The following is a 115,343-nucleotide window of genomic DNA, read 5'->3' as shown; positions in this document are numbered from 1 at the left end:
GCGCGAGCACCTGCTGACGACGCTGCCGGAGTACATGGTGCCGGCGGTCTTCCTCAGGCTGGACGAGCTGCCGCTGACCCCCAGCGGCAAGGTCGACCGGCGGGCGCTGCCCGAGCCGCCGCAGCAGGTGGCGACCGGCACCGCCTACGAGCCGCCGGCCACCGTCACCGAGGAGGCCCTGGCCGACATCTGGCAGGAACTCCTCGGCGTCGAGCGCGTCGGTGTGCACGACAACTTCTTCGAGGCGGGCGGCGATTCGCTGCTCGCGGTGCGGATGGCATCGCGGATCAACGCGGCCTTCGGCACCGACGTCTCGCCCCGCACGCTCTTCGACCGGCCCACGATCGCCGGGACGGCCATCGAGGTCGAGGAGCGGATCCTCGCCGAGCTGGAGCGGGGCGCCGCCACCTCGTGACCCGGCCGCGCGCCGCGGATTCCCACCGCGGCGGCCCCGCGCGGGCCGCCGCACCCACCCCACCCCGAGAGGCCGAAGACCATGTCCAACCCCTTTGAGCAGTCCGACCGTTCCTACAGCGTCCTAGTGAACGACGAGGGACAGCACTCACTGTGGCCCGCCACCAACGAGGTGCCGGCCGGCTGGAGCGTCGTCCTGGCGGACCGGCCGCGCGAGGAATGCCTCACGTACGTGGAGGCCAACTGGGCCGACATGCGGCCCAAGAGCCTCGCCAACGGCTGATCTCCGCGCCTCACCCCGCAGCACGACCGCACCACCCGTTGCCGGGGGGTGGCGGCGTGCCGGCCTAGCGCCGGCCCGCCACCCCCGGCGCGCACACATTCCGTGGTCCGCCTTCTGTGGTTCGCCTCAGCAACAGGCGTCCATGTCTCCTGGGAGTCCTTATGAACACGCCCTCCTCTCGCGAGGACAGGATCGCCGCGCTTCCCGCGCACCTGCGGGACGCGCTCGCCAAGCGCCTGGCCGGCCGGTCCGACACCGGCGCCGGGCCGACGATCCCGGTGGTCTCGCGCGCGGAGGCACTGCCCATGTCGTACGGGCAGCAGCGCCTGTGGTTCATGGAGGACTTCGCGCCGGGCAGCGCCGACTACCACCTGGCGCTGGCCCTGCGGCTGACCGGCCCGGTGGACGCGACGGCCCTGCGGGCGGCGGCCGATGAGCTGGTGGCCCGGCACGAGTCGCTGCACACCGCCTTCGAGATGGTGGACGGCCGCGGCATCCAGGTGCCGCGCGCCGACACCGCGCCCCAGTGGACGGACGCCGACGTTTCGGACGTCGCCGGGGCCGGACGCGAGGAGCGGGCCCGCGAGCTGGTGCGGGCCGAGATGAGCCGCCCCTACGACCTCGAAAAGGGTCCGCTGGTACGCGTCCTGCTGGTGCGGCTGTCGGACACCGAGCACATCTGCGTCCTGGGGATGCACCACATCGTGACCGACGGCTGGTCGATGGGGATCGCGGCGCGCGAGTGGAGCGAGCTGTACGCGGCCCGCGTGCAGCGGCGGGACGCGAAGCTGCCCCAAGTGGCCGTCCAGTACCCGGACTTCGCCGCCTGGCAGCGCGACCGGCTGGAGAACGGCCGCCTGCTGGAGGAGCAGCTGGCCTGGTGGCGCGAGCGGCTGGCCGGACTCGCGCCGCTGGAGCTGCCCACCGACCGCCCCCGGCCCGCCGTGCGCTCCTCGGCCGGCGCCGCCCAGCTCTTCGAGGTGCCCGCCACCACTCTCGCCGGGCTCAAGGAGCTGGCGCGCCGGCGCGGCGCCACGCTGTTCATGGCCCTGACGGCGGCCGTCGACGTCCTGCTCGCCCGCTACTCGGGGCAGCAGGACATCGCGGTCGGCACCTCGTCCTCCGGCCGGGCCCGGCCGGAGCTGGAGCAACTGGTCGGCTTCCTGGTCAACACCGTCGTACTGCGCTCCCGGGTCGAGTCCGACATGTCCTTCGGCGACCTCCTCGACCAGGTCAAGGACACCGTCCTCGACGCGTTCGCCCACGAGGACGTGCCGTTCGACCGGCTGGTGGAGGCGCTGCAACCGGAGCGCGACACCAGCCGTACGCCGCTGATCCAGGCGAGCGTCGTCCTGCAGAACGCCCCCACCGACTCCGTGGTGTTCCCCGGCGTCGAGGCCGCCGAATACCCGCTGGACCGGGACGCGTCCCTGCTCGACCTCACCCTGGAGTTCGAGGAGCGCGACGGCCGGCTGCTCGGCCTGGTCGAGTACAGCACCGAACTCTTCGACGCGACGACGATCACCCGGCTCACCGGCCACCTCAACACCCTGCTCGCCGCGGCCGTCGCCGACCCCGAACAGGCGGTGTCGGAGCTCTCGTTGCTCACCGACGACGAGTACCGGCAGATCGTCGTGGACTGGAACGCGACGGACTCCGCCGAGGGATCCGCCGCGCTCATCCACGAGCGGATCGCCGAACAGGCCGCGCGGACCCCGGACGCGGTGGCCGTCATCAGCGAGGGCGGCGACACCCTCACCCACCGCGAACTGGACGAGCGCGCCAACCGGCTCGCCCATCACCTGCGCGCACACGGCGCCGGACCGGGCTCCCTGGTCGGCCTGTGCGTCGAGCGCGGCAGCAAGATGGCCGTCGGCCTGCTCGGCATCCTCAAGGCGGGTGCGGCCTACGTACCGCTCGACCCGGCCTTCCCGGCCGAGCGGCTCGCGTACATGCTCCAGGAATCCGGCGCCGGACTGATCGTCACGCAGGGCGCCGCCCGCGACAGCCTGCCGCGAACGGACGCCGTCCTGGTGGACCTGGAGGCCGACCGCACCGCGATCGAGCAGCACCCCGTCACGGCGCCCGACACCGCCGTGACGGCCACCGACCTGGCCTACGTCATCTATACCTCGGGCTCCACCGGCAACCCCAAGGGCGTCGCCATCGAGCACCGCAACGTGCGCCACATCTGCGCCGCCTGGGACGAGCGGTACGACCTGGCCGGGCTCGAACTGCGCTTCCTGTCCGTCTCCAGCCTCTCCGTGGACCTCTTCTTCGCGGACCTCATCCGCTCGCTCCCCTTCGGCGGCGCGCTGATCATCGCGTCCAAGGACGTCACCACCGAGCCCTCCGCGCTCCTCGACCTGATCGCGCGCACCGGCGCCACCGGCATCGAGATCGTGCCCTCCCTGATGAACGCCGTCCTGCAGGAGGTCGAGCGGCGCGGCGACGGATTCCCCCCGCTGCGGCTGATCTCGGTCGGCTCCGAGGGCTGGCGGGTCGAGGACTGCCGCGCGCTGCTGCGCCAGGTCCGGCACGACGCCATCATCGTCAACGCGTACGGCGGCACCGAGGCCACCGTCGACTCCACCGTCTTCGTCCCCTCCCACGAGGCGCTGCGCGACAGCGTGTTCGTCCCCATCGGCCGGCCGCTGCCCCGCACCCGGGTGCACGTCCTGGACGCCGCGATGCGGCCCGTCCCGGTGGGCGTGCCCGGCGAGATCTACATCGGCGGCGACGGGGTGGGCCGCGGCTACCACCAGCGCGACGACCTGACCGCCGAGCGCTTCGTGGCGAGCCCCTTCGACAGCGCGGACCGGCTCTACCGCACGGGTGACCGGGCCCGTCTGCTGCCCGGCGGCGACCTGGAGTTCCTCGGCCGGGCGGACGACCAGGTCAAGATCCGCGGCTTCCGCATCGAGCTCGGCGAGGTCGAGAGCGCCGTCCTGTCGCACCCCGACGTCGAGGACGCCGTGGTGCTGGCCCGCCAGGAGGACTCCGGGCGCCGGCGCCTGGTGGCCTACCTCGTCACCGCCCGCGAACTGCACCCCTCCGACCTGCGCAGCCACCTCACCGGCCTGCTGCCGGACTACATGGTCCCGGCCGCCTTCGTGACCCTGGACGAGCTGCCGCTGACCCCCAACGGCAAGGTGGACCGGCGCGCGCTGCCCGAGCCCGACGCGGGCGCCGGCCTGCCGGACGCGCAGTACGTGGCGCCGCGCGACGAGACCGAGGAACTCCTTGCCGGCGCGTGGGCGGAGGTCCTGGGCGTCGAACGCGTCGGCATCCACGACAACTTCTTCGACCTGGGCGGCGACTCGATCCTGTCCATCCAGGTCGTCTCCCGGGCCCGCCAGGCGGGTCTGGCCCTCACCTCCAAGCTGCTCTTCACCCACCAGAGCGTCGCCGCACTGGCCACCGTCGTGGAGAAGGCCGCCGTCACCACGGCGGCCGCCGACGCGGGCGCGGTCTGCGGACGCGTCGAACTCACCCCGATCCAGGAGTGGTTCTTCACCGCGCACACCGTCAACCCCGACCACTACACGATGTCGGTGCACGTCGAACTGGCCCCCGGCACCGACGGCGCCGTGCTGGGCCGCGCCCTGGACGCCGTGGTCGCCCACCACGACGCCCTGAGGATGCGCTACACCCGGCTCGGCGAGCGCTGGACCCAGGAGTACGGCCAGGCGGCCGGAACCCTGCTCGACGAGTGCGACCTCACCGCGCTGGACGCGACCGAACGCGACCGCGCCCTGGAGGACGCCGCCCTCGCCGCCCAGCGGTCGCACGACCTGTCCGCGGGCGCCCTGGTGAAGGGCGTTTTCTTCCGGCCGGCCGACGGCCTCGCGCCCCGCCTGTTCCTCGCGGTGCACCACGTGGTGATGGACGGGGTGTCGTGGCGGGTGCTCCTGGAGGACCTGGCCACGGCGTACGGCCAACTCGCCGAGGGGCGGCCGGTCGCCCTCGGCGGCCGGACCAGCAGTTACCAGCAGTGGTCGCAGCGGCTTGCGGACCATGTCCGCTCGGGCGGTCTCGACCACGAGATCGAGCACTGGGCGGGCGTGGACCCGGACAACGCCCCGCCCCTGCCCACCGATCGCGGCGGTGCGAACATCACCGCGCGCGAGCGGACCGTCGAGGTGCGGCTGAGCCGGCGGGAGACCGACGCCCTGCTGCACCAGGTGCCCTCCGTCTACCGCACCCAGATCAACGACGTGCTGGTCAGCGCGCTCGGCCGGGCCATGACCGGCTGGATCGGCCAGGACCGGGTGGTCATCGGCCTGGAGGGCCACGGACGCGAGGAGCTGTTCGACGACCTCGATCTGTCCCGTACCGTCGGCTGGTTCACCTCCCACTTCCCCGTGGCGCTCACCGTGCCCGGCGACCGCCCCTGGGGCGAGACCGTCAAGTCGGTCAAGGAGCAGCTGCGCGCGATCCCCGGCCGGGGCCTCGGCTACGACGCGCTGCGCTTCCTGTCCCGGCCCGGCACCCCGGGCCACGTGCTGCGCGCGGACCGGCTGCCGCAGATCAGCTTCAACTACCTCGGCCAGTGGCACGGCACGACCAGCCAGGACGGCCTGATCCGCGACCGGCTGCCGGCCCTCGGCCTCGACCACGAGCCGGACGAGCCGCGCCCCTACCTCCTCGACGTCATCGGCATGGTCGAGGACGGCCGCCTCGGCGTCGGCTGGACCTTCTCCGACCAGGTCTTCGACCCGGCCACGATCGAGCGGGTGGCCGAGGAGTTCCTGACCGCGCTGCGCGAGATCATCGGGCACTGCCTGGAGGCGGGCAGCGGCGGCGCCACGCCCTCCGACTTCCCGCTGGCGGGCCTCGACCAGGCCGGCGTCGACCGGATCGTGGGCGACGGACGCACCGTGGCGGACATCTATCCGCTGACGCCGATGCAGGCCGGCATGCTCTTCCACACCCTGGCCGACCCGGACGCGCCGACCTACTTCGAGCAGATGGCCTTCGTCTTCGACGGCGTGTCCGACGTGGACCTGCTGGCCCGCGCCTGGCAAACGGTCACCGACCACCTGGAGATCCTGCGCGGCTCGCTGGTGTGGGACCAGGTGGACCGGCCGCTGATGGTGATCGACCGGCAGGCGGAGCTGCCCGTCCGGCACCTGGACTGGCGGGGGATGACGGAGGCGGACCAGCACAAGGCGCTGGAGCGCTTCCTGGCCGAGGACCGTGCCCAGGGCCTGGACCTCTCCGTCGCGCCGCTGGCCCGGCTGGCCCTGCTGCGCACCTCCGACACCAGCGTCCGCGTCGTACGCACCTCCCACCACGTGCTCCTGGACGGCTGGAGCACCTTCCAGATGCTCTCCGAACTGTCCACCGCCTACGAGGCGTTGGCGGCCGGCGAGACACCGGCGTTGCCGGCCCGGCGTCCGTTCAGCGCGTACGTGCAGTGGCTCCAGGAACAGGACCTGGCGCAGGCCGAGGAGTACTGGCGCGGTCTCCTTGCGGGTTTCGAGGAGCCGACGCCGCTGCCGTACGACCGCCGCCCGGCCTCCAGCCATCAGTCGCGGTCCACCGACAGCCTGGTCGAGGAGCTCTCGCCGCAGGCGTCCCAGGAGCTGTTCGCCTTCGCGCGGCAGCACCGGCTGACCGTGAACGCCGTGGTGCAGGGCGCCTGGGCGCTGCTGCTCTCCCGCTACGCCGGCCGGCGGGACGTGGTCTTCGGCGCGACGGTCTCGGGCCGCCCGGCCGACCTGCCGGGCATCGACTCCATCGTCGGCATGATGATCAACACGCTGCCCGTACGGATCACGACCGGCGCGGCCACGCCCGTCGCCGAGTGGCTGGGCGAGGTGCAGCGGGCGCAGGTCGAGGCGCGCGGCTACGAGTACGTACCGCTGGGGCAGATCCAGAGCTGGAGCGGCGTCGAGCGCGGCACCAACCTCTTCGAGAGCCTGGTCGTCTTCGAGAACTACCCGATGAACGACCGGACCGCCGCCGAGCAGGGCCTGCGACTGCGGGGCCTGGAGGGCGTGGAGGCGACCAACTTCCCGCTCAACCTGATCGCGTACGCGGGCGACCGGTTCGCGTACTCCCTGTCCTACGACGCCGAGCTGTTCGACGCGTCCACCGTCGCGCGCCTGGCCCGGCACTTCGAGACGCTCCTGACCGCCATGGTCGCCGAACCCCAGCGGGCGGTGTCGGCCGTCCCGATGCTCTCGGACGGCGAGTTCGACCGGGTCGTGCGCGAGTGGAACGCGGCGAGCGCCGTGGAGGTGGCGGCAGGCTCGGTCCTCGACCGGTTCGCCCAGTGGGCGGCCGCGGCGCCGGACGCCGTGGCGGTGTCCTGCGGCGACGCTTCGCTCACCTACCGCGAGCTGGACGAGCGCGCCAACCGGCTCGCCCACCACCTGATCTCGCTGGGGGCCGGACCCGACCGGCTGGTGGGCCTGGCCGTCGACCGCGGCCTGCACATGACGGTCGGCCAGCTCGGCATCCTGAAGTCCGGTGCCGCGTATGTGCCGTTGGATCCGGCCTACCCGGCCGAGCGCCTGGCGTACCTGCTGCACGACAGCGGCGCCCGGCTGCTGGTGACCCACCAGGGCGTACGCGAGGGGCTGCCGGACACCGAGGCCGCGGTCGTGGACCTGGACGCCGACGCGGCGGCGCTGCGCGAACACCCCGCGTCCGCGCCCGAACTCGCCCTGAACGGCGCGCACTTGGCGTACGTGATCTACACCTCCGGTTCCACCGGAAAGCCCAAGGGCGTCGGCGTCCCGCACGCCAACCTGGCCAACCACCTCGCCTGGCTCGACGAGTCCTTCCCGGTCGACCCGAGCGACCAGGTCCTGATGCGGACCTCCATCAGCTTCGACGTATCGGTGTGGGAGCTGATGCTGTCCGTGCTCTCCGGCGCGACGGCCCACATCGTCCCCGCGGACGTGGCCAAGGACCCGTTCCGGCTGGCCGACTTCATGGACCAACGAGCCATCACCATCGCGGAGTTCGTGCCCTCCCTGCTCGGCGCGGTCCCGCTGGAGCGCAGGCCCGGGGCGCTGAAGCGGATATTCATCGGCGGGGAGGTGCTGCCCAAGGGCCTCGCGGACGAACTGTGCGCGGCCTGGGAGGTGCCGCTGGTCAACCTCTACGGGCCCACCGAGACCACCATTCAGATCACCGCGCACGAATACCGCGGAGCGGGCACCGGCGAGACCGTCCCGATCGGCGGCCCCATCGCGAACGCCGCGCTGCTCGTGCTCGACGCGGACCTGCGCCCGGTGCCGGCGGGCGTGGCCGGCGAACTGTACGCGGCCGGCCCCATGCTGGCCCGCGGCTACCTCAACCGGCCGGGGCTGACCGCGGAGCGGTTCGTGGCCTGCCCCTTCGGGGCGCCCGGCGAGCGGATGTACCGCACCGGCGACGTGGTGCGCCGGCGCGGTGACGGCCGCCTCGACTTCATCGGCCGCGCCGACGACCAGGTGAAGATCCGCGGCTTCCGCGTCGAACTGGGCGAGATCGAGTCCGCGCTGGCCGCCCAGGAAGGCATCGGCCTGGTCGCCGTGGTGGCGCGGGAGGACAACCCCGGCGACAAGCGGCTGATCGCCTACTTCACCGCGGACCGGGAGCTGACGAGCGGTGAGCTGCGCGCGGCCCTGGCCGGATCGCTGCCGGAGCACATGGTGCCGGCCGCGTTCGTCGCCATGGACACCATGCCGGTGACGCCGAACGGCAAGATCGACGCGAAGGCGCTGCCGCGGCCCGAGATCCAGGGCGACCGGCTGGGCTCGGCGTACGTCGCTCCGCGCGACGCGGCCGAGGAGACCCTGGCCGGGATCTGGGCCGAGGTGCTGGGCGCCGAGCGGGTCGGCGTCCACGACAACTTCTTCGACCTGGGCGGCAACTCCATCGTCGCCATCCTGGTCGTCTCCCGGGTCCACCGGGCCCTGGGCGTCCAGCTCTCGCCCCGCCTCCTGTTCGACGCCCCGACGGTCGCCCGGATGGCCGCCGCACTGGCACCGGACCAGGCGTCCGCCGACATCGCGATCCCGGTGGCCGACCGCAGGGGACCGCTGCCGATGTCCTTCGGCCAGCAACGCCTCTGGTTCCTCCAGGACTTCAACGAGGACAGCACGGAATACCACTCGACGGCCGGCCTGCGGCTGACCGGCGACCTCGACACGGCCGCGCTGCGCGCCGCCACCGCCGACCTGACCGCCCGGCACGAGTCGCTGCGCACCACGTTCGACATGGCCGACGGCCGGGGCGTGCAGCGCGTCCACCCCGTCCTGGAGCCGCGCTGGACCACCGCCGACCTGTCGGCGACCCCCGCCGACGAGCGCGAGGAGCGCCTTCGGGAGCTCGTACGCGGCGAGCTGGCGCGGCCGTACGACCTCAAGAACGGCCCGCTGCTGCGGGTCCTGCTGGTGCGCACGGCCGCCGACGAGCACGTCTTCGTCATCGGCATGCACCACATCGTCACCGACGGCTGGTCGGTGGGCATCGTCGCCCAGGAGCTCGGTGAGCTGTACGCGGCCCGGGTGCGCGGCGCCGAGGCGCGACTGCCGCAGGTCCCGGTCCAGTACCCCGACTTCGCCGTCTGGCAGCGCGGGCGCCTTGAGGACGACGGCCTGCTGGAGACCCAGCTCGGCTGGTGGCGCGAGCGGCTGGCGGGCGTGGCCCCGCTGGAGCTGCCGACCGACCGGCTGCGGCCCGCGGTGCGCTCCGCGACCGGCGCGGCCTTCGGCTTCGAGGTGCCCTCGGCGACCGTCGACGGGGTCAAGAAGGTGGCCCGCGAGCAGGGCGCGACCCTGTTCATGGCGCTGACCGCGGCCCTGAAGGTGATCTTCGCCCGGTACTCGGGACAGCGGGACATCGCGCTCGGCACCGTCTCGGCGGGCCGCGGGCACGCCGGTCTGGAGCAGCTGGTCGGCTTCCTGGTCAACACCGTCGTACTGCGCTCGCAGATCGATTCGGAGCTGTCCTTCAGCGAGCTGGTCGGGCAGGTCCGCGAGACGGTCCTGGACGCCTTCGCCCACGAGGAGGTGCCCTTCGAGCGGGTGGTGGAGGCGGTGCAGCTGGAGCGGGACACCAGCCGTACGCCGCTGTTCCAGGTCATGGTCGTCATGCAGAACGCCCCGGGGATGAACCCGGAGCTGCCCGGTGTCCGGGTCGGCGACTTCACGATGGAGCGGGACAGCGCCCTGTACGACCTCACCATCGAGTTCGAGGAGCACGCCTCGGGCCTGTCGGTCCTGGTGGAGTACAGCACCGAGCTGTTCGACGAGGCGACCATCGCCCGGTTCGCCGAGCACGTCGGGGTCCTCCTGGACGGCGTGGCCGCCGATCCCAAGTCCCCTGTCGCGGCAGTCCAGTTGGTCACGGACGCCGAGCTGGAGCGCGTGGTGCGCGAGTGGAACCCGACGGACGCCGAGCCGGCCCCGGCCGGTGCGATCCACGAGCAGGTCGCCGCGCGCGCCGCCGCCACCCCGGACGCGACCGCCGTCTCCTGCGGCCACGAGACCCTGACCTACCGGGAGCTGGACGAGCGGGCGAACCAGCTCGCGCACCACCTGATCGCGCTGGGCGCCGGCCCCGAGGTGCTCGTCGGCCTGTCGGTCGAGCGCGGTGCGCAGATGGCGGTCGGCCTGCTGGGCATCCTGAAGTCCGGTGCCGCGTATGTGCCGTTGGACCCGGCCTACCCCGCCGACCGGCTGGAGTACATGCTGCGCGACGCCGGAGCTGGGCTCCTGGTGACCCACCGCGGTCTGCACGAACGGCTCCCGGCGGCCGAGGCGGTGGTGGTCGACCTGGACCGCGACGCCGCCGCGATCGGCGGGCTCGCCACCACCGCACCCGGGACGCCGGTGACCGGCGCGGACCTGGCGTACGTCATCTACACCTCAGGCTCCACCGGGCGCCCCAAGGGCGTGGCCGTCGAACACCACACGGTGCTCAACCTGCTGGCGAACTGCCAACCGGCCTACGGCTTCGGCGAACGCGACGTGTGGACCGTCTTCCACTCCTACGCGTTCGACTTCTCGGTGTGGGAGCTGTGGGGCTGCCTGAGCACGGGCGGCCACGCGGTGATCGTGCCGCAGGACGTGGCCCGCAGCCCCGAGGCGATGTGGACGCTGCTGCGCGAGCAGGGCGTCACAGTGCTCAACCAGACGCCGTCGATGTTCCGCGAACTCGTGGAGAGCGCGGCCGAACGCGACGCCGGGACGCTGCCCGAGCTGCGCTGGGTGATCTTCGGCGGTGAGGCACTGGAGCCGAAGCACCTGATGACCTGGTTCGACCGCTTCGGCGGCGGCCCGGCCCGGCTGGTCAACATGTACGGCATCACCGAGACGACCGTGCACGTCACCTACCAGGAGGTGCTGGCCGAGCACGTGGCGGCCGGCGGCCGCATCCCGGCGGGCAGGCCGCTGCCGAGCTACCGGGTCCTGCTGCTCGACGGGACGGGAGCGCCCGTACCCATCGGGGTGCCGGGCGAGATCCACGTGGCCGGCGCCGGCCTGGCGCGCGGCTATCTGCACCGGCCCGAGCTGACCGCCGAACGTTTCCCCGCCAACCCGTACGGCGAGCCGGGGGAGCGGATGTACCGCTCCGGCGACATCGCCCGCTGGCGGGTGGACGGCACGCTCGAACACCTCGGCCGCGCCGACGCCCAGGTCAAGATCCGCGGCTTCCGCATCGAACTGGGCGAGATCGAGACGGCGTTGGTCCGTCACGAAGCGGTCCGCGAGGCCGTCGTGGTGGCCCACCAGGAGGAGGGCGGACACCGCAGGCTGGTCGCCTATCTCGTCGGCGGCCACGACCTGTCCACCCCGGAGCTGCGCGAGCACCTGGCCGCCTCGCTGCCCGACTACATGGTTCCGGCGGTGTTCGTCACCCTGGACGCCCTGCCGCTGACGCCGAGCGGCAAGGTCGACCGGCGCGCCCTGCCCGCACCCACCGTGGACACCGGCCGGCTGGCGGCGGAGCACGTCGCACCGCGCGACGAGACCGAGGAGATCCTCGCCGCGGTCTGGGCCGAGGTCCTGGGCGTCGAGCGGGTCGGCATCCACGACAACTTCTTCCACCTCGGCGGCGACTCGATCCTCTCCATCCAGGTCACCTCCCGGGCCCGGCAGGAGGGCCTGCAGCTGACCTCCAAGCTGCTCTTCCTCCACCAGACCATCGCCGCGCTGTCCGGCCTCGTCGAGCGGACCTCCGCCGACCGCGGCGAGGCGGGCACGGTCTCGGGCGAGGTCGAACTCACCCCCATCCAGCGGTGGTTCTTCGCCGAGCACACGGTCAACCCGCACCAGTACGCGATGTCCGTGCACGTCGAGCTGGCCCCCGACACCGACCCCGCCCTGCTCGGCCGGGCACTGTCCGCCGTGGTCGCCCAGCACGACGCGCTGCGGATGCGCTACGCCCGTACCGACGACGGCTGGACCCAGCACTACGGCGACGCCGTCCAGGCGCCGCTCCTGGTGCGCGACCTGTCCGCGGCGGACGACGCCGAGCGCGAGCGGTCCCTCGAAGAGGCCGCGCTGAGCGCCCAGCGGTCGCTGGACCTGTCCGCCGACGCCCTGCTGCGAGGAGTCTTCTTCCAGCTGGGCCAGGGGCGGCTGCCCCGGCTGTTCCTGGTCGTGCACCACCTGGTGATGGACGGCGTGTCGTGGCGCGTGGTGCTGGAAGACCTGGCCACGGCGTACGCCCGACTCGCCGAGGGCCGCCCGGCCGACCTGGGCGGCCGGACCACCAGCTACCAGCGGTGGGCCCGGCGGCTGACCGACCACGTCCGCTCCGGCGGTCTGGACGCTGAGGCGGAGTACTGGGCGGGCGCGGGCGGTTCGCCCGCGATCCCGTGCGACGGCGCGGCCGCCAACACCTACGGCGACACCGTGACGACCACCGTCCAACTGGGCCGCGAGGCCACCGAGTCCCTGCTGACGCGGGTGCCCGGCATCTACCGCACCCAGATCAACGACGTCCTGCTCGCGGTCCTGGGCCGGGTGCTCGGACAGTGGGCCGGCGCGCCGGTGACGATCGCGCTGGAGGGCCACGGCCGCGAGGAACTCTTCGACGACGTGGACCTCTCCCGCACCGTCGGCTGGTTCACCACCATCTACCCGGTCACCCTCGATGTCCCCGACGGCGACTGGGGGCGCGCCCTGAAGGCGGTCAAGCGCGGCCTGCGCCGGCTGCCCGGCCGGGGCCTGGGCTACGGAGCCCTGCGCTATCTGTCGCAGGACGGCCGAGCGGGCAGCGCGCTGGCGGCCCAGGAACAGCCGCGCGTCAGCTTCAACTACATGGGGCAGTGGGACCTCACCGCCGACCAGGACGGCCTGATCCGCGGCCAGCTGGACGGTCTCGGCCAGGACCAGGCGCCCGAGCAGCCCCGACCGCATCTGATCGACATCGTGGCGGCCGTCATCGACGGCGAACTGCGGATCGAATGGATCCACTCCGAGGCCATCCACCACACCGCCACCGTCGAGCGGCTCGCCCGCCAATTCCTGGAGGGATTGCGGCAGATCGCCGAGTAGCGGCGGGCCGTCGACCCCTCGGGCCTGCCGCCCCCACCCAACGCGAGTGCCCCGCGCCCGGCGCGGGGCCCGCCCACCACTGAAAGGTTCCTCTCGTGGCCCGGTACGTTCTCAACCACGACGAAACGCTGGCGACGGCGAACGTCGCCGATCAATTCCTGGCGAGCCACCCCACCTGGGAGCCGCTGGACCAGGCCGAACAGATCAGGGCCGAGGCGGAGAAACTGCCCCTGGGCATAAGGCAGTTCCTCTCGGCCTCGCGGGCCGCCGAGGAAGCCGTCATCCGGGTGGCCAACCTCCCCCTGAGCGACAACCTCGTTCCGACGCCGCCGAGTTGGCAGGTCGCCGAGAAGGAGGGCGCCGCGGTCCGCGAGGAACTGGTGCTGCTCCTGATCGCCTCGCTGCTCGGCGACCCGTTCGCCTGGAGCAACCAGCAGAACGGACGGCTCGTCCACGACGTCTGCCCCTCCAAGGGCCAGGAGGCGTCGCTGACCAGCGCGAGCAGCCAAACCCAGCTGACGCTGCACACCGAAGACGTCTTCCACACCTGCCGCGGCGACTACGTGGCGCTCATGTGCCTGCGCAACCCGGACGGGGTGGGCACCACCGTGGCCAGCCTGGACGCCGTGGCCCTGCCGCAGTCCCTGCGCGAGGTGCTGGAACAGGACCGATTCCGCTTCTACCCGGACGACTCGCACGTCCCCCAGCAGGAGAACGCCTCGGGGGAGCGGGCCGCACTGGACGAGCGCGAACACGAGGTGGCGTCCGTGCTCTTCGGCCCCTGGGAGGCCCCGTACCTGCGCATGGACGCGGACTTCACCAGCCCGCTGACCGGGGACACCGAGGCCGGGGCAGCCCTCGTGGAGTGCGCCGGGCTGCTGCGGGCGTCCGCCGAGCGCGTCGTCCTCGAACCGGGCGAGGTGGGCTTCCTGGACAACTACCGGGTCGTGCACGGCAGGGACGTCTTCACGCCGCGCTACGACGGTACGGACCGCTGGCTCAAGCGCACCAGCATGGTGCGCGACCTGCGCCGCACCTATGTGCACACCCGGTCGCGCTCCCGCGTCCTGGGCTGAGCTGCCCTGCCCCCGTCTTGCCCCGCAGGGCCGCCGCCATGGACCACCGACGAAGGAGCAGCCGTGACTCAACCGCACCCCGGTAAACGGGACTTCACCCTCTTGTGGGCGAGCCAGGCGTTCAGCGAGTTCGCCTACAGCACCTCCCTGATCGTCCTGCCGCTGCTGGTCCTGACGATCACCGACTCGCCCAGCGAGGCCGGCCTGGTCGGATTCGCCGATGCCGTGGCCATCCTGGCGGCCGGCCTGCCGGCCGGTGCCATCGCCGACCGCTACGACCGCAGAACCGTGCTGCTGTGGTGCGAGGCCGTACTGGTGGTGATCTTCGGGGCCATGGCGGTGATGCTGTGGGCCGGGGCCGCGTCGCTGATCGCGCTGCTGGTCCTGGCCCTGGTCAACGGCGCCGCCACGGCGGTCATGCTGGCCACCGGCGAGGCGATGATCCCGACGCTGGTCGCCCGGGAGAGGGTGTCGGACGCCGTCGCGATGAACTCGGCGCGCACCTACGCCGGTCAGCTCGCCGGCACCTCGGCGGGCGGCTTCCTCCAGGCGGCCAAGAACGCCTTCCCGTTCCTGGCCGGATCCGCGGCCCACCTCGTCGGCTTCGTCCTGCTGCTGTTCATCAAGCGCCAGCCGGCCGTCCCGCGATCCGAGGCCAAGGGGTGGTCGTCCGGCGACCTGCTGGACGGCATCACCTGGATCAGGACGCAGCCGTTCCTGCGGCTCGGCCTCGGCTTCGCGACGGCGACGAACTTCTTCTACGGAACCGTCTACTTCATCGTCATCGCGTCGGCGAAGACGAGCGGAATGAGCTCCGGGCTCATCGGTGTCATGGCGGCGCTGCTGGGGGTCGGCGGACTGCTCGGCGCCCTGGCCGCGCCGAAGCTCCAGCGCGTGCTGACCGGCTCGCGCCCGATCTTCGTCGTGCTGTGGCTCTTCGCCGTGCTCACCGTCGCGATCGCGCTGCTGCCCGGCAGCTACACACCGGGCATCCTGCTCGGCATCACGGCCTTCACGGCGCCGACGGCCAGCGCGTACTTCACGACGTACCAGCTGCTGCTCACCCCGGACACCCACCGCGGCCGGGTGATGAGCGTGGCGAACATCTGCAGCTCGGGCGGCGGCGCGATCGCCCCGCTGGCGGGCGGTGTCGTCTACGACCTGTGCGGCCGGCTCGTCAGCCTGCTGATCTGCGGCGCCGTCCTCGGGGTGGTCGCGCTGTGCGCCGTACTGAGTCCGCTCATGCGCAACCCCCCGTCGCCGCACGGCGAGCAGGCCGACAAGGACGAGCAGCCGGACCCGGTGGGGAACGCCGCCGCCTGAACGGCCCCAGGGGTGTCCCCAGGCCCCACAGACCGACCGCTGAAGAAAGACAGGCCACCATGGACTTGGCAAACCCGGATCTCTACACCACCGAGGCACGCTTCGATATGTGGCAGGAGCACATGTCGAAGAACGCGAGGATCTGGAGCGAACCGGGAATCTCCCCGAACGGCTTCTGGTCCGTCTTCTCGCACCAGGACTGCAGCGCCGTCCTTTCCCCCAAGGCGCCCTTCACCTCCGAGCACGGCATGATGATCGGCTTCGACACCGAGAACTCGGACAACTCCGGCGGCCGCATGCTCGTGGTCTCCGACGGGGCCTGGCATTCGGCGTTGAAGCGGCTGATCGGGCCGTTCCTTTCCCGGCTGCGCGCACCGGAGTTGAACGAGGTCCTGGAGCGCGAGGTCAAGGAGATCATCAACAGGATGAAGTCCCAGGAGACCACCGATGTAGCGCTGGAGGTCGGGCCCCGGCTTCCGGCGGCCATTGTGTGCGAGGTCATCGGAGTGCCGCTGAGCGACCGGGAGAACCTGATCGAGCTGACCAACCACGCCTTCGGTGGCGAGGAGAGCTCATTCGACAAGATGTCGCCCGCCCAGGCCCACGCGGAAATCCTCTTCTATTTCCACGAGTTGGTGATGGAGCGCGAGGAGAAGCCGGGTGACGATCTGGTCAGCGCGATGCTCGCCGACGGCCGGCTGGACGTCGACGACGTGGTCATCAACTGCGACAACGTCCTTATCGGCGGCAACGAGACCACCCGGCACTCGATCACCGGTGTCTTCCACATACTCCAGTCCTTCCCCGACATCCTGGACAGGATCCACGACGACCCGGATATAGTCGATCTTGCTGTCGAGGAGGTTGTCCGGTGGACGTCACCGGCAATGCACGTACTTCGTGTGGCCACCGAAGACTGCGTCGTCGGAGATCAGCGAATCAGCAAGGGGGACCCGGTGGTTGCCTGGCTGTCCGCGGCCAATCGCGACGAGCGGGTCTTCGCGGATCCGCACGCCTTCCGGCTGGATCGCAAGCCCAACCGCCATCTCGGCTTCGGCACCGGGCCGCACCACTGCCTGGGAGCCGCCCTCGCCCGCATCGAACTGCGCACTCTGCTGGTCCAGTTGGCCGACCAAGCGCGTTCCGTACGGCTGGCGAGCGACCCGAAGTGGATGCGGTCGAACCTGATCCAGGGGTACAGCGGACTCGGTGTGTCGGTCGACTGGCGCTGATGGGCATCATGCGGCGGGATTGAAGTAGGGGGAAGTTCCATCATGGTCGCGCTACGTCTTACTGTTGAGGATCTGTCCAGGATCCGCTTTATCGGCACTTTAGGTGCCGACTTCGAAACGCGTTTCGCCGAGGCCCGGTTCGCCGAGTCGCAGCAGGACGTCTTCGTGGAGTGGCGACGGAAGGTAAAGCGGCGGTTACGAGGTGTGAGTCCAGGCGACGCCTCCGCGGTCGCCTCCCGCATCAAGCAGAGACCGCTGACCGCTTCCTCGGCAGGGGGCGACAAGGGTTTCTACACGACCGCTGTGGAGCCCTTCTGGGGGCAGATAAAGAATTACCTGGAACTGGCTCGCGAGGTATGCGGACGGACCATTGTGTCGGGCGGCGTGGAGAGTGCGCTCAACAACCTTCATCCCGCGATCAGTTGGGACGCCCCGGTGCTGCGGGTGAATCACGGACCGCACGACAGGGAAATCGCCCTCACCGGCAAGGGCCTTGTGCTGGCCCCGTCGCTGTTCGCGGCGAATCCCCTGATGCTGGATTCGAGATCGGGATGGCAGGGGACGCCGACCCTCGTGTACAACGTCATACCGGACGCCGATACCGCCGCAGCGCTCTGGCAGGGCGCGGAGGGCGGGTCCGCCCTGAGCGAACTGCTCGGGCACACCCGGGCAAGCGTTCTGGAGAGCGTGCGAGTGCCCAGTTCCACCGGTGAGATATCACGCCGGCTTCACATATCGAATCCATCGGCCAGCAAACACGTAGGCGTTCTGCGGCGCTCCGGCTTTGTGACGACGGAGCGGAAGAACAATTCCGTCGTCCACCGGCTGACTCTGCTGGGCGAAGCGGTTCTCGGCTGAGAACCGGTTCTTGGCCGACCACCGGTTCTCGTTCTACACGTACGGGGAGATCCACCCATGTCCACAACATCCTCCTGGCTGGTGACACACCGGCCGAACCCGTCGGCGGACCGGCGCGTCGTCTGCTTTCCGCACGCCGGCGGCAGCGCGAGCTTCTTCCGGCCCTGGGCTCAACACCTCGGCCCCGACGTCGAGTTGCAGGCAGTTCAGTACCCCGGCCGGGAGAACCGGCTGGCGGAACCACTGACGTCCTCGATGCGGGAACTGGCGGCCGGCGCGGCACGGGCGATCGGCGCCGATCCGGGGCGCGAGACCATCCTGTTCGGCCACAGCATGGGCGCCGCGGTCGCCTACGAGACGCTGCGCCTGCTGGAGTCGGCCGGAACGGCCCACGTCACCCGCCTGTGCGTGTCGGGGCGGGAGCTGTCGGGGTTCCCCGAGCCGGTCGACGCCGGCCCGCGCGGCGACGACGACCTGATGGCGACGATGGCGGACCTCGGCGGCACCCGGTCGGCGGTCCTGGACGATCCGGACCTGCGCGCCATGGTCCTCGACATCATCCGCAACGACTACCACCTCATCGACAGCTACCGGCCGGACCCGGGGGCCGCCCCGGTGAGCGCGGAGGTCGTCGCGCTGACCGGGGACCAGGACCCCCAGGTCGACGTGGCCCGGGTCAGGGCATGGCAGTCGGTCACCACCGGCGCGTTCTCCCTGCGGGTGTTCCCCGGTGGCCACTTCTACCTCACCTCGCATGTCAGGACCCTGCTCGACGTGGCGACCGCACGGCGGCGCGCTCCGCTTCCCGCGCCTCCCGCCTGAACTGCCGTACCGGCGAACCCTGTTGGTGCGAAACGGCTGTCCGGGGGCGGGTGGTGGTAGGGGAAACCCGACCAGGAAGTCTCGACCTAGCTCTGATGACCTTGGCGGCCCCGGCGGCTGCAATGGCAGGGTGAGATTGCGTCGAGTCGAATACCCGGTCAGCGCCCCGGTCGCCGGATCCGCGGCCCCTCCCGTCCCCTGGTGGAACCGCCGGGAGACGTGGGGCGCGGGGTGGCTGCTCGCCGCCGTGTGGGCCGCCGCCTTCCCCGTGGTCTCCTCGCTCGACACGCACCGGCTGTGGGGAGCGAGCGCCGCGCTCGGATACGCCGCCGCGGCGGCCGTCTCGTACGGGCTGCCCGGCCCGCGCGCCCGGCGCGCCGCGGTGACCGTCGCGCTGGCCGGTGCCGTGGCGGTGCCTCTGCTCTTCCTGGTGCTGACGGGAGGGGCCCAGAGCGAGGTCGACGTGATCGAGCGCTCGGGGCGGCTGCTCCTGGAGCAGGGCACCCCTTACCTTCCCCACCCGGACAAGGTCACGGACTACACGCCGTACCTCCCCGCCATGGCGCTGCTCGGCATCCCCAAGGCGCTGATGGGCGAGCACAGTTGGGCGGCGCGGCTGCTCGGTGACGCGCGGATCTGGTGCGCGGCGGTGTTCCTCCTGTGCCTGCGCGCCGCGCGCCTGACGCTCCGTCAGCCCGGTGGGCCGGCCCGCAGCACCGCTCGGCCCGAGCGGATACCGTACGCGACCGCCGTGGCGGCGCTGATCGCCTCTCCCGTGGTGGCCCTGCCCCTGTGCGTCAGCGGAGTGGACCTCCCGCTGATCGGCCTGTGCTGCCTCGGCCTCGCCCTGGCGGCCCGCGGACGCCCGGCGGCGGCGGGCCTCGCGCTCGCCGTGGTGTGCTCCCTCAAGTGGACCGCCTGGCCCGCGATCGCGGTGGTCCTGGTCCTGCTCGGCCGGGTGGCGGGCGGCCGGGCGGCCCTGCGGTGCGCGGCCACCGCGGCGGCCGGCGCGACCCTGCTGATCGCGCCCGGCGCACTGCTCTCGCCCGCCGCCATGGTCGAGCAGGTGCTGGCCTTCCCGACCGGACGCGGCGACCTGCCGACCCCGGCCGCCAGCCCGCTGCCCGGCCGGCTGCTGGCCGATCTGGGTCCGGCCGGCTGGTACGCGGCCGTCGGGCTGCTGGTCTGCGGGGGGCTCGCCGTCGCCGTGTCCCTCGTACAGCACCCGCCCGCCCGGCTGCGGGCCGCGGCCGACCGGCTGGCGATCGGCCTGCTTGTGGCCTTCGCCCTGGCGCCCGCCGGACGCTTCGGCTATCTCACCCTGCCCATCGTGCTGATGGCGTGGGCCCGGCTGGTCGACCCCCGTGAACCGGTCCCCAGCCTGCCGGTACGCGGTGCCCGGCCCGACCGCACCGCCCTCGTGATCCCGTCCCGAGCCCCCTACGCCCCCGCCGGCACAGGAGGAATCCGATGACCGCCCCGTCCCCGTCCCCCTCGCGCCACCCGCGCCGTACCCCCGGACGGGCAGGCCGCCGGCCCGGCCGGCGCGCCACGGGCGTGGCCGCCGCCCTGCGCTGGGCGGCCCCCCGGTGCTCCTTCGTGGAGGAAGAGGTCGCCGGTCTCGGCGAGTTCGTCGCGTCCGGGGACGTCTGCCTGGACGTCGGCGCCGAATACGGCCTCTACACCTGGACGCTGGCCGCCCTGGCCGGGCCCTCGGGGCGGGTGCACAGCGTCGAACCGCTGCCCGGCCCGGCCCGCTGGCTGCGCACCGGCGCCCGCCTCCTGGGCTGCCGCAACGTCACCGTCCACCGCACCGCCCTCGGGGCCCGCCCCGGGCCCGGCACCCTGAGCCTGCCGCGGCGCGGGGGACTGCCGGTGCACGGCCGCGCCTTTCTGACCCAGGGCGCCTGCGGGCCCGGCCCCAACAGCGAGTTCCGCACCTCGCGGCCGGTCCGCACCCCCGTCCAGACGCTGGACCAACTGGTGCGCCGGGAGGGCATCGAGAAGCTCCGCTTCGTGAAGGCCGACGTCGAGGGCGCCGAACTCGCCGTCCTGAGCGGGGCGCAGGAGGTACTGCGCCGCTGCCGGCCGGCCCTGCTGCTGGAGATCGAGAGCAGGCACCTGGACAAGTACGGCGCCCAGCCCGCCGACATCGTCAGCCATCTCCAGGACTTCGGATACGGCCTGCACCGCCGGCACCGAGGGCGCTGGACCGAAACCACCCGCATCACCGACGACTGCCGCAACTACCTCTTCGTCCCGTAGGCCCATGCCCGACCGGTCCCGTGTCCGGCAGTCGAGATCATCCACACCGAAGGCAGCGACGGCACCCATGAGCACCACTCTCGTCATCACCAACGACTTCCCGCCCCGCCAGGGCGGCATCGAGACCTTCGTCCACGCGCTGGCCACCCGCATACCCGGCAACGACGTGGTGGTCTACACCTCGAACGAGACGGGGGCCGCCGAGTACGACGCGACCCTGCCGTTCCCCGTCATCCGGGAGCCCACCCGTACCTTGCTGCCGACCCGGCGCATCACCCGCAGGGCGATCGCGATCGCCCGCGAACACGGCTGCGACCGGGTCTGGTTCGGCGCGGCGGCGCCGCTCGCCCACATGGCCCCCGACCTGCGCCGGGCCGGCATCCGAAGGACCGTCGCCACCACCCACGGCCATGAGATCTGGTGGGCCCGCACCCCCGGGGCCCGCCAGGTCATGCGGCGCATGGGCGACAGCGTGGACGTGGTGACCTACCTGGGGCAGTACACCCGGTCCCGGATCGCGCCCGCCCTCGGACCGCGGGCCCGGATGAGCCGGCTCGTACCGGGAGTGGACCCCGCGGACTTCCGGCCCGACCTCCCCGCGCAGCGCGTCCAGGAGCTCCGCGACCAGTACGGCATCAGCGGCAGGAGAGTCATCCTGTGCGCCTCGCGCCTGGTGCCGCGCAAGGGGCAGGACACCCTCATCCGCGCGCTGCCGCTCATCCAACGAGCCGTACCGGCAGCGGTGTTGGTGATCGTGGGCCAGGGCCCGCACGAGCGGCGGCTGCGCGCGCTGGCCCGCAAACACACCGCGGAGGGCTCCGTCGTCTTCGCGGGCGGCAAGGGCCACACCGAGATGCCCGCCTTCTACGCCGCGGCCGACGTCTTCGCCATGCCGTGCCGCACCCGGCGGGCCGGCCTGGAGGCGGAGGGCCTGGGCATCGTCTTCCTGGAGGCCGCGGCCAGCGGACTGCCCGTGATCGTCGGCGACTCCGGCGGCGCGCCCGACACCGTGCTCGACGGGAAGACCGGGCACGTGGTCGACGGCACCGACGTCGTCGCCGTCGCCCGCTCCATCGCGCGGACCCTGCTGTCGCCGAACCGGGCCGCGATGGGCGCCGCCGGACGCGCATGGGTCGAACGGCAGTGGTCCTGGGACGTCTCGGCCCGCCGCCTGACGCAGCTCCTCGACCCCGACCTCGCCCTCGACCGGCTGCCCGAGCCGGAAGCGCGACTGCGCTGACGCAGCCGTACGAGCCGCCGCCACCGACCGTCTTCACACCCTCCGGCCCGGCCGACGGTAGGGAAAACCCTCCCGCGAAGACTCCTCACAGGCCCACTGTCCAGCGGCTTCGCCCGTGCTGGACTGGACGTATCACCTTCGACCCCACCGAGGACCCACCGATGCCACTGCTCACCGACATCCACCTACCGGCGACCCAGATGGTCTCCGTCTCCAAGAGCTACCCCGGCGCGGCGGGGCCGGTGCCGGTGCTGCGGGAGGTCACGGTGGGGTTCCCGGCGAAGTCGATGACCGCGATCATGGGCCCGTCCGGGGCGGGCAAGACGACCCTGCTGCACTGCGCCGCGGGTCTTGACCGCCCCACCAGCGGACAGGTGCTGCTCGGCGAGACCGACCTGGGCGCCTGCGACGAGCAGCAGCTGACGGTGATCCGGCGCAGTCGCATCGGCTTCGTCTTCCAGCAGTTCAACCTGCTGCCCATGCTGACGGCGTACGAGAACGTCGCGCTGCCGCTGCGCCTGAACGGCGTCCGGCCGCAGCGCGCGGTCGTCATGGAGGCGCTGCGGCAGGTGGGCCTGGAGGACAAGGCGGGGCGGCGCCCCGCGCAGCTCTCCGGCGGCCAGCAGCAGCGCGTGGCCATCGCCAGGACCCTGGTGGCCCAGCCCGAGATCGTCTACGCCGACGAACCGACCGGATCGCTCGACCGGCAGACCGGCCGGCAGATCATGGCGCTGCTGCGGGACGTGGTGGACCGGGCCGGCCGGACCGTGGTGATGGTCACCCACGACCCGGTGGCGGCGGCCTGGGCGGACCGGGTGGTCTTCCTCTACGACGGCGAGACCGTGGACAAGATCGACAACCCGACGGCCGAGCAGGTCGCGGCCCGCCTCGGTCAGTGGGAGTCCTGATGTGGCGTCTGTCCGTACGCTCGGTACGCCACTACTGGGCGCTGTTCGCCGGCACCTTCATCGCGCTGGCCCTCGGCGTGGCACTGATCGGGGTGTCGGCCGCCGCGCTGGCCGCGACCTGGAACGTGCCGCGGCCCGCCGGCTCCGCGGGTCCCTCCATCACCCTCAAGGACGGTGAGGGCGCGAGCCACACCCTGGTCACCGGCGCCCCAGACATGGGCGGGATCCAGACCGTCCTGGTGCTGGCCGCCGTCGTCTCCGCCTTCGTCACGATCTTCGTCATCGCCGGAACCGGCGCGTTCAGCGTCGCCCTGCGCCGCCGGGACATGGGTCTGCTGCGGCTGGTCGGCGCGGGCGGGCGGCAGGTGCGGCGCATGGTGATCGGCGAATCGGTGGCGGTGGCGGTACCCGCCACCCTCGTGGGCTGCGCGGTGGCGGCCGTCGCCACACCGTCGGCGGTGAGCGGCCTCAACGGCACCGGTCTGTCACCCGTCGACATGCGGACCGGGCCACTGGGCGGACCGCTGCTGTTCGCCGCGGGCTGCGGTTTCCTCATCGCCGTACTCGGCGCGACGGCCGCCTCCCGGCAGGCCGCGCGCACCGGTCCCGCCGAGGCACTGCGCGAGGCCGATCTGGACGCGCGGGCGATGACCGCCGGACGCGGGACGACGGGTTTCCTGCTGCTCGTCGGCGGCGCCGTGATGCTGGTCCTGGCTCCGAGCGCGGGCGCGGAGGCGGCCACTCCGCTGGCGCTCTTCGGCCCGATGGGGCTGACCCTGGCCGCGGCACTGCTCGGCCCGATGTATCTCCCGGCGCTGATCAGGCTGTTGACCGCCGGGCTGAAGCGGACGCGGTCGGTCTCCGGCCTGCTGGCGGTCGAAGCGGTGATCACGTCCAGGCGCCGGACCGCCTCACTGGTCGGCCCGGTCCTCGTCATCGTGGCCATCGTCGGCACCTTCACCTCGGTGCTCGCCAGCACCGGCGCCACCACCACCGCCGACGACCGGCAGCGCACGGTGGGCCAGTTGGTGGTGGAGCCCGTCTCGCCGGGCCAGGGCCTGAGCCAGAACGTACTGACCAAGCTGCGCGAACAGCCCGGTGTGCGTGCCGTATCGGCGCCCGCCGCGCTGGACGTCGCGGTGTCCGGGCCGTACTCGGCCTGGCAGGACGACGCGGCCGTCGCCGATGTGCCGGACCTGGCCCGCACCCACCGGATCAGCGCTGCGGAAGGCAGCGTCCGGGCGCTCGCCCCGGGCACGGTCGCGGTCTCCAAGGAGTTCTCCGACTGGTACGGCGTCCACGCGGGCGACCGCCTCACCTACGGGCGCTTCGGCGGACAGCCGGTCACGGCCGAGGTGACGGCCGTGCTGGACGGCGGCTCGGCGGTGCCGCACCTGGTCCTGCCGCCCGGTACGAGCGGAGCGGCGGCGCCCGAGCGGGCGACGGTCCTGCTCGACGAGACACAGGCCGGCGCCATCGGCGCGACGGCGGCCGAGCTGAACGGCGAACTGCGGGACGCGGGCGCCAAGGTGACCCCCACCGCGGACTGGTTCGGCCACTCCACCAGCGACCAGGACCGGCTCAACAGGCTCGTGGTGCTGGTACTGATCGGACCCGCCTCGGTGTACGCGCTGATCGCGGTGGCCGGCACCCTGGTCATGTCCTACAGCCGGCGTGGCCGGGAGATCGCCGGGATGCGCATGGTCGGCGTCAGCGAGCGGCAACTGCGCCGCATGGCCCTGTGGGAGACCGTGACCACCACCGTGCTCGGAGCGGGCATCGCCGCCGTCGTGATCGCCCTCGGTCTGTGGGCGTACCGGGGAGCGCTGAAGGCCGCGTACGGAACGGTTGACATCAGTGTCCCGTGGACCGTTCTCGCCGGTCTGGTCGCCGCGTGTCTGGCGGTCGCCATCGCCGTGGCCGTCGCGGCGACGCGGCGCCTGGCGGGCCGGGGCGCGATCGCGATGCTCAACGAAAGGCAATAAAGCCAAAGTTGGAGTGGTATACGGACCACGCTCCTCTATGCTGATCACCTGCCCCCCGCCAGCCCGAGCACACACGTGCTCAACCCGCCCTTGCCCCTCACGTCATCGATCGTCCGGTTCAGTCCCTCCGCTGGGCCGACTTCAGCACTCAGGAGTCGCCATGCGCGTGGCATTGGCCGAAGATTCCGCCCTCTTGAGGGTGGGGATGGCGCGGTTGCTGGCGGACGAGGGGATCGAGGTGGTCGCCTCACTGGGCGACGCCGAGAACATCCTCCAGGTGGTCCGCGAACTCACCCCCGATGTGGCGATCATGGACGTCCGGATGCCGCCCACCTACACCGACGAGGGCATCCGAGCGGCCCGTGAGGTCCAGGAGTCCTGTCCGGACACGGCGGTGCTGGTGCTGTCCCAGTACATCGAGCACACCTACGCGGAAGAGCTCCTGCGCAACGCGCCCGCCGGCTCCGGCTATCTGCTGAAGCAGCGGGTCGGCGACTTCGACGAGTTCCTCTGCGCCCTCAAGCGGGTGGCCAGGGGCGAGACCGTACTGGACTCCGAGATATTCAAGCAGTTCGTCGGGAACCCCCGGGAGCGCCGGGCCACCGACCTCCTCACCAGCCGCGAACGCCAGGTCCTCGAACTCGTCGCCACCGGCCTCACCAACAGCGGCATCGTCAACCGCCTGGGCATCTCCGAACGCGCCGTGGAGAAGCACGTCACCTCCATCCTGGGCAAGCTGCAGATCCCCGCGTCGGACGAGAACAACCGTCGCGTACTGGCCGTACTCGACTACTTGCGAGGGATGGAACGAGACCGCGGCGCCGAGGCGCCCGCCCTCTAGGGGGTGTCCGCCCCGGCCCGGAACCGGCGGCGGTACTCCGTGGGCGTCGTGTCGAGCCTCCGGCGGAACGCCCGGACCAGGGTGTCGGTCGTGCCGAACCCGCAGGCGGACACGATGCGTTCGAGGGTGGCGTCGGTGGATTCGAGGTGGTGGCGCGCCATTTCGACGCGGACCGATTCGATGTAGGCGCTCGGCGGCATGCCGAGTTCGGCCTTGAAGATCCGGGTGAGCTGGCGCTCGCCGACATGGGCGTACGCGGCGAGGTCCGCGACGGTGAGCCGGTCGCCGATGGCGCGCATGATGTGGTGACGGAGGTCCTCGATGCGCCGTGTGGTGGAGACGGGTTCGAGGGGAACGCTGAACTGACTCTGTCCGCTGGGACGTTTCAGGTACATGACGAGTTGCCGGGCCACGCGCAGGGCGACGCTCTCGCCGAAGTCTTCGGCGACCAGGGCCAGCGACAGGTCGAGGCAGGCGCTGATCCCCGCGCCGGTCCACACGTCGCCGGAGCGGATGAAGATCGGGTCGGCGTCGACTTCGACCATGGGGTGGTCGGCGGCGAGCTGGCGCGCGGTCGACCAGTGGGTGGTGGCGCGCTTGCCGTCGAGCAGTCCGGCGGCCGCGAGGATATGGGCTCCGACACACACGGACGCGACCCTTCGTGCCCGGTCGGCGAGTGTCCTCACCCGGCCGACCAGCGCGGGGTCGGTGAGGGCGTGTACCCGGCGCTGGTCGTCGACCTCTACCGACCCGGGCACCAGGAGCGTGTCGATGCTCGTCGTGTGCGCCTCGCGGAAGGTGGTGTCGGGGAGGATCCGTACCCCGGCGGACGTGGTGACGGGATCCATGGTCTCGGCGGCCAGTACGACGCGGTAGCCCGACCCGTCGTCCGTCTCGCGTCGCAGGAGGGAGAACACCTCGGGCGGTCCCGTGACGTCGAGCAGGTCGACACCCTCGAAGAGGACGATCACGACGAGTCGTTCGACGGTGCTCATGGGTCTCCCACGTCGTGGCCGGTGCCTGATCGGCGACGGCGATGTCCGGATCTGCAGGTTAGATGACATTGCCGACACTGTCCGACGCGCCGTAGCTTTCAAAGCGCGGCGGCCCCAGGCGGGTGAGCTGCGAAACCCCGAACGCGACCAGCAACCCGAGGTGGTACTCCCATGCCTACGACGACCCTGCGCGCACTCAACGGCTTCGATGAGACGCCCGCGTCGCTCGCCGACGCGACGCTGATCCTGGTCGACTACCAGAACACCTACGTCGGTGGCGTGATGGAGCTGGAGGGCTGGCGGGCCGCGCTCGACTCCGCCGCCTCGCTGCTGGGCAGGGCTCGGGAGGCCGGCGCGAAGGTCATCCACGTGATCAACGACGGCGGCGAGGGCACCCCGTACGACATCCGGGCGGAGATCGGCCGGATCCACCCGGACGTGGCGCCGGTCGAGGGCGAGCCCGTGGTCGTCAAGAAGGTCCCGAACGCCTTCGTCGACACCGATCTCGGCGAGCACGTGGACGCCGCTGGACACGAGGACGTCATCGTCGCCGGGTTCATGACACACATGTGCGTGACGTTCACCGCGGAGGGCGCGTTCCTGCGGGGAAACCGGCCCACGGTGGTCGCCGACGCCTGCGCGACGCGTCCCTTGAGGTCGGCGGACACCGACCTCACCGCCTCGCAGATCCATCACAGCGCGCTCGCCACGATCGCCGACCTCTACGGGGTCGTCGTGCCCTCGGAGAAGTCTCTGACCTGAGGATGAGTCATAGCCGACACCGCCACAGCCGTGTTGAAGTTGGGCTGAACGGGTGAGCGGCGTCATCATGGCCGGATGCAGATACAGCAGCACATGGGTGAGGTGGTCCGGTGAGCAGGTACGACGTCACCGACGAACAGTGGGAGGGGCTCGCCCAGGTCGTTCCGCTGCGCAGCCGCAACGAGTGGCCCTCCAGGGTCGACCACAACACCATCGCGGGCGACTACGCGACCGTCGAGCAGCGGCGCTTCGTCGTCCTGCGCGTCCAGATCTTCGCCGACGCACGTGAAGTGGCCGAGTACCTCATGGCGCAGATCCCGGTCCTCCTCGACCTGACCGGCGCCGACCCCGAAGTCGCCAAGCGGATCCTCGACTTCAGTACGGGCGTCGTCTTCGGCCTCGGCAGCGGGATGCACCGCGTCGACCGCAATGTCTTCCTGCTGGCCCCGGTCGGCACCGAAGTGGAAGGCATCGCCGCGGCGGCCGTCCCGCAGCCCTGAACCACGGGCGCACGCGCCCACCGATCCACCGCCTCGCCCAGAACCGTCCCGTACCGCTGTGCCGTCCCTCGTTCGTAGGAAGGTCACCGCGGCGGAACGGTTCGTCAGTTTTCGGGCTGCGTACGGTCCCAGCCATGACCACCATCAGTGACCGAACCGGCCGGCCCGACCGACCCACCGTCACCGAACTACGGCTGTCCGCCTTCAGAAGACACCGCGGCGCCACCATCCCGCTCGGCCCGCTGACGCTGATCGCCGGTCCCAGCGGCAGCGGCAAGACGAGCGTCCTCGAAGCATTCGAAGCCCTCGCCCGACTCGGCTCGGGCGCCTCCCTCGGATCCGTGTTCCGCGACCCGGCGGGCTGCGTGCCCGAGGGCGCCGGGGCCGACGCCCAGGGCCGACGCGGATTCCGCATCGGCTGCACCGTCGACGGGCCCGCCGGACCCGCCCGGCTCGACCTCGCCGTCCAGGCCGAGCCGGAACTCCGCGTCGTCGGCGAACGTTTGACCAGCGAAGGACAGACCCTCCTCAGCACCGCGCTGCGCGACCCCAGCCGCTCCACCGTGCAGGCCGCCTGGCACACCGCGGGCGCGGTCCCGGTCACCCGCGCCCCGCTCCCCGACGACCGGCTCGGCACCGCACTGCTGCCCCTGCGCGTGGCCGGCAAGACGGAGGGGCAACTGCGCGTCCTGGCCGCCGCCGAACAGGTCGTCCTCGCCCTGCGCTCCGTGTTCGCCTGCGACCCGCAGCCCCAGCGCATGCGCGAACCCGTGGTCCCCGCCCAGGGACACAGCGGCGGCCGGCTCCGGCGCGGCTGCGACAACCTGGCCGAAGTGCTGCTCCGTACCCGCACCGAGTGCGGCATCCGGCACGGCAGGCTGGTCACTGCCGCGCGCGCCGGCTGCGTCGGACCCGTCACCGGCCTCGCCGCCGAAGAACTCGCCGACGGTACGTTACGAGCCGTCCTCGCCCGCGGCGGCACCCGGCACGGCACCCCCGTCGGCCGGCTCGGCGAAGGCGAACTGCGCTACCTCGCCCTCGCCCTCGTCCTGCTCACCGGGCCCGGCGTGCTCGCCGTCGACACCGTCGCCGAAGTGCCCCCGGCCATGCAGACCCTCGCCGTCCTGGCCGACGGACTCGACCGCGGGCTCGACTCCCGCCAGACCAGCGAACTGCTCAGCCTCGCAGGGGAGATGTGCGCCCGCGGCCACATCCGGCTGCTCGCCGCCGTCGGGGACGCGGCGGGCGCCCGCGAAGCCCTCGGGGCGACGGTGGTAGACCTGGTGCCGTGACCGAACTCGACGTACCGGCCCTGCAGCGCAGACTCGCCGCATTCGCCGCGGCCCGCAACTGGGAGCCGTACCACACCCCGAAGAACCTCGCCGCAGCGCTCAGCGTCGAGGCGTCCGAACTGCTCGAAATCTTCCAGTGGCTCACCCCCGAGCAGTCGGACCGGGTGATGGCCGACCCCGACAAGGCCCACCGCGTCACGGACGAGGTCGCCGACGTCCTCGCCTATCTCCTCCAACTCTGCGAAGTACTCGGCATCGACGCGCTCGCTGCCCTCGCCGCCAAGATCGACCGCAATGAACTCCGCTTCCCCGTCCCGGAACCCCCGAAGAGCCCCCACAACCACCCGGTGGACACGGAGAGTCACCCATCTGAGTGACCGAGGTATGCACAAACAGCTTGCTGTGCACAGAATTCCGATTTCCTCTGGCTTTCCTGGCCGCTCAAGCTCACGCTAGGTAGTGGATGCGACGGCCGTGGTCCATCGCAGGAACGGGGGCATCGGATGGAAGCAGTGCGACTCGTGAAAGTCAGCCAACAAGCCCTGGCCCAGAGCCGGTCAGTGCTCGACATCGTGGCCGAGGCCTGGCAGGCACAGGCCCTCGCCCAGGCGATCGGCGGCCATCTCGCGGCCACCGGCCCGCCCGAACTGAGAGGAGAGGCGCGCGGCCTCAGCGAAGCCGGCGGCCGGGGCTGCGCCGTGCTCGACCGCCCCGGCCTGCGGATCGGCGGCATCCGAGCCGCCCAGCTGTCCCAAGTGACCGACCCCGCAAGCGTGTTGACCTCGCTGGGCGGACTGCTCGGCGACGTCGCCATGGCCCTCGTCTCGGTGGCCTGCGCCACGGATGAGGAGGGGCTGTACTGGCAGTGCATGGAGGCGATCGACGCCGCCGACGAGTCGAGCGACCGGATACGCGGAATGCTGCGCCGGCTCGCCTTGCGGGAGCAGGAAAGACAGGAGAGATCGTCCGAAGCACTCCGCGACTCGACGGCGGGCCCATCATGAAGAGCGCGGCGTAGGGGGAGGCTCGCCCCGCACCTACGTGGTCATCTGCTGGGACGCCCGCAGCCGCCGCGCCGACGTCCCCGGGTGGGCCTCCGCCCCGGTGTCACTTTCGCCAGAACAAGTGGTGCGTCACACCGCTCGGGCTGGGCACGACGTCGAGGTGGAACCGGTCCAGCAGTTCATCGGGTGACTCCCAGAGCCGTACCCCGGATCCGATCTCCACCTGCGAGACCGCGACGTGCATGGTGTCCACGAGGTCGGCGTCGAGGAACTCCCGGATGGTGGTGGCGCCGCCGCCGAGCCGGACGTCCTTGCCCTGGGCCGCCTCCCGTGCCTGTTCGAGGACGGTGGCCGGGTCGCCGTCGACGAAGTGGAACGTGGTGTCGGAGAGCGTGAACGAAGGACGCTGGTGATGGGTCATGACGAACACCGGAGTGTGGAACGGGGGCTCGGCACCCCACCAGCCGCGCCAGTCATGGTCGAGCCAGGGCCCGCGCTGGGGCCCGAACTTGTTGCGGCCCATGATCTCGGCGCCGATGTTGCGTGGGAAGTCTCGTGTGAAGTAGTCGTCGAGGCCCCGGCTGCCCCCGGGGTCGGTGCGCATGGGCCAGCTCGCTGTTGCGCCGGCCCAGGCGAACAGGTCCCCGGGATCGGCGTGACCGAACGGCCTCTCCAGGCTCTGGCCCTCGCCGGCACCGAATCCGTCACGCGAGACGGTGAAGTTCTGGACTCTCAGCAGCTGATCCACGTGTCCTCCTGCGTTGTCGATGAGGGGGAGACCGACCGGGCAGGGAAAACTCATCGCCGCGGCCGTGACCGGCCGGCAGATGGGGCTGCGCGGTCTTCAGGGGGATGGTTCGCCGGGCCGGTCAGGCCGCCGCTGTGGCAAGGGGGGGCGTCCACCCCAGGGGAACGCCCTTGGTCGGCCGCCCGCGACGCCCGGGTCGGCCAACCCGCACCGACAGCGACTCAGTCGGTCGGCTCGTCGCCGGTCGGAGCGCGGTCGGCGGTGGACTGCAGATCCGCGTCGAGCTGCGTCAGATCGGCGTTCAGCGTCGCCATCAGCTCTTCCATCTGCTGCAACAGCCCCTTCGGCGCACCCTGGTGCTCGGGCGCGGACTGCGCCGCCGACTGCTGAGGCGCAGTCTGTTCCGGCACGGCTTCCTGGGACATCGCGGCCTCCTCGGCCCAAGCCCTCCCGCAGGGCGGGCAGGGCGGAAAATCGATCGACGCGCCGGTCAGGGCCGCCGACGCGCGGGCCCGGCGGTCCGGCTCCCCCTGAGCCAACGACGCCTCGGCATGAACGTCACCGGTCAGGGCGGCAGCGCCACGCCGGACCGGCGAATATTCACCCGACCGGGCTGCTGTGAGACGAATGGTGGAGAGGGGGTTGACGGTGGCCCGACGGTGCAGGATGGAGGCATGGATCTTCGAATCTTCACCGAGCCCCAGCAGGGCGCCGGCTACGACACCCTCCTGACCGTCGCCAAGGCCACCGAAGACCTCGGCTTCGACGCCTTCTTCCGCTCCGACCACTATCTGAGCATGGGCTCCGCCGACGGGCTTCCCGGCCCCACCGACGCCTGGATCACGCTGGCCGGACTCGCCCGCGAGACCAAGCGGATCCGGCTCGGCACCCTGATGACGGCCGGTACCTTCCGGCTGCCGGGCGTGCTCGCCATCCAGGTCGCCCAGGTCGACCAGATGTCGGGCGGCCGGGTCGAACTCGGCCTGGGCGCAGGCTGGTTCGAGGACGAGCACAAGGCGTACGGCATCCCGTTCCCCAAGGAGAAATTCGCCAGGCTGGAGGAGCAGCTGGCCATCATCACCGGTCTCTGGGCCACCGAAGTGGGCCGGACGTTCGACCACCACGGCACCTACTACCAGCTCAGCGACTCGCCCGCGCTGCCCAAGCCCGCCCAGGCCAAGGTGCCCGTCCTGATCGGCGGACACGGGGCGATCCGCACGCCGAGGCTGGCCGCGCAGTACGCCGACGAGTTCAACATCCCGTTCGCCTCCGTCGAGGACAGCGAGCGGCAGTTCACCCGGGTGAAGGCGGCCGCCGAGACCGCCGGACGCGGGGCGGACGACCTCGTCTACTCCAACGCGCTGGTGGTCTGCGTCGGCAAGGACGACGCTCAGGTGGCCCGCAGGGCCGCCGCCATCGGACGTGAGGTGGAGGAACTCAAGGCCAACGGACTCGCGGGCTCGCCCGCCGAAGTCGTGGAGAAGATCGGCAAGTACGAGGCCATCGGATCCTCCCGGATCTACCTCCAGTTGCTCGACCTGAACGACCTCGACCAGCTGGAGCTGATCTCCGCGCAGGTGCTGCCGCAGCTGAACGGAGCCTGACCGTGCGCCCCGCCCGGACCCTCGCCGCGGCCCTCGCGCAGGGAACCGTCGTCCTCGACGGCGGGCTCTCCAACCAACTGGAGGCCCAGGGCTGCGACTTGGGCGACGCACTGTGGTCGGCCCGGCTGCTCGCGGACGACCCGCGACAGATCCGGGCCGCGCACACGGCATACGTACGGGCGGGCGCCCAAGTTCTGACCACGGCCAGCTATCAGGCCACCTTCGAAGGGTTCGCCCGCCGAGGGCTGAGCCACCGCGAAGCGGAGGTCCTGCTGGCCAGAAGCGTTCAACTGGCGCGTACGGCAGGGGACTTGGCCGGGGAGGAAGGCGCGGATGGTGGGCCGCAGGGCCTGGGCGGGGGCTCGCAGGGAGCCCCGCCAAGCCCCGCCGGAAGCCGCGAAGTCTGGGTCGCGGCCTCCGTCGGCCCCTACGGCGCCTTCCTGGCCGACGGCAGCGAGTACCGGGGGCGATACGGGCTGAGCGTCCGCGAGCTGGAGCGGTTCCATCGGCCGCGCATCGAGGCGCTGGTGGCGGCCGGGCCCGATGTGCTCGCCCTGGAGACGGTGCCGGATGTCGACGAGGCGGAGGCGCTGCTGCGGGCGGTGGAGGGGTGCGGGGTGCCGGTGTGGCTCTCGTACAGCATCGAGGGCGGGCGCACCCGGGCCGGTCAGGAGCTGACTGCGGCGTTCGGGCTCGCGGCGGGCCAGGACCAGGTGATCGCGGTCGGCGTGAACTGCTGCGCCCCCGCCGACGCCGACCGGGCGGTGCCGCTCGCGGCGTCGGTCACGGGCAAGCCGGTGGTGGTCTACCCGAACAGCGGCGAGCGGTGGGACGCGGTGCGGCGGGGCTGGGTGGGTGCCCGGACGTTCGATCCGGGGCGGCTGAGGGAGTGGCGGTCGGCAGGGGCGCGGCTGGTCGGCGGGTGCTGCCGGGTGGGACCGGTGGAGATCGCCCGGCTCGCGGCGCACCAGCCGTAGGGGGTCACCAGCCCCGGGCAGGCGCCCGGCGCTGGCTGTGTTCGTCGGGTGAGCGGGGCCGCCGCGGGACAGGATGGAGACATGGGATTCCATGTCGATTCCGAGACCGGGCGGCTGCGCCGCGTCATACTCCACCGGCCAGATCTGGAGCTGAAGCGGCTCACGCCCAGCAACAAGGACGCGCTGCTCTTCGACGACGTGCTGTGGGTGCGCCGGGCCAGGCAGGAGCACGACGGTTTCGCGGACGTGCTCCGCGACCGCGGGGTGGAGGTGCATCTCTTCGGTGATCTGCTGCGCGAGTCGCTGACGATCCCGCAGGCGCGGGCGCTGGTACTGGACCGGGTCTTCGACGAGAAGGAGTACGGGCCGCTGGCCACCGGGCATCTGCGGGCGTCCTTCGAGGAACTGCCGGCCGCCGACCTCGCGGAGGCGCTGGTCGGCGGGATGACCAAGCGGGAGTTCCTGGAGAGGCATCCGGAGCCGACGTCGGTGCGCTTCCACGTGATGGATCTGGACGACTTCCTGCTCGGCCCGCTGCCCAACCACCTCTTCACCCGCGACACCTCCGCCTGGATCTACGACGGGGTGTCCATCAACGCGATGCGCTGGCCGGCCCGGCAGCGCGAGACCGTCCACTTCGAGGCGATCTACCGTCATCATCCGCTGTTCAAGGGGCCCGAGGCGGGCCCGTTCAACATCTGGTCGCGGGGGCAGAGCGACTATCCGTCGACCATCGAGGGCGGCGACGTCCTGGTGATCGGGAACGGGGCGGTGCTGATCGGGATGAGCGAGCGCACCACCCCGCAGGCCGTGGAGATGCTGGCCCGCGGTCTGTTCGCGGCGGGCTCGGCGCAGACCATCGTGGCGCTCGACATGCCGAAGCGGCGGGCGTTCATGCATCTCGACACCGTGATGACGATGGTCGACGGAGAAACCTTCACCCAGTACGCGGGTCTGGGCATGCTCCGCTCCTACACGATCGAGCCGGGCGCGGGAGAGCAGGATCTGAAGGTCACCGACCATCCGCCCGAGCACATGCACCGGGCGATCGCGGCGGCGCTCGGCCTGGACCGGATCAGGGTGCTGACCGCGACGCAGGACGTGCACTCGGCGGAGCGCGAGCAGTGGGACGACGGCTGCAATGTGCTCGCCGTCGAACCGGGTGTGGTCGTCGCGTACGAGCGCAATGTGACAACCAATACGCATCTGCGCAGGGAGGGCATCGAGGTGATCGAGATTCCGGGCAGTGAGCTGGGGCGGGGGAGGGGCGGTCCGCGCTGCATGAGCTGTCCGGTCGAGCGCGATGCCGTATAGTGATGCGCTCAACCGTATATACTTACAGCGTCTCCGTTCGTCGCCCCCTATCCGTCCCCAGGAGCAGCCACCATGGCGCTAGATCTCGCAGGCCGCCACTTCCTCAAGGAGCTGGACTTCACGGCCGAGGAGTTCCTCGGGCTCGTCGCGCTCGCCGCCGAACTCAAGGCGGCCAAGAAGGCGGGTGCGGAGGTGCAGCGGCTGCGCGGCAAGAACATCGCGCTCATCTTCGAGAAGGCCTCGACGCGCACCCGCTGCTCCTTCGAGGTGGCCGCCGCCGACCAGGGCGCCTCGACGACGTACATCGACCCGGTGGGCTCGCACATCGGCAAGAAGGAGTCCGCGCGGGACACCGCGCGGGTGCTCGGCCGGATGTTCGACGCGATCGAGTTCCGGGGCGATGCCCAGCGGACCGTCGAGACCCTCGCCGAGCACGCCGGCGTCCCGGTCTACAACGGACTGACCGACGACTGGCACCCCACCCAGATGCTCGCCGACGTCCTCACCGTCACCGAGTGCACGGACAAGCCGCTCGGTGAGGTCGCCTTCGCCTATCTGGGTGACGCCCGCTTCAACATGGGCAATTCCTACCTGGTCACCGGCGCCCTGCTCGGCATGGACGTACGGATCGTGGCCCCCAAGGCCTACTGGCCGGCCGAGGAGATCGTCGCGCGGGCCCGCGAGGCGGCCGGGGCGAGCGGCGCCCGGATCACCCTGACCGAGTCCGTCGAAGAGGGCGTCGCCGGGGCGGACTTCGTGGCCACCGACGTCTGGGTCTCGATGGGCGAGCCCCAGGAGATCTGGGCCGAGCGGATCAAGTCCCTCGCGCCGTACGCGGTGACCATGGACGTGCTGCGCGCGACCGGCAACCCGGACGTCAAGTTCCTGCACTGCCTGCCCGCCTTCCACGACCTCGGCACCCAGGTCGGCCGAGAGATCCACGAGCGGTACGGGCTGAGCGAGCTCGAAGTGACCGACGAGGTCTTCGAATCGGCGCACTCGGTCGTCTTCGACGAGGCCGAGAACCGGATGCACACCATCAAGGCGGTCATGGTCGCCACCCTGGGGAACCAGGCGGGCTGAGTACGGCTGTGGGAAGCCGGGGCGTGCCCCGCGTCAGGCCCGGTGCCCCCGCAGGGTGAACCAGACGGCCTTGCCGTGTGCGGTGGGGCGGTGGCCGCAGGCCGAGCTAAGGGGGCGGATGAGGAGCAGGCCGCGGCCGTGCTCCTGCCAGGGGTCCGGCTCCGCTGCGGTGCTGGTGAGAGCGCCGGGCGGCAGCGGCGAACCGTCGTGCACCTCGACCTGGCAGCCGGACGCCAGCAGCTCCACCACCAGCTCGATCGGTGCCCCGCCCGTTGTGTGCTCGACGGCGTTGGCGACGAGTTCCGCGGTGAGCAGCTCGGCCGTGTCGCTGTCGGCGGGCACGTCGATGTCCGCGAGCGCGGTGCGGATCAGGGCCCGCGCGATCGGAACGGCGGCCGTGGTGTGGGGGAGCGGGATGCGCCAGGCGGACGGTGCGGCGCCGTGGTCGGCGGCGGGGCCGGAAGGCTCGGGGGGCACAGCGGGGGGTTCCGTTCGGGTGGGGGTGGGGGTTCGTCCTGCTTTCAACCTTACGAAGTCGGTGTGCGCCGGAGACAGGGGACCCCGGCCGGACCTCCCGGGGCCGTGCGGCACCGGGGGTCCAGCACTTTGGGCCCTGTCCCGCCGCACGCGGGCGGCCGGGCGCCGGACCGGTGTTATCGCGTACTCGTGACGACAGTCACGTACGAGTGATACCTTCGTCGGGCAGGCAGCAGAAGCAGCGGCGGCACCTGTCGCCCCGCCGAAGGAGGCCGCACTCCGATGAGCCCCTTTCCCAGCTCCGCGTCCCCCACCGAGAACTGGCGCCATCTGCGGCTCTCGGTGGCCGACGGGGTCGCGACGGTCACCCTCGCCCGGCCGGAGAAACTCAACGCCCTGACCTTCGGCGCCTACGCCGACCTCCGCGACCTGCTCGCCGAACTGTCCAGGGAGCGCTCCGTGCGCGCCCTGGTCCTGGCGGGACAGGGGCGCGGTTTCTGTTCCGGTGGCGACGTGGACGACATCATCGGCGCCACCCTGTCCATGAACACCGCCGAGATCCTCGACTTCAACCGGATGACCGGACAGGTCGTCCGGGCGATCCGCGAATGCCCCTTCCCCGTGATCGCCGCGGTCCACGGCGTCGCGGCCGGCGCGGGCGCCGTACTCGCGCTGGCCGCCGACTTCCGCATCGCGGACCCCACCGCCCGGTTCGCCTTCCTCTTCACCAAGGTCGGCCTGTCGGGCGGCGACATGGGCGCGGCCTATCTGCTGCCGAGGGTCGTCGGCCTCGGCCACGCCACCCGCCTGCTCATGCTCGGCGAACCGGTACGCGCGCCCGAGGCCGAACGGATCGGCCTGCTCAGCGAGTTGACGGAGGAGGGCCGCGCGGACGAACGCGCCGCCGAACTGGCCCGCCGCCTCGCCGAGGGGCCAGCTCTCGCGTACGCCCAGACCAAGGCGCTGCTCACCGCCGAACTCGACATGCCGCTCGCCGCCTCCGTCGAACTGGACGCGGCCACCCAGGCCCTGCTGATGACCGGCGCGGACTACGCCGAATTCCACGCGGCCTTCACCGAGAAGCGCCCACCGAAATGGCAGGGGCGCTAGCGATGCCGGGCCCACGAGCCGCCGCCGCGGCGCCGCCGGAAGGCACCCCCCTGCGGATCGCCGTCATCGGCGGCGGCCCCGGCGGGCTCTACGCCGCAGCCCTGCTCAAGCGGCTCGGTCCCGGACGGGACATCACGGTCTGGGAGCGCAACGCTCCCGACGACACCTTCGGCTTCGGCGTCGTGCTCTCCGACGAGACCCTCGGCGGAATCGAGCACGCCGACCCGGCCGTCTACCGGGCGCTGCGCGCCGAGTTCGTACGGTGGGACGACATCGACATCGTGCACCGGGGCCGCACGCTCACCTCCGGCGGGCACGGCTTCGCCGCGCTCGGCCGGCGCAGGCTCCTGGAGATCCTGCACGAGCGCTGCCAGTCGCTCGGCGTCGACCTGCGGTTCCGCACCGAGGCGCCGCCGTCGGCCGAACTCGCCGCAGCGTACGACCTGGTGGTCGCCGCGGACGGCGTGCACAGCCTCACCCGCGAGGCGCATGCCGACCACTTCGCGCCCCGCATCACCAGCCACCGCTGCCGCTACATCTGGCTCGCCGCGGACTTCGCCTTCGACGCCTTCCGGTTCGAGATCGCCGAGACCGAACACGGCGTGATGCAGCTGCACGGATACCCCTACTCCGCCGACTCCTCCACGGTCATCGTCGAAATGCGCGAGGAGGTGTGGGCGGCCGCCGGTTTCGACGCGCTGGACGCCGGTGCCTCCGCCGACCAGTGCGCCAAGATCTTCACCGAAGCCCTCGGCGGACGGCCCCTGCGCGGCAACAAGTCCTCATGGACCGCGTTCCGCACCGTCGTCAACGAGCGCTGGTCGTACGGCAATACGGTGCTGCTCGGCGACGCGGCGCACACCGCGCACTTCTCCATCGGCTCCGGCACCAAGCTCGCCGTCGAGGACGCCCTCGCGCTCGCCGCCTGCATCGAGGAGCAGCCCGATCTGCCCACCGCCCTCGGCGCGTACGAGAGCGAGCGGCGGCCCGTGGTCGAGTCGACGCAGCGCGCGGCCGCGGCCAGCCTGCGCTGGTTCGAGGAGCTGGAACGCCATCTCGACCAGCCCGCCCGGCAGTTCGCCTTCAACCTCCTCACCCGCAGCCGCCGGGTCACCCACGGCAACCTGCGGCTGCGCGACCCCGGATTCACCGACACCGTCGAGCGGGAATTCGGCTGCCCGCCGGGCACCCCGCCCATGTTCACCCCCTTTCGGCTGCGCGGCCTCGAACTGAAGAACCGCGTGGTCGTCTCGCCCATGGACATGTACTCCGCCGTGGACGGCGTCCCCGGCGACTTCCACCTCGTCCACCTCGGCGCCCGCGCGCTGGGCGGCGCGGGCCTGGTCATGACCGAGATGGTGTGCGTCAGCCCCGAGGGCCGGATCACCCCCGGCTGCGCCGGCCTCTACACCCCCGAACAGGCCCATGCCTGGCGGCGCATCGCCGACTTCGTGCACCGGCAGGCACCCGGCACCGCCTTCGGCGTCCAGCTCGGCCACTCCGGGCGCAAGGGCTCGACCAAACTGATGTGGGACGGCATCGACCAGCCGCTCGACACCGGCAACTGGCCCGTCGCCGCCGCCTCCCCGCTTCCGTACCGACCCGGTGTCAACCAAGTCCCGCACGCGCTGGACCACGCGGGGCTCACCGACATCCGCGAGCAGTTCGCGGCCGCGGCCTGGCGGGCGGCGAACTGCGGATTCGACCTCCTCGAACTGCACTGCGCACACGGCTACTTGCTCTCCGGATTCCTCTCCCCTCTCACCAACCAACGGACGGACGGCTACGGCGGTTCCCTCGCGGCCCGGCTCCGCTTCCCCCTCGAAGTCTTCGACGCGGTACGCGGCATCTGGCCCGGCGACCGCCCGATGACGGTCCGCATCTCCGCCACCGACTGGGCCGACGGCGGCACCACCGCCGAGGACGCCGTCGAGATCGCGCGGGCCTTCGTCGCGCACGGCGCCGACGCCATCGACGTCTCCACTGGTCAGGTCGTCCCCGACGAACTCCCCGAATACGGGCGCTCGTACCAGACCCCGTTCGCCGACCGGATCCGCAACGAGCTGGGCATCCCGGTCGTGGCGGTCGGCGCCATCTCCTCCTGGGACGACGTCAACTCCCTGCTGCTCGCCGGCCGCGCCGACCTGTGCGCGCTGGCCCGCCCCCACCTGTACGACCCCCACTGGACGCTGCACGCCGCGGCCGAGCAGGGCTATGGGGGACCGGGCGCGACCTGGCCGCTGCCCTACCGCGCGGGCAGCCGCACACCGCCGACGGGCCGCACGGACGCCCCCAGACCGCGCCTCAGCCTGAACTGACGCTCAGTCAAGCCGAGTTCGTCAGGCCAGTGCGCCCCTCACGAACGCCGCGCCCGCCTCCCGCAGCCGTCCGTGCAGCCGGCCGAAGACCTCGGCGGAGCGGCCGCCCGGCCAGTCGCGGGGCAGGAGTTCGGCGGGCAGCCCCGGGTCGGCGTACGGCAGTCTGCGCCAGGAGTCCAGGGCGAGGAGGTAGTCGCGGTAGGCGGCCTCGGCGTCGTCCGGGGCACCTGGTCCGCCGGGTGCCCGTGCCTGCCAGTCCCGCAGCACCGGTTCGTGCCGGTCCAGGAAGTCCTCGTGCTGCTTGGCGATGGCCGGCAGGTCCCACCAGCGGGCGACCGCCTCCTCGGTGGGCGCGAAGCCGAGGTGCTCACCCCGGAACAGCTCGACGTACGGGGCGAGTTGGAGGCGCTCCAGGGTGTGCCGGGTCTCGTCGTACAGTCGCGCCGGGGCGAGCCACACGCCGGGCGCCGCCGTCCCGAAGCCGAGTCCGGCGAGGCGTGAGCGCAGGACGTGCCGCTTGCTGCGCTCCGACTCGGGGACGGAGAACACCGCGAGCACCCAGCCGTCGGCGGCTCGCGGCGAGGGGCGGGCGTAGATGCGCCGGTCGCCGTCGTCCAGGAGCTGGCGGGCGTCGGCCGACAGCGCGTAGCCGGCCGCACCCTGCGCTGTCGGCTGCGCCACGAGCAGCCCGCGCCGTTTGAGCCGGGACACCGACGAGCGGACGGACGGCGCGTCCACGCCGACCGCCGCGAGCAGCCGGATCAGTTCGGCCACCGCCAGCGAGCCGGAGGTCTCGCGCCCGTAGGCGCCGTAAAGGGTGACGATCAAGGATCGGGGGGTGTGCTGCTCGGCCACGTGATCACTCTAGTTCCCGCAGCCGGAAGCGCTGGAGCTTGCCGGTGGGCGTGCGGGGGAGCGCGTCCAGGAAGACGATCTCGCGCGGGCACTTGTACGGGACGAGCTCGGACTTCACGAAGTCGCGCAGCAGCGCCACCGTGCCCTCCCCGCGCGGCACGCCGGGCCGCAACACGCAGTAGGCGACCACGACATGGCCGCGGGTCTCGTCGGGGCGCCCCACCACCGCGGCCTCGGTGACATCGGGGTGGCGCAGCAGCGCGTCCTCGACCTCGGGGCCGGCGATGTTGAAGCCACTCGAAATGATCATGTCGTCGGCGCGGGCCACGTACCGGAACCAGCCGCCGCTCTCGCGCACATAGGTGTCGCCCGTGACGTTCCAGCCGTCCCGCACGTACTCCCGCTGCCGCTCGTCCGCGAGGTAGCGGCAGCCGACCGGGCCGCGCACGGCGAGCAGCCCGGGTTCGCCGTCCGCCACGGGCCGTCCCTCGGTGTCGACGATGCGGGCCTGCCAGCCGGGCACGGCTCGGCCGGTGGTGCCGGGCCGGATGTCGCCGTCCGCCGCCGAGATGAAGATGTGCAGCAGTTCGGTGGCCCCGATGCCGTTGATGATGCGCAGCCCGGTCCGCTGCTGCCAGGCCCGCCAGGTCGCCGCCGGAAGGTTCTCGCCGGCCGACACGCAGCGCCGCAGCGCGCTCAGGTCGTACGCGTCGAGCTCGTCCAGCATCGCCCGGTACGCGGTCGGCGCGGTGAACAGGACCGACACCCGGTGCTCGGCGAGCGCGGGCAGCAGCTGCTTGGGGCCGGCCTGTTCGAGTAGCAGCGACGAGGCGCCGGCCCGCAGCGGGAAGATGACGAGGCCGCCGAGCCCGAAGGTGAAGCCGAGCGGGGGGCTGCCCGCGAAGACGTCGTCGGGCGTCGGCTTCAGCACATGGCGCGCGAAGGTGTCGGCGATGGCGAGCACATCCCGGTGGAAGTGCATACAGCCTTTCGGGCGACCCGTCGTGCCCGAGGTGAACGCGATCAGGGCGACATCGTCCGCCGAGGTGTCGACGGCGGTGAACCGCCCGGAAGGGGCCCGCTCGATGCGGTTCAGCAGATCGCCGGGGCCGTCGCCGCCGTACGCCGTGACGCGCAGTCCGGGCACCCGGGCCTTCTCCAGATCGGCTAGCGCGCGGGCGTCGCACAGCGCGTGGCCGATCCGCGCGATGTCGCACATGACGGCCAGCTCGTGCGCGCGCTGCTGGGCCAGGACCGTCACGGCGACCGCGCCCGCCTTCATCACCGCCAGCCAGCACGCGGCCAGCCACGGCGTGGTCGGCCCGCGCAGCAGCACCCGGTTGCCGGGCACCACGCCGAGCTCGCCCGTCAGGACGTGGGCGATCCGGTCGACCCGGTCGCGCAGTTCCGCGTACGTCCAGACCTCCCCGTCGCCGGTGCGGAAGGCGGGGCGGTCCGGGCCGAAGCGCCCGATGGTGGTGTCGAGGAGTTCGGCGCCGCAGTTGAGCCGCTCGGGGCGGGCGGGACCGGGCAGGTCGAGGATCAGCTCGGGCCACTGCTCGTACGGCGGCAGATGGTCGCGGGGAAAGGTGTCGGCGTGCGCTGAGGTCTTCAGCTCCATACGGGATCGCCCCCTTGTCGCATCTGGAGCGTATCGTTTGCATGACGACAGTCAACAGTTCGCGATAGAGCGGCTGTGCCGTTGTCGGAGCCCGAGTGGGAAAGGGGTGGCCATGCCCGGATTCGCGCTGGAGCCGGACCAGCTGGAGTGGTGCGGGGAACTGCGGGTGCTCGCCGGGGCGCGGCTGCGCCCCCTTGCGGACAAGGGTGAGCCAGGACGCGTCAACCGGCCACTCGTCGAGGCGCTCGGGGAGTACGGCCTGCTGGCCCGCCTCTTCGACTCGGGCGCGCTCGACCTGTGCCTGATGCGCGAATCGCTGGCGTACGCGTGCACGGAGGCGGAGACCGCGCTCGCCCTCCAGGGCCTCGGCGCGCATCCGGTCGCCGCGTACGGATCGGCCGCGCAGCGCGAACGCTGGCTGCCCGGGGTGGCGGCGGGCCGCGCGGTCGCGGCCTTCGCGCTCAGCGAGCCGGACGCGGGCTCGGACGCCGCCGCGCTCAGCCTCAACGCCGTTGAGTACAGCGGTGGTTGGCGGCTCACCGGGGAGAAGTGCTGGATCTCCAACGCGCCCGAGGCCGACTTCTACACCGTCTTCGCCCGTACCACGCCGGACGCGGGCGCGCGCGGAGTGACGGCCTTCCTCGTCCCCGCCGACCGGCCGGGGCTGACCGGCACCGCGCTCGACATGCTGTCGCCGCACGCCATCGGCAGCCTCGGATTCGACGGCGTACCCGTGAGCGCCGACGACGTCCTCGGCGAGGTGGACCGGGGCTTCGGCGTCGCGATGAACACCCTCAACCTGTTCCGGCCGAGCGTCGGGGCGTTCGCCGTCGGCATGGCGCAGGCGGCGCTGGACGCGACGGTCGAGCACACCGCCCGACGGGCCGCGTTCGGCGGCCGGCTGAAGGATCTCCAGGCGGTGTCCCACCAGGTCGCCGACATGGCGACCCGCACCGAGGCGGCGCGGCTCCTGGTGTACGCGGCGGCGTCCGCCCACGACCGGGGCGACGCGGGCATCGCGCGCGGTTCGGCGATGGCCAAGCTGTTCGCCACCGAGACGGCGCAGCACGTCGTCGACACGGCGGTCCAGCTCCACGGCGCCCGCGCGCTGCAACGCGGGCACCTGCTCGAACACCTCTACCGTGAGGTGCGCGCGCCCCGCATCTACGAGGGAGCGAGCGAAGTGCAGCGCACGATCATCGCGAAGGAGCTGTACCGATGAGCCTGGAGCGGTTGAACCCGGCCGAACTGTCCCCGGCGACGGGGTTCAGCCACGCGGTGGTCGCCAGCGGCAGCCGCCTCGTCTTCCTCGCGGGGCAGACCGCGCTGGACGGCGACGGCAAGGTGGTGGGCGACACGCTGCCCGAGCAGTTCCGCACCGCGCTGTCCAACCTCCTCGCGGCGCTTGGAGCGGCGGGGGGCACGCCGGGCGATCTCGCGCGGGTCACCGTGTACGCCACGGATGTCGCGGAGTACCGGGAGCGGGCCCGCGAACTCGGCGCCATCTGGCGGGAGTTGGCGGGCCGCGACTATCCGGCGATGGCGGTGATCGGCGCGGTGCGCCTGTGGGACACCCAGGCCCGGATCGAACTGGACGGCTTCGCGGTCCTCGACTAGCCCCCGCCCCGGCGGAACTCACCCCTCAAGCAGCTCCCCCATCCACTCCTCGATCCCCTCGACCGACCTCGGCAGCGCCCCCGACAGCAGCTGGGCGCCGTTCTCCGTGATCACCAGGTCGTCCTCGATGCGGACGCCTATCCCGCGCAGCTCGGGCGGCAGGGTCTCGTCGTCCGGCTGGAGGTACAGGCCGGGCTCGACGGTGAGGACCTGGCCGGGCTCAAGCACGCCCTCCAGGTACGTCTCGGCGCGCGCCTTCGCGCAGTCGTGGACGTCCAGGCCCAGCATGTGCCCGCTGCCGCACAGGGTGTAGCGGCGGTGCAGTTCGCCCGAGGCGCTCTTGAGGACGCCCCACTCCGTCAGGCCCTCCGCGATGACCGCCATCGCGGCCCGGTGGAAGTCGCGGAAGGCGGCGCCCGGCCGCAGCGCCGCGATGCCCGCCTCCTGCGCGGCCAGGACGAGTTCGTACACCTGGCGCTGGACAGGGGAGAAGCGGCCCGAGAGCGGGAGCGTGCGGGTGATGTCGGCCGTGTAGAGGGTGTCGGTCTCCACGCCCGCGTCGAGCAGCAGCAGGTCCCGCGCATCGAGCCGCCCGTCGTTGCGGATCCAGTGCAGTACGCAGGCGTGCGCGCCGGACGCGGCGATCGTCTCGTACCCCGTGCCGTTGCCCTCGGCGCGGGCGCGCAGCCCGAAGACCCCTTCGAGCACGCGCTCGCCCCGCGGATGGGGGAGGGCGCGCGGCAGGGAGCGTACGACGTCCTCGAAACCCGCGGTGGTCTGGTCGACGGCCAGCTGGAGCTGGGCCACCTCCCAGGCGTCCTTCACCAGCCTCAACTCGGAGAGCACCTGCGCCAGTTCGGGGTCCGTCGACGCGTCGCGGCCGGGCGGCAGGGCGCCCAGGTCGTCCACGTGGGCGCAGCGGATCCCCGTCAGGCGCTCCGCCTCCGCGAGGTCGGGGCGGCGCCCCACCCAGAACTCTCCGTACCTGCGGTCGCGGTAGAACTCGTCGCCGCCGTCGGCGCGCGGCGAGCGCGGCCGCACGTACAGCACCGCCTCGTGCCCGGAACCGGACGGTTCGAGCACGAGCACATGGCCGGGCTGGTCCTCACCGGTCAGGCCGGTCAGCCAGGCGTACGCGCTGTGCGGGCGGAAGCGGTGGTCGCAGTCGTTGCTGCGGACCGCCAACTCCCCTGCGGGCACGATGAGCCGCTCCCCGGGGAAGCGGGCGGAGAGCCGCGCCCGGCGGCCCGGGGTGACCTCGAACCCCTGCACCCGGGCGTCCGCGGGCAGCGGGGTGGGAGCCCAGTCCGCGGTCATGAACGCGGCGAGTTCGAGGCCGACGGGAAGGTCGTGGCTGCCGGTGTTGGGGCGGGCGGGGCGCTCGGCCATCAGGGCTCCCAGGGTTGAGGACGGGCAAGGGATGGGTGTACATAAGGTCAGTGCTATTTCACATTACTATGTGACGGCTCGCTGAACAGCCCACCCAAGGCCCCAAGTTCCCCCTGGGGCAGGGGATTTGCCGCCCACCCCGCTCTGTTGCACAGGCCCCGCCGGACGTGCGCGATCTCCCTCGTGTCCGGCTCTTGTGGGCACCCTGCACAGGTCAGTAAAATGTCACACACCACTCTAGGGAGACCGATCATGACGTCTGCAGCACCTCAGCGCCTCCGGCCCTGGCACGGAATCCTCGTCGCGACCGCACTTCCCCTGCACACCGACCTCTCCGTCGACTTCAGCGCCTACGCCCGGCACGTGCGCTGGCTGATCGACAACGGCAGCGACGGCGTCGTGCCGAACGGTTCGCTCGGCGAGTACCAGACCCTCACCGACGAGGAGCGCGCCCGCGTCGTGCGCACGGCGGTCGAGGCGGCGGGCGACGGCTCCCGCGTCATGGCCGGGGTCGCCGCCTACGGCAGCGCCGAATCCCGCCGCTGGGCCGAGCAGGCCCGCGAGGCCGGCGCGGGCTCCGTACTGCTGCTGCCGCCGAACGCCTACCGCGCCGACGACCGGGCCGTACGGGCCCACTACGCCGAGGTCGCCAGGGCGGGGCTGCCCGTCGTCGCCTACAACAACCCGTACGACACCAAGGTCGACCTCACGCCCGCGTTGCTCGCCCAGCTGTACGCGGATGGCAGCATCGTCGCCGTGAAGGAGTTCAGCGGCGATGTGCGCCGCTCCTACGAGATGGCCGAACTCGCCCCGGAACTGGACCTGTTGGTCGGGGCCGACGACGTACTGCTCGAACTGGCGCTGGCCGGTGCGGTCGGCTGGATCGCCGGATACCCCAACGCGCTGCCCGTCTCCTGCGCCCAGCTCTACCGCGCGGCGGTCGACGGCGACCTCGCCACGGCCCGTCCCCTCTACCGGGCGCTCCATCCGCTGCTGCGCTGGGACTCGAAGACCGAGTTCGTCCAGGCGATCAAGCTCTCCATGGACCTGGCGGGCCGGCCCGGCGGACCCGTCCGGCCGCCCCGGCACCCGCTCACCGCAGAACAGGAAGCCGTGGTGCGCGCCGCCACCGAGAAGGCGCTCGCCGAAGGCCACAAGTAGCCCGCCAGGGAGGCGAATCATGCGGACCCGACACATCTACCACGCGGTCGACTCGCACACCGAAGGCATGCCGACCCGCGTCATCACCGGCGGCCTGGGCGTCATCCCGGGCGCCACCATGGCCGAGCGGCGACTGCACTTCATCGAGCATCTCGACCACATCCGTACGCTGCTGATGTACGAGCCGCGCGGCCACGCCGCGATGAGCGGCGCGATCCTCCAGCCGCCGACCCGGCCCGACGCGGACTACGGCGTCCTCTACATCGAGGTCTCCGGGCTCCTGCCGATGTGCGGCCACGGCACCATCGGGGTGGCCACCGTGCTGGTGGAGACCGGAATGGTCCCGGTCACCGAGCCCGTCACCACCGTACGGCTCGACACCCCGGCCGGTCTGGTCAGCGTGGACGTACGGGTCGAGGACGGCGAGGCGAAGTCCGTCACGCTGACCAACGTTCCCGCGTTCTGCCTGGCGCTCGACCGGAAGGTGGCGGTCCCGGGCTTCGGCACGGTCACCTACGACCTCGCCTACGGAGGCAACTTCTACGCCTTCATGGACCTCGGCGCACTCGGCCTGCCCTTCGACCGGGACCGCAAGGACGAGCTGCTCGCCGCCGGGCTCGCCATCATGGACGCCATCAACGCGACCGACCGTCCGGCGCACCCCGAGCACCCGGAGATCGGCGGGGTGAAACACGTCTACCTCGCGGCTCCCGGCTCCGACGCGACGCGCTCGCGGCACGCCATGGCGATCCACCCGGGCTGGTTCGACCGCTCCCCGTGCGGCACCGGCACCTCCGCGCGGATGGCCCAGCTGCACGCCCGCGGCGAGCTCCCCCTGCACCGCGACTTCACCAACGAGTCGTTCATCGGTACGGAGTTCACCGGCCGGCTCGTCGGCGAGACCACGGTCGGCGGCCTCCCCGCGGTCGTGCCCACCGTCACCGGACGGGCCTGGATCACCGGAACCGCCCAGTACTTCCTGAACCCGTCCGACCCCTTCCCGGAAGGGTTCCTGCTGTGAAGCCGCCCGTGGTGGTGCGCACCGTCGACTTCCACACCGCGGGCGAACCGTTCCGCATCGTCGCGGACGGGCTGCCGCCCGTGCCCGGGGACACCGTCGCCGAACGCTGGGCCACCGTGATCGGCGCGGGCGGCGCCCCCGACGCGCCGAGACCGGGCCCCCTGGACGACGTCCGGCGGCTGCTCGTCCAGGAACCCCGCGGCCACGCCGGGATGTACGGCGGTTTCATCGTTCCGGCCGACGACGACGGCGCCCACTTCGGCGTGCTGTTCTGGCACAAGGACGGCTACTCGACCGCCTGCGGCCACGGCACGATCGCGCTGGGCGCCTGGGCCGTGGCCAGCGGCCGGGTCCCCGCGCCGGACGACGGCACCGCCGAGGTGAGGATCGACGTGCCGTCCGGCCGGGTCGCCGCGCTGGTGCACCGCACCGGGGGCCGCACCACCGAGGTCACCTTCCGGGGCGTCCCGGCCCGGGTCACCGCCCGCAAGATCCCCGTGGCCACGTCGCGCGGCACGGCCGAGGTGTCCGTGGCGCACGCCGGAGCCTGCTACGTATCGGTGGCGGCGGCGGACCTCGGCCTCGCCGTCGACCGCGCCTCGCTGCCCCAACTCACCTCCGTGGCAAGGGAGATGCGCGGCGCACTGACCGGCCACCCCGCCACCGCGGACCCGGCGAATCCGCTCCTCGCGGGGGTGTACGGAGTGATCTTCCACGAGGACCTGGCGGACCGGCCGGCCGGGCCGGACCAGCGCAGTGTGACCGTGTTCGCCGACGGCCAGATCGACCGCTCCCCGTGCGGCTCGGGCACCTGTGCCCGGCTGGTCCTGCTCGCCGACGACGGCACCATCGGCCCCGGCGACGAACTGCGCCACGAGTCGGTGACCGGCACGGTCTTCACCGGCCGCATCGTGTCCCGTTCGGAGAAAGGCACGCTCACCGAGGTCACCGGCTCGGCCCACCGCACCGGCGAGCACACCTTCGTCCTCGACCCGTACGACGAACTGGCGACGGGATTTCTGCTGTGATCCAGCTCGACGCGGACGACATCGCCGCTCTGCTGACCCCACCCGCCGCGGCCGAAGCCCTGGCGGCGGTCCTGCGGGACGGCCTCGACCCCGAGATGTGCCCGGCCCGCTCCAACGTGCCCGTCCCGGCGGGGGAGTTGCTCATCATGCCGGCCGCGTCCGCGACGTACGCCGGAGTGAAGATCGCCGGGGTCGCACCCGCCAACCCGGGCCGCGGACTGCCCCGGATCACCGGCAGCTTCCTCCTCCTCGACGGGCCCACCCTGCTGCCCGTCGCCCTCCTCGACGGCGCCGCGCTGACCGGCGTGCGCACCGCGGCCGTATCGGCCCTGGCGATCGACGCGCTCGCCGCACCCGACGCGGCGCGCCTGGTCGTCTTCGGCGCGGGACCGCAGGCGTACGCCCACCTCGAAGCGGCGCTGCACACAAGGGAGTTGACCCATCTGACGGTCGTCTCGCGCACACCCGAGCGGTCCGAGCGCCTGGTGGCGTACGCGCGGAAGCTGGGCCTGGAAGCCCGGACGGGCACGCCGTCGGACGTGTCCGGCGCCGATCTCGTCATCTGCTGCACCACCGCGCACGAGCCGCTCTTCGACGGGCGGCTCGTCCCCGGCCATGCCGCCGTGGTCGCGGTCGGCTCCCATCAACCGGCCGTACGGGAGACCGACTCGGAGCTGGTGCGGCGCTCCTCGGTGTGGGTGGAGGCGCGGACGGCCGCCCTGCGCGAGGCGGGCGATCTGCTGATCCCGCTGGCCGAGGGCGTCATCGGCGAGGACCACATCGCGGGCACCCTGGCCGGGCTGGTGCGGGGCGGGGCCCGGCTGTCCGGGGACCGGCCGCGGCTGTTCAAGAGCGTGGGCATGGCCTGGGAGGATCTGGCCGTCGCGGCAGCCCTGCACCGGACTTCGAGTGCCGTACGCACAGCGGCAGTTGAACCGGGCAGCCCTTCGCGGGGAGGGAGGATTGTACGCTGAGCCTCCGCGGAATCACGGAGGAAGTGCCATGGGCGACCTGAAACAGCGCAATCTCATCGTTGCCCAGGAACGGCTGCGCGACCAGGTCGCCCACGCCCTGCGCGCCGCACTGGTGGCGGGCGAGCTCCGCCCCGGCACCATCTACTCCGCCCCCGGCCTCGCCGCCGATTTCGGGATCTCCGCGACACCGGTGCGCGAGGCGATGCTCGATCTGGCCCGCGAAGGCCTGGTCGAGCCGGTCCGCAACAAGGGCTTCCGGATCACCGAGGTCAGCGAGCGCGATCTGGACCAGTACACGGAACTGCGCGCGCTGATCGAGGTGCCGACCGTGGGAAAGGTCACCGACAGCGCGACCGCCGAGCAGTTGGAGGCGCTGCGGCCCATCGCCCAGGAGATAGTGGACCGGGCCCGCGAGCACGATCTGATCGGCTACCTCGACGCCGACCGCCGCTTCCACCTCCAGCTCCTCGGGCTCGCGGGGAACGAGCGGCTGGTCGAAACGGTCGGCGAACTGCGCAAGCGCTCCCGGCTGTACGGGCTCACCAAGCTCGATGAACGCGGCGAGCTGATCTCGTCCGCCCAGGAGCACATCGAGCTCCTCGACCTGATGCGGTCCGGCGACCGGCCGGCCGCCGAGGCGTGCATGGCCCGCCACTTGGGCCACATCCGCTCCCTGTGGGCCAGGGCCCGCGACGAACCGGTGGAGCCCCGCCCGAAGCGGATCCTGGGCGGCCGGTAGCGGATCGGGGGGCGGGCGGGGTGAACGCCCGCCCCGGTCCGGCTAGATGTCGCGGAAGATCTCGATCTGCGCGCCCACCGAGTTGAGGCGCTCGGCCAGGTCCTCGTAGCCGCGGTTGATGACGTACACGTTGCGCAGCACGGACGTGCCCTCGGCGGCCATCATGGCGAGCAGGACCACCACGGCCGGGCGCAGTGCCGGGGGGCACATCATTTCGGCGGCGCGCCAGCGGGTGGGGCCCTCCACCAGGACCCGGTGCGGGTCGAGGAGCTGGAGGCGGCCGCCCAGGCGGTTGAGGTCCGTGAGGTAGATCGCGCGGTTGTCGTACACCCAGTCGTGGATGAGAGTCTTGCCCTGGGCCACCGCCGCGATCGCCGCGAAGAACGGCACGTTGTCGATGTTGAGGCCGGGGAACGGCATCGGGTGGATCTTGTCGATGGGCGCCTCCAGCTTGGAGGGCCGCACGGTGAGGTCGATCAGCCGGGTGCGCCCGTTGTCGGCGGCGTACTCGGCCGTGCGGTCGTGGTCGAGGCCCATCTCTTCGAGGACCGCGAGCTCGATCTCCAGGAACTCCACCGGCACCCGACGGATCGTCAGCTCGGACTCGGTGACGACGGCGGCGGCCAGCAGGCTCATCGCCTCGACCGGGTCCTCGGAGGGCGAGTAGTCGACGTCCACGTCGATGTCGGCCATGCCGTGCACGGTCAGGGTGGTGGTGCCGATGCCGTCGACCCGTACGCCGAGCGCCTCCAGGAAGAAGCACAGGTCCTGGACCATGTAGTTGGAGGAGGCGTTGCGGATGACGGTGACGCCGTTGTTGCGGGCGGCGGCGAGCAGCGCGTTCTCGGTGACGGTGTCGCCGCGTTCGGTCAGCACGATCGGCCGGTCGGGCGCGGTGCGCGCCACCTCGGCGTGGTAGATCCCCTCGGTGGCCGTGATGTCCAGGCCGAACCGGCGCAGCGCGATCATGTGCGGCTCGATGGTGCGGGTGCCGAGGTCGCAGCCGCCGGCGTACGGCAGCCGGAACTGGTCCATGCGGTGCAGCAGCGGGCCGAGGAACATGATGATGGAGCGGGTGCGGCGGGCGGCCTCCGCGTCCATGGCGTCGAGGTCGAGCTCGGCCGGCGGTACGATCTCCAGGTCGATGCCCTCATTGATCCAACGGGTGCGTACACCAATGGAGTTGAGGACTTCGAGGAGCCGGTAGACCTCTTCGATGCGGGCCACCCGGCGCAGTACGGTGCGGCCCTTGTTGAGCAGCGAGCCGCAGAGCAGCGCGACGCACGCGTTCTTGCTCGTCTTGACGTCGATCGAACCCGAGAGGCGGCGGCCGCCCACCACGCGCAGATGCATGGGGCCCGCATACCCGAGGGAGACGATTTCACTGTCGAGCGCTTCCCCGATGCGCGCGATCATCTCAAGGCTGATGTTCTGATTCCCGCGCTCGATGCGGTTCACGGCGCTCTGGCTGGTGCCCAGAGCCTCGGCCAACTGCGCCTGCGTCCAGCCCCGGTGCTGCCGGGCGTCACGGATGAGCTTGCCGATGCGTACGAGGTAGTCGTCTGCCATGGGGGCAGGTTATCTCAGATATGAGATGACGCTCGCGCTGGGCTGGGCCACCCGGGTGAGGCACCGTCAATTCGATGGTGCGGGTCCGGCGCACCGGCGGCAAACGGGAGACGTCCGTACAGGTGTGCCGGGTGTGACGCACGCCGACTCGGGAGGACCGGGGTGCGGTCCGGCCGGGCATGGCGCAGTGTGAGGGCAGGGTGGACGCGCCGCTCGTGCATGACCAGGGCGCGGCCATGTACTAGAGTTATCTCGACATCGAGATATCTACTGAGGCGCACCGCAGCCGACGCTCGGTAAGGATTACCTAACTTAGCCTTACCTTAGCGGATCGACGAGAAGTCGTGGCGGCAGGATTGTGGTGGAACGCGCACACATATGAAGGAGACTGTCGTGTCGGCGAACAGCTTCGACGCCCGCAGCACGCTGCGCGTGGGCGACGAGTCGTACGAGATCTTCAAGCTGGACAAGGTCGAGGGCTCCGCGCGCCTCCCTTACAGCCTGAAGGTTCTCCTGGAGAACCTGCTCCGCACCGAGGACGGCGCGAACATCACCGCCGACCACATCCGCGCGCTCGGCGGCTGGGACTCGCAGGCTCAGCCGAGCCAGGAGATCCAGTTCACCCCGGCCCGCGTGATCATGCAGGACTTCACCGGTGTGCCCTGTGTCGTGGACCTCGCCACCATGCGTGAGGCCGTCAAGGAGCTCGGCGGCGACCCGGCGAAGATCAACCCCCTCGCACCGGCCGAGCTGGTCATCGACCACTCCGTCATCGCCGACAAGTTCGGCACCAAGGACGCGTTCGCGCAGAACGTGGAGCTGGAGTACGGCCGCAACAAGGAGCGCTACCAGTTCCTGCGCTGGGGCCAGACCGCGTTCGACGAGTTCAAGGTCGTCCCGCCGGGCACCGGCATCGTCCACCAGGTCAACATCGAGCACCTGGCCCGTACGGTCATGGTCCGGGGCGGCCAGGCCTACCCGGACACCCTGGTCGGCACCGACTCGCACACCACGATGGTCAACGGTCTCGGTGTGCTCGGCTGGGGCGTCGGCGGCATCGAGGCCGAGGCCGCGATGCTCGGCCAGCCGGTCTCCATGCTCATCCCGCGCGTCGTCGGCTTCAAGCTGACCGGCGAGCTGAACCCGGGCACCACCGCCACCGACCTGGTCCTCACGATCACCGAGATGCTGCGCAAGCACGGCGTCGTCGGCAAGTTCGTGGAGTTCTACGGCGAGGGCGTCGCGGCCACCAGCCTCGCCAACCGCGCCACCATCGGCAACATGTCGCCGGAGTTCGGCTCCACCGCCGCGATCTTCCCGATCGACGACGAGACGCTGAAGTACCTGAAGCTGACCGGCCGCTCCGAGCAGCAGGTCGCGCTGGTCGAGGCGTACGCCAAGGAGCAGGGCCTCTGGCTGGACCCGGCCGCCGAGCCCGACTTCTCCGAGAAGCTGGAGCTGGACCTCTCCACGGTCGTTCCGTCGATCGCCGGTCCCAAGCGCCCGCAGGACCGCATCATCCTCGCCAACGCCGCGCAGCAGTTCGCGCTGGACGTGCGCAACTACGTCGACGAGGACGACGAGGCGGGCAAGGAGTCCTTCCCGGCCTCCGACTCCCCGGCCTCCGCCAACGGCGTGCCGAGCCGCCCGACGCTGGTCACCCTGGCCGACGGCTCGTCCTTCGAGATCGACCACGGCGCCGTCACCGTCGCCGCGATCACCTCCTGCACCAACACCTCGAACCCGTACGTCATGGTCGCCGCCGCGCTCGTCGCGAAGAAGGCCGTGGACAAGGGCCTGACCCGCAAGCCGTGGGTCAAGACCACGCTCGCCCCGGGCTCGAAGGTCGTCACCGACTACTTCGACAAGGCCGGGCTCACCCCGTACCTCGACAAGATGGGCTTCAACCTCGTCGGGTACGGCTGCACCACCTGCATCGGCAACTCCGGTCCGCTGGACGAGGAGATCTCGAAGGCGATCAACGAGCACGACCTCGCGGTCACCTCGGTGCTCTCCGGCAACCGCAACTTCGAGGGCCGGATCAACCCCGACGTCAAGATGAACTACCTGGCGTCCCCGCCGCTGGTCGTCGCGTACGCCATCGCCGGTTCGATGAAGGTCGACATCACGACCGAGGCCATCGGCACCGACACCGACGGCAACCCGGTCTTCCTCAAGGACATCTGGCCCACCGAGGCCGAGGTCAACGACGTCGTGGCGAACGCCATCGGCGAGGACATGTTCAACAAGTCCTACCAGGACGTCTTCGCGGGTGACGCGCAGTGGCAGTCGCTGCCGATCCCGACCGGCAACACCTTCGAGTGGGACACCGAGTCCACCTACGTCCGCAAGCCCCCTTACTTCGAGGGCATGACGATGGAGACCACCCCGGTCTCCGACATCGCCGGCGCGCGGGTCCTGGCGAAGCTGGGCGACTCGGTCACCACCGACCACATCTCCCCGGCCGGTGCGATCAAGGCCGACACCCCGGCCGGCAAGTACCTCACGGAGCACGGCGTCGAGCGCCGTGACTTCAACTCCTACGGCTCGCGCCGTGGCAACCACGAGGTCATGATCCGCGGCACCTTCGCCAACATCCGCCTGCGCAACCAGATCGCGCCGGGCACGGAGGGCGGCTTCACCCGCGACTTCACCGTCGAGGGCGCCCCGGTCTCCTTCATCTACGACGCCTCGCAGAACTACCAGGCCGCCGGCATCCCGCTGGTCATCCTGGCGGGCAAGGAGTACGGCTCGGGCTCGTCCCGCGACTGGGCCGCCAAGGGCACCGCGCTGCTCGGCGTCAAGGCCGTCATCGCCGAGTCGTACGAGCGCATCCACCGCTCGAACCTCATCGGCATGGGCGTCCTGCCGCTCCAGTTCCCGGAGGGCGCCACCGCCGCCTCGCTCGGCCTGACCGGCGAGGAGACCTTCTCCTTCACCGGTGTGACCGTCCTGAACGACGGCAGTACCCCGCGCACGGTCAAGGTCACCACCGACACGGGTGTCGAGTTCGACGCGGTCGTCCGCATCGACACCCCCGGTGAGGCGGACTACTACCGCAACGGCGGCATCATGCAGTACGTGCTGCGCAACCTGATCCGCAAGTAGGCGGCCAGGAACGACGGCAGGGCCGCACTCCCCGGAAGGGGGGTGCGGCCCTGCCGCTTCGTACCGGCGCGTCAGGAAGTCATCAGCCGGTAGATGTTGTAGCCGTAGCCGATCTGCACGCGCGGCCGGTACGGGGCGGCGGCGTTGCCGGTGCCCTTGTACAGCCACAGCCCGCCGTTGTTGTCCCGGGCGATCAGGTCGGACTTGCCGTCCAGGTCCAGGTCACCGGTGGAGACGAGCTTGTTGTACGCGTTCCACCCGGCGCCGATCCTGACGCGGGGCGCGAACGGGGCCCGGTAGTCGCCGGTGCCCTTGTAGAGCCACAGCACGCCCGCCTTGTCGCGCGCGACGATGTCGGGCTTGCCGTCACCGGTCAGGTCGCCCTTGCCGGCGATCTCGGTGTAGGCGTCCCAGCCCGCGCCGACCCTGATGCGGCTGGTCATGGTGCCGTCGCCGTAGCCGAGGTACAGCCACAGCACGCCCGCCCGGTCGCGCGCGATGATGTCGTACGCCTGGCCGCCGGCCAGGTTGCCCGGCGAGAGCACCTTGTCGTAGATGTTCCAGCCGCCGCCGATGACCTTGTCAGGGGAGTTGGCGTCGGTGAAGTAGTGCAGCACCCCGCTCTTGTCCCACTGCCACTCGCCGTCGGCGAAGCCGTCGCCGTTGTTGTCGACCAGCGCGTCGTTGGCCAGGTACCCGTAGTCGTCGGGCTGGCCCGCGCGGGGGGTGAGACCGCCCGAACCGTTGGGAGCGTAGGCCCAGCCGCCGCCCGCGTTGTCCACGGCGAACATCGGGAAGACCGGGTCCGCGGCGCTGCCGGGCGCGGCCGCGGCGTCGCGTGCGGCAGCGAAGTGCTTGGCCTTCGGGGCGCTCGGCGAGGCCTTCAGCCGCCCGGTGGCGGGCGAGACGCCGCCGGCCGAGGCCGCACCGGCGCTCGCGGCGACGAGCGCGGCGGCCGTCGCCGCCACGGCGAGGCGGGAGAGTGCCCTGCCGTTCTTACGGCCATTGAGTTTGGCCACGTAATGCTCCTGAGTCTGCTGAAGCGATCATGAGTGGGACGCCGCACCTCGTGAGGAGTCGGCGTCCCACCGCGATCGTTCCACGGCTTCTTCACAAGTCAACTAGTTTGGCCTGTGAGGAAGTTGCATATCCGAACGGCCAAATCGCCCTATGTCCAGATCAATTCGGGTCATTTCCAGGGAAGAGTTCCGGCCGCATGCCGTGGGCGGGATTCAGGAGAGCAGTTCGACCTCCGCCAGCGTCGCCTCACCGCCCCCGCTCACCAGCCGGTAGTGGGAGTACGAACCGGGGGAGCGGACCGAGAAGACGCGGGTCTGCCGGTCCCAGGTGAACGATTCGCCCGTCCGCCGGTCGATGTCCTTCCACGTCCTGCCGTCCGCGGAGGCCTGCACGGTCCAGGACGTCGGGGCCTTGGCGCGGTCCGCCGAGGTGAGCGTGTACTGGACGGCCCGGGTCGCCCCGGACACCGGCAGCTCCACCGAGGTGAACGTCGCCGAAGTCGCCGAGGAGTTGTCGAACAGCGGCCCCGACCCGGTGATCGCGTCGCTCGGCGGGGCGGGCACCTTGTCGTCCTTCGTGATGGAGACCGGCGCCGCGTTCTTGCCGGTGCCCCACGACGAGGGGTGCGCGCCCATGGTGAAGTCGAGCGTGCCGCCGCGCGCGAGCAGATCGTGCGGAAGCGCCGTCGAGTTCCACGCCTTCCCGTTGACCTTCAGGGACTGCACGTACACGTTCCCCGTGCTGTTCCCCGGCGCCTTCACGACCAGATCGCGGCCGTTCTCCAGGTGGACGGTCGCCTTGGTGAACAGGGGCGAACCGATCGCGTACTCGCCGCTTCCCATCACCAGCGGATAGAAGCCGAGCGCCGAGAACACGTACCAGGCCGACTGCTCGCCGTTGTCCTCGTCACCGAGGTAGCCCTGCCCGATCTCGCTGCCGACGTAGAGCCGACGCATGACCTCGCGGATCTTCTCCTGCGCCTTCCAGGGCCGGCCCGCCGCGTCGTACATGTACGTGACGTGGTGGGCGGGCTGGTTGGAGTGCCCGTACATGCCCATCCGCACGTCACGCGCCTCGGTCATCTCGTGGATGACGCTGCCGTACGAACCGGCGAACTCGGGGGAGGCGGTCTCCGGCGTCGAGAAGTAGGCGTCGAGCTTCTTGGCGAGGCCCGCCTGCCCGCCGTACAGGTTGGCCAGGCCCCGGGAGTCCTGCGGCGCGGTGAAGGCGGCGCCCCAGCCGTTGGTCTCGGTGTAGTCGTAGCCCAGATCCGCGGGTCGTACGTGTCGCTCGGCACCCGCCAGTTGCCGCTCGCGTCCTTGCCCTGGAAGAAGCCCGCCTTGGGGTCGAAGAGCTTCACGTAGTTCTGCGCGCGGCCCAGGAAGTACGCCGACTCCTCCTTGTAGCGGGGCTTCTTCGTCTTCTCGTACAGCGCCTGGCCCATCTTCGCGAGGCCGTAGTCGTTGATGTAGCCCTCCATCGACCAGGACAGGCCCTCCGGGGTCGAGGTCGGGGCGTAGCCGAGGAAGGGGGAGGTGTCCATGCCCTTGCGGCCGACGCCCGAGGACGGCGGGGCGACCGTGGCGTTCTTCAGGGCCGCCTCGTACGCCGCCTCGGCGTCGAACTTCACGCCTTTGACGTAGGCGTCGGCGAAGGCCACGTCCGAACTGGTGCCGGTCATCAGGTCCGCGTAGCCGGGCGAGGACCAGCGGGAGATCCAGCCGCCGTCCTTGTACTGCTGCACGAAGCCGTCGACCATCTCGCCGCCCTTCTCCGGGGTGAGCAGCGAGTACGCGGGCCAGGTGGTCCGGTAGGTGTCCCAGAACCCGTTGTTGACGTACATCGTGCCGTCGACGATCTTCGCCCCGGTGCGGGTCGGGGTGTCCTCGCCGGCCTTCGGGGCGAAGGGGCTGGCGTACTGGTTCTTCGAACCGACCTTCTCGTAGCCGGAGTTGGGGTACAGGTAGAGCCGGTAGAGCGAGGAGTAGAGGGTGGTCAGCTGGTCGTGCGAGGCGCCCTCGACCTCGATGCGGCCCAGGATCTGGTCCCAGGCCTTGCGCGCCTGGTCCTCGACCTTGTCGAAGCCGGTCCTCGCCGGGATCTCGGCGGCCAGGTTCGCCTTGGCCTGGTCCACGCTGATGAGTGAGGTGGCGAGCCGCAGGGTCACCGTGCGGTTCTTGCCGGGTCTGAACCGCGCGTAGCCGGTGACATCGGCGCCGCCACCGCCCGGCAGCTTGCCGCCGGCGGTCACGGGCGTATCGAAGACCCCGTACACGAAGAGCCGTCCGGCGCCCGCCGACAGGCCGCTCTTGACATCGGAGTAGCCGGTGAAGGAGGACGTCGCCGGGTCGAGGGTGAGGCCGCCCTGGTTGGTGACGTTGTCGAGGATCAGGCTCGCGTCGTCACCGGGATAGGTGAACCGCATCATCGCGGCGTGGTCGCTCGGCGCGATCTCCGTCTTGAGGCCGTTCTCGAAGGTGACGCCGTAGTAGTAGGGCTTCGCGGTCTCGTTCTCGTGCCGGAAGGGGAGCGCGCGGGCGGTCCGCGAGGCGTCGGGGGTGCCGGCCGCCGCCGACGGCATCACCTGGAAGGTCTGCCGGTCGCCCATCCACGGGCTCGGCTCGTGACTGGCGCCGAACGCCTGGAGCGTCGGCAGGTTGTCGGCGTTGTTGCGCCGCGCGTAGTCGTACAGCCAGTCCTGCGAACCGGCGTTGGTGACCGGCGTCCAGAAGTTGAAACCGTTGGGCACCGCGGTCGCCGGGAAGTTGTTGCCGCGCGAGAACGAGCCGCTGGAATTGGTGCCGCGGGTGGTCAGCGCGTAGTCCGAGAGGTGCGCGAGCGGCTTCTCGGGCTTCTTCGGCGCGATCGACAGGTCGTCGATCCAGCCCTGGAACTTGGCCGGCCCCTTGGGCGAGTCGTACGCCAGCAGGATCCGGTCCACCGTCTTGCCCGCGGCCACCGTGCCGATCCGCGAGGAGACCTGGTTCCACTGGTTGACGTAGAGCGTCTTGGCGGCGCCCTGGCCCTGCGGGCCGAGCAGTCCGCCGTGCGAGTCCAGCGCCTTCAGGTCACTCAGATAGGTGCCGTCGGTGAAGGCGAGGTCCACGGACACGTTCGTGGCGGGGTAGTTGAGGTCGGTCTCCGTCATCGACGGGAAGATCTTGTAGTCGAGCACGGTGTCCCGGCCGACCGGGGTGTGGACGGCGAAGACCTTGTTGTACGAGTACGCCCGGCCCTGGGCCTTGTGGGTGCCGGCGTACCGCAGCGCCCGCTTCCCGGTGAAGCCCGCGTTCGCCTTGGCGGTGGGGGAGCCGCCGGGGCCGCGGCCGGGCACGGTCAGCATGTCCGGGGGGACGGGGGTGCTGGTGTCGCCGTTGGAGAACTGGATGTCGGCGAGCTGGGTGATCGGGGCGCCGTTGTTGGCGGTGATCTCCAGGCGGTAGTGCGCGTAGGCGGTGGTGTTGGCGAAGTCGTACGGCTTGGTCTGGAAGCGGTCCTTGAAGCTCTCGCCGCTGCGGCTGTCCAGGGTCTTCCAGTCCTTGCCGTCCGCCGAGCCCTTCAGCGTCCAGTCCTTGGGGTCGCGCTCGGGGGCGTCGTTGGCCGAAGTCAACGCGTAGGTGACCGTCTTCACCGGTTCGGAGAAGTCGAATTCGAGCCAAGCGGTGGGCTGGAAGGCGAGCCATTTCGTGCTGGGCTGACCGTCGATGAGGTTCTCCTTCACCTCACCCCCGTCGGTGTTCTCGGCGCTGGCCCGGACGTCCGTGATCCTGTCGGTCACATTGCCCGGTATGCCGCTGGTGAAGCCGCCGTCGACGCCCGAGGACCGCTTGTTGCCCGCACGGTCCGTATCGACGGTATTGGTCCAGTCCGGCTGGGGTTGGCCCGTTTCGAACGAGGTGCTGAACCGCCCGCCGTCCTCGGGCGGTCGGGCGGTTGCCGACGGCGCCCCGACGGCCGATGGGGCCGTCGCTACGAGCAGGAACGAGGCCGCCACCAGGGCGGCCCCCGGTCCTCGTCGGTACCGGGATCTGGGCAGCATGCGGGCCCTTTCCTTCGGCGCAAAGCCGGTTCAGTCGGCAGGTGCGAAGTGGACAACGTTGTCAGAACGGAAACGCAGGATCCAGTAGCGCGGCAAGTGGTGTCCGGTGTCAAGGGTGTTGGGCCGGAATGGATGGCCTGTTTCCCGAGCGGCAATGCGGGCGTCAAGGTGTGTAATGCGCGTCAAAAGGAGCGGCCTCGTCCACATTGGTACGTACCAATGGATATATCTGCGAGGTCTCAACTCGGGAAAGACTGTCGGCCAACCCTGCTTTCGATCTTGCTCAGTTGACGGGAAGTGGACTATACCTGTCGGCGTCCGGGCAACCCGCTGAACGCGGGCGGGGGGAGTGCGACGGGCCGGTTCGGCCCGGACACCGGGCAGCTCTCCGCGATGGATGTACGGCACCACTCACGCTTCAACTGTTCGCGGGCGTCGGCGGATTCCGCTGCACCGCATGAGTCCTGGAGAAGGCGAGGACTTGAGCATGGGATCCGAGATCAACCGCCGTGACGCACTCAAGCGGGCCATGGCGATCGGCCTGCTGGCTGTGCCGGCGACGTCACTGCTCAGCGCGTGTGCCAGTTCCGACAGCAGTGACAGCACCAAGAAGCCGAGTTCCCAGGGCACCAAGTCGGCAGACAATCCGCTCGGGGTCAACAAGGGCGCCGCGCTGGAGGCGTTCGTCTTCAAGGGCGGCTTCGGCGACGACTACATCAAGTCCGCCGAGGCCGACTACAACGCCAAGTTCGGCATCACGGTCAAGCACACCGGCACCCAGGCGATCGGCCCGAAGCTCCAGCCGCGCTTCGCGAGCAGCACCCCGCCGGACTTCATGGACAACTCCGGCGCCGACAATCTCGACACCGCCGCCCTCGCCAAGACCGGCAAGCTCCAGGACCTGACCGCGCTCCTCGACGCGCCGACCATCGACGACCCCTCGAAGAAGGTCCGCGACGTCCTGATCGCCGGCACGATCGAGCAGGGCCAGTTCGGCTCCCAGGCCCTGTACGCGTTCAACTACGCGTTCACCGTCTACGGCACCTTCTACTCCAACAAGCTGTTCAAGGAGAAGGGCTGGACGTACCCGCAGACCTTCTCGGACATGCTGGCGCTCTGCAAGAAGATCAAGGCCGCGGGCATCGCGCCGTTCACGTACCCGGGCAAGTACCCGTACTACGTCCACTTCGACCTGCTGCACCAGATCGGCAAGGTCGGCGGCAAGGAGGCCCTCAACGCGATCGACAACCTCGACGACGGCGCGTTCAAGACCGACGCCGTCAAGGAAGTCATCACGTACTACGAGGAGTTGGCGGGCCAGGGCTACTTCCTCCAGGGCTCCGAGGGCATGACGCACATCCAGATGCAGACCGCCTGGACGCAGGGCCGGGCCGCGATGGTCGCCGACGGCTCCTGGGTGGAGAACGAGGCCGCGCCGACCATGCCGAAGGACTTCGACCTCGCGGTCGGCTCCCTCATCGGCAGCGGCCCGAGCGACAAGCTGCCCTTCGGCGCTTTGTACGCCGCGGCCGGCGAGCCCTTCATCGTCGCCAAGGACGGCAAGAACCCCACGGGCGGCATGGAACTGCTGCGCATCATGCTCAGCAAGAAGCAGACCACCAACTTCACCAACGCCATCAAGTCGCTGACCTGCGTCGCGGGCGCCGCCGACGGACTGACCCTGACGCCGGGCCTGACCTCCGCCAACGCCGCCCTGAAGGCGGCCGGGCAGAACGTCCTCAACTCCCGTCTGCAGGACTGGTACAAGAAGCTGAACAACGAGACGATCGGCAACGCGACGCTCGACCTGCTCTCCGGCAAGATCAAGGCGACCGAATGGATCGACCGCGCGCAGAAGGCGTCGGACGACACCAAGAAGGACTCCTCCGTCCCGAAGTTCAAGCACCTCTGACGAGGCCGCTTACCACTACTGGCTGAGACGAGAGCGACCGGCGACATGCGACACGGCAAGTACCGGTTCATCATCGGATTCCTGGCAATTCCCCTGGCGCTCTACGGGGTCCTCGTGATCTCGCCGTTCATCCAGGACTTCCAGATTTCGATGACGAGCTGGAGCGGACTGACGCCCGAGAAGAACTTCATCGGGCTGGACAACTACCAGAAGCTGATTCACAACGACCTGTTCTGGAAGGCGTTGTGGCACAACGTCCTTCTGCTCCTGTGCGTGCCGGTGGTCACGCTGGCTTTCGGTCTCTTCTTCGCCTTCATGCTGAATGTCGGCGGCCGCCGCAGAGGTGCTGCGGGGGTCGCCGGCGTACGGGGCTCCGGCCTCTACAAGGTGATCTTCTTCTTCCCGCAGGTCCTCTCCATCACGATCATCGCGATCCTCTGGCAGCAGATCTACAACCCCGACACCAAGAACGGGATGCTCAACTCCCTTTTGGCCAGTGTCGGTCTGAGTTCGCTCCAGCAGTCCTGGCTCGGCGATTCCAACATCGCGCTGATCTGCATCATGGTCGTGATGGTCTGGGCGAACGTCGGCTTCTACGTCATCCTGTTCTCCGCCGGAATGGCCTCCATTCCGGGCGAGATCTACGAGGCGGCACTCCTGGACGGCGCTTCCCGGGTCAAGACGTTCTTCCGGATCACCCTGCCGCTGCTGCGCGACACGGTGGCCACCGCCTGGGTCTACATGGGCATCATCGCCATGGACGCCTTCATCTACGTGCAGCTGATGTCCGTCAACGTCGGCGGCCCCGACGAATCCACCGACGTGGTCCCGCTGCTCCTCTACAAGACGGCGTTCCGGGACAACAGCCAGTACGGAATGGCCGCCGCCATGGGTGTCGCGATGCTCATCGTGACCCTGGTGTTCGCCATTCTCAGCATGCGGCTGTCGCGCCGCGAGCGCATCGAATTCTAGGGGTGGCGCGATGACGACCGAAACCATGAACGTGGACGGCGAGCAGTCGTCCGCACCCGCCGCCAGCGCCGCCCGCTGGAAGTGGCGCAGCAGCGAGGGCGGCGTGCTCAACGCCTTCTCGCACGTGTTCCTCTTCGTCTGGGCGCTCATGGTGGGCGTGCCCCTGCTGTGGGCGCTGTGGAGCTCGTTCAAGACCTCCGGCGACATCCTCACCCACCCCTGGTCGCTGCCCACCCATTTCCAGTTCGACAACTGGGCGCGGGCCTGGAGCAAGGCCAACATCGGGCAGTACTTCCTCAACACCGCGTTCGTGGTGGGCGCTTCGACCGTCGGCACGATGCTGCTCGGGTCGATGGCGGCCTATGTGCTGGCCCGGTTCGAGTTCCCCGGCAACCGGTTCATCTACTTCCTGTTCGTCGGCGGCATGGCGTTCCCCGTGGTGATGGTGCTCGTACCGCTCTTCTTCGTCACCAAGAACCTGGGCATCCTGAACACGCTGCCCGGACTGATCCTGATCTACATCGCGTACTCGCTGCCGTTCACGGTCTTCTTCATGACCGCCTTCTTCCGCACGCTGCCGACCACGGTCGCCGAGGCCGCGCTGATCGACGGGGCCTCGCACACCCGGACCTTCTTCCAGATCATGCTGCCGATGGCCAAGCCCGGCATCATCAGCATCGGCATCTTCAACGTGCTCGGCCAGTGGAACCAGTACCTGCTGCCCCTGGTGCTCAACCAGGGCGACACCAAGAACTGGGTGCTCACCCAGGGACTCGCGGACCTCGCCGTGCAGCAGGGTTACCAGGGCGACTGGGGGGCGCTGTTCGCCGGTCTGTCGATCGCGATGCTGCCGGTGCTCGCCGTCTACATCGTCTTCCAGAAGCAGGTCCAGGCGGGCCTGACGGCGGGCGCCCTCAAGTAGCCGCCCCTCCGGTTCCCGATTCTCCCCCCGACCGCCCGCGGGCCCCGTGCCCGCGGGCGGTCGGGTGTTTCCCGATCCGCTCCGCATCTGCTCAGGTCTTGACGGGAGACCACCCCGAAGGCTGAGCTTAGGGTTCACATGTTGGAGAAAAGACGGGGCCTCAATGCTGCGGCTCCGTGCGGGGGCGGCCGTCGTGCCGTCCGCCTACGGCGGGAGTGGATGAGTCGATGGAGACTCCGGGGTCGCAGACGTCACTGCACCGGGCCAACCTTGAGCGGGTCGTACGCGCCGTGCGCATGGCGGGCTCGCTCACCCAGGCCGAGATCGCCAGGACCACCGGTCTGTCCGCGGCCACGGTCTCCAACATCGTCCGCGAGCTGAAGGACGGCGGGACCGTCGAGGTCACCCCCACCTCGGCCGGCGGCCGCCGGGCCCGCAGCGTCTCGCTGAGCGGCTCGGCCGGGATCGTCATCGGAGTCGATTTCGGCCATACGCACCTGAGGGTGGCCGTCGGCAACCTGGCCCACCAGGTGCTGGCCGAGGAGTCCGAGCCGCTGGATGTCGACGCCTCCTCCGCGCAGGGCTTCGGCCGGGCGGAAGAGCTGGTCAAGCGGCTGATCGCGGCCACCGGCATCGGCCAGGACAAGGTCATCGGGGTGGGCCTCGGCGTGCCCGGCCCCATCGACGTGGAGTCCGGCACCCTCGGCTCCACCTCGATCCTGCCGGGCTGGACCGGCATCAACCCCAGTCAGGAGCTCTCCGGCCGCCTGGGTGTGCCCGTGTACGTCGACAACGACGCCAACCTGGGCGCGCTCGGCGAGCTGGTCTGGGGCAGCGGGCGCGGGGTCAGGGACCTGGCGTACATCAAGGTCGCGAGCGGTGTCGGCGCCGGCCTGGTGATCGACGGGCAGATCTACCGGGGGCCCGGCGGCACCGCGGGCGAGATCGGGCACATCACGCTGGACGAGTCGGGCCCGGTCTGCCGCTGCGGAAACCGCGGCTGCCTGGAGACCTTCACCGCGGCCCGCTATGTGCTCCCCCTGCTGCAATCCAGCCACGGAGCCGACCTGACCATGGAGCGAGTGGTCCAACTGGCCCGCGAGGGCGACCCCGGCTGCCGCCGTGTCGTCGCGGACGTGGGGCGGCACATCGGCAGCGGCGTGGCCAACCTGTGCAACCTCCTGAACCCCAGCCGGGTGGTCCTCGGCGGCGACCTGGCGGAGGCCGGCGAACTGGTCCTCGGGCCCATCCGGGACTCCGTGTCGCGGTACGCGATCCCCAGCGCCGCACGGCAGTTGACGGTTCTTCCGGGGGCGCTCGGCGGCCGCGCGGAAGTGCTGGGCGCGCTCGCTCTCGTACTCAGCGAAATGGGGGATTCCACCCTGTTGGAGAGTGCTCTGCCCGCCTCGGCGCCTGCCTTCACTTAGATAACGGATGGCACCGTTGTCATCTCGTTAAGGATTTACTCCTTGACGGTGGGCTTAACGCCGAGTTGACTTCCAGCCACCTCGGCCGCAACGTCGCGGCCTCGTCAGGGAGGTTTCTGAAGTGAACACGAACATGCGTCGTGCCGCTGTAGCCGTTGCCGCCACCGCGATGGCCGTCTCGCTCGCCGCCTGTGGCAGTGCCAAGCAGTCCGGCGGCGGTACCAAGGCGTCGAGCGGCAGCAGCGCCAAGAAGGGCGACGACCTCAAGATCGGCCTGCTGCTCCCGGAGAACCAGACCGCGCGCTACGAGAAGTTCGACAAGCCGCTGATCGAGGCCAAGGTCAAGGAGCTGACCAACGGCAAGGGCCAGATCGTCTACGCCAACGCCAAGCAGGACGCGACCACCCAGAGCCAGCAGGCCGACACGATGATCACCAACAAGGTGGACGCGCTCATCGTGGACTCGGTCGACTCCGCGGCCATCGCGAGCTCGGTCAAGAAGGCCAAGGACGCGGGCATCCCGGTCGTCGCCTTCGACCGCCTCGCCCAGGGTCCCATCGACTCCTACGTGTCCTTCGACAACGAGGAAGTCGGCCACGTGCAGGGCAAGGCCCTCCTCCAGGCCCTCGGCGACAAGGCCAAGTCCGGCGACATCGTCATGATGAACGGCGCCGTCACCGACCCGAACGCCGCCCTCTTCAAGAAGGGCGCCCACGCCGAGCTCGACGGCAGGGTGAACATCGGGAAGGAGTACGACACCAAGGAGTGGAAGCCCGAGAACGCCAACGCCAACATGGAGGGCGCGCTCTCCGCCCTGGGCAAGGACAAGGTCATCGGCGTCTACTCCGCCAACGACGGCATGGCCGGCGGCATCATCACCGCCCTCAAGGCGGCCGGTCTCTCCAAGCTCCCGCCGGTCACCGGCCAGGACGCCGAGCTCGCGGGTGTGCAGCGGATCGTCACGGGCGAGCAGTACATGAGCGTCTACAAGTCCTACCCGCAGGAGGACGCCATCGCCGCCGAGATGGCGGTCAAGCTGGCCAAGGGCGAGAGCCTCGACTCGATCGCCCCGAAGAAGGTCGACTCGCCGACCACCAAGGGCGTCCCGTCCACGATCGTCCCGGTGGTCGCGCTGACCAAGGACAACATCAAGGACACCGTCATCAAGGACAAGATCTACACGATCGCCGACATCTGCACCGGCAGCTACACGGCCGCCTGCGACACGCTCGGCCTCAAGTAGTTCACCCGCCAAGTCCCTTCGATTTCAAGGGACTTGCGCACCCCGAACGCTCTTCCGGTGCCCCGCGCCCGCCCCTTTTCAGCCCCGCCGGGGCGCGGGCGCCGGACGGAACGTTTCCCCCTTCTTGTTCTCTTCTGCTCGACCTCCGCGCCCCCACCCCATGGGGCGCGGCATCCCCGCCGGTCAGGCGGCGAAGGAGATGGTTCACGTGTCCGCTACGCCCGTGTTGGCGTTGCGCGGGGTCTCCAAGCGGTTCGGTGCCGTTCAGGCGCTCACCGACGTAGAGCTTGAGGTCCACGCCGGTGAAGTGGTCGCCCTGGTGGGCGACAACGGCGCCGGAAAGTCCACGCTGGTCAAGACGATCGCCGGCGTGCACCCCATCGATGACGGAGTCATCGAGTGGGAAGGCAAGGCCGTCCAGATCGACAAGCCGCACGACGCCCAGAACCTGGGCATCGCGACCGTCTACCAGGACCTCGCGCTGTGCGACAACATCGACGTCGTCGGCAACCTCTACCTCGGCCGTGAGCTGAAGAAGCGGGGCATCCTCGACGAGGTCGAGATGGAGCGCCGCTCGCGTGAGCTGCTGACCACGCTGTCGATCCGCATCCCGAGCGTCCGCATCCCGATCGCCTCGCTCTCCGGCGGCCAGCGCCAGACCGTCGCCATCGCCCGCTCGATGCTCGGCGAGCCCAAGCTCGTCATCCTCGACGAGCCGACCGCGGCCCTCGGCGTCGAGCAGACCGCGCAGGTCCTGGACCTCGTGGAGCGGCTGCGCGAGCGCGGCCACGCGGTCATCCTCATCAGCCACAACATGGCCGATGTGAAGGCCGTCGCCGACAAGGTCGCGGTGCTCCGGCTGGGCCGGAACAACGGTGTCTTCGATGTGAAGAGCACCTCGCAGGAAGAGATCATCTCCGCCATCACCGGGGCCACGGACAACGCCGTGACCCGCCGTGCGGCGCGCAACGCGGAGGTTCAGAAGTGAGCACCGACAAGACCTCCCCGACCGAGCTCGGCAAGCCGCACGCGGCCCCCGTCGACGCCCCGCCCGCCGCGGGCGACGCGGTCACCGCCGTCGACCCCCGGCTGCTCGTGCGCGAGCAGGGCTTCGCGGGCTACCTCGGTGAGTTCAAGCGGAAGCTGCGCGCCGGTGACCTGGGCGCCCTGCCCGTCATCGTCGGCCTGATCATCATCTGCATCGTCTTCCAGAGCCTGAACTCGAACTTCCTCACCGCGGGCAACCTGTCGGACATCTCCGTCGCCATGGTGGGCACGGGCATGATCGCCGTCGGCATCGTCTTCGTGCTGCTGCTCGGCGAGATCGACCTGTCGGTCGGCTCGGTCAGCGGTGTCGCGGGCGCCTCCTTCGCGGTGCTGAGCGTCACCCACGGCATGTCCGAGTGGCTGGCCCTGGTCCTCTCCATCCTCACGGGTACGGTCGCGGGCGCCATCCACGGCTACATCTTCGCGAAGATCGGTGTCCCCGCCTTCGCCGTCACGCTGGCCGGTCTGCTCTTCTGGAGCGGATTCATGCTGAAGATCCTCGGCGACAACGGCACGATCAACACGAGCGAGACGGGCATCTTCCACGACCTGTCCGGCTACTTCTTCAGCGACATCGCGGTGGCCTACGGCGCCGCCGCGGTGGCCGTCGCCGCGTTCTTCCTGTCGGCGTTCTCCGACAGCCGCCGCCGCGAGGCCGCGGGCATCCCCTCGCGCCCGCTCAACGAGATCGTGCTGCGTACGGCACTGCTCGCCGTGGTGGCCTTCGCGGCCGCGTACATGTTCAACCAGAACAAGGGCCTGCCGCTCGCGGTGGTGATCTTCCTCCTGGTGCTGGTCCTCACGGACTTCGTGCTGCGCCGCACCTCGTACGGCCGCATGATCTTCGCGCTCGGCGGCAGCGTCGAGGCCTCCCGCCGGGCCGGTATCAACATCGTGATGGTCCGCACCTCGGTCTACGCGATCTCCGGTACCTTCGCGGCCGTCGGCGGCCTCTTCCTGGCCTCCAAGATCAGCGCGGCCAACCAGGGCGCGGGCAGCGGCGACCTCCTGATGAACGCCATCGCGGCGGCCGTCATCGGCGGCACCAGCCTCTTCGGCGGCCGCGGCCGCACCTGGAACGCGCTCCTGGGCGTCCTGGTCATCACCTCGATCCAGTACGGCCTCGCCCTGGAGGGCGTCGCCGCGGCGATCCAGCAGATGATCACCGGCGGTGTGCTTCTGATCACCGTGATCATCGACGCCGTCACCCGTAAGACCCAGAAGTCCGCGGGCCGCGCCTGACCTCCGCACTTCCGACGTGCCCGGTGCCCCGACGGCACCGGGCACGTCTGCGCGCGGCGGCACGATTTGAGCCGTACGGGTGACGCGGAAGGCACCGCCCCGCGACCGCGGCCGCGGGCGGAACATTAGACTCAACGGATCGGCATGCTCGACCAGCACGGATGCAAGGAGGCACGGGTGCCGCTGCTTACCCGTATCAGGGGACCGCGCGATCTTGACCGGCTCAGCCCGGAGCAGCTCGAACAGCTGGCGGCAGAGATCCGGACCTTCCTGGTCGACGCGGTCTCCAAGACCGGCGGCCACCTCGGTCCGAACCTCGGCGTGGTGGAGCTGACCATCGCTCTGCACCGCGTCTTCGAATCCCCGAAGGACAAGGTCCTCTGGGACACCGGACACCAGAGTTACGTCCACAAACTGCTCACCGGGCGGCAGGACTTCGCCAAGCTGAAGATGAAGGGCGGCCTGTCCGGCTACCCGGCCCGTGCCGAGTCCGAGCACGACGTCATCGAGAACAGCCACGCCTCCACCGTCCTCGGCTGGGCCGACGGCCTCGCCAAGGCCAACGAGGTGCTCGCCAAGCAGGACCACGTCGTCGCGGTCATCGGCGACGGCGCGCTGACCGGCGGCATGGCCTGGGAGGCGCTGAACAACATCGCCGCCGCCAAGGACCGCCCCCTGGTGATCGTGGTGAACGACAACGAGCGCTCCTACGCGCCGACCATCGGCGGCCTCGCCAACCACCTTGCCACCCTGCGCACCACCGACGGCTACGAGCGCTTCCTGGCCAAGGGCAAGGACCTCCTGGAGCGCACCCCGGTCGTCGGGAAGCCGCTGTACGAGACCCTGCACGGCGCCAAGAAGGGCCTCAAGGACTTCATCGCCCCGCAGGGCATGTTCGAGGACCTCGGCCTGAAGTACGTCGGCCCCATCGACGGCCACGACATCGAGGCCCTGGAGTCGGCCCTGCAGCGCGCCAAGCGCTTCGGCGGCCCGGTCATCGTGCACTGCCTCACCGAGAAGGGCCGCGGCTACCAGCCGGCCCTGGCGGACGAGGCCGACCGCTTCCACGCCGTCGGCAGGATCCACCCGGACACCGGCCTGCCGGTCTCGACCTCCGGCCTCGACTGGACCTCGGTCTTCGGCGAGGAGATGGTCAGGCTCGGCAAGGAGCGCGAGGACATCGTCGCGATCACCGCGGCCATGCTCCAGCCGGTCGGCCTGGACAAGTTCGCCAAGGCCTTCCCGGAGCGGGTTTACGACGTCGGCATCGCCGAGCAGCACGCCGCGGTCTCCGCGGCCGGTCTCGCGACCGGCGGGCTGCACCCCGTCTTCGCGGTGTACGCCACGTTCCTCAACCGCGCCTTCGACCAGGTGCTGATGGATGTCGCGCTGCACAAGTGCGGGGTGACCTTCGTGCTCGACCGGGCCGGCGTCACCGGCACCGACGGCGCCTCGCACAACGGCATGTGGGACATGTCGATCCTCCAGGTCGTGCCCGGCCTCAGGATCGCGGCCCCGCGCGACGCCGACCAGGTGCGCGCCCAGCTGCGCGAGGCCGTCGCCGTCGAGGACGCCCCGACCGTCGTGCGCTTCTCGAAGGGCGCGGTCGGCCCGGCCGTCAAGGCCGTCGGCCGCATCGGCGGCATGGACGTCCTGCGCGAGCCGTCCGCGGCGACCGTCCGCCCGGACGTGCTCCTGGTGTCCGTCGGCGCGCTTGCGCCGATGTGCCTGGAGATCGCCGATCTGCTCGACGCCCAGGGCATCTCGACGACCGTGGTCGACCCGCGCTGGGTCAAGCCGGTCGACGAGGCGATGGCGCCGCTCGCCGAGAAGCACCGGGTCGTCGTCACCGTGGAGGACAACAGCCGGGTCGGCGGCGTCGGTTCGGCCGTCAGCCAGGCGCTGCGCGACGCGGGCGTCGATGTGCCGCTGCGCGACTTCGGCATTCCGCCGCGCTTCCTCGACCACGCCTCGCGCGGCGAGGTCATGGCGGAGATCGGGCTGACCGCGCCGGACATCGCGCGCCAGGTCACCGGTCTGGTGTCCAAGCTGGACGGCCGGTTCGAGGAGAGCCGAGCCGAGGCCGAACCCGCTCGCGACTGATCATGTGACCGCCGGGTCAACGGGCCGGACGGATCTCCCTGTACGGGTGATCGGTCCGGCCCGTTCGCGTGAATAACGAGCCCGGCCCGGTACCCGTACCGCCACTCCTCCCGATCATGACGGGGACGTTGAGCTAGCGGAGGTGCACGGGTGGCCAGTACCGGTCTGTTCCGGACCAAATCGATCGAGCAGTCAATCCAGGACACAGAGGAGCCAGAACACGCGCTCAAAAAGTCCCTGTCCGCTCTCGACCTCACGGTTTTCGGGGTCGGAGTCATCATCGGCACCGGCATCTTCGTTCTCACCGGCAAGGTCGCCAAGGAGAACGCCGGACCCGCGGTCTCCCTGGCCTTCGTGGTGGCGGGTGTCGTCTGCGCGCTGGCGGCGCTCTGCTACGCGGAGTTCGCCTCCACGGTCCCGGTCGCGGGATCGGCGTACACCTTCTCCTACGCCTCGCTCGGCGAACTGCCCGCCTGGATCATCGGCTGGGACCTGGTGCTCGAATTCGCCCTGGGCACCGCCGTGGTGGCGGTCGGCTGGTCCGGTTACGTCCGCTCACTGCTGGACAACGCGGGCTGGCACCTGCCGGAGTCGCTCAGCGGCCGTGACGGCGCCCACGGGTTCGGCTTCGACATCCTCGCGGCCGCCCTGGTCCTGGTGCTCACCGGCATCCTCGTGCTCGGCATGAAACTGTCGGCCCGGGTCACCTCGGTCGTCGTCGCCATCAAGGTGACCGTCGTGCTGATCGTGATCATCGCGGGCGCGTTCTTCATCAAGTCCGCGAACTACTCGCCGTTCATCCCCAAGGCGCAGGCGCAGACCGCGGGCAGCGACCTCAAGGCCCCGCTCATCCAGCTGATGTCCGGCTACGCCCCCACCAACTTCGGCGTGATGGGCATCTTCACCGCCGCCTCCGTCGTCTTCTTCGCCTTCATCGGCTTCGACATCGTGGCGACCGCCGCCGAGGAGACCAAGAACCCGCAGCGGGACATGCCGCGCGGCATCCTCGGCTCCCTCCTCATCTGCACCATCCTCTACGTCGCCGTCTCGATCGTCGTCACCGGCATGCAGCACTACAGCCTGCTGTCGGTGGACGCGCCGCTCGCCGACGCGTTCAAGGCCACCGGCCACCCCTTCTTCGCGGGGGTCATCAGCTTCGGCGCCGCCATCGGACTGACCACGGTCTGCATGATCCTGCTGCTCGGCCAGACCCGGGTCTTCTTCGCGATGAGCCGGGACGGGCTGCTGCCCCGGTTCTTCTCCCACGTCCACCCGCGCTTTCGCACCCCGCACCGGCCGACCATCCTGCTCGGCGTGCTGATCGCGGTCGTCGCGGGCTTCACCAGCCTCAGCCAGCTCGCCGAACTGGTCAACATCGGCACCCTGTTCGCCTTCGTCGTCGTCGCCGTGAGCGTCGTCATCCTCCGCCGCACCCGCCCCGACCTGCCGCGCGCCTTCCGCACCCCGCTGGTGCCGTGGGTGCCCGCGGCCGCGGTGGCCGCCTCACTGTGGCTGATGCTCAACCTGCCCGCCGAGACCTGGATCCGGTTCGCCGTCTGGATGGTGATCGGCGTGGTCATCTACTTCGCCTACGGCCGCAGGCACAGCCGCGTCGTGCCCCGCCCGGGTCGCAACTCCCCGTAATCGGAGCCCGATTCCGCCGAGGCCCCGTATGTCCCTCACCAACTGGGCATACGGGGCCGCATAGGGTGGCCCGCATGCTCGCCGAGCCGCCGCCCTCGCTACGATCCGTGACCACGGGCGTGCTGCCGGGCCAGCGCCGCCGCCCCGCGGGCCCGCCCGCCGCCTCGGACCACTACTGGCGGCGGCTGCTCCCGGTCCTCGCCGTACTCGCCCTCCTCACCCGCATCCCCTCCTTCCGGCATCCGCTGTGGAACCCCGACGAGGGCTATCTCGCCGTCCAGGCGCGGCTCCTGGCCGGCGGCGGCACGCTGTACACCACGGTCGTCGACCGCAAGCCGCCCCTGCTGCCCTGGCTCTACGAAGCCGCCTTCGCCCTGTGCGGCGACGACTCGCTCGGCCCGCTCCGGCTCGCCGCCGTCGCGGCCCAGCTGCTCACCGCGCTCGCGCTCGCCTCGACCGCCCGGCGCCGCTGGGGCGACCGCGCGGGCCGCGCCGCCGGCGTCCTGTATCTGCTGGTCTCCGTCGGGCTCAACCCCGAGGACGCGCAGGCCGCCACCTTCGAGGTCTTCATGCTGCCCTTCACCGCGGCGGCCGTCCGCTGCGCCGACCGCGGCAACTGGACCCGGGCCGGCCTCGCGGTCGCCGGTGCCTGCCTCACCAAACAGACCGGCGGCGCCGCCCTCGTCCCCGTCCTGTGGCTGCTGTGGCAGCACCCGGAGTCCCGGCGAACCTCCTTACTGCGTACGGCAGTTGGCGTCAGCACCCCCATCGCCCTGGTGGCCCTGCTCGCCGGGCCGTCCCGCTTCCTGTTCTGGACGGTCACCGGATCGGGCGCGTACGCCACCTTCGCCGGTTCCGAACTCCACGTCCTCACCCGGGGGTTGACCAACACCGCCATCCTCGCCGCGGGCTGCGCCGGGCTCCTCCCGCCGGTCGTGCGGGTCCTGCGCATCGCCAGGACCGGCGCCGCCGACCTCTGGCTCTGGCTCATCGCGTCGGCGGGCGCGGTCCTGCTCGGCTGCCACTTCTTCGGCCACTACTACCTCCAGCTCATCCCGCCCCTGGTGCTGCTCGCCACCGGCGCGCTCCAGATCCTGCCGCCCTGCCGGCTCACCGGCGCGCTGCTCACCTCCGCCTGCGCCTGCGCCCTCTTCCTGCTGTGGGGCCTGCTCGCGCCGCGCCCCGACCTCCTGCACACCGAACGGCTCGCCACCGCCGTCAGCGCCCGCACCGGACCCGCCGACCGGGTCCTGGTCTGGGGCATGCACCCCGAGACGTACTGGCTGGCCCGGCGCGCCCCCGCCAGCCGCTACCTGACCGCGGGGCTGCTCACCAACTACAGCGGCGGCCGGGACGGGCCGCAGGTGGGGGAGAAGTACGGCGTCGACGGGTCCTGGCCGGTCTTCCGCGCCGAGCTCGCCGACCGCCCCCCGGAGCTGATCGTGGACGACTCCCGGGGCAAGCCGTACGCCGCCGGCCGCCTTCCCTCCCTGCGCCGGCTCCTCGCGTCGCGGTACGAGCGGAGCGCGGTCGTGGACGGGGCGGTCTTCTACGTGCGCGCGGACTGACCGCTCACCCGCACGGCCGTACGCCGGTCGTCCGCCGGGCGCCCGGCCCGCTTCTGCCGGGTGGTGAAAGGCCGCACGTCGGGACGGAATTCCCGGGGAAAACAGGGGCGGTGACCAGTGTTATGGTCACAGAAAGTCGCTGGTTTGCTGGACCCGGCCGCACCACGCGGATCCGGTGGGGAAAGGTGGTCGTGGACCATGGCACTGAGGTCTCGACAGGCATCGCAGCGGGAGCCCGCCCGGACCGGAGGCGTCGTCACCGCACCGTCCCCCGCCACCCCGGTCGTGGCGACCGAGGACGGCCGCCCCACGGTCACCGGCTGGCTTCGGCTCGGCAAGGACGGCCGGCTCTCGGCGTACGCACCCGCCCACGGCGGCGTCGCCCGCTGGACCGAGTCGCGGCCGGGCGGCGCGTGGACGGGCCCCGAGCTGGTCGCCCCGGGCACCGGACTCCAGTCGCACCTCTCGATCGCGCAGGGCGCCGACGGCTATGTGCACCTGGCGGCGCTGCGGCAGACCCCGATGGACGACGGCGGCACCTGGACCGAGCTCGTGCACGCCATCCAGTACCAGTCGGGCCGCCCGGTCAAGAACTGGGCCGTGGTCGGCTCGCCGTACTCCCGCAAGGACTGGAAGCTCGGCCTCAGGATGGGTCACCCCTCGGCCGGGGTGGACTCGGCGGGCAATGCGCAGATCGTGGTGCGCAACGCCTTCGGCGGGGTCTCCGCGCGCGGCCAGGAGCCCTCCGGCAAGTGGGCCGGGTGGGCCGACCTCAACGGCAACGGCGCCGACCGCTCCATATCCGTCGTCGCGGCCGAGGGCGGCCGGATGGTCATCCACGCCCCGTCCGACACCGGCATCATGCGCTTCGAGCGGGCCGCGGCGGACGTCGCCTTCGAGCGGCTCGACAAGCTCGCGGCCGACCCGGAGACCGCCACCATCGGCGGCCTGCAGACCGGCGAGGGCGGCCGGATCACCTTCTTCCTGCGTGACGCCAAGTCCGGCGAGCTGCGCGCCTGGCGCGGCGACGGCCCCACCGAGCCGCTCGGCGGCGCGGGAACGGGCCCGGTCGCGCTGCTGCGCACGGAGATCGACGGCGTCGACTGCACCGTGCTCGCCCAGCGCGACCGCGACGGCCGCCCGGCGATAGCCGCCTACCCGACCGAGCAGGAGGAGGCCGGGGTCACCTGGACCCCCACCGGCGAAGTCTGCGCGGGCGCCCCGGCGTTGACGCTGGACGCCGACGGGCGCATCGTGCTCGGCGTGTTCACGGCCGACGGCGGCCTGCGGATCACCCGCCAGCGCACCGACGAGCCGGGCCTGGCCCTGGAGGCCTGGCAGCAGGTCTGACCCACCGCACCGTACGCCGAGGCCCGGGACCGCACCATCGGTCCCGGGCCTCCGCGCGTATATGACGTACCGTCAACAGCCTTGCGCGAAGCGCGACTTCGGGCATGACGAGGGCCCCGCACCGAAGTGCGGGGCCCTCGCTCGGGTAACTCCGAAAGGCGTTACGCCGGGACGCTCGCGACGCCCTGCGCCAGGAACTTCTTGCCGTTCACGCGCTCCGAGACGCCTTCGCGGTCCAGGTACGGCGTGATGCCGCCCAGGTGGAAGGGCCAGCCGGCGCCCGTGATCAGGCAGAGGTCGATGTCCTGGGCCTCGGCGACGACGCCCTCGTCCAGCATCAGACCGATCTCCTGCGCCACCGCGTCCAGGACGCGGTCGCGGGTCTGCTCCTCGGTCAGGACGACATCGCCCTGCTTGAGGAGGGCTGCGACCTCCGGGTCCAGCTCCGGCGTGCCGGAGTCGTACACGTAGAAGCCGCGCTTGCCCGCCTTCACGACCGCGGCCAGGTTCTCCGAGACCGTGAAGCGGTCCGGGAAGGCGCGGTTGAGGGTCTCGGAGACGTGCAGGCCGATGGCCGGGCCGACCAGTTCGAGGAGGACCAGCGGCGACATCGGCAGGCCGAGCGGCTCGACGGCCTTCTCGGCGACGGCGACCGGGGTGCCCTCGTCGATGACGTTCTGGATCTCGCCCATGAAGCGGGTCAGGATGCGGTTGACGACGAACGCCGGGGCGTCCTTCACCAGGACCGCGGTCTTCTTCAGCTTGCGCGCGACACCGAAGGCCGTGGCCAGCGAGGCGTCGTCGGTCTGCTCGCCCCGGACGATCTCCAGGAGCGGCAGGATCGCGACCGGGTTGAAGAAGTGGAAGCCGACGACCCGCTCGGGGTGCTTCAGCTTCGACGCCATCTCGGTGACCGACAGCGAGGAGGTGTTGGTGGCGAGGATCGCGTGCGCCGGGGCGACCGCCTCGACCTCCGCGAACACCTGCTGCTTGACGCCGATCTCCTCGAAGACGGCCTCGATGATGAAGTCGGCGTCCGAGAAGCCCGCGGCCTTGTCCAGGACACCGGAGACCAGGCCCTTGAGACGGTTGGCCTTGTCCTGGTTGATGCGGGACTTCGAGAGCAGCTTGTCGATCTCGGCGTGGACGTAGCCCACACCCTTGTCGACGCGCTCCTGGTCGATGTCGGTCAGGACGACCGGCACTTCGAGGCGGCGCAGGAAGAGGAGCGCCAGCTGCGAGGCCATGAGGCCGGCGCCGACGACACCCACCTTCGTCACCGGGCGGGCCAGGTTCTTGTCCGGCGCGCCGGCCGGGCGCTTGGCGCGCTTCTGGACCAGGTTGAACGCGTAGATGCCGGACCGCAGTTCGCCGCCCATGATGAGGTCGGCGAGCGCGCTGTCCTCGGCGTCGAAACCGGCCTGGAGGTCGCCGTTCTTCGCGGCCGCGATGATGTCGAGCGCGCGGTAGGCGGCCGGGGCGGCGCCGTGCACCTTGGAGTCCGCGATGAAGCGGCCCTTGGCGACGGCCTGGTCCCAGGCCTCGCCGCGGTCGACCTCGGGGCGCTCGACGGTGACGTCGCCCTTCAGGACGTTCGCGGTCCAGATGAGGGACTGCTCCAGGAAGTCGGCACCCTCGAAGAGGGCGTCGGCGATGCCGAGTTCGAAGACCTGCTTGCCCTTGAGCTGGCGGTTCTGGTTCAGCGAGTTCTCGATGATGACCGAGACGGCCTTGTCGGCGCCGATCAGGTTGGGGAGCAGCGCGCAGCCGCCCCAGCCCGGGACCAGACCGAGGAAGACCTCGGGCAGCGAGAACGCGGGCAGCGCCTTGGAGACGGTGCGGTAGGTGCAGTGCAGACCGACCTCGACACCGCCACCCATGGCCGCGCCGTTGTAGTACGCGAACGTCGGGACCGCGAGGCCCGCGAGGCGCTTGAAGACCTCGTGGCCGCTCTTGCCGATGGCGAGCGCGTCCTCGTGCTTCTTGAGGATCTCGACGCCCTTGAGGTCGGCGCCGACCGCGAAGATGAACGGCTTGCCGGTGACACCGACGCCGACGATCGCGCCCTCGGCCGCCTCCTTCTCCACCTGGTCGATGGCGGCGTTGAGGTTCGCCAGCGAGCCGGGGCCGAAGGTGGTCGGCTTGGTGTGGTCGAAGCCGTTGTCGAGCGTGATCAGGGCGAACTTGCCCGCGCCGTACGGCAGATCGAGGTGACGGACGTGCGCCGACGTCACGACCTCGTCGGGGAACAGCTCGGCCGCGCCCTTGAGAAGCTCAGCGGTGGTGGTGCTCACTTGCTGCCTCCGGCGTCCTTGTGGTGCGGGTTCTCCCAGATGACCGTGGCGCCCATGCCGAAGCCGACGCACATGGTGGTGAGGCCGTAGCGGACCTCCGGCTGCTCCTCGAACTGCCGCGCCAGCTGCGTCATCAGACGTACGCCGGAGGAGGCGAGCGGGTGGCCGAAGGCGATGGCGCCGCCGTACTGGTTGACGCGCGCGTCGTCGTCGGCGATGCCGTAGTGGTCCAGGAACGCGAGGACCTGGACGGCGAACGCCTCGTTGATCTCGAAGAGGTTGATGTCCTCGATCGTGAGGCCCGCCTTGGCGAGGGCCTTCTCGGTCGCGGGGATCGGGCCGTAGCCCATGACCTCCGGCTCGACGCCCGCGAAGGCGTACGACACGAGGCGCATCTTGACCGGCAGGCCGTTCTCGCGCGCGAACTCCTCGGACGCGATGATCGACGCGGTGGCACCGTCGTTGAGACCGGCCGCGTTGCCCGCGGTGACGTTGCCGTGCACGCGGAACGGGGTCTTCAGACCGGCCAGGTTCTCCAGGGTGGTGCCCGGACGCATCGGCTCGTCCGCGGTGACGAGACCCCAACCGGTCTCGCCCACCTCGGCGTTGGTGTTGCGCACCGAGATCGGCACCAGGTCCTGCTGGATCTTGCCGTCGGCGTACGCCTTGGCGGCCTTCTCCTGCGAGCGCACGGCGTACTCGTCGGTGCGCTGCTTGGTGATGTGCGGGTAGCGGTCGTGCAGGTTCTCGGCGGTCATGCCCATGAACAGGGCCGACTCGTCGACCAGCTTCTCGCTGACGAACCGCGGGTTCGGGTCGACGCCCTCGCCCATCGGGTGGCGGCCCATGTGCTCGACGCCACCGGCGATCACGGCGTCGTACGCGCCGAAGGCGACGGAGCCGGCGGCGGTGGTGACGGCCGTGAGCGCGCCCGCGCACATGCGGTCGATGGAGTAACCGGGCACGGACTGCGGGAGGCCCGCGAGGATGCCGGCGGTACGCCCCAGGGTCAGACCCTGGTCACCGATCTGCGTGGTGGCGGCGATGGCCACCTCGTCGATCTTCGCGGGGTCGAGGGCCGGGTTGCGGCGCAGCAGCTCCCGGATCGCCTTGACGACCAGGTCGTCGGCCCGGGTCTCGTGGTAGATGCCCTTCGGGCCCGCCTTGCCGAACGGGGTGCGGACGCCGTCGACGAAGACGACGTCCCTGACGGTACGAGGCACGATGGCTCTCCTCCAGGGTGCGGGGTGGCACTGCTGCGCACGGCTGAGCGCGCGCTCACTCCGCCCATGCTACTTGCGGGTAACCAAACTGCCCAGTCCCCTGGGCGGGAGCGGCGAACGTCACACTCCGGTTCCCCCTCCTGGGGCTTGCGCCCCAGCCCCCGCGGGGGCTCTGCCCCCTGCACCCCCTTGGGGGCTTCGCCCCCTGACCCCCCAGTCCTCAAACGCCGGACGGCTGGATGTGACGCTCAGCAATGTCGGACGGCTGGATGTGCGGCTCGGCGGCAAATTCCAGCCCCTCCGGCGTTTGAGGAGCGGGGTCTGGGGCGGAGCCCCAGTGGCTAGCCGCAGGTCAGTTGCGCGTTCGCCCAGTCCCCGTGGTCCAGCGCGTTCCCGTCGCCGCCGTCGCCCACCACCAGGTCGACGACCTGCGCGCCGGTCACGTCCGCCGCCAGTGCGACAGCGGCCTGTCCGCCCCGCAGCACCGGCGTCGTCGCGACCTGTCTGCCGTCCGCCAGGACCGAGAAGGCGACCGAACCGCCGCCGCGCGTCTCGTCGTCCACCCCGACCGACGCCGTGAAGCGCGAGCACGCCCCGCCCAGGAACACCGTCACGTCGCCATCGGCATGCACGCCGAGCCCCTTCGCGTACGGGACGCCCGCGATCGACATCGGACGCCCGTCACCGGCCGCGTCCTCGCCGTTGGACGTGTTGCGCTCCACCGGCCCCCACCCGTTCGTCGCGGTGAAGTCGAGATCGGCGAGGTCGTGCGGTCCGGCCCCCGGCGCCGGGGGCGGAGAGGCCACGTCCACCGCGGCGGACGCCGAGCCGCCCCGGTACCCGGCCGCCGCCGACAGCACCGCCGACCACGGCTGACCCCCGCCCGCCGCCGTCACCTTCCAGGTACGCGTCACGGTGTGCCCGGCCCGTACGTCCCCGAGCGGCTGGGTGACCGCAGGTGTGGCCGTCCACCCCTGCGGAAGCCGCAGCGTGAGCGAGGTGTCCCGGGCCGTGGTCCGGCGCGGCGCGAAGGACGCGGTCACCTCGCCCGTGCCGCCGCGCGCGATCGTGTCCGGCGCCGCGATCCGCACATCGGCGCCCGCCCGCGGGTCGTGGTTCGCCGCCGACCAGCCCGGCGAGGCGATGTCCCCGTACCGCAGCGGCGTCCTGTGGTTCCCGTACGCGTCGAGGGTCACCCTGCCGAGCCCGTCCCCGGCCGCGTCCTCGCCGATCACGGCGATGGCCACGGTGTTGCGGCCGTGGGTGCGCAGCATGCCGGGCTGCACGGGGAAGGACTTCTGCGGGCCGAGGCCGTTCACGTACAGCCCGGTCATCCAGCCGTTGACGTACACCAGCGCCCGGTAGTGCTTCGTCCTGTCGTCCGAGAACGTCAGCCCGAGCGGTACGTCCGCGCCCTGCGGCAGGTCGAGGTCGAAGCCGGTGCGGTACCAGGAGACCCCGGCGGCGCCCGTCCGGGTGTCCGGCAGCGACGTGGCGGACCAGCCGCTGTCCGGGTAGCCCGGCAGGTGCATGCCCTGCCGTTCTCCGTACAGGCCACCGGTGTTGAGCGGACCGCGCACCGGGTCGACGAGGTCTTCCCCGCCGAGCGCGCCCTGGATGCGCCAGCCGATCTGCTTCGCCGAGCCCACGAGCCGCACCGCGGTCAGACCGCGCGGCTGCTTGTGGCCGTCGTTCGCCGACCAGTCCTGTTCGTGCGCCATGTCCGCGGCGAGCACCGCGAGGACATTGTCCCGGCCCGCCTTCAGCACCCCGCCCGGCACGGCGAACAGATGGGTCGCGTCGCCGGAACTGCCCAGATACGTGCCGTTCAGCCACACCAGATACGAACCGCCGCGCCCCGTACTGGCGTTGACCCGGACCCCGGACTCCGATCCGGCGGCGGTGAAGTGGCCCCGGTACCAGACCGACCCGGCGTGGAAGCCGTAGTCGTCCGCCGAGAGCACCGGCTTGTCGGCGGCCCGCCACGCGGCGTCGTCGAACCCGGCCGCCGCCTCCGGAGTCTCCCGCTGGACCTTCCAACTGCCCAGTGCGGGAAGGGAGACCGCCTTCGGCCCGTCGAGCGCGCTGCCCGTCGTGTCGAGCGCTCCGGGCGCCGGCCGGCCGTTCCAGCTGACGGAGGTCGCGGGCGCGCCGGTCAGGACGTGCAGCGAGGCCGCCCTGTCGGTGTCGCCGGTGAGCTTCAGTACACCCTTGTCGTACGAGGCCGCCCTCAGCAGCTCGGGACCGCTCGCCAGGACCGGCCCCTGCGGGGTGTCCAGCCGCCAGTACGTGTCGGCTGTCGCATCGTCAGCAAGCAGCAGGAGCAAGGGAGTTGAGCCGTCGGCGGGGGTGACGAGGACCTGGGCCAGGCCGTCGTGGCGGTAGTTGAGCCGCAGATCGCCGCTCGCCGCGTCCCACGTCTGCTTCACCTGCCCGCTCAGCACCCGCACGCCGGGCCGGGCGCCGTACCGCAGCACGCTCTCGCCGTCCTGCCCGTGCCGCCCGTACAGCAGCGCCACGTCCCGCGCCCCGAACGTCCCGTGCGTCATGATCTCGGACGTCGAGTACCTCAACTGCTGGTGGTCCATCACGTAGTTGGAGACCAGCAGCTTCGAGTCGCGGCCGTCGACCGTCAGCGCCGTGCCGGGCTCCTGCGGCACCGACGGGTACCCGCCGAGCGCGAGGTGGGTGGTGTCCTTCGCCTTGTTGTTGACGTCCTTGTGCCGGACGACCGTGATTCCGGTGCCGTCGTCGGGGTTGCGCCGGTCGCGGCGCAGTACGGACGCGTTGTCGGGCGCGCCCTGCGTCACGCTCTCGGTCTTCGTCAGCGGCGCTACCGACTGCACGAGGTAGCCGAGCCGCTTGTCGACCAGGTACTTCTCGCCGAGCTGCCGGTCCTCGCGGATCGGCGCGCCGTAGTCGTAGGAGCTGTAGACCGCGCCGGGCGAGGGCAGCCAGCCCCAGGAGGTGCCGCCGTAGGCCATGTAGAAGTTCTGCATCGTGGCGCCCGAGGCGATGTTGTTCTCGTACGCGGCCTTCTCGAAGTCGCCGTTCGTGAGCTGCCGGCACTTGTCGAAGCCGGCTCCGCCCCACGGGTCGAAGGAGCCGCCCTGGAATTCGGCCAGAAACAGCGGTTGGCCGGGCTTCTTCGCACCGGACAGATCGGGCAGCCCGTGCCAGGTGTCGGGGCTGGAGCAGTTGAAGCCCTGCGGGTAGGAGTCGGTCCCGTCGATGTCGAGTTCCCTGGCGAACACGCCGTTGTGGTTGCCGGTCAGCGGGACCGTGATGCCGTCCGCGCGCGCCTTGTCGACCAGGTGCTTGATGTACGCGTGGCCGTCGGTGGTGTCCTGGTAGTACTCGTTCTCGACCTGGTAGGCGATGACCGTGCCCGTGCCGTTGGTGAGCTGGTGGCGGGCGAGGATCGGGTCGATCTTCGAGAGCCATTCGTCGGCGGCCGCCAGATAGTCCGGCGCGGTGGTGCGGGCCTTGCCCTTCTGGGTGACCAGCCAGCCGGGGAAGCCGCCGCCGTCGGTCTCGGCGTTGATGTACGGGCCGGGGCGGGCGATGACGTAGATCCCCACCTCCCGCGCGATGTCGAGCAGCCGGTCGACGTCCCGGACGCCCGTGAAGTCGTACACGCCGGGCTTGGGGGAGTGGAAGTCCCAGTCGAAGTAGACGGAGGCCGCGTTGAAGCCGCCCGCCTTCATCTTCTGCAGGACGTCCCGCCAGGCGTCGGGGCTGGGCAGCCGCCAGTAGTGGAACTCGCCCGACCAGATGGACAGCGGCTTGCCGTCGATGGTGAAGGCGTGGTCGTCGTGGCCGACGGTGTGGGCCGCGGCCGGAGGGTGCGGGCGGGCCTGAGCGGCGGGCGCGGCGGCGGTGAGGCCGGCGGCGCCCAGGGCGAGCACGGTGGTGACCGCTGTGGTGACCGCGAGAGCCGCCCGTCTGATTGGCGTGCGCATGTCATTCCTTCCGAGGTGCGGGGGCACTGAAAGAATCTGATGCGGCGCACAGCCTAAAGCTGTTCGAGGCTGTTGGATATGGTCCGGTCTTGGGGAATTCGGGCCCGCGGCGACAGGTGGTGTGCCGCGGGCCCGACCCGCTCAGCCGGTCAGGACTTCGCCGGGGCGTCCATGAGCGCCGCCGCGAGCAGTGGCGTCACCTGCTCGATCTGCCAGCGCCTGGCCCCGTGCGAGGCGAGGGCCTCGGCCACGGCGGCCTCCGAGCGGTTGCCCGGCGGCTCCCAGCAGACCCGGCGCACGGTGTCCGGGGTGATCAGGTTCTCCTGCGGCATGTTCAGCCGCTCGGCGAGCTCCGAGACCGCGGCGCGGGCCGCCGAGAGCCGGGCCGCGGCGGCCGGGTCCTTGTCCGCCCAGGAACGCGGCGGCGGCGGGCCCTGCAACGGCTGGCCGGGCTGCGGCAGTTCCGCGTCCGGCAGCGCCTTCGCCCGGTCGATGGCCGCCTGCCACTGCTCCAGCTGACGCCGGCCCATCCGGTGCCCGAAGCCGGGCAGACCCGTCAGCGCGTTCACGTTGACCGGCAGCGCGAGCGAGGCCTCGATGATCGCGGAGTCGCTCAGCACCTTGCCCGGCGAGACGTCACGCCGCTGCGCGATCCGGTCCCGGGCCGTCCACAGTTCCCGTACGGCGGCCATCTGACGGCGCCTGCGCACCTTGTGCATGCCCGAGGTGCGGCGCCAGGGGTCCTTGCGGGGCGGCGCGGGCGGCGCCGAGGCGATCGCGTCGAACTCCTCGCGGGCCCACTCCAGCTTGCCCTGCCGGTCGAGCTCCTTCTCCAGTGCGTCGCGCAGATCGACCAGGAGCTCCACGTCGAGGGCCGCGTAGCGCAGCCAGGGTTCGGGCAGCGGCCGGGTCGACCAGTCGACCGCGGAGTGGCCCTTCTCCAGCGCGTACCCGAGCACGCTCTCGACCATCGCGCCGAGACCGACGCGGGGGAAGCCCGCGAGCCGCCCGGCGAGCTCGGTGTCGAAGAGCCGGGAGGGGACCATGCCTATTTCGCGCAGGCAGGGAAGGTCCTGGGTCGCGGCGTGCAGGATCCACTCGGTGTCCGAAAGTACCTCCCCGAGAGCGGAGAGATCAGGACAGCCGACCGGGTCGATGAGCGCGCTGCCCGCGCCCTCGCGGCGCAGTTGCACCAGATAGGCGCGCTGCCCGTAGCGGTAGCCGGACGCGCGCTCGGCGTCGACGGCGACGGGGCCGGTGCCGGCCGCGAAGGCGGCGACCACTTCGGCCAGCGCTTCGTCGGTGGCAACTACGGGGGGAATGCCCTCTCGGGGCTCCAGCAAGGGAATCGGCGCCTTGTCGACGTCGTCCGGGGGAGCGCCCCCGGTGGTTCGCAGTGCTGTCTCTGCTGCGGTCTTATGGGCGTCGGTCACCGGTCAAGGGTATCTGTGTATGCACGGCGCCCGTCGACGGAACGTTCCGTCGACGGGCGCACGAGGGTCGTAAACCAGTCAGTGGATGATTCCGGTACGCAGCGCCACGGCCACCATCCCGGCGCGGTCACCCGTGCCGAGCTTGCGTGCGATCCGGGCGAGATGGGACTTGACGGTCAGTGCGGACAGGCCCATCGAGACGCCGATCGCCTTGTTCGACTGGCCCTCCGCGACCAGTCGGAGCACCTCGACCTCGCGGCCGGAGAGCTCGCGGTAGCCGCCCGGGTGGCTCGGGGCACCCGGGGGGCGGCGGTGCATACGGGCGGCCGCGGCGCCGATGGGGGCGGCGCCGGGGCGGCTGGGGTGCCCGACGTTGGTGCGGGTGCCGGTGACGACATAGCCCTTCACGCCGCCCGCCAGGGCGTTGCGCACGGCGCCGATGTCATCGGCCGCGGACAGGGCCAGGCCGTTGGGCCAGCCCGCCGCGCGGGTCTCGGACAGCAGGGTCAGCCCGGAACCGTCGGGCAGGTGGACGTCGGCAACGCAGATGTCGCGCGGATTGCCGACGCGGGGACGGGCCTCCGCGATGGACGACGCCTCGATGACGTCACGTACTCCGAGTGCCCACAGGTGACGGGTCACGGTGGAGCGGACTCGGGGGTCGGCAACGACGACCATGGCCGTCGGCTTGTTCGGGCGGTAGGCGACCAGGCTTGCGGGCTGCTCAAGAAGAACGGACACCAGGCCTCCTGGAAAGGTGCGGGACGAAGCCGGCTCGGGGATGAAGCCGGGGCGAACCGTGCAGTTAGGGTCACAAGCCTCTTCGGCATCAAACCCCTCCGCCTTTAGAGAATGATCACGATTTGGTGAGAAACATTTAGGGCAAATCGGACGGGTGATCGATGGTCGAGTGCCCGGCGGGCCGCGCGGTGCCCGCGGAACGGGTCCGCGCCCCACCACGGGCGGGGCGCGCGAGAGGGGCCGTCAGCGGGGGTCGCGGCGCTGCGGCAGGGTGACCACGCCGCTGCCCGCCTCGGTCGGCCCCGAAGCCGGGGGCAGGCCGGCGATCTGGCACAGCAGATCGCACCAGGCCGCGAGGTGGCCCGCCGTGTCCGGCACGCCGCCCAGACCCTCGCGCGGCGTCCACGACGCCCGGATCTCGATCTGGGTGGCCGGACGGCGCTCGGCGAGCCCGCCGAAGTAGTGCGAGCCGGCCCGGGTGACCGTGCCGCTCGCCTCCCCGTACGAAAGGCCGCGAGCGTCCAGCGCGCCGGTCAGCCACGACCAGCAGACCTCGGGCAGCAGCGGATCGGCCGCCATCTCCGGCTCCAGCTCGGCCCGTACGAGGGTGACCAGGCGGAAGGCGCCCTGCCAGGCGTCGTGCCCGGCGGGGTCGTGCAGCAGCACGAGCCGGCCGTCGGCCAGGTCCTCCTCGCCCTCGACCACCGCCGCCTCCACCGCGTACGCGTGCGGAGCCAGGCGCTGCGGCGGACGCGTCTCGTCCACCTCGATCTCGGGGCGCAGCCGCGCCGTCCGCAGTGCGTCGACGGCCTGACGGAAGGCGTACGGAACGGTCGTCCCGTCCGCGGCGTCCCTGCCGTCAGCGCCATCCGAAGTTCGTCCCTGAGCGGCAGCCATGCGGGGAAGACTAGGCGGAACGGGCGCCCGGCGCCGGTAGGGACACCCGGCCCGGGGCGGCCGCTTGCCGGTACATGCGAAGATTCTGGGCGTGAGCGCCAACGACCGCCCTGTGGGCCAGCCGAACAGCAAGACGCACGATTCCGCGTTCCTCAAGGCGTGCAGGCGGGAAGCCGTCCCGCACACGCCGGTCTGGTTCATGCGCCAGGCCGGGCGTTCACTGCCGGAGTACCTGAAGGTGCGCGAGGGCATCGGGATGCTGGAGTCGTGCATGCGGCCGGAGCTCGTCACGGAGATCACGCTCCAGCCGGTGCGCCGTCACAAGGTCGACGCCGCCATCTACTTCAGCGACATCGTGGTCCCGCTCAAGGCCATCGGCCTCGACCTGGACATCAAGCCGGGCGTCGGCCCGGTCGTCGCCGACCCGATCCGCACCCGGGCGGACCTGGCCCGGCTGCGCGATCTGACCCCCGAGGACGTCCACTACGTCACCGAGGCGATCGGCATGCTGACCGGCGAGCTCGGCGCCACGCCGCTGATCGGCTTCGCGGGCGCGCCGTTCACGCTCGCCAGCTACCTCGTGGAGGGCGGCCCGTCCCGCAACCACGAGAACACCAAGGCCATGATGTACGGCGCCCCCGAGCTCTGGGCCGACCTGCTCGACCGCCTCGCCGAGATCACCGCCGCCTTCCTCAAGGTCCAGATCGAGGCCGGCGCCTCGGCCGTCCAGCTCTTCGACTCCTGGGTGGGCGCGCTCGCCCCCGCCGACTACCGGCGCTCGGTGCTGCCCGCCTCGGCGAAGGTCTTCGACGCGGTCGCCTCCTACGGCGTGCCGCGCATCCACTTCGGCGTCGGCACCGGCGAACTGCTCGGCCTGATGGGCGAGGCCGGCGCGGACGTCGTCGGCGTCGACTGGCGCGTCCCGCTGGACGAGGCGGCCCGCCGGGTCGGCCCCGGCAAGGCGCTCCAGGGCAACCTCGACCCGGCGGTCCTGTTCGCCCCGACCGCGGCCGTCGAGGCGAAGACCCGCGAGGTGCTGGATGCGGCCGCCGGTCTGGAGGGCCACATCTTCAACCTGGGCCACGGGGTGCTGCCGTCGATGGACCCGGACGCGCTGACGCGGCTCGTCGCGTACGTCCACGAGCAGACCGCCCGCTGACCCCCGGTGGTGCGGGGCCGGCCACCCCCTAACCCCGCACCGCCGCCACCGCCTTGCGCGCCGCCACCAGGATCGGGTCCCACACCGGCGAGAAGGGCGGGGCGTACCCGAGGTCCAGGGCGACGAGCTGGTCCACCGTCATCCGGGCCGTCAGCGCGACCGCCGCCACGTCGATCCGCTTCGCCGCGCCCTCGCGGCCCACGATCTGCACGCCGAGCAGCCGCCCGGTGCGCCGCTCGGCCAGCATCTTCACCGTCATCGCGGCCGCGCCCGGGTAGTAGCCGGCGGTGTTGGTCGACTCGATGGTCGCCGTGACGTACTGGAGGCCCTCCTCGCGCGCCTCCTTCTCCAGGAGTCCGGTGCGCGCGATCTCCGTCTCGCAGACCTTGGTGACGGCCGTGCCGACGACGCCCGGGAACGTGGCATAGCCGCCGCCCGCGTTGGAGCCGATGACCTGGCCGTGCTTGTTCGCGTGCGTACCGAGCGCGATGTGGCGCCCGCGGCCCGACACCAGGTCGAGGACCTCCACGCAGTCGCCGCCCGCCCAGATGTCCTCGTGGCCGCGCACCCGCATCGAGGTGTCCGTGAGCAGCCCGCCCGACTCCCCGAGCGGCAGCCCGGCCGCGCGGGCGAGTTCCGTGTTGGGGGCCACGCCCAGACCGAGCACCACCACGTCCGCCGGGTACTCGGCGGACTCCGTCGCCACCGCCCGCACCCGGCCCGACTCCGCGGTGAGCACCTTGGTGACCTCGGCGCCGGTGACCACCCGGATCCCGGACCCCTCCATCGCCCGCGCGACCAGGCGGCCCATGTCCGGGTCGAGCGAGTGCATGGGCTCGGCGCCGCGGGTCAGCAGCGTCACCTCGAAGTTCAGGCTGAGCAGCGCCTCCGCCATCTCGATGCCGATGTAGCCGCCGCCCACCACCACCGCGCTGCGGCCCCCGGCGGCCGCCAGGCTGTCGAGCAGCGCCCCGCCGTCGTCGATGGTGTGCACCCCGTGCACGCCCGGCGCGTCGATCCCCGGCAGCGCGGGCCGCACCGGACGCGCCCCGGTCGCGATGACGAGCTTGTCGTACGAGGTCCACGCGTCGACGCCGGATTCGAGATCGCGGGCCCGCACCCGGCGGCCCGCGACGTCCAGCTCCGTCACCTCCGTACGCATCCGCAGATCGATCCCGCGCGCCCGGTGCTCCTCGGGCGTGCGGGCGATCAGCTCGTCGTGGTCCGGTACGTCGCCGCCCACCCAGTACGGGATTCCGCAGGCCGAGTAGGAGGTGAAGCAGGAGCGCTCGAAGGCGACGATCTCCAGCTCCTCGGGGCCCTTGAGCCTGCGGGCCTGTGATGCGGCGGACATGCCCGCCGCATCACCGCCGATGACCACCAGTCGCTCCGCCGCCATGGGGTGCCTCCATTTCTGAAGTCCGCTGAGTCCAGCCCGGGTTCCGCCTTCTCTGGGGAACATACGTACCGGGGGAGCGGGGAATTCCCGTTCGCGGAGACGGGGGTGGGGGCGGACCGCGCGCCGAGGGGGTCTGAGACAGTGGGGGCATGGACAACGCCGTCACCAGCGCCCCGCACATCGTCGTCGTCGGAGGCGGTGTCTCCGGACTCGCCGCGGCCCACCGGCTGCTCGGGGCCGGCGCCCGCGTGACCCTGCTCGAAGCCACCACGACGCTCGGCGGCAAGCTGCTCGCCGGACAGATCGCGGGCGCGCCCGTCGACCTCGGCGCCGAGTCGATGCTGGCCCGCCGCCCCGAGGGCGTGGCACTGGCCCGCGCCGTCGGCCTCGGCGACCGGCTCCAGGCGCCCGCGACCGCCACCGCCTCCATCTGGACCCGGGGCGCGCTGCGACCGATGCCCAAGGGCCATGTGATGGGCGTCCCCGCGCACCCCGAGGCCCTGCACGACATCCTGTCCGCCGAGGGCCTGGCCCGCATCGCGCAGGACCGCGAACTCCCCCCGACCGAGGTCGGCGAGGACATCGGCGTCGGCGAGTTCGTCGCCAAGCGGGTCGGCCGCGAGGTCGTCGACCGCCTGGTGGAGCCGCTGCTCGGCGGTGTGTACGCGGGCGACGCCTACAAGATCTCGATGCGGGCCGCCGTCCCCCAGCTCTTCGAGGCGGCCCGCAGCCACGGCTCGCTCCTCGACGGCGTCCAGGACATCCAGGCCAAGGCCGCCGCCAACCAGCAGACCGGGCCGGTCTTCGCGGGCCTCGACGGCGGCATCGGCACCCTGCCCGGCGCCATCGCCGACGCCGTACGGGCCGCGGGCGGCGAGATCCGCACCGACACCCCGGTGCTCGCCCTGACACTCCGGTGCGATCACCGGCTCCACCGGAGCGGCTGTCGCCGCGAAGATGGCTGCGGCTGGCAGATCCGTACCGACACCGAACTGATCGCGGCCGACGGCGTGGTCCTCTCGGCCCCCGCCTGGGCCGCCTCCGCGCTGCTCGCCGCCGAGTCCCCGGTCGCCGCCGCCGAGCTGTCCGAGGTCGAGTACGCCTCGATGGCGCTGGTCACCCTCGCCTTCCGGCGGGGCGATCTGGCCGGGCTCGACGAGCGGTCCGGCTTCCTGGTGCCGCCGGTCGACGGCCGCACCATCAAGGCCTCCACGTTCTCCTCGTACAAGTGGAAGTGGGTCAGCGACCGCGCCTCGGACCTCTTCGTGCTGCGCACCTCGATCGGCCGCTACGGCGAGGAGGAGCACCTCGGCTGGGACGACGCCGACCTCGTGGACGTGTCGCTCGGTGACCTCGGCGAGGCCGTCGGCCTGTCGGCGAAGCCCGTCGCGACCGAAGTGACCCGCTGGATCGGCGGACTTCCGCAGTATCCGGTGGGCCATCTCGCCAAGGTCGCCCGGGTCCGCGCGGAGGTCGCCAAGCTGCCCGGCCTGCGGGTCTGCGGCGCGGCGTACGACGGCGTGGGCATCCCCGCGTGCATCGCGAGCGCCCAGCGGGCCGCGGACGAGATCATCGCCACGTCGACCCTGGCGCAGAACACCCGCAGTGACGCGGGACAATAGCCACATGAGTGCTGCTCCGGAAAAGATTCCCAACGCGGGGAAGAAGGCGAAGGACCTCAACGAGGTCATCCGCTACACCCTGTGGTCTGTCTTCAAGCTGCGAGACGTGCTTCCTTCCGAGGACACGGACCGCGCCGGTTACGCCGACGAGGTCCAGGAGCTGTTCGACCAGCTCGCCGCCAAGGACATCACCGTCCGCGGCACCTACGACCTGTCGGGTCTGCGCGCGGACGCCGACATCATGATCTGGTGGCACGCGGAGACCTCCGACGAGCTCCAGAGCGCCTACAACCTGTTCCGCCGCACCAAGCTGGGCCGCGCGCTTGAGCCGGTCTGGTCGAACATGGCGCTGCACCGGCCCGCCGAGTTCAACAAGGCGCACATCCCGGCGTTCCTCGCCGACGAGAACCCGCGCGACTACGTGTCGGTGTACCCGTTCGTGCGCTCCTACGACTGGTACCTGCTGCCGGACGAGGACCGCCGCCGGATGCTCGCCGACCACGGCAAGATGGCCCGCGGCTACCCGGACGTGCGGGCCAACACGGTCGCCTCGTTCTCGCTCGGCGACTACGAGTGGCTGCTCGCCTTCGAGGCCGACGAACTGCACCGCATCGTCGACCTCATGCGCCATCTGCGCGCCTCCGAGGCCCGCATGCACGTCCGCGAGGAGGTCCCGTTCTACACGGGCCGCCGCAAGAGCGTCGCCGACCTGGTTGCGGGACTGGCCTAGAAAGACCAGGTGACCGGGGTCCGCGCCACGCGAGCGGAACCCCGGTCACCCCTGACCCGGAAGATCAGAGAGCGGATGGCACATGCCCCGGCCTGCCGGCCGTCCGCTCGTCCAGCGACACCGGGTTCGGCTCCGGGTGCGGCGCGCACGCAGCGCGCCGCACCGGCGTCCGACCGTTCAACAGGTAGTCCTCCAGATAGCCGTTGACGCACTTGTTGGCACCGCCCGCGATGCCGTGCGTACCGGCGTCCTTCTCCGTGACGACCACGGAGCCCGGCAGCCGCTGCTGGAGTTCCAGCGCCCCCCGGTACGGCGTCGCCGCGTCCCGCTCGGCCGCCAGGATCAGCGTCGGCGGCAGCGCCCCCTCCGCGGCCCGTACGTCCACCGCCTTCTGCTGCGGGGCCGGCCAGTAGGCGCACGGCAGGTTCATCCACACGTTGTCCCACGTCTCGAACGGCGCGACCTTCGCGAGCGTGCTGTTGTCGCGGTCCCACGTCGCGAAGTCCCGCGGCCAGGCGGCGTCGTTGCACTCGACCGCCGTGTACACGGCATTGCCGTTCTCGTCCTCCCGCGCCGACTCCGCTTTGGGCGCGGCCTGTTGGACCAGCGGCCGCTCGTTGCCCTTCAGGAACTCGGACAGCGCGAAGGCCCGGCTCACCCAGTAGTCGTCGTAGTATCCGGCCTTGAGGAACGCCGCCTGCAACTGGGCGGGGCCCACCGTGCCGCCGGCCGGTTGACTGGTCAGCCTGGCCCGCACCTTCTCGTAGCTCTGCAGCACCGCGTCGGCCGTCGTGCCCAGGTGGTACACGTCGTCGTGCTTGGCGACCCAGGTGCGGAAGTCCGCCCAGCGGCTCTCGAAGGCCAGCGACTGGTCGAGGTTGTTGCGGTACCAGATCTGACCCGGGTCCGGGTTGACCACCGAGTCGAAGACCATCCGGCGGATGTGCGAGGGGAAGAGCGTCGCGTACACGGCTCCGAAGTAGGTGCCGTACGAGGCGCCCATGAAGGTCAGCTTCTCCTCGCCGAGCGCGGCCCGCAGCACATCCAGGTCGCGGGCGTTGTTGATGCTGGTGTAGTGCCGCAGCGCGTCCCCCGCGTTGCGCGCACAGCCCTCGGCGTACGCCTGCGCCTGCGCCATCCGCTCCTTCTTGTACGAGGGTGAGGGGTCGGGAGGGGACTGGGTGGGGGCCTTGGCGAAGTCGCGCGGGTCCTGGCAGGAGAGCGGCGCCGAGCGGGCCACTCCGCGCGGGGCGTAGCCGACGAGGTCGTACGCCCCGGCGATCCGCTTCCACTCGGGGAGTCCGGCGATCATCGGGAAGTACATGCTGGAGGCGCCGGGGCCGCCCGGGTTGAACACCAGGGCGCCCTGCCGATCGGCGGGCTTGCCGCGCGTCTTGATCCGGCTGACGGTGAGGGAGATCTGACGGCCCGTGGGCTGGGCGTAGTCGAGCGGCACCTCGACGGTGCCGCACCGGACCGTCGGGGGCAGCATCTCCACTTGGGGGCAGCGGCCGAAGACGATCGGGACGGCGGCGGCGCGCCGGGCGGCGACGGCCACGCCCCGGGCCTCCGCGGACTGCGGGTCCGCGCCGCCCGCGGGGGCGGCGGTGAGGACGGTCAGGACGAGGGAACCGAGGGTTCCGTACAGCGCTACTGCTCTCATCGCCGGTACATCCCTTTCGTGCTGCGGTACTACGAAATGACATATGCATCAAAAGGGATACTTTGAAAGCGGTGAAGTAAAGCAGCGGGGCCGCGACGGCGCGGTCATTGACCCCGATGAGCGAAGCGGCCCCTCGTCAGGGCGGTGCGCAGCTGGGGATCGTCCACCGCTCTGATGCCGCGCACGGCCACCGCGGTGAGCGGATCGCCCGCCGGGTCGAGCCCGCCGAGCAGCCGCTGTCCGTCGGGCGAGGCCCAGCGGGTGTACGGATGGATCTCCACCCGGGCGATGGCCAGGCAGCCGAGGGTGAGGACGAGGGGGAGCGCGAACCAGGCGGCGATCTGGCCCCGACCGGTGCCTGTTCCGCCCGGCATGAGCAGTGCGGTGACGGCGAGCGCGGCGATGAACAGGGTGGCCGCGCGGACCGCCCGTACCGAGGTGGCGACCCCGGACCGCGCGGCGTCGGGGACGGCGAGACCGGCTGCCGCGAGCCGCTCGGCCAGCGCGTGCACCGCGTCGGCGGCGGCCGTGCCGGACCGTATCGCCGCTATCCGCTCCTGGCCGCCGGGACCGATCGCCGTCAGGACGGACCGCTCCAGGTCGTCGCGGCCCTCGGGCTCGACGACGGTGGCCCAGCCGGTGTGCGCGAGCAGCAGCCGGCGGGCGCGGTGCATGGAGACGAGGGTGAGGTCGGTGACCCGGTCGGGGCCGCCGGCCAGGAACGCGGCCTCGTAGCAGGACAGGCCCCGCTCCCGGTCCGCCCGCGGTGCGGGCCGCGCCGCGGCGACGGCCGCGAGGCACAGGCGGCCGCAGGAGAATCCGGCCGCGACGATCGCCGGCAGAAGGAAGAGGACCCAGAACATGGCCGATTTCTATGTGAAGTTGATGCTTCGCCGCCATGACCTGTCCACAATTTGGACGTCGGGTTATCGCTTCGTTACGGAGTGTGGGATTCCGGGGCAGGTGACGCCTCGGACTTCGGGCGGGATGCGGCCGGTGGCAGCGGGAACGACGACGAAGGGCCGTCGTCCGGCGCGGGAGTGACCGGGACCGGGCTCGCCGGGGTGGCCCCCGGCGTGGGCGGCGGCGGCCCCGTCGGGCTCGCGGTCGCCGTCGCGGCGCCGTCGCGCGCGAGCGCGTCGAAGTCGACGAGCCCGGTGGCCTCCAGCATCTTGATGTGGTCCAGAACGGTCGTGTTCGCATCGTCGGCGAGCCCGCGCACCAGCGAGTTGCGGGTGGTGGCCCGGATCTGCGCGACGAGTCCGAACACCTTCCCGTGCGCGGACCGCAGGATGTTCGCGAAGTCCCGTTCGTACGCGGTGCCGCGCGCGGCCGTCAGCGTGCGCAGCCAGGACTGCTGCTGGGCGTTGGGTTGGTCGGGCAGTTCCATGCCGAGCTGGGCCGCGACCTCGCGGACCCGGGCGTCGAGGAAGGCGTGCCCGGCCACGAGGTGCTGCCCGGCCGCCTTGACCGCCGCGCCGGGATCCCGCTCGACGGCCTGTTGGCCCGCGGGCCCCTCCCAGAGCCCGGCGAGCCGCACCCGGACCACGAAGTCCCGGTCGGCGGCGGAGAGCGGACCCCAACGGGTCGGCACGGTACCGGCGTTGAGATCGGCGAGCGGGGTGCCGGAGCGGTCGGCGTACGACCAGACCGGAAAGAGCAGCGCGGCGAAGGTCGCCGCCAACGCGATGACGACGAGTCCCGTACCGGACAACAAGCGACGCATGGATGCCTCCTGGTGCGGTGCCGCACGGTAGTGCGGATACGCCTGATCCCGAAGGCGGTTCTGTGAAATGGGTGACGGGGTGGTGTGGGGGTCGTCACGTGATGGGGAAGTGCCAGTCAACTCGCTTGTGCAGAAGGTACGTTGAACGGTTGGGCTCAGGCTGCCCGGACCAGAGTACGGAGAAGCCGCGCGGCCCGCCCCGGCGGCCTGGCGCCGGCCCGCTCCTTCCACCACCGCGCCAGCCGGCGACGGGCGTCGGCATCCTCGATGCATCCGGCGTCGAGCAGAAACCGCACGAAGTCGAGCGCGTCTTGGCGGTAACCGCCGTGCATGGGACGGGACTTGGCGTAGACGAGGAAAGCCTCCCGATAGCCGCCCCCGAATCCGCTCCCGAGAATGTGTGGCAACTCGGGTGCCACTTTGGCCACCACATCGGCCCGCTTGCCGACGAGCGCACGGGCCTGCACCCGAAGCCGCCGCCCGTCGAACCCGGCGGGCACGGGCGTACCGGCGGTGAGGGAGGAGAGCAGGGCGGTCTGAGCGAGGGCGAGGCGATCACGGGATTGATCAGCTCCTGGGGGTCCCCCTTGTGCGGAGTCCTTGGGGGAGTTCGAGGAGCGGGGGGCCGGGGGCGTAGCCCCCAGTTCGGGAAGGGGCGGGGTGGGGAACTTCGCACCCTCCAGCACACCCCGGATCGCATCCAGCTCACCCCCCAGCTCCGCCGCCGGCCCAAACGCCTCGTCCCGCTCCAGGAGCACCCCCGGTGGCGACACCCGCGACACCAGGTCGGCCAGGATGTCGAGGACCACCCCCGGCACGGGATGGGCGTGCGTGTCGTGCCACACCCCGTCCCGCTCGACGCCGCCCGCGACATGGACGTACGCGATCGCCTCAAGAGGCAGCCCGGAGAGGGCGCGCGCGGGGTCCTCCCCCCGGTTGACCCGGTTCGTGTGCAGATTGGCCACGTCGATGAGCAGTCCCACCCCCGTGCGCTCGACCAGCTCGGCCAGGAACTGACCCTCCGTTAACTCCTCGTCGGGCCAGTTGATCAGGGCGGCTGTGTTCTCCAGGGCGAGCGGTACCGGCAGTGCGTCCTGGGCGATGCGGACGTTCTCGCACAGGACCCGCAGGGCGTCCCGGGTGCGCGGGACCGGCAGGAGGTGGCCGGCCTCCAGCCGCGGGGACGCGGTCAGCGGGCCGCCCGCCCGCACGAACGCGATGTGCTCGGTGACGAGCGGGGCGCCGAGCGCCTCGGCGCGGGCCGCGAGGTCGGCGAGGCGCCCCGGGTCCGGGCGGTCGGCGCCGCCGAGACCCAGCGAGACGCCGTGCGGGACGACGGTGACGCCGCGCTCGCGCAGGCGTACCAGCGAGTCGGGGAGATGGCCGGGGCAGAGATTCTCCGCGACCGCCTCGACCCAGTCGACGCCGGGCAGCCGCTCCACCGCCTCCGCGATCTCAGGCCGCCAGCCGATGCCGATGCCCAAATGCTTCATGGACAGGTCATGGCCCGGGGCGTCGGCGCCGAATCCCCCGCGGGCACGTTCAGAGCTCGATTTGAGCTTGCCGCACCAACGCGGGCCGACCCTCTCAGCCGGGCGACGCCGACTGCTGCTCGTAGCGGCGACGCGCGAGATGGACGGTGATGTCGGCGGCGATCTCGACTCTCTCGGGCAGAACCCGCATGATCTGGCCAAGTACCTGATCTCGTTCCACCGTCGGCAATACGAGATAGGCCGAGACGGTCGAGAGGTGGCCGACATAGTCGAGAGCGCTCGTCGTCAAGTGCCGTTCGATCACGGACTGTTGAACACCGGTGAACGACTCGGACCGTTGGAGCTCGGTACCCGGCCACTGCATGTCGTGCCCCGGAGGCGTCCCGTCCGGGGACGGAACCTCCTCGCTCTCCAGGAACGGTGCCCGTGCCGCGCGAACGGCTTCCTCCACAGCCGGGTCGGCCAGCTGGACCGGCCCGCCGAACGAGGCGAACACGCCGCCCGGCTCCAGCAGCGCGGCCATGCGTGACCACCGGCCCTCCGGGTTCGTCCAATGCAGTGCCGCTGCCGCGTACACCAGCCCGTACCTCACGCCCGGTCGCACGTCCTCGAACGCGGCTTGCACCGTCCTGACGTCTGCCGGCACGTGCTTGCGCAGCTCCGCGAGCATGGCCCCGTCGGGCTCGGTCGCGGTGACCGTGATCCCCCGCTGAGCGAACAGACGCGTTGCTTTGCCCGTCCCGGCGCCGATTTCGAGGGCGGTGCGAACCGGATGACCCGCGTACGCCATCACCGTGTCGAAGAGCTCCACGGGATACCCCGGCCGGAACCGCTCGTAGGCTTCCGCCATCACTCCGAAGCTCAGTGCGCGACCGGACATGCCGAACATCCTGACAGGGGCCGCGCCCTCGGTGCGCGAAAACGAACGCTCGTCGGCTTGAGCGCGCGGTGCGGCCCACCGCGGGGCAGGTGCCGGGCTCCCGGCGGGCAGGGCAGTTGCCGCGCCTGACCATGGGTCAGGCGTGCGCGCCGTCCAGGACCAGATCGACCAAGCGTGGGACCAAGGTCTCCTCCAGTGGTTCGCCGGTGAGCAGCACCCGCGCGAGGAGGGGGCCGGTGATGGCCTCGACGAGCAGGTGCGGGTCGGTGTCGGCGGCCAGTTCTCCGCGGTCGACGCCGCGCCGGACGAGGGCTTCCGCGCGCTCCATGCGGGCGCGCCAGTAGGAGCGTCGCCCCTCTTCCAGGGCGCCCTCTTCGTGCACGGTGCCAAGGTGCACGAGGGCGGCGCCCGCGGGCGTGGCGAGGAAGCGGGCCAGGGCCGCGAACAGCGCTGAGAGGTCCTGGCGGACGGAGCCGGTGTCCGGCACCGGGAGGGCCTGGTCGGTGCGGGTGGCCAGCGCGTCGAAGATGAGGTTCTCGCGGGTCTTCCAGCGCCGGTAGACGGAGGTCTCGTGGACGCCGGCCGCACGCGCGACAGCGGCCACGGTGGTCGCGGCGAGACCTTGCGAGGTGAGCAGGTCGACGGTGGCGGTCAGGACGGCCTGCCGCATCCGCTCACCGCGGCGCCTGAGCGGCGGCGCTTCTCTCTCATCCGCCATGACACGAGCCTAACGCAAGGGTCCTTGCGATACGAAACCCGCGGGCGTACGTTGGAAAGCAAGATGACTTGCGATAGCCCGCAGGTCGCCGACCGGAACGGACGAACCGCCATGAACCTCATGCGCGCCGCGCGGCTGCACATCCCCTCGCGCACCCTGACTGTCGAGGACGTGCCCAAGCCGGCCCCCGGTCCCGGACAGGTGCTGGTGAAGGTCGGGGCGGCGGGAGTGTGCCTGTCCGACGTCCACCTGATCGACGGCACCCTCACGCCGTCCTACCTGCGGGAGGACACCGTCACCCTCGGCCACGAGGTCGCCGGGACGATCTCGGAGCTCGGACCGGACGTGACCGGCTGGACCATTGGGCAGCGGGTCGTGCTGCAGGCGGGCGAGGCCCGCGACGGCCTTCTCCTCACGCGAGGCGTCGACTACGACGGCGGCTGGGCCGAGTACGCACTGGCCAGTACCGACACCCTGTTCAGCCTCCCCGACTCGATCCCCTTCGAGCAGGCCGCGATCATCCCGGACGCGGTCTCCACCCCCTGGGGAGCCATCACCACCACCGCCGACGTCCGCCCGGCCCAGGCCGTCGGCGTCTGGGGCATCGGCGGGCTCGGCGCTCATGCGGTCCAGCTGCTGCGTGCCGTCGGGGCCTACCCCGTCATCGCCGTCGACCCCGTCCCCGCCGCCCGTCGGCGGGCCCTGGACTTCGGCGCCGACCTGGCCCTGGACCCGGCCGACCCCCAACTGCGCGAGCAGGTCCTGGCCGCCACCGGCAACCGGGCGCTGGCGGTCGCCTTCGACTTCGCCGGGGCCGCAGCCGTCCGCGAGCAGGCCCTGACCGTCCTTGCTCCCAAGGGGCGGCTGGTCCTGGTCGGGCTGACCGACAGGCCGCTGACCGTCGCCAACGGAACGCTCTTCAGCTGTCTCCAGCACCAGATCCTCGGCCACTACGGCTCCGAGGACAACGCCGTCCCGCAGCTGGTCGCCCTGGTCGAAGGCGGCCGACTGGACTTCTCACGCTCCATCACCGACGTGCTCCCGCTCGCCGACGCCGCCAAAGCCGTCCAGCGCCTGCACACCAAAGAGGGCGACCCGATCCGACTGATCCTGCGCCCCTGACCCCGACCCCCAACTGCTCGGGCTCGGTCGGCGAATCCGCCACCGGCCCCGCCGAAGGAAAGGTGCCTCACATGCCCGTGGACCCGTCTGTCGCGGCTGTACTCGAACAGGTCAACGCTCAGCCGATTCCCCGGGTCCTCCACACCGACCCCGAGACTCTGCGTAAGGTGAACCGGCAGATGGGCGCCGGAGTGATGCTGCCGGAGCCCATCGAGGTCGGTTCGGTGGAGAACACCACCGTCCCCGGACCCGCCGGGCCGATCCCGGTTCGCGTCTACCGGCCCACAGGCGGCGGACCCGTCCCCACGGTGGTCTTCTTCCACGGCGGCGGCTGGCTCACCGGCGACCTCGACACCCACGACGACGTCACCCGACGGCTGTGCCGCGACGTGCACACCGTCGTCGTGGCCGTCGACTACCGCCTGGCCCCCGAGCACCCCTTCCCCGCGGCCTACGACGACTGCCTCGCCGTCGCCCACCGCGTCGCCGACCACATCGAGGACTACGGCGGCCGCCGGGACCGCCTCGCCGTGGCCGGCGACAGCGCCGGCGGCAACCTGGCCGCCGCCGTCGCGCTCACCTTCCGCGACGAAGACCGGCCACTCGCCGCCCAACTCCTGGTCTACCCCGTCACCGACTTCGTCGGCGACCACCCCTCACGCACCGAGAACGCCACCGGCTACGCCCTCGGCACCCAGGACGTCCTGGACCTGCAACACCTCTACGCGGGCGACGACCCCGCCGTCCGCGGCTCCTTCCAGGTCTCCCCGCTGCGCGCCGAGCGGTTCACCGGCCTCGCCCCGGCGGTCATCGGCACCGCCCAGTACGACCCGCTGCGCGACGAGGGCAACGCCTACGTCGAAGCACTGAAGAACGCCGGTGTCGATGTCTTCGCCCGCACCTACGACGGGCTGATCCACGGTTTCCTCAACCTCTTCCCGGTCTCCCCGGCCGCCGACGCCGCCGTCACCGAGCTGTACGCCCAGCTCCGGGAACGCCTCAGCTGACCTCTCCCGGGCGGGCATCGGTGGCGAGGCGTCCGACCCCGGCCCGGACAGCGGCGACCGCCCTCAGCCGCGCAGCGCCGGATGGTCCGCGACGACCGTGCAGGAGCCGGGGGCGATCTCGGTGAAGCCCGCGTCGCGGACCAACGGGAGCCCGCTGAGCGTCAGTTCGCGCCATGCGGCCGGGGCCGCGGTGCGCACCGAGAGGGGGAAGTCCGCCTCGCGCCAGGCCTTGCGGTCCGCGTCCGACAGCTCCCACCAGGCGAGTTGGGCGCCGTGCCCGGCCTGGGCCATGGTCTTGCCCGCCGACATGTCGAGCTCCGGGTTGAGCCAGAGCACCGGCGTGAGCGGATCGGGGGCGCCGGGATCCGCCGGGTCCTCCAGCTCCGTCCCCGACACCTGGAGCTTGGCCAGCTCCTTGGGCCAGCCGTCCAGGGGGACCGGCGGGAAGACGCGTACCTCGGCGGACTTCCCGGTCACCGTGATGCCGGGCAGCGCCGAGGCCTTGCGCCACTCCGCGCCGCGAGCCCGCCGCACCACCTTGCGGATCCGCGCGTCCTGCCAGTCGCGCATGGCCTGCGCCCACTCGCCCGCGTCCGCTCCCTCGCCGAGCGACCGCTCGTCGGACAGCATCACGAGCACCGCACGGGCCGCCGTCTCCAGCGCGTCGGTACGGGCCGGGGGTTCGGCCTTCTCGATGCGGACGACGAGCGGCAGCACGTACTGCGGTGCCTCGTCGCGCGGGGACTCGTGGTGGAACGGGCTGCCGGAAGAGGTGTCCTGGATGCTCACCCCACCAGTCTGCCAGCCGCCGAACCGGTGATTCTTGGCGGAATGAATCCTTCCGGGACAGGATGCGCCCATGAAGAGCGACCTTTTTGCCACCGAGAACATGGCGCAGTCGGCCGGCGCCGCCGGAATGACCCTGCAGAACCCCAAGTCGATCAAGTACGCCGTCAACGGCGAGATGCTCGCGCGCCAGGGGGCGATGATCGCCTACCGTGGGACCCTGCAGTTCGAGCGGCGCGGCCAGGGCATCGGCGGCATGCTCAAGCGAGCCGTGACCGGCGAGGGTCTGCCCCTGATGTCGGTCAGCGGTCAGGGCGAGGCCTGGTTCGCGCACGAGGCGCAGAACTGCTTCATCGTCGACATCGAGCAGGGCGACGCCCTCACGATCAACGGCCGCAACGTGCTCTGCTTCGACTCCTCGCTCAGTTACGAGATCAAAACGGTGAAGGGCTCCGGCATAGCCGGCGGCGGCCTCTTCAACAGCGTCTTCACCGGCTACGGCCGGCTCGGCCTGGTCTGCGAGGGCAACCCGCTGGTCATCCCGGTCTCCCCGCAACTGCCGGTGTACGTCGACACCGACGCGGTGGTCGGCTGGACCGCGAACCTCAACACCTCCCTGCACCGCTCGCAGTCCATCGGCTCGATGCTGCGCGGCGGCTCCGGCGAGGCCGTCCAGCTGATGCTCCAGGGCGAGGGGTACGTCATCGTCCGGCCCAGCGAGGCGACGCCGCAGAAGGTGCAGCAGCACTGAGTACCGCACGCGCACTGCGGGGAGTGGGCCGCCGCTACGGCATCGGCGGTCCATGGATCCTGCGCGGCGTCGACCTGGAGCTGCCCAGGGGCGCCCTGGTCCGGGTCGAAGGCTCCAACGGCACAGGAAAATCAACCCTGTTGAGACTGCTCGCCGGGATCGACGCGCCGAGCGAAGGCCGCGTCACAGGCCGCCCGCGCACGGCGTACGTCCCGGAGCGCTTTCCCGCGGCGCTCCCGTTCACCGCGGCCGGCTATCTGGTGCATCTCGGCCGCATCCACGGCCTGTCGCGCCGTACGGCGAAGGAGCGGGCGGGGCGGTGGCTGGAGCGATTCGGCGCGACCGGGCACGCCGGCACCCCGCTCGCCGAACTCTCCAAGGGCACCGGCCAGAAGGTCGCCGTGGCCCAGGCGCTGCTCGCCGACCCCGAGCTCCTCGTCCTGGACGAGGCGTGGACCGGCCTCGACAGCGCGGCCCGCGCCGAACTGGACGGCGCGGTGCGGGAGCGGGTGGCAGGGGGCGGAACGGTCGTCTTCGTCGACCACGACCCCAAGCGGCTCGCGGGGAGCGAGGAGGCGCGGTACGCGCTGCACGGCGGATCCCTGAAGCCGCTCGGCGCCGACGGCGGGCGCCCGCGCGGCGAACTCGTCCGCATCGACGTCGACGGAACGGCCCCGCTCCCCGCCGGACTGCCCGGCGCCCCCGAACACCGGTCCGGCCCGGACGGATCGCACACGCTGACCGTGGCGGCCGCCCACTCCGACGACCTGCTGCGGGCCCTGCTCGCCGCCCGTCCGCCCTGGCACATCCGAGGAGTGCGGCGCCCATGAACGCGCTCGTCCCGCTCGTCCGCTACCAGATCGCGCTGCTGCTGCGCTCCCAGCGCTGGCTGGCGCCCGTCCTGGTGTACGTCGCCTTCCTGGGCATCGGGGTGCAGGCGGGGGAGCCGGTGCTCGACTCGATGGGGTACGCGGCGGCGGGCCTGCTGCCGGTCGCGGCCTGGTTCGTCCGCATCTGCGTCACCCAGGAACCGGACGCCGCCCGCACCTGCGCCGCCGCGGCGGCGGGCCCGGCCCGGGTGCATCTCGCGTCGCTGCTGGCCGCGACGGGCGGCGCGGGCGTGCTCGGCCTCGCGGCCACGGCGTACGTGGCCGCCGTGAGCGATCCCGCGAGCGGGGACCACAAGGTCGCGGTGCCGCTGGGTTCCGCGACCGTGGCGGGACTGGTGGCCGCCGGGGTCTGCGTGCTGATCGGCGCGGCGGTCGGCGCGCTGGGCAGCCGTCCGGTGCTGCACGGCCGAGGCTGGTCCCTCACGCTCACCGCGCTGGCCGCGCTGCTCACCCTCGTCCTGGCGCCGTCGCCCGCGCGGTACGCCGTCCACGGCCTGGTCACCGGCTCGCGGACCGGCACCGTGCAGGTGGCGGTGGTGCCGCTCGCCGCCGCGGCGGTGCTCGCGGGGGCAGCGGCGGCCGCGGTCTGCGTCCTCAGCTCGCGACGCCGCTGAACAGGCCCCGTACCCGATTAGGCTCGTCCGCATGGACGAGCAGCACCAGGACGCGGCGCACGACGGCATGACCGGCCACGACACGGCCGATTACGACATGGCGTACTGCGGGAGCGGGCCCGCCGCTCCGGCCGCCGCGCCCGATCCGGCGGACGGCCCCTTCGCCGAGTGCGTGCTGTGCCGCAAGCCCACCGAGTACCCCGAGTCGACCAAGGGCAGCACGCTCTGCCCGGTCTGCGAGTGGCAGGAGGCCCAGCGCACGGCCTGCTCCGGCTGACCGTGCGCCGGCCGTTGCCGCTCAGTGCTGCGCGCTGCGGATCAGGTCGGAGACCTTCACGAAGCGGTAGCCGCGCTTGCGCAGCTCCGGCACGATGCGCTGGAGCGCCGTGTCGGTGACCGGCGCCGCGCTGCGCGTGCAGTGCATGACCACCAGCGAACCCGGCCGCACCCCTGACAAGACCTGTTCGGCGACCGCGTTCGCGTCCTTGGCGAAGGCGTCCCCGCTCACCACGTCCCACTGGACGGCGGTCATCTTCAGCGGGGCGAGCGCGCGCAGCACGTCGTCGTTGTAGCAGCCGCCGGGGAAGCGGAAGTACGGCACGGCGTTGCGCACTCCGGCCTTGGCGAACATGGCCGTCGCCTTCTCCACGTCGGCCCGCATCTCGTCCTTGCCGACCACGGGCAGCCCGTAGCAGGGGGACTTGAACGCGTAGTGGCTGTAGGAGTGGTTGCCGATCTCGAAGTTGGGGTCGGTCCCGATGGAGCGGGCCTCGGCCGGGTACTCCTCGGCCCAGCGCCCGGTCATGAAGATCGTGGCCGGCACCTTCAGGCGCCGCAGATCGGCGATGAGCGCGGGGTTGTCGAAGTGCTCGCCGCCCGCCGCGCGCGGCCCCTGGTCGGCCGTCATGTCGGCGTCGAAGGTGAGCGCGACGACCTTCTCGGCCTTGGGGTTCTTGGGGGCGCGCTCGAAGACCGGGGTGATTCCACCGGGGCCGGGCGGCATCGTCGGAGCGTTCCTGCCCAATTCCGCCGACGACGGGGCGGCCGCACCCGACGGAGGCGCCGACGCGGACGGAGCGGGCTTGTCCGCCGACTTGGGCGGGGCCGGGGCGGGGTTGGAGCCGCAGCCCGCGAGGGTCACCCCGAGTACGGCAACCGCGAGCAGTTTTCGTGCAGAAATGGTCACGAACGGAAAGTATCCGATCATCAGCAGGCAGCTGTTTGCGGCACTCCCGGGCCTTCGGAGATTCCGGCCAATGCCGCACAGTCGGGGTCCGGTGCGCCCGCGCCCGTGCGCCCGCGCCGCCTGGGAGTCCCGGCCGCAACGCGCCCTATTCGTCCCCTCGGACTACGCTCGTCTCATGGGGAGCACCCGCCCGCACCAGCTCCTCCGTGGGCGGGGCGAGGTTCAAGGCCCCAGGGAGGCTTCGTGTCCGGATCCCGTACGGCCGCATGTTCGGCGGCCTGCTCGGCGGCCGCCGTACTCGCCCTCGCGGGGGCGGCCCCCGCTCACGCCGACGACACCGGCTCGCTCACCGCCGGGCAGATCGCCCAGCGCTCCCGCGACGCCCTGCGCGGCGCGACCTCCCTGCACGTCACCGCCAAGGGTGACCTGCGGGCGCCCGGCGCCGTGACCTCCTTCGACCTGACGCTCGACCGGTCCGGGAACTGCCGGGGTTCGGTGAGCCTCGGGCCGCGGGGGTCCGTCGATATCGTGAAGCGGGGTGCCGACGTCTGGATGAAACCGGACGCGGCGTTCTGGAAGAACGAGGTGCCGGGCGGCGGCAGCGGGCTGGCCTCGCTCGTCGGCAACCGGTATCTGAAGGGCACCACCAACGACCCGGTGCTGCGCGGCACGGCCGGGGTGTGCGACCTCGACGGCTTCCAGAAGTACCTCGACAGCGCGGCGAACCTGCCCTCCACCGGGCTCACCAAGGGCAGGCCGGCCACGGTCGACGGAACCGCCGTCGTCCCCGTCACCGGCACCCAGCAGGGCCGCACCCTCACGCTCGACGTCGCGACGACCGGCAAGCCCTACCCGGTGCGGATCACGGCCGCCACGGGCGCCGCGGCCCCCGACGCGACCGTACGCCTCGACGGCTTCGACCAGCCGGTGCCCGCCGCCACCCCCGCCGCCGATCAGACGGTCGACATCTCGGGCCTGGGCAGCAGCACCGCCTGAACCGGCATACGGTCAGGCCCGGTTCAGGGGTGTGCGTGCCGTGCGAGCGGGGGATGGCGTCGGCGGCGTACGCGTACGTTCCCCCGAACGGGTGATGGAACGACTGCGCCGCCACCGAATGGCAGCAGGGTCAGGCGAGCTCGGCGGTGAGCGTGATGGTGGTCCCCGAAAGGGCCTGGCTCACCGGGCAGTTCTTCTTGGCGTCCTCGGCGGCCGCCTGGAAGCCCTCCTCGTCGAGGCCGGGGACCTCGCCGCGCACGGTGAGGTGGATGCCGGTGATGCCCTCGCCGGGCTGGAAGGTGACGTCGGCCTTCGTCTCCAGGCGGGTGGGCGGGGTGCCCGCGCCGGTCAGCCCGTGCGAGAGGGCCATCGAGAAGCAGCTGGAGTGGGCGCCCGCGATGAGCTCCTCCGGGCTGGTCTTGCCGTTGGCCTGCTCGGCGCGGGACGGCCAGGAGACCGCCTGGGACGCGATGCCCGAGGAGTCGAACGTGACGGTGCCGGAGCCCTTGAGGAGCTCGCCTTCCCAGACCGTGTGCGCCGTGCGCGTGGTGGCCATGATGTTTCCCTTCTGGTGGCAGAGGGGGAGACGGGTACGGCTACAGCCCCCTCGGGCCCCAAACCTACTGCGCCACAAGCCCCTTCGCGTCCCGGGCCAGCGCGGTCAGCCGGGAGATCGCCCGGAAGTACTTCTTGCGGTATCCGCCGTTCAGCATCTCGTCACTGAACAGCCGGTCGAAGGGGACGCCCGAGGCGAGCACCGGCACCTCGCGGTCGTACAGCCGGTCGGCGAGCACCACCAGGCGCAGCGCCGTGGACTGGTCGGGCACCGGGCGCACATCGGTCAGGCAGACCGCGCGGAGCCCGTCCGTCAGCGCCCCGTACCGGCTGGGGTGGACGCGCGAGAGGTGGTCGAGCAGCTGCGGGAAGTCGTCCAGGGCCGCGCCCTCGGTGGCGTACGCCGCCTTGGTGACCTGCTCGTCGGAGTACGGGGCCGGGGCCTCGGGCAGACCCCGGTGGCGGTAGTCCTCGCCGTCGATCCTGAGCGGGCGGAAGTGCGCCGACAGGCCCTGGATCTCGCGCAGGAAGTCGACGGCCGCGAACCGGCCCTCGCCGAGCTTGCCGGGCAGCGTGTTGGAGGTCGCGGCGAGCGCCACGCCCTGCTCGACCAGCCGGGCGAGCAGCGAGGAGACGAGCACGGTGTCGCCCGGGTCGTCCAGCTCGAACTCGTCGATGCAGAGCAGCCGGTGGCCGCTCAGGGTCTGCACGGTCTGCTGGAAGCCGAGCGCGCCGACCAGGTTCGTCAGCTCCACGAACGTGCCGAAGGCCTTCAGCGCGGGCTCGGCCGGGGTGGCGTGCCACAGCGAGGCCAGCAGATGGGTCTTGCCGACGCCGTAACCGCCGTCGAGATACACCCCGCGCGGCCCCGTGACGGCGGCCGGCTTCTTCGCGAACCACCGGCGCCTGCCGCCGACGGCGTGCGCTCCGCCGAGCCCCGCCGCGAACGAGGAGAGGACGGTGACCGCCTCGGCCTGGCTCGGCTGGTTGGGATCCGGTACGTACGTCTCGAAGCGGACCGAGTCGAACCGCGGCGGCGGCACCATCTCGGCGACCAGACGGTCGGCGGGGACATGCGGCGCGCGGGCGCAGAGCGACACCGGGGCCGCTTCGGTTATGGGGCTGGTCGACACAGTTCCCCACTGTAAGGGGCGTGCCAGACTGCACGGCATGCGACAACTGTTCCCTGTGACCGACCAGACACCGGACGCCGAGGCCGCGCACGACACGGAGTGGTCGCTCGACGAGCTGGCCGACGCCTACGCCTATCCCCGCACGGACGGCAGCTGGCTGCGGGCCAACATGGTGTCCTCGCTCGACGGGGCCGGCCAGCACGAAGGCCGCTCGCAGCCGCTGTCCTCGCCGACGGACATGCGCGTCTTCGGCACCCTGCGGGCGCTCGCCGACGTGGTCGTGGTGGGCGCGGAAACGGTACGCCTGGAGGGTTACCGGCCGGCCAGGGCGCGGGCCGAGTTCGCGGCGCGCCGCGCGGCGGCCGGGCAGGGCCCCGCCGCAGCGATCGCCGTCGTCTCGGCGAGCCTGGACCTCGACTTCTCGCTGCCCCTGTTCACCTCGCCGCTGGTGCCCACCCTGGTCCTGACCGGCGCCGCCGCGGACCCGGACCGGATCCGCGCGGCCCAGCGGGCGGGCGCCGAGGTGGTGGTCGCGGGCGACGGCCCCGGCGTCGAGCCCGAGCGGGCGGTGCGGGCGCTGGCCGACTGCGGTCTGCGGCGCCTCCTCACGGAGGGCGGTCCGCGGCTGCTCGGCCAGTTCGTGGCCGCCGGGGTCCTGGACGAGCTCTGCCTGACGGTCTCCCCGACGCTGACGGCGGGCGACGCGCAGCGGATCGCCTCGGGACCCCCGGTGCCGGTGCCCCAGCGGTTCGCGCTGACGGCGCTGCTCGAAGAAGCCGGGTTCCTCTACACGCGTTACCGTCGGATCTGACAATCGGCGGAATTCGCCGTTCCGGTTAGCTCGCGCTGGGCACACTTAACTCACGCAGACCCCGTGCGGGCACGGGGAAGGATGGTTTCCGCAGGGGCCGCAATCCGCCACCTCCGCGGTGGCGGCGGCCATGGAGAGAAGAGAAGGCCTGTCGTGTTCACGAGCGTATTGATGATCGAGAAGCCCCTGACCTCCGTCGACGTGGAATTCGTCACCACCCTGCACGGGGACGAGCCGGTTTCCTTCGTCGTGCTCATGCAGCCCAGGGGCGACCAGGACCGGCTGCTCCGTGCGATCGACGACGTGGCACTGGGCGAACTGGACGAGGCCGTCCACGAGCGGGAGGAGCCGGAGGGCTCGGCCGCGCAGGGCCCCGCCGAACTGGCCTTGCAGCACTCGCTCCAGTCACTGCGGGACGCGGGCAGCAAGGCGGTGGGCCACATCGTGGACGACCACCCGCTGGACAAGCTGAAGGGCGTGGTGGACGAGGTGGACGCCGACGAGGTGATCGTCCTGACCGCCCCGCACTACGTGGAGGAGTTCTTCCACCGGGACTGGGCCTCGCGGGCCCGCCACAAGGTCGGCGTACCCGTCCTGAAGCTGTTCGCGCACAGCGAGTAGCCGCCCACCGCTCCCCTCGGGGCAGTGTCGCGGCCGGAGCCCCCGCAGGAACTAGGCTGGGGGCTCCTTCTGTACGTCGCACCCCGGGAGAGAACCGCATGGCATCCGCCATTCCCACCGCCATGGAACGGCCGCACTTCATCGGCATCGGCGGTGCCGGCATGTCGGGCATCGCCAAGATCCTGGCCCAGCGCGGGGCGAAGGTCGCGGGCAGCGACGCGAAGGAGTCCGCCACCGCCGAGTCGCTGCGGGCGCTCGGCGTCACCGTGCACATCGGCCACGCCGCCGGCCACCTCGCCGACGACGCGAGCTGCGTGGTCGTCTCCAGCGCGATCCGCGCCGACAACCCCGAACTCGCCCGCGCCGCCGAGCTGTCCGTGCCCGTCGTGCACCGCTCCGACGCGCTCGCCTCGCTCATGGGCGGCCTGCGCGCGATCGCGGTGGCGGGCACCCACGGCAAGACGACCACCACCTCGATGCTGGCCGTGGCCCTGACCGAGCTGGGCGTCGACCCCTCGTACGCGATCGGCGGCGACCTCGAAGGTCCGGGCACCAACGCCCGGCACGGCGGGGGCGACATCTTCGTGGCCGAGGCCGACGAGAGCGACCGCAGCTTCCAGAAGTACGACCCCGAGGTCGCCATCGTCCTCAACGTCGAGCTCGACCACCACGCCAACTACGCCTCGATGGACGAGATCTACGACTCCTTCGAGACCTTCGTCGGCAAGGTCGTCCCCGGCGGCACCCTGGTGATCGCCGCCGACCAGCCCGGCGCGGTCGAACTGACCAAGCGGGTCCGCGACCTGTCGTCCCTGAAGGTCGTGACGTACGGGGAGTCCGAGACGGCGGACGTACGCGTCCACAAGGTGACCCCCCGCGGACTCACCTCCGAGGTCACCGTCCTCCTCAACGGCAAGTTCCTGACCTTCACGGTCTCGGTCCCCGGCCGCCACTACGCCCACAACGCCGTCGCCGCCCTCGCGGCCGGTGTCGCGCTCGGCATCCCGGCGCACAACCTGGCCTCCGCGCTCGGCAAGTACACCGGCGTCAAGCGCCGCCTCCAGCTCAAGGGCGAGGCGAAGGGCGTCCAGGTCATCGACTCCTACGCGCACCACCCCACCGAGATGACGGCGGACCTCGAAGCGATGCGGGGCGCCGCCAGCGACTCCCGCCTCCTCGTGGTCTTCCAGCCCCACCTCTTCTCCCGCACCCAGGAACTGGGCAAGGAGATGGGCGAGGCCCTGGCGCTGGCCGACTCCTCCGTCGTCCTGGACATCTACCCGGCCCGCGAGGACCCGCTGCCCGGTGTCACCAGCGCGCTGATCATCGACGCGGCGCAGGCGGCCGGGGCCCAGGTCACCGCCGTCCACGACAAGGCCGCCGTCCCGGACGTCATCGCGGGAATGGCCGCCCCCGGCGATCTCGTTCTCACCATGGGCGCGGGCGACGTGACGGATCTCGGCCCGGCCATCCTGGCCCGCCTGTCGAACTGAAACCGGTCCCGCAGCGAGGAGCACCCCATGTCGTACGACGTCGAAAAGCCCGACGAGCAGTGGCGCGCCGAACTGACGCCGGCCGAGTACGCGGTGCTCCGCCGGGCCGGCACGGAGCCCGCCTTCGTCGGTGAGTACACCGACACCAAGACGGAGGGCGTGTACTCCTGCCGCGCCTGCGGGGCCGAACTCTTCACCTCCACCGAGAAGTTCGAGTCGCACTGCGGCTGGCCGAGCTTCTTCGACCCGAAGGACAGCGACGCGGTCGAACTCATCGAGGACCGCTCGCACGGCATGCTCCGCACCGAAGTGCGCTGCGCCCGCTGCGGCTCGCACCTCGGCCACGTCTTCGAGGGCGAGGGCTACCCGACGCCGACGGATCAGCGGTACTGCATCAACTCGATCTCGTTGCGGCTGGTGCCTCACGAGGGCTGAGCCGTTCCGCCTCCCGATGCCGGAACTGGCTGCTCTGCCGGTGGGCGCCGCCCGGCCGTGGCTACGCTGATCACTTCGGGGTGGTGCGGGCGGACGGGGGATGATCTTGGTGGCGGCGAAGTCCGGTGATCGGCGGCGCAGGGCCGACGTGGTGCGGTTCTGGCGAGCGGTTGAGCTGTTCAGCCCGCAGAAGGTACCTGCGGTGAGACCGGCTGAGCAGGTGTTCGCCGTGGCTTCCGGCAGACCGCTGCCGTGGGAGGACGGGACGCGGCTGCCACAGCTTCGGCCCAAGCACACCTGGCAGCACACGGTCTACTGCGGGGTGTTCGCGATCGAGCGCGTACGGGACGTGCTCGCCGACGTCTTTCCCGACTCGGCGGACGAGGACCGCGACGGGCGGATCGGCGGCGACAGCGCCCTCATGTCCTTCACCGTCAACCAGGACGGTCTCCTCCTGAAGGATTCGGTCTTCTTCTCGGCCTGTGCGTGGGCGGTCGGGCGCACCCGGTCCCCGGGACCGTCCGACGCGCACTGGCTGAACGGATTCGCCGACGAGGCCGAGGCGTGCGAGCAGCGGATGCTCGACTTGGCCGACGGAAAGCTCAAGGTGCAGGGTGGCCGCTCGGGTCCCGGCGGGCTGCTCGCGGTGGCGGGGAGTCTGGTCGTCGACGCGGCGACCGGCGGGGTGGTATCCGGCCTCGGTGAGCTCGTGCGCGGCGTGGTGGGCGAGGCCGTCAACGGCGTCGTCGGCAAGGCTGCGCAGACGGCGGCCGGCAAGGCCACGGAGGCTCTGACGCAGGGCGCGATCGACGCCGCCCGCAGTGGACTCGACGGCACGGGTGCCGACGGTGCGGCGGAGCCCGAGGGACGTCTGCCGGACAACATCGCCACCCAGCCCGTGACCTTCGAGGGCGTCGCCGCCTTCACGGCGTGGCTCGCCGAGCGGTTCGGGGTGACCGCGGACCTGATACCCGATGCCGCCCGGGTGAAGAGCGTCCAGGTGCGTGAGGACCGGGATGACGAGGCCGCGGGCCAGGACTTCCTCAACAGCTTCATCGCGGACGACCTCGAACGGGTCGCGGACGAGCTGACGGAGGGCCGGGCCGGGAGCGCCCTGGAGACGTATCTGACCGATACGGCCCGCATCGACACCGGACGTCGTCAGGACGTACGCGAGCAGCCCGGGAAGGTACTGGAGGCCGTCGCCCCGCAGCGCACCCCGCTCGGCAGATGGCCCTCGGCCACCGACCGGTCGCTGGTGCTCAGCCAGCAGTTCGCGGTGAACAATCTGCTCGCCGACCTCGGCGGCGGCCAGGGCGTCTTCTCCGTGAACGGGCCGCCGGGCACCGGCAAGACGACCATGCTGCGCGACGTGATCGCCGCACTGGTCACCCAGCGCGCCTGCGCCCTCGCCGAACTGAGCAGTCCCCAGCAGGCGTTCGGCAAGAGCCACAGCTGGCGCAGTGAGCAGTACTCCCGGACCGTACGGGAGCTCAAGCCGCAACTGGCGGGCTACGAAATGGTGGTGGCCTCGGCCAACAACGGAGCGGTCCAGAACATCACCGACGAGATCCCCTCGCTCGGCGCCATCGCGGAGCAATGGCGGGACGAGGCCGCGTACCTGCCCGAGCAGGCGAGCCTGATGCTGAACGGAGCTGAGGCGTGGGGCGCTGTCGCGGCCCGGCTCGGCAACCGCAAGAACCGGGGAGAGTTCACCGAGAGCTTCTGGTGGGGCAACCGGCGGGAGAAGACCGGACGAGGGGGAACCCGGCGCACCCGCACGGACCAGGGCCTGTGGCATGTTCTCAGCGGCAGGAGCGAGCCACCCGCCGAGCCGGTCGACTGGGCGGCGGCCGTGCGTCGGTTCAAGGCCGCGCGGCAGTTGGTGGAGCGCATGCGGGACGAACGCCAGCAGGCGGCGCAGGCGCTCAACGACCTCGGCGGGGCGCAACGGGACCTGGCCGAAGCCGTCCGGCGGGCAGCGTCGGTCGCAGACACGCTGCCCGCCCTGCGGCAGCGGGCCGCCACCGCCATGAGCGAGCTCGGACGGCTGGAAGAGGCCGAGCGCGGGCATCGCGAACGCCGCTACGACCACCAGGCCACCCAACCGGGCATGCTGCAAAGCCTGTTCACCGGAGGCCGCACGAATCGCACCTGGCAGGACGAGTACGAACGCCTCACCGTCCTCGTAGATCAGGCCGCCGAGGCCGCCGCGGCGGCCCGTGCCCGGATGCAGGCGGTGGGCAGAGAGGTGGCGGCTGCCCAGCGCCTGATCGAGACGGTGCAGGCCCGGCAGAGCCTGGTGGACGTGCTGGAACAGGCGGTGCGGGAGGCACGCGAACGCTGGGGCAGGCATGTTCCCGATCCCGCGGACTTCACCCCCGACGCCGACCGGGAGACCGTCGAGCGTCGGGAGCAGTCCGCCCCCTGGGCCGACGAGGAGTTCGCGGCCGCCCGGACCCGGCTGTTCCTTGAAGCGCTGCGTCTGCACCGGGCCTTCCTGGGGGCTGCGGGGGACGCCATGCTCAAGAGCCTCTCCGCGGCCATGGACGTCGTCGGCGGCGACGCCCCGAAGGATCTCGAACCCGCGGTCGTACGCGCCGCCTGGCAGAACCTGTTCCTCGCCGTGCCTGTCGTCTCCACCACCTTCGCTTCCTACGACCGGCTGTTCGCCGGTCTCGGCCGGGAGGACCTCGGCTGGCTGTTCGTCGACGAGGCGGGCCAGGCCGCCCCGCAGATGCCGGTGGGGGCACTGTGGCGCAGCCGCCGCGCGCTGCTCGTCGGTGATCCGCTGCAGCTCGAACCCGTGGTCGTGTTGCCCTGGACGGCCCAGCAGCGGCTGCGCGAACACCATCACGTGGCACAGGAATGGGCGCCCTCATGGACTTCCGCCCAGCAGGTGGCGGACCGGCTGGGCCGCTGGGGTACAACACTGCCCGCGGCGCTGCCCGACGGCTCCACGCAGGTGTGGGTCGGCTCGCCGCTGCGCGTCCACCGGCGCTGCGACGACCCGATGTTCACTGTCAGCAACGAGATCGCCTACGACGGGCTGATGGTGCACGGAGTGGGGGATCGCGGCAGCTTCGGCCCCCCGGACAGCAGCTTCTGGTGGGACGTACGGTCCCAGGAGGCGACCGGGAAGTGGGTACCGGCCGAAGGACAGGCACTCGTCGACGCGGTGAACCGGCTGTTCAACAAGGGTCTGGCGCAGGAAGAGCTGTACGTCATCAGCCCCTTCCGAGATGTCGCGGCGCGCGCCGCGGAGAGCCTCCGCGACCTGGTACCGCACAACCGGGTCGGCACGGTCCACACCGCGCAGGGCAAGGAGGCGGACGTGGTGATCATCGTCCTGGGGACCCACCCCGACGCGGCCGGGTCCCGACGCTGGGCCGCGGCCAAGCCCAACCTCCTCAACGTCGCCGTCAGCCGGGCCAAGCGGCGCCTGATCGTGATCGGCAATCACGAATCATGGTGCGGACAGCGTCACTTCTCCGTCCTCGCCCGCGAACTTCCGCGCTTCGCCCGGTGAGAGTGAGCCCGGGGCGACGACAGCGAGACTCCGGACAGAGCCGCGATTCGGCCGGCTGGTCTGTCTGCGGCGGCGGTGGACCGCCGGGCCGGTGACCGATGCGGCCGCGCACGTCGCCTCAGGGGCCCGCTGACATACTCCAGCCGTGGATGCGAGGACACAGGCGGACGGGATACGGGCGGACCGGATACGGGCAGGCCAGGCGCCGCCCGGCCACCCTTCGGACCGGCCCGTGGAATGGGGCATTCGCCCCGCGCAGCCGACGGATGTCGAGGCGATCGCGGAGCTGCGGGCCGTGGTGATGCGCCCGGACCTGGAGCGGTTGGGCCGGTTCGACGAGCATCGGGTCCGGCAGCGGCTGCGGGATGCCTTCTCCCCGCGGCACACGTCGGTCATCGTGGCCGATGGCGCCTTCGCGGGCTCTGTCACGTTGCGGCCGGCCGAGGACGGGCAGTGGCTGGAACACTTCTATCTCGCCCCGGGCCACCAGGGCCGAGGGCTCGGTTCGGCTGTTCTGCGAACCCTGCTGGACCGGACGGATGCCGACGGAGTGCCCGTCCGCCTGATCGCCCTGCGGGGCAGCGCGGCCCGGCGGCTGTACGAGCGCCACGGGTTCACCGTGGAGGCTCAGGACCCGATCGACATCTACATGGTGCGACTGCCGGGTGCGGGTGCCGCTGCCGGAACGTGAAGAGGGCAGCGGGCGTCGGCCGATCCGGTCCCCGCGCAGCTCGGTCAGCGCCCTCGCGCCGAGCGGGCCCGGATCGACGTCCCGGCGATCCGGACGCGCAACACCTGCTGACGCCAGGAGCGCACCAGCATGAACGGCAGACGGAGGGCCGTCTGCCACGGCTTCTTATACGTACTCGTGGAGGCGGACCTCGGGGTGGCCGCCGTCGGTGTCGGCCGGTACGGAGATGGCCGCGGCCCAGGTGCCGGGCACGGCGAGGTCCGTCACGGTCCAGGACGCGGGCGTGCCGGGCACCCCGGCGGCCACGACGGCCGGACCGGAAAGCTCCGGCCGGGTCTCGACAGCGGAGAGATCGGTGGTGATGCCGACGCCGACCGCCTTCAACACGGCTTCCTTACGCGTCCAGCAGCGAAGGAAGGCCCGTGTACGGGGATCTCCCTCGGCCGTGCCGAGCACGACCCGGCGCTCGGATTCGGTCAGCGCGGTCGGCGCGAGCTCGTCAATCGGGAACTCCCGTACGACCTCGACGTCCACCCCCACCGGAACGCGGGCCACGGCGAGCATGCCGCAGCCGTCCGTGTGCGAGATGCTGATCCACAGGGGAGAGGCCGGGTGCAGCACGGCGGGCGGTCCGTGCAGAGGATCACCGCAGCCTGGGCAGGGCCGGCGCCCGAGGCCTATCTCCGCGGGTGGCACATCGAGGAGCTCCGAGAGGATCCGCCGGCTCGCGGCACGTCCGGCGACGTAACCGACCGCCGCCCCCATATGCACGAACCGTGCGGTCCGATCGCGCTCCTCCTTGCTGAGCAGGGCCAGGTCGGCCGGGTCTATCGGGCCGTCTCCAGTACGCCACCACCAGGCGTGCGCGACGGCGGTGTCGGTTTCGAGGATCAAGGTCACGGGGGAACGCTACAGCCCCACGCGGCAGGGAGTTGACGCCCAAGTTGACGCGGGATGAGCGGACCCGTAAGGTCCTTCGAGCTGTCACGGGGCCGGAACGGTTCTGCGACAGCCGCCCGCCGCAGGTTCTGCGGCACCCAACTCAGCACGATCTCCCGCCTGGGATGAATTCGGCATGCCGAATTTCCTTTCCGGTCGGACCGGAAGACTCGATTATGAATCGGCCGGGGAAATCCGCTAGAGTTCGGGACGTCGGAACGGCTCAACGGCCGGGAAGACAAACCCCCTTCCGACGGGGAATCGGACACGAAAGCGTCTGATAGAGTCGGGAACACGAAATACCGAAGGGAAGCGCCCGGAGGAAAGCCCGAGAGG

The 115,343-nt window shown here is 71.3% G+C and carries 87 protein-coding genes and 1 pseudogene (1 of these 88 running past the window's edge); 60 read left to right on the top strand and 28 right to left on the bottom strand.

Features of this window, described 5'->3' with window-relative positions; translation table 11 throughout:
- From ACIQ8J_RS11105 to ACIQ8J_RS11040, 14 genes are all read left to right on the top strand, one after another.
- Positions 1-415, top strand: partial view of an amino acid adenylation domain-containing protein gene (locus ACIQ8J_RS11105; RefSeq protein ID WP_403270859.1) — the 3' end only. Its footprint begins 9,839 nt before the window's first position; only the last 415 of its 10,254 coding nucleotides appear in the window; its start codon lies off the left edge, out of view; its stop codon occupies positions 413-415.
- 81 nt (positions 416-496) lie between these two features.
- The gene (locus tag ACIQ8J_RS11100) at positions 497-697 is read left to right on the top strand and encodes an MbtH family protein (RefSeq protein ID WP_403270862.1); all 201 of its coding nucleotides are present in this window, start codon (positions 497-499) and stop codon (positions 695-697) included.
- Between the two features lie 161 nt (positions 698-858).
- Positions 859-13,203, top strand: a complete 12,345-nt coding sequence (locus tag ACIQ8J_RS11095; RefSeq protein WP_403270865.1) for an amino acid adenylation domain-containing protein — start codon at positions 859-861, stop codon at positions 13,201-13,203.
- Between the two features lie 95 nt (positions 13,204-13,298).
- On the top strand, positions 13,299-14,279 hold the full coding sequence (locus ACIQ8J_RS11090) for a TauD/TfdA family dioxygenase (protein WP_403270868.1): 981 nt from the start codon (positions 13,299-13,301) through the stop codon (positions 14,277-14,279).
- 63 nt (positions 14,280-14,342) lie between these two features.
- Positions 14,343-15,602, top strand: coding sequence for an MFS transporter (locus ACIQ8J_RS11085; protein WP_403270871.1), 1,260 nt, complete (start codon positions 14,343-14,345; stop codon positions 15,600-15,602).
- Positions 15,603-15,661: 59 nt separating this feature from the next.
- Positions 15,662-16,834: a cytochrome P450 gene (locus ACIQ8J_RS11080; protein WP_403270873.1), complete on the top strand. Its 1,173-nt coding sequence runs from the start codon at positions 15,662-15,664 to the stop codon at positions 16,832-16,834.
- Positions 16,835-16,876: 42 nt separating this feature from the next.
- Positions 16,877-17,692 carry an ArsR/SmtB family transcription factor gene (locus ACIQ8J_RS11075; RefSeq protein ID WP_403270876.1) on the top strand — a complete coding sequence of 272 codons (816 nt, stop codon included), beginning with the start codon at positions 16,877-16,879 and terminating at the stop codon, positions 17,690-17,692.
- 57 nt (positions 17,693-17,749) lie between these two features.
- A complete protein-coding gene (locus ACIQ8J_RS11070; RefSeq protein ID WP_403270879.1) occupies positions 17,750-18,514 on the top strand; it encodes a thioesterase II family protein in 765 nt (254 codons plus the stop codon).
- Between the two features lie 130 nt (positions 18,515-18,644).
- Entirely contained in the window at positions 18,645-19,988 is a 1,344-nt protein-coding gene (locus tag ACIQ8J_RS11065; protein WP_403270881.1) for a glycosyltransferase 87 family protein, read from the top strand.
- On the top strand, positions 19,985-20,779 hold the full coding sequence (locus ACIQ8J_RS11060) for an FkbM family methyltransferase (protein ID WP_403270884.1): 795 nt from the start codon (positions 19,985-19,987) through the stop codon (positions 20,777-20,779). The genes ACIQ8J_RS11065 and ACIQ8J_RS11060 overlap by 4 nt, the downstream gene beginning before the upstream one ends.
- 67 nt (positions 20,780-20,846) lie before the next feature.
- Positions 20,847-22,019 (top strand): glycosyltransferase family 4 protein, encoded by a 1,173-nt coding sequence (locus ACIQ8J_RS11055; protein ID WP_403270887.1) that lies wholly within the window; start codon positions 20,847-20,849, stop codon positions 22,017-22,019.
- A gap of 161 nt (positions 22,020-22,180) precedes the next feature.
- Positions 22,181-22,927 carry an ABC transporter ATP-binding protein gene (locus ACIQ8J_RS11050; protein WP_403270890.1) on the top strand — a complete coding sequence of 249 codons (747 nt, stop codon included), beginning with the start codon at positions 22,181-22,183 and terminating at the stop codon, positions 22,925-22,927.
- Positions 22,927-24,912, top strand: coding sequence for an FtsX-like permease family protein (locus ACIQ8J_RS11045; RefSeq protein WP_403270893.1), 1,986 nt, complete (start codon positions 22,927-22,929; stop codon positions 24,910-24,912). Before ACIQ8J_RS11050 ends, ACIQ8J_RS11045 begins: the two co-directional genes overlap by 1 nt.
- 160 nt (positions 24,913-25,072) lie before the next feature.
- Positions 25,073-25,753, top strand: coding sequence for a response regulator (locus ACIQ8J_RS11040; RefSeq protein ID WP_403270896.1), 681 nt, complete (start codon positions 25,073-25,075; stop codon positions 25,751-25,753).
- Here the strand turns inward: ACIQ8J_RS11040 and ACIQ8J_RS11035 are convergent.
- Positions 25,750-26,748, bottom strand: a complete 999-nt coding sequence (locus tag ACIQ8J_RS11035) for a GlxA family transcriptional regulator (protein ID WP_403270899.1) — start codon at positions 26,746-26,748, stop codon at positions 25,750-25,752. The two genes, ACIQ8J_RS11040 and ACIQ8J_RS11035, sit on opposite strands and share 4 nt — an antisense overlap.
- A gap of 171 nt (positions 26,749-26,919) precedes the next feature.
- Between ACIQ8J_RS11035 and ACIQ8J_RS11030 the strand changes: the two genes are divergently transcribed.
- The 5 genes from ACIQ8J_RS11030 (at position 26,920) to ACIQ8J_RS11010 (ending at position 30,306) form a co-directional block, all read left to right on the top strand.
- Positions 26,920-27,510 carry a cysteine hydrolase family protein gene (locus ACIQ8J_RS11030; protein ID WP_403270902.1) on the top strand — a complete coding sequence of 197 codons (591 nt, stop codon included), beginning with the start codon at positions 26,920-26,922 and terminating at the stop codon, positions 27,508-27,510.
- 110 nt (positions 27,511-27,620) lie between these two features.
- On the top strand, positions 27,621-28,010 hold the full coding sequence (locus ACIQ8J_RS11025) for a cell division protein SepF (protein WP_403270905.1): 390 nt from the start codon (positions 27,621-27,623) through the stop codon (positions 28,008-28,010).
- Positions 28,011-28,144: 134 nt separating this feature from the next.
- Complete coding sequence (locus tag ACIQ8J_RS11020; RefSeq protein ID WP_403270908.1) at positions 28,145-29,302, top strand: AAA family ATPase; 1,158 nt, start codon at positions 28,145-28,147, stop codon at positions 29,300-29,302.
- Positions 29,299-29,679 (top strand): nucleotide pyrophosphohydrolase, encoded by a 381-nt coding sequence (locus ACIQ8J_RS11015; protein WP_403270911.1) that lies wholly within the window; start codon positions 29,299-29,301, stop codon positions 29,677-29,679. The genes ACIQ8J_RS11020 and ACIQ8J_RS11015 overlap by 4 nt, the downstream gene beginning before the upstream one ends.
- Before the next feature lie 126 nt (positions 29,680-29,805).
- Positions 29,806-30,306, top strand: coding sequence for a DUF6099 family protein (locus tag ACIQ8J_RS11010; RefSeq protein WP_403270914.1), 501 nt, complete (start codon positions 29,806-29,808; stop codon positions 30,304-30,306).
- A 103-nt stretch (positions 30,307-30,409) separates the two neighbouring features.
- Here the strand turns inward: ACIQ8J_RS11010 and ACIQ8J_RS11005 are convergent, their stop codons facing one another.
- Both ACIQ8J_RS11005 and ACIQ8J_RS11000 read right to left on the bottom strand, forming a co-directional pair.
- On the bottom strand, positions 30,410-31,054 hold the full coding sequence (locus ACIQ8J_RS11005) for a dihydrofolate reductase family protein (protein ID WP_403270917.1): 645 nt from the start codon (positions 31,052-31,054) through the stop codon (positions 30,410-30,412).
- A gap of 221 nt (positions 31,055-31,275) precedes the next feature.
- Positions 31,276-31,479, bottom strand: coding sequence for a hypothetical protein (locus tag ACIQ8J_RS11000; protein WP_403270920.1), 204 nt, complete (start codon positions 31,477-31,479; stop codon positions 31,276-31,278).
- 249 nt (positions 31,480-31,728) lie between these two features.
- On the opposite strand from ACIQ8J_RS11000, the gene ACIQ8J_RS10995 reads away from it, so the two are divergent.
- The 4 genes from ACIQ8J_RS10995 (at position 31,729) to argF (ending at position 36,032) form a co-directional block, all read left to right on the top strand.
- On the top strand, positions 31,729-32,658 hold the full coding sequence (locus tag ACIQ8J_RS10995; protein ID WP_403270923.1) for an LLM class F420-dependent oxidoreductase: 930 nt from the start codon (positions 31,729-31,731) through the stop codon (positions 32,656-32,658).
- A 2-nt stretch (positions 32,659-32,660) separates the two neighbouring features.
- The gene (gene mmuM / locus ACIQ8J_RS10990) at positions 32,661-33,635 is read left to right on the top strand and encodes a homocysteine S-methyltransferase (RefSeq protein ID WP_403270926.1); all 975 of its coding nucleotides are present in this window, start codon (positions 32,661-32,663) and stop codon (positions 33,633-33,635) included.
- A gap of 81 nt (positions 33,636-33,716) precedes the next feature.
- The gene (locus ACIQ8J_RS10985) at positions 33,717-34,949 is read left to right on the top strand and encodes an arginine deiminase (protein ID WP_403270929.1); all 1,233 of its coding nucleotides are present in this window, start codon (positions 33,717-33,719) and stop codon (positions 34,947-34,949) included.
- Positions 34,950-35,021: 72 nt separating this feature from the next.
- Positions 35,022-36,032 carry an ornithine carbamoyltransferase gene (argF, locus tag ACIQ8J_RS10980; protein WP_403270932.1) on the top strand — a complete coding sequence of 337 codons (1,011 nt, stop codon included), beginning with the start codon at positions 35,022-35,024 and terminating at the stop codon, positions 36,030-36,032.
- 33 nt (positions 36,033-36,065) lie between these two features.
- Here the strand turns inward: argF and ACIQ8J_RS10975 are convergent, their stop codons facing one another.
- Complete coding sequence (locus ACIQ8J_RS10975; protein WP_403270935.1) at positions 36,066-36,509, bottom strand: ATP-binding protein; 444 nt, start codon at positions 36,507-36,509, stop codon at positions 36,066-36,068.
- A gap of 282 nt (positions 36,510-36,791) precedes the next feature.
- On the opposite strand from ACIQ8J_RS10975, the gene ACIQ8J_RS10970 reads away from it, so the two are divergent.
- Both ACIQ8J_RS10970 and ACIQ8J_RS10965 read left to right on the top strand, forming a co-directional pair.
- Complete coding sequence (locus tag ACIQ8J_RS10970; RefSeq protein ID WP_403270938.1) at positions 36,792-37,619, top strand: enoyl-CoA hydratase family protein; 828 nt, start codon at positions 36,792-36,794, stop codon at positions 37,617-37,619.
- A gap of 2 nt (positions 37,620-37,621) precedes the next feature.
- Positions 37,622-39,937 (top strand): bifunctional salicylyl-CoA 5-hydroxylase/oxidoreductase, encoded by a 2,316-nt coding sequence (locus tag ACIQ8J_RS10965; RefSeq protein ID WP_403270941.1) that lies wholly within the window; start codon positions 37,622-37,624, stop codon positions 39,935-39,937.
- Between the two features lie 21 nt (positions 39,938-39,958).
- On the opposite strand, the gene ACIQ8J_RS10960 is transcribed toward ACIQ8J_RS10965, so the two are convergent.
- Together ACIQ8J_RS10960 and ACIQ8J_RS10955 are read right to left on the bottom strand one after the other, a co-directional pair.
- Positions 39,959-40,792, bottom strand: a complete 834-nt coding sequence (locus tag ACIQ8J_RS10960) for a PaaX family transcriptional regulator C-terminal domain-containing protein (protein ID WP_403270944.1) — start codon at positions 40,790-40,792, stop codon at positions 39,959-39,961.
- 4 nt (positions 40,793-40,796) lie between these two features.
- Complete coding sequence (locus ACIQ8J_RS10955) at positions 40,797-42,413, bottom strand: AMP-binding protein (RefSeq protein WP_403270947.1); 1,617 nt, start codon at positions 42,411-42,413, stop codon at positions 40,797-40,799.
- Positions 42,414-42,525: 112 nt separating this feature from the next.
- On the opposite strand from ACIQ8J_RS10955, the gene ACIQ8J_RS10950 reads away from it, so the two are divergent.
- Together ACIQ8J_RS10950 and ACIQ8J_RS10945 are read left to right on the top strand one after the other, a co-directional pair.
- On the top strand, positions 42,526-43,635 hold the full coding sequence (locus ACIQ8J_RS10950; RefSeq protein WP_403270949.1) for an acyl-CoA dehydrogenase family protein: 1,110 nt from the start codon (positions 42,526-42,528) through the stop codon (positions 43,633-43,635).
- A complete protein-coding gene (locus ACIQ8J_RS10945; protein WP_403270952.1) occupies positions 43,632-44,030 on the top strand; it encodes a RidA family protein in 399 nt (132 codons plus the stop codon). The genes ACIQ8J_RS10950 and ACIQ8J_RS10945 overlap by 4 nt, the downstream gene beginning before the upstream one ends.
- Positions 44,031-44,048: 18 nt before the next feature.
- Here ACIQ8J_RS10945 and ACIQ8J_RS10940 read toward each other — a convergent pair whose 3' ends face one another.
- The gene (locus ACIQ8J_RS10940) at positions 44,049-45,419 is read right to left on the bottom strand and encodes an aminopeptidase P family protein (RefSeq protein ID WP_403270954.1); all 1,371 of its coding nucleotides are present in this window, start codon (positions 45,417-45,419) and stop codon (positions 44,049-44,051) included.
- A gap of 252 nt (positions 45,420-45,671) precedes the next feature.
- Between ACIQ8J_RS10940 and ACIQ8J_RS10935 the strand changes: the two genes are divergently transcribed.
- Genes ACIQ8J_RS10935 through ACIQ8J_RS10915 form a run of 5 tightly spaced genes read left to right on the top strand, consistent with a single transcriptional unit; the run spans position 45,672 to position 50,342 of the window.
- Positions 45,672-46,580 (top strand): dihydrodipicolinate synthase family protein, encoded by a 909-nt coding sequence (locus ACIQ8J_RS10935; RefSeq protein WP_403270957.1) that lies wholly within the window; start codon positions 45,672-45,674, stop codon positions 46,578-46,580.
- 19 nt (positions 46,581-46,599) lie between these two features.
- Positions 46,600-47,601, top strand: a complete 1,002-nt coding sequence (locus ACIQ8J_RS10930) for a proline racemase family protein (protein ID WP_403270959.1) — start codon at positions 46,600-46,602, stop codon at positions 47,599-47,601.
- Positions 47,598-48,629 carry a proline racemase family protein gene (locus tag ACIQ8J_RS10925; protein ID WP_403270962.1) on the top strand — a complete coding sequence of 344 codons (1,032 nt, stop codon included), beginning with the start codon at positions 47,598-47,600 and terminating at the stop codon, positions 48,627-48,629. Before ACIQ8J_RS10930 ends, ACIQ8J_RS10925 begins: the two co-directional genes overlap by 4 nt.
- Positions 48,626-49,603 (top strand): ornithine cyclodeaminase family protein, encoded by a 978-nt coding sequence (locus tag ACIQ8J_RS10920; protein ID WP_403270964.1) that lies wholly within the window; start codon positions 48,626-48,628, stop codon positions 49,601-49,603. The genes ACIQ8J_RS10925 and ACIQ8J_RS10920 overlap by 4 nt, the downstream gene beginning before the upstream one ends.
- A gap of 28 nt (positions 49,604-49,631) precedes the next feature.
- Positions 49,632-50,342 (top strand): GntR family transcriptional regulator, encoded by a 711-nt coding sequence (locus ACIQ8J_RS10915; RefSeq protein ID WP_403270967.1) that lies wholly within the window; start codon positions 49,632-49,634, stop codon positions 50,340-50,342.
- Between the two features lie 42 nt (positions 50,343-50,384).
- Here ACIQ8J_RS10915 and ACIQ8J_RS10910 read toward each other — a convergent pair whose 3' ends face one another.
- A complete protein-coding gene (locus tag ACIQ8J_RS10910; RefSeq protein WP_403270970.1) occupies positions 50,385-51,911 on the bottom strand; it encodes a helix-turn-helix domain-containing protein in 1,527 nt (508 codons plus the stop codon).
- A gap of 393 nt (positions 51,912-52,304) precedes the next feature.
- On the opposite strand from ACIQ8J_RS10910, the gene acnA reads away from it, so the two are divergent.
- Positions 52,305-55,019 carry an aconitate hydratase AcnA gene (acnA, locus tag ACIQ8J_RS10905; RefSeq protein WP_403270973.1) on the top strand — a complete coding sequence of 905 codons (2,715 nt, stop codon included), beginning with the start codon at positions 52,305-52,307 and terminating at the stop codon, positions 55,017-55,019.
- Between the two features lie 71 nt (positions 55,020-55,090).
- On the opposite strand, the gene ACIQ8J_RS10900 is transcribed toward acnA, so the two are convergent.
- Together ACIQ8J_RS10900 and ACIQ8J_RS10895 are read right to left on the bottom strand one after the other, a co-directional pair.
- Positions 55,091-56,038: an FG-GAP repeat domain-containing protein gene (locus ACIQ8J_RS10900; RefSeq protein ID WP_403270975.1), complete on the bottom strand. Its 948-nt coding sequence runs from the start codon at positions 56,036-56,038 to the stop codon at positions 55,091-55,093.
- A 213-nt stretch (positions 56,039-56,251) separates the two neighbouring features.
- Positions 56,252-60,078: pseudogene (locus ACIQ8J_RS10895) on the bottom strand (GH92 family glycosyl hydrolase).
- A gap of 487 nt (positions 60,079-60,565) precedes the next feature.
- On the opposite strand from ACIQ8J_RS10895, the gene ngcE reads away from it, so the two are divergent.
- From ngcE to ACIQ8J_RS10840, 11 genes are all read left to right on the top strand, one after another.
- The gene (gene ngcE, locus ACIQ8J_RS10890) at positions 60,566-61,990 is read left to right on the top strand and encodes an N-acetylglucosamine/diacetylchitobiose ABC transporter substrate-binding protein (protein WP_403270981.1); all 1,425 of its coding nucleotides are present in this window, start codon (positions 60,566-60,568) and stop codon (positions 61,988-61,990) included.
- 45 nt (positions 61,991-62,035) lie between these two features.
- A complete protein-coding gene (locus ACIQ8J_RS10885) occupies positions 62,036-62,962 on the top strand; it encodes a carbohydrate ABC transporter permease (protein ID WP_403270984.1) in 927 nt (308 codons plus the stop codon).
- A 10-nt stretch (positions 62,963-62,972) separates the two neighbouring features.
- On the top strand, positions 62,973-63,884 hold the full coding sequence (locus tag ACIQ8J_RS10880) for a carbohydrate ABC transporter permease (protein WP_403270987.1): 912 nt from the start codon (positions 62,973-62,975) through the stop codon (positions 63,882-63,884).
- 227 nt (positions 63,885-64,111) lie between these two features.
- Positions 64,112-65,311: an ROK family protein gene (locus ACIQ8J_RS10875; protein WP_403270990.1), complete on the top strand. Its 1,200-nt coding sequence runs from the start codon at positions 64,112-64,114 to the stop codon at positions 65,309-65,311.
- Between the two features lie 133 nt (positions 65,312-65,444).
- Entirely contained in the window at positions 65,445-66,554 is a 1,110-nt protein-coding gene (locus ACIQ8J_RS10870; RefSeq protein ID WP_403271116.1) for a sugar ABC transporter substrate-binding protein, read from the top strand.
- A gap of 199 nt (positions 66,555-66,753) precedes the next feature.
- Positions 66,754-67,542 (top strand): ATP-binding cassette domain-containing protein, encoded by a 789-nt coding sequence (locus tag ACIQ8J_RS10865; RefSeq protein ID WP_403270993.1) that lies wholly within the window; start codon positions 66,754-66,756, stop codon positions 67,540-67,542.
- Positions 67,539-68,843, top strand: coding sequence for a sugar ABC transporter permease (locus ACIQ8J_RS10860; RefSeq protein WP_403270996.1), 1,305 nt, complete (start codon positions 67,539-67,541; stop codon positions 68,841-68,843). Before ACIQ8J_RS10865 ends, ACIQ8J_RS10860 begins: the two co-directional genes overlap by 4 nt.
- Before the next feature lie 177 nt (positions 68,844-69,020).
- Positions 69,021-70,946: a 1-deoxy-D-xylulose-5-phosphate synthase gene (gene dxs, locus ACIQ8J_RS10855; RefSeq protein WP_403270999.1), complete on the top strand. Its 1,926-nt coding sequence runs from the start codon at positions 69,021-69,023 to the stop codon at positions 70,944-70,946.
- A gap of 150 nt (positions 70,947-71,096) precedes the next feature.
- Positions 71,097-72,590, top strand: coding sequence for an amino acid permease (locus tag ACIQ8J_RS10850; protein WP_403271002.1), 1,494 nt, complete (start codon positions 71,097-71,099; stop codon positions 72,588-72,590).
- A gap of 74 nt (positions 72,591-72,664) precedes the next feature.
- Positions 72,665-74,158 carry a glycosyltransferase family 39 protein gene (locus ACIQ8J_RS10845; RefSeq protein ID WP_403271004.1) on the top strand — a complete coding sequence of 498 codons (1,494 nt, stop codon included), beginning with the start codon at positions 72,665-72,667 and terminating at the stop codon, positions 74,156-74,158.
- Positions 74,159-74,356: 198 nt separating this feature from the next.
- Positions 74,357-75,508 (top strand): hypothetical protein, encoded by a 1,152-nt coding sequence (locus ACIQ8J_RS10840; RefSeq protein ID WP_403271007.1) that lies wholly within the window; start codon positions 74,357-74,359, stop codon positions 75,506-75,508.
- A 161-nt stretch (positions 75,509-75,669) separates the two neighbouring features.
- On the opposite strand, the gene ACIQ8J_RS10835 is transcribed toward ACIQ8J_RS10840, so the two are convergent.
- The 6 genes from ACIQ8J_RS10835 to ACIQ8J_RS10810 all read right to left on the bottom strand — a co-directional run bounded on the left by ACIQ8J_RS10835 (position 75,670) and on the right by ACIQ8J_RS10810 (position 86,058).
- Complete coding sequence (locus tag ACIQ8J_RS10835) at positions 75,670-77,802, bottom strand: 3-hydroxyacyl-CoA dehydrogenase NAD-binding domain-containing protein (RefSeq protein ID WP_403271009.1); 2,133 nt, start codon at positions 77,800-77,802, stop codon at positions 75,670-75,672.
- Positions 77,799-79,025, bottom strand: coding sequence for a thiolase family protein (locus ACIQ8J_RS10830; protein WP_403271012.1), 1,227 nt, complete (start codon positions 79,023-79,025; stop codon positions 77,799-77,801). Before ACIQ8J_RS10830 ends, ACIQ8J_RS10835 begins: the two co-directional genes overlap by 4 nt.
- 341 nt (positions 79,026-79,366) lie before the next feature.
- Positions 79,367-82,987, bottom strand: coding sequence for a beta-galactosidase (locus tag ACIQ8J_RS10825; protein WP_403271014.1), 3,621 nt, complete (start codon positions 82,985-82,987; stop codon positions 79,367-79,369).
- A gap of 149 nt (positions 82,988-83,136) precedes the next feature.
- The gene (locus ACIQ8J_RS10820) at positions 83,137-84,420 is read right to left on the bottom strand and encodes an HRDC domain-containing protein (RefSeq protein ID WP_403271017.1); all 1,284 of its coding nucleotides are present in this window, start codon (positions 84,418-84,420) and stop codon (positions 83,137-83,139) included.
- 78 nt (positions 84,421-84,498) lie between these two features.
- Complete coding sequence (locus tag ACIQ8J_RS10815) at positions 84,499-85,161, bottom strand: response regulator transcription factor (protein WP_329462527.1); 663 nt, start codon at positions 85,159-85,161, stop codon at positions 84,499-84,501.
- Positions 85,162-85,404: 243 nt separating this feature from the next.
- On the bottom strand, positions 85,405-86,058 hold the full coding sequence (locus ACIQ8J_RS10810; protein ID WP_403271020.1) for a DUF3000 domain-containing protein: 654 nt from the start codon (positions 86,056-86,058) through the stop codon (positions 85,405-85,407).
- Positions 86,059-86,149: 91 nt separating this feature from the next.
- On the opposite strand from ACIQ8J_RS10810, the gene hemE reads away from it, so the two are divergent.
- The gene (gene hemE / locus ACIQ8J_RS10805; RefSeq protein WP_403271023.1) at positions 86,150-87,217 is read left to right on the top strand and encodes a uroporphyrinogen decarboxylase; all 1,068 of its coding nucleotides are present in this window, start codon (positions 86,150-86,152) and stop codon (positions 87,215-87,217) included.
- Between the two features lie 28 nt (positions 87,218-87,245).
- On the opposite strand, the gene ACIQ8J_RS10800 is transcribed toward hemE, so the two are convergent.
- Positions 87,246-88,616: an FAD-dependent oxidoreductase gene (locus ACIQ8J_RS10800; protein WP_403271026.1), complete on the bottom strand. Its 1,371-nt coding sequence runs from the start codon at positions 88,614-88,616 to the stop codon at positions 87,246-87,248.
- Between the two features lie 149 nt (positions 88,617-88,765).
- Here ACIQ8J_RS10800 and hemG point away from each other — a divergent pair, with 149 nt between their 5' ends.
- On the top strand, positions 88,766-90,238 hold the full coding sequence (hemG, locus tag ACIQ8J_RS10795) for a protoporphyrinogen oxidase (RefSeq protein ID WP_403271029.1): 1,473 nt from the start codon (positions 88,766-88,768) through the stop codon (positions 90,236-90,238).
- Between the two features lie 4 nt (positions 90,239-90,242).
- Positions 90,243-90,968 (top strand): hydrogen peroxide-dependent heme synthase, encoded by a 726-nt coding sequence (gene hemQ, locus ACIQ8J_RS10790; protein ID WP_403271032.1) that lies wholly within the window; start codon positions 90,243-90,245, stop codon positions 90,966-90,968.
- Positions 90,969-91,032: 64 nt separating this feature from the next.
- On the opposite strand, the gene ACIQ8J_RS10785 is transcribed toward hemQ, so the two are convergent.
- The 6 genes from ACIQ8J_RS10785 to ACIQ8J_RS10760 all read right to left on the bottom strand — a co-directional run bounded on the left by ACIQ8J_RS10785 (position 91,033) and on the right by ACIQ8J_RS10760 (position 97,448).
- Positions 91,033-92,631, bottom strand: a complete 1,599-nt coding sequence (locus tag ACIQ8J_RS10785; protein ID WP_403271035.1) for an alpha/beta hydrolase — start codon at positions 92,629-92,631, stop codon at positions 91,033-91,035.
- A gap of 104 nt (positions 92,632-92,735) precedes the next feature.
- Positions 92,736-93,494: a TIGR04222 domain-containing membrane protein gene (locus ACIQ8J_RS10780; RefSeq protein WP_403271038.1), complete on the bottom strand. Its 759-nt coding sequence runs from the start codon at positions 93,492-93,494 to the stop codon at positions 92,736-92,738.
- A gap of 74 nt (positions 93,495-93,568) precedes the next feature.
- Positions 93,569-94,357 (bottom strand): DUF4142 domain-containing protein, encoded by a 789-nt coding sequence (locus ACIQ8J_RS10775; protein WP_403271041.1) that lies wholly within the window; start codon positions 94,355-94,357, stop codon positions 93,569-93,571.
- A 155-nt stretch (positions 94,358-94,512) separates the two neighbouring features.
- On the bottom strand, positions 94,513-95,850 hold the full coding sequence (locus ACIQ8J_RS10770; RefSeq protein WP_403271044.1) for a DUF692 domain-containing protein: 1,338 nt from the start codon (positions 95,848-95,850) through the stop codon (positions 94,513-94,515).
- Between the two features lie 94 nt (positions 95,851-95,944).
- Complete coding sequence (locus ACIQ8J_RS10765; protein ID WP_403607793.1) at positions 95,945-96,730, bottom strand: class I SAM-dependent methyltransferase; 786 nt, start codon at positions 96,728-96,730, stop codon at positions 95,945-95,947.
- 136 nt (positions 96,731-96,866) lie between these two features.
- Positions 96,867-97,448, bottom strand: a complete 582-nt coding sequence (locus ACIQ8J_RS10760; protein WP_403271049.1) for a TetR-like C-terminal domain-containing protein — start codon at positions 97,446-97,448, stop codon at positions 96,867-96,869.
- A gap of 111 nt (positions 97,449-97,559) precedes the next feature.
- Between ACIQ8J_RS10760 and ACIQ8J_RS10755 the strand changes: the two genes are divergently transcribed.
- Positions 97,560-98,570 (top strand): zinc-binding dehydrogenase, encoded by a 1,011-nt coding sequence (locus tag ACIQ8J_RS10755; RefSeq protein ID WP_403271051.1) that lies wholly within the window; start codon positions 97,560-97,562, stop codon positions 98,568-98,570.
- A 71-nt stretch (positions 98,571-98,641) separates the two neighbouring features.
- Positions 98,642-99,577, top strand: a complete 936-nt coding sequence (locus ACIQ8J_RS10750; RefSeq protein WP_403271054.1) for an alpha/beta hydrolase — start codon at positions 98,642-98,644, stop codon at positions 99,575-99,577.
- 63 nt (positions 99,578-99,640) lie between these two features.
- On the opposite strand, the gene ACIQ8J_RS10745 is transcribed toward ACIQ8J_RS10750, so the two are convergent.
- Positions 99,641-100,438 carry a peptidyl-tRNA hydrolase gene (locus tag ACIQ8J_RS10745; RefSeq protein ID WP_403271057.1) on the bottom strand — a complete coding sequence of 266 codons (798 nt, stop codon included), beginning with the start codon at positions 100,436-100,438 and terminating at the stop codon, positions 99,641-99,643.
- Here ACIQ8J_RS10745 and ACIQ8J_RS10740 point away from each other — a divergent pair.
- The 4 genes from ACIQ8J_RS10740 (at position 100,437) to ACIQ8J_RS10725 (ending at position 102,895) form a co-directional block, all read left to right on the top strand.
- Entirely contained in the window at positions 100,437-101,114 is a 678-nt protein-coding gene (locus tag ACIQ8J_RS10740) for an AIM24 family protein (RefSeq protein WP_403271060.1), read from the top strand. The genes ACIQ8J_RS10745 and ACIQ8J_RS10740 overlap by 2 nt on opposite strands.
- Positions 101,115-101,128: 14 nt before the next feature.
- The gene (locus ACIQ8J_RS10735; protein WP_403271119.1) at positions 101,129-101,944 is read left to right on the top strand and encodes an ATP-binding cassette domain-containing protein; all 816 of its coding nucleotides are present in this window, start codon (positions 101,129-101,131) and stop codon (positions 101,942-101,944) included.
- Positions 101,941-102,618: an ABC transporter gene (locus tag ACIQ8J_RS10730; protein ID WP_403271063.1), complete on the top strand. Its 678-nt coding sequence runs from the start codon at positions 101,941-101,943 to the stop codon at positions 102,616-102,618. The genes ACIQ8J_RS10735 and ACIQ8J_RS10730 overlap by 4 nt, the downstream gene beginning before the upstream one ends.
- A gap of 97 nt (positions 102,619-102,715) precedes the next feature.
- Complete coding sequence (locus ACIQ8J_RS10725; protein ID WP_403271122.1) at positions 102,716-102,895, top strand: hypothetical protein; 180 nt, start codon at positions 102,716-102,718, stop codon at positions 102,893-102,895.
- A gap of 21 nt (positions 102,896-102,916) precedes the next feature.
- On the opposite strand, the gene ACIQ8J_RS10720 is transcribed toward ACIQ8J_RS10725, so the two are convergent.
- Complete coding sequence (locus ACIQ8J_RS10720) at positions 102,917-103,825, bottom strand: polysaccharide deacetylase family protein (protein WP_403271066.1); 909 nt, start codon at positions 103,823-103,825, stop codon at positions 102,917-102,919.
- Between the two features lie 222 nt (positions 103,826-104,047).
- On the opposite strand from ACIQ8J_RS10720, the gene ACIQ8J_RS10715 reads away from it, so the two are divergent.
- A complete protein-coding gene (locus ACIQ8J_RS10715) occupies positions 104,048-104,800 on the top strand; it encodes a hypothetical protein (protein WP_403271069.1) in 753 nt (250 codons plus the stop codon).
- Between the two features lie 130 nt (positions 104,801-104,930).
- Here ACIQ8J_RS10715 and ACIQ8J_RS10710 read toward each other — a convergent pair whose 3' ends face one another.
- Together ACIQ8J_RS10710 and zapE are read right to left on the bottom strand one after the other, a co-directional pair.
- Complete coding sequence (locus ACIQ8J_RS10710; protein ID WP_403271071.1) at positions 104,931-105,356, bottom strand: OsmC family protein; 426 nt, start codon at positions 105,354-105,356, stop codon at positions 104,931-104,933.
- 64 nt (positions 105,357-105,420) lie between these two features.
- Positions 105,421-106,527, bottom strand: coding sequence for a cell division protein ZapE (zapE, locus tag ACIQ8J_RS10705; protein ID WP_403271073.1), 1,107 nt, complete (start codon positions 106,525-106,527; stop codon positions 105,421-105,423).
- Between zapE and ACIQ8J_RS10700 the strand changes: the two genes are divergently transcribed.
- The 6 genes from ACIQ8J_RS10700 (at position 106,526) to ACIQ8J_RS10675 (ending at position 114,068) form a co-directional block, all read left to right on the top strand.
- Complete coding sequence (locus ACIQ8J_RS10700; RefSeq protein WP_403271076.1) at positions 106,526-107,299, top strand: pyrimidine reductase family protein; 774 nt, start codon at positions 106,526-106,528, stop codon at positions 107,297-107,299. The two genes, zapE and ACIQ8J_RS10700, sit on opposite strands and share 2 nt — an antisense overlap.
- Before the next feature lie 153 nt (positions 107,300-107,452).
- Positions 107,453-107,920, top strand: a complete 468-nt coding sequence (locus ACIQ8J_RS10695; RefSeq protein WP_403607791.1) for an indole-3-glycerol phosphate synthase — start codon at positions 107,453-107,455, stop codon at positions 107,918-107,920.
- Positions 107,921-108,018: 98 nt separating this feature from the next.
- Positions 108,019-109,413, top strand: a complete 1,395-nt coding sequence (gene murC / locus ACIQ8J_RS10690) for a UDP-N-acetylmuramate--L-alanine ligase (RefSeq protein WP_403271082.1) — start codon at positions 108,019-108,021, stop codon at positions 109,411-109,413.
- Between the two features lie 27 nt (positions 109,414-109,440).
- Positions 109,441-109,848 carry a peptide-methionine (R)-S-oxide reductase MsrB gene (msrB, locus tag ACIQ8J_RS10685; RefSeq protein ID WP_403271084.1) on the top strand — a complete coding sequence of 136 codons (408 nt, stop codon included), beginning with the start codon at positions 109,441-109,443 and terminating at the stop codon, positions 109,846-109,848.
- Between the two features lie 229 nt (positions 109,849-110,077).
- On the top strand, positions 110,078-113,377 hold the full coding sequence (locus tag ACIQ8J_RS10680; RefSeq protein WP_403271087.1) for a DEAD/DEAH box helicase: 3,300 nt from the start codon (positions 110,078-110,080) through the stop codon (positions 113,375-113,377).
- 244 nt (positions 113,378-113,621) lie between these two features.
- The gene (locus ACIQ8J_RS10675) at positions 113,622-114,068 is read left to right on the top strand and encodes a GNAT family N-acetyltransferase (RefSeq protein WP_403271125.1); all 447 of its coding nucleotides are present in this window, start codon (positions 113,622-113,624) and stop codon (positions 114,066-114,068) included.
- Positions 114,069-114,233: 165 nt separating this feature from the next.
- Here the strand turns inward: ACIQ8J_RS10675 and ACIQ8J_RS10670 are convergent, their stop codons facing one another.
- Complete coding sequence (locus tag ACIQ8J_RS10670; protein ID WP_403271090.1) at positions 114,234-114,968, bottom strand: 4'-phosphopantetheinyl transferase family protein; 735 nt, start codon at positions 114,966-114,968, stop codon at positions 114,234-114,236.
- Positions 114,969-115,343: the final 375 nt, after the last annotated feature.

Source organism: Streptomyces sp. NPDC094147 (assembly GCF_044764265.1).
In the GTDB taxonomy this organism is placed as follows: Bacteria; Actinomycetota; Actinomycetes; order Streptomycetales; family Streptomycetaceae; genus Streptomyces.
This window is presented reverse-complemented; position numbering and strand designations above follow the sequence as displayed.

What these genes read in the sequence shown, in the direction of transcription:
- ACIQ8J_RS11100 (WP_403270862.1), top strand. Translation starts at nt 497, where the DNA reads ATGTCCAACCCCTTTGAGCAGTCCGACCGTTCCTACAGCGTCCTAGTG.
- ACIQ8J_RS11095 (WP_403270865.1), top strand. Translation starts at nt 859, where the DNA reads ATGAACACGCCCTCCTCTCGCGAGGACAGGATCGCCGCGCTTCCCGCG.
- ACIQ8J_RS11080 (WP_403270873.1), top strand. Translation starts at nt 15,662, where the DNA reads ATGGACTTGGCAAACCCGGATCTCTACACCACCGAGGCACGCTTCGAT.
- ACIQ8J_RS11075 (WP_403270876.1), top strand. Translation starts at nt 16,877, where the DNA reads ATGGTCGCGCTACGTCTTACTGTTGAGGATCTGTCCAGGATCCGCTTT.
- ACIQ8J_RS11070 (WP_403270879.1), top strand. Translation starts at nt 17,750, where the DNA reads ATGTCCACAACATCCTCCTGGCTGGTGACACACCGGCCGAACCCGTCG.
- ACIQ8J_RS11060 (WP_403270884.1), top strand. Translation starts at nt 19,985, where the DNA reads ATGACCGCCCCGTCCCCGTCCCCCTCGCGCCACCCGCGCCGTACCCCC.
- ACIQ8J_RS11055 (WP_403270887.1), top strand. Translation starts at nt 20,847, where the DNA reads ATGAGCACCACTCTCGTCATCACCAACGACTTCCCGCCCCGCCAGGGC.
- ACIQ8J_RS11050 (WP_403270890.1), top strand. Translation starts at nt 22,181, where the DNA reads ATGCCACTGCTCACCGACATCCACCTACCGGCGACCCAGATGGTCTCC.
- ACIQ8J_RS11045 (WP_403270893.1), top strand. Translation starts at nt 22,927, where the DNA reads ATGTGGCGTCTGTCCGTACGCTCGGTACGCCACTACTGGGCGCTGTTC.
- ACIQ8J_RS11040 (WP_403270896.1), top strand. Translation starts at nt 25,073, where the DNA reads ATGCGCGTGGCATTGGCCGAAGATTCCGCCCTCTTGAGGGTGGGGATG.
- ACIQ8J_RS11035 (WP_403270899.1), bottom strand. Translation starts at nt 26,748, where the DNA reads ATGAGCACCGTCGAACGACTCGTCGTGATCGTCCTCTTCGAGGGTGTC.
- ACIQ8J_RS11030 (WP_403270902.1), top strand. Translation starts at nt 26,920, where the DNA reads ATGCCTACGACGACCCTGCGCGCACTCAACGGCTTCGATGAGACGCCC.
- ACIQ8J_RS11020 (WP_403270908.1), top strand. Translation starts at nt 28,145, where the DNA reads ATGACCACCATCAGTGACCGAACCGGCCGGCCCGACCGACCCACCGTC.
- ACIQ8J_RS11010 (WP_403270914.1), top strand. Translation starts at nt 29,806, where the DNA reads ATGGAAGCAGTGCGACTCGTGAAAGTCAGCCAACAAGCCCTGGCCCAG.
- ACIQ8J_RS11000 (WP_403270920.1), bottom strand. Translation starts at nt 31,479, where the DNA reads ATGTCCCAGGAAGCCGTGCCGGAACAGACTGCGCCTCAGCAGTCGGCG.
- ACIQ8J_RS10995 (WP_403270923.1), top strand. Translation starts at nt 31,729, where the DNA reads ATGGATCTTCGAATCTTCACCGAGCCCCAGCAGGGCGCCGGCTACGAC.
- ACIQ8J_RS10985 (WP_403270929.1), top strand. Translation starts at nt 33,717, where the DNA reads ATGGGATTCCATGTCGATTCCGAGACCGGGCGGCTGCGCCGCGTCATA.
- argF (WP_403270932.1), top strand. Translation starts at nt 35,022, where the DNA reads ATGGCGCTAGATCTCGCAGGCCGCCACTTCCTCAAGGAGCTGGACTTC.
- ACIQ8J_RS10970 (WP_403270938.1), top strand. Translation starts at nt 36,792, where the DNA reads ATGAGCCCCTTTCCCAGCTCCGCGTCCCCCACCGAGAACTGGCGCCAT.
- ACIQ8J_RS10965 (WP_403270941.1), top strand. Translation starts at nt 37,622, where the DNA reads ATGCCGGGCCCACGAGCCGCCGCCGCGGCGCCGCCGGAAGGCACCCCC.
- ACIQ8J_RS10955 (WP_403270947.1), bottom strand. Translation starts at nt 42,413, where the DNA reads ATGGAGCTGAAGACCTCAGCGCACGCCGACACCTTTCCCCGCGACCAT.
- ACIQ8J_RS10950 (WP_403270949.1), top strand. Translation starts at nt 42,526, where the DNA reads ATGCCCGGATTCGCGCTGGAGCCGGACCAGCTGGAGTGGTGCGGGGAA.
- ACIQ8J_RS10945 (WP_403270952.1), top strand. Translation starts at nt 43,632, where the DNA reads ATGAGCCTGGAGCGGTTGAACCCGGCCGAACTGTCCCCGGCGACGGGG.
- ACIQ8J_RS10940 (WP_403270954.1), bottom strand. Translation starts at nt 45,419, where the DNA reads ATGGCCGAGCGCCCCGCCCGCCCCAACACCGGCAGCCACGACCTTCCC.
- ACIQ8J_RS10935 (WP_403270957.1), top strand. Translation starts at nt 45,672, where the DNA reads ATGACGTCTGCAGCACCTCAGCGCCTCCGGCCCTGGCACGGAATCCTC.
- ACIQ8J_RS10930 (WP_403270959.1), top strand. Translation starts at nt 46,600, where the DNA reads ATGCGGACCCGACACATCTACCACGCGGTCGACTCGCACACCGAAGGC.
- ACIQ8J_RS10915 (WP_403270967.1), top strand. Translation starts at nt 49,632, where the DNA reads ATGGGCGACCTGAAACAGCGCAATCTCATCGTTGCCCAGGAACGGCTG.
- ACIQ8J_RS10910 (WP_403270970.1), bottom strand. Translation starts at nt 51,911, where the DNA reads ATGGCAGACGACTACCTCGTACGCATCGGCAAGCTCATCCGTGACGCC.
- ngcE (WP_403270981.1), top strand. Translation starts at nt 60,566, where the DNA reads ATGGGATCCGAGATCAACCGCCGTGACGCACTCAAGCGGGCCATGGCG.
- ACIQ8J_RS10885 (WP_403270984.1), top strand. Translation starts at nt 62,036, where the DNA reads ATGCGACACGGCAAGTACCGGTTCATCATCGGATTCCTGGCAATTCCC.
- ACIQ8J_RS10880 (WP_403270987.1), top strand. Translation starts at nt 62,973, where the DNA reads ATGACGACCGAAACCATGAACGTGGACGGCGAGCAGTCGTCCGCACCC.
- ACIQ8J_RS10875 (WP_403270990.1), top strand. Translation starts at nt 64,112, where the DNA reads ATGGAGACTCCGGGGTCGCAGACGTCACTGCACCGGGCCAACCTTGAG.
- ACIQ8J_RS10870 (WP_403271116.1), top strand. Translation starts at nt 65,445, where the DNA reads ATGCGTCGTGCCGCTGTAGCCGTTGCCGCCACCGCGATGGCCGTCTCG.
- ACIQ8J_RS10865 (WP_403270993.1), top strand. Translation starts at nt 66,754, where the DNA reads ATGGTTCACGTGTCCGCTACGCCCGTGTTGGCGTTGCGCGGGGTCTCC.
- ACIQ8J_RS10845 (WP_403271004.1), top strand. Translation starts at nt 72,665, where the DNA reads ATGCTCGCCGAGCCGCCGCCCTCGCTACGATCCGTGACCACGGGCGTG.
- ACIQ8J_RS10840 (WP_403271007.1), top strand. Translation starts at nt 74,357, where the DNA reads ATGGCACTGAGGTCTCGACAGGCATCGCAGCGGGAGCCCGCCCGGACC.
- ACIQ8J_RS10825 (WP_403271014.1), bottom strand. Translation starts at nt 82,987, where the DNA reads ATGCGCACGCCAATCAGACGGGCGGCTCTCGCGGTCACCACAGCGGTC.
- ACIQ8J_RS10810 (WP_403271020.1), bottom strand. Translation starts at nt 86,058, where the DNA reads ATGGCTGCCGCTCAGGGACGAACTTCGGATGGCGCTGACGGCAGGGAC.
- ACIQ8J_RS10800 (WP_403271026.1), bottom strand. Translation starts at nt 88,616, where the DNA reads ATGGCGGCGGAGCGACTGGTGGTCATCGGCGGTGATGCGGCGGGCATG.
- hemG (WP_403271029.1), top strand. Translation starts at nt 88,766, where the DNA reads ATGGACAACGCCGTCACCAGCGCCCCGCACATCGTCGTCGTCGGAGGC.
- hemQ (WP_403271032.1), top strand. Translation starts at nt 90,243, where the DNA reads ATGAGTGCTGCTCCGGAAAAGATTCCCAACGCGGGGAAGAAGGCGAAG.
- ACIQ8J_RS10785 (WP_403271035.1), bottom strand. Translation starts at nt 92,631, where the DNA reads ATGAGAGCAGTAGCGCTGTACGGAACCCTCGGTTCCCTCGTCCTGACC.
- ACIQ8J_RS10780 (WP_403271038.1), bottom strand. Translation starts at nt 93,494, where the DNA reads ATGTTCTGGGTCCTCTTCCTTCTGCCGGCGATCGTCGCGGCCGGATTC.
- ACIQ8J_RS10775 (WP_403271041.1), bottom strand. Translation starts at nt 94,357, where the DNA reads ATGCGTCGCTTGTTGTCCGGTACGGGACTCGTCGTCATCGCGTTGGCG.
- ACIQ8J_RS10770 (WP_403271044.1), bottom strand. Translation starts at nt 95,850, where the DNA reads ATGAAGCATTTGGGCATCGGCATCGGCTGGCGGCCTGAGATCGCGGAG.
- ACIQ8J_RS10765 (WP_403607793.1), bottom strand. Translation starts at nt 96,730, where the DNA reads ATGTCCGGTCGCGCACTGAGCTTCGGAGTGATGGCGGAAGCCTACGAG.
- ACIQ8J_RS10760 (WP_403271049.1), bottom strand. Translation starts at nt 97,448, where the DNA reads ATGGCGGATGAGAGAGAAGCGCCGCCGCTCAGGCGCCGCGGTGAGCGG.
- ACIQ8J_RS10755 (WP_403271051.1), top strand. Translation starts at nt 97,560, where the DNA reads ATGAACCTCATGCGCGCCGCGCGGCTGCACATCCCCTCGCGCACCCTG.
- ACIQ8J_RS10750 (WP_403271054.1), top strand. Translation starts at nt 98,642, where the DNA reads ATGCCCGTGGACCCGTCTGTCGCGGCTGTACTCGAACAGGTCAACGCT.
- ACIQ8J_RS10740 (WP_403271060.1), top strand. Translation starts at nt 100,437, where the DNA reads ATGAAGAGCGACCTTTTTGCCACCGAGAACATGGCGCAGTCGGCCGGC.
- ACIQ8J_RS10745 (WP_403271057.1), bottom strand. Translation starts at nt 100,438, where the DNA reads ATGGGCGCATCCTGTCCCGGAAGGATTCATTCCGCCAAGAATCACCGG.
- ACIQ8J_RS10730 (WP_403271063.1), top strand. Translation starts at nt 101,941, where the DNA reads ATGAACGCGCTCGTCCCGCTCGTCCGCTACCAGATCGCGCTGCTGCTG.
- ACIQ8J_RS10725 (WP_403271122.1), top strand. Translation starts at nt 102,716, where the DNA reads ATGGCGTACTGCGGGAGCGGGCCCGCCGCTCCGGCCGCCGCGCCCGAT.
- ACIQ8J_RS10720 (WP_403271066.1), bottom strand. Translation starts at nt 103,825, where the DNA reads ATGATCGGATACTTTCCGTTCGTGACCATTTCTGCACGAAAACTGCTC.
- ACIQ8J_RS10710 (WP_403271071.1), bottom strand. Translation starts at nt 105,356, where the DNA reads ATGGCCACCACGCGCACGGCGCACACGGTCTGGGAAGGCGAGCTCCTC.
- ACIQ8J_RS10700 (WP_403271076.1), top strand. Translation starts at nt 106,526, where the DNA reads ATGCGACAACTGTTCCCTGTGACCGACCAGACACCGGACGCCGAGGCC.
- zapE (WP_403271073.1), bottom strand. Translation starts at nt 106,527, where the DNA reads ATGCCGTGCAGTCTGGCACGCCCCTTACAGTGGGGAACTGTGTCGACC.
- murC (WP_403271082.1), top strand. Translation starts at nt 108,019, where the DNA reads ATGGCATCCGCCATTCCCACCGCCATGGAACGGCCGCACTTCATCGGC.
- msrB (WP_403271084.1), top strand. Translation starts at nt 109,441, where the DNA reads ATGTCGTACGACGTCGAAAAGCCCGACGAGCAGTGGCGCGCCGAACTG.